The 115,343-nt window shown below is 67.0% G+C and carries 97 protein-coding genes and 1 tRNA gene (2 of these 98 running past the window's edge); 47 read left to right on the forward strand and 51 right to left on the reverse strand.

Annotated elements, in window-relative coordinates; genetic code table 11:
* From KQ910_RS24855 to KQ910_RS24870, 4 genes are all read left to right on the forward strand, one after another.
* On the forward strand, positions 1-445 hold the end of the coding sequence (locus KQ910_RS24855; RefSeq protein WP_216966388.1) for an NTP transferase domain-containing protein. It extends 1,208 nt beyond the left edge of the window; the window shows 445 of its 1,653 coding nt (coding positions 1,209-1,653); its start codon lies beyond the left edge, outside the window; the stop codon is at positions 443-445.
* A gap of 10 nt (positions 446-455) precedes the next feature.
* Positions 456-1,676, forward strand: a complete 1,221-nt coding sequence (locus KQ910_RS24860; protein WP_216966390.1) for an aminotransferase class V-fold PLP-dependent enzyme — start codon at positions 456-458, stop codon at positions 1,674-1,676.
* Positions 1,673-2,080 (forward strand): iron-sulfur cluster assembly scaffold protein, encoded by a 408-nt coding sequence (locus KQ910_RS24865; RefSeq protein WP_216966392.1) that lies wholly within the window; start codon positions 1,673-1,675, stop codon positions 2,078-2,080. The genes KQ910_RS24860 and KQ910_RS24865 overlap by 4 nt, the downstream gene beginning before the upstream one ends.
* Positions 2,081-2,321: 241 nt before the next feature.
* Entirely contained in the window at positions 2,322-4,355 is a 2,034-nt protein-coding gene (locus KQ910_RS24870) for a DUF4139 domain-containing protein (RefSeq protein WP_216966394.1), read from the forward strand.
* A gap of 76 nt (positions 4,356-4,431) precedes the next feature.
* Here KQ910_RS24870 and recG read toward each other — a convergent pair whose 3' ends face one another.
* Positions 4,432-6,513 carry an ATP-dependent DNA helicase RecG gene (recG, locus tag KQ910_RS24875; RefSeq protein WP_216966396.1) on the reverse strand — a complete coding sequence of 694 codons (2,082 nt, stop codon included), beginning with the start codon at positions 6,511-6,513 and terminating at the stop codon, positions 4,432-4,434.
* Positions 6,514-6,598: 85 nt separating this feature from the next.
* Between recG and KQ910_RS24880 the strand changes: the two genes are divergently transcribed.
* Together KQ910_RS24880 and mfd are read left to right on the forward strand one after the other, a co-directional pair.
* Positions 6,599-6,868: an FAD assembly factor SdhE gene (locus tag KQ910_RS24880; protein WP_216966398.1), complete on the forward strand. Its 270-nt coding sequence runs from the start codon at positions 6,599-6,601 to the stop codon at positions 6,866-6,868.
* Complete coding sequence (mfd, locus tag KQ910_RS24885; protein ID WP_369408441.1) at positions 6,868-10,365, forward strand: transcription-repair coupling factor; 3,498 nt, start codon at positions 6,868-6,870, stop codon at positions 10,363-10,365. Before KQ910_RS24880 ends, mfd begins: the two co-directional genes overlap by 1 nt.
* Here mfd and KQ910_RS24890 read toward each other — a convergent pair.
* From KQ910_RS24890 to KQ910_RS24905, 4 genes are all read right to left on the reverse strand, one after another.
* A complete protein-coding gene (locus KQ910_RS24890; protein WP_216966400.1) occupies positions 10,259-10,936 on the reverse strand; it encodes a TetR/AcrR family transcriptional regulator in 678 nt (225 codons plus the stop codon). The two genes, mfd and KQ910_RS24890, sit on opposite strands and share 107 nt — an antisense overlap.
* 193 nt (positions 10,937-11,129) lie before the next feature.
* Positions 11,130-11,789 carry a DsbA family oxidoreductase gene (locus tag KQ910_RS24895; RefSeq protein WP_216966402.1) on the reverse strand — a complete coding sequence of 220 codons (660 nt, stop codon included), beginning with the start codon at positions 11,787-11,789 and terminating at the stop codon, positions 11,130-11,132.
* Entirely contained in the window at positions 11,786-12,931 is a 1,146-nt protein-coding gene (locus tag KQ910_RS24900) for an MFS transporter (RefSeq protein WP_216966403.1), read from the reverse strand. Before KQ910_RS24900 ends, KQ910_RS24895 begins: the two co-directional genes overlap by 4 nt.
* A 50-nt stretch (positions 12,932-12,981) precedes the next feature.
* On the reverse strand, positions 12,982-13,743 hold the full coding sequence (locus tag KQ910_RS24905) for an SDR family NAD(P)-dependent oxidoreductase (RefSeq protein WP_216966405.1): 762 nt from the start codon (positions 13,741-13,743) through the stop codon (positions 12,982-12,984).
* 59 nt (positions 13,744-13,802) lie between these two features.
* On the opposite strand from KQ910_RS24905, the gene KQ910_RS24910 reads away from it, so the two are divergent.
* Positions 13,803-14,570, forward strand: coding sequence for an SDR family NAD(P)-dependent oxidoreductase (locus KQ910_RS24910; RefSeq protein ID WP_216966407.1), 768 nt, complete (start codon positions 13,803-13,805; stop codon positions 14,568-14,570).
* A 1-nt stretch (position 14,571) separates the two neighbouring features.
* Here the strand turns inward: KQ910_RS24910 and KQ910_RS24915 are convergent, their stop codons facing one another.
* Complete coding sequence (locus tag KQ910_RS24915) at positions 14,572-15,711, reverse strand: alanine racemase (protein WP_216966410.1); 1,140 nt, start codon at positions 15,709-15,711, stop codon at positions 14,572-14,574.
* Positions 15,712-15,726: 15 nt separating this feature from the next.
* Between KQ910_RS24915 and KQ910_RS24920 the strand changes: the two genes are divergently transcribed.
* The gene (locus tag KQ910_RS24920; RefSeq protein ID WP_216966412.1) at positions 15,727-16,269 is read left to right on the forward strand and encodes a CYTH domain-containing protein; all 543 of its coding nucleotides are present in this window, start codon (positions 15,727-15,729) and stop codon (positions 16,267-16,269) included.
* Here KQ910_RS24920 and KQ910_RS24925 read toward each other — a convergent pair.
* Complete coding sequence (locus tag KQ910_RS24925; RefSeq protein WP_216966414.1) at positions 16,266-17,903, reverse strand: thiamine pyrophosphate-dependent enzyme; 1,638 nt, start codon at positions 17,901-17,903, stop codon at positions 16,266-16,268. The genes KQ910_RS24920 and KQ910_RS24925 overlap by 4 nt on opposite strands.
* A 34-nt stretch (positions 17,904-17,937) precedes the next feature.
* The gene (locus tag KQ910_RS24930; RefSeq protein WP_216966416.1) at positions 17,938-18,930 is read right to left on the reverse strand and encodes a Bug family tripartite tricarboxylate transporter substrate binding protein; all 993 of its coding nucleotides are present in this window, start codon (positions 18,928-18,930) and stop codon (positions 17,938-17,940) included.
* Between the two features lie 300 nt (positions 18,931-19,230).
* Between KQ910_RS24930 and KQ910_RS24935 the strand changes: the two genes are divergently transcribed.
* Positions 19,231-21,759 (forward strand): tetratricopeptide repeat protein, encoded by a 2,529-nt coding sequence (locus KQ910_RS24935; protein ID WP_216966418.1) that lies wholly within the window; start codon positions 19,231-19,233, stop codon positions 21,757-21,759.
* 95 nt (positions 21,760-21,854) lie between these two features.
* Complete coding sequence (locus KQ910_RS24940) at positions 21,855-22,016, forward strand: hypothetical protein (protein WP_216966420.1); 162 nt, start codon at positions 21,855-21,857, stop codon at positions 22,014-22,016.
* A gap of 15 nt (positions 22,017-22,031) precedes the next feature.
* Here the strand turns inward: KQ910_RS24940 and KQ910_RS24945 are convergent, their stop codons facing one another.
* Entirely contained in the window at positions 22,032-23,021 is a 990-nt protein-coding gene (locus tag KQ910_RS24945) for a Bug family tripartite tricarboxylate transporter substrate binding protein (RefSeq protein ID WP_216966422.1), read from the reverse strand.
* 271 nt (positions 23,022-23,292) lie between these two features.
* On the opposite strand from KQ910_RS24945, the gene KQ910_RS24950 reads away from it, so the two are divergent.
* Entirely contained in the window at positions 23,293-23,646 is a 354-nt protein-coding gene (locus KQ910_RS24950; protein WP_216966424.1) for a hypothetical protein, read from the forward strand.
* Positions 23,647-23,844: 198 nt separating this feature from the next.
* Positions 23,845-23,934 (forward strand) — tRNA-Ser (locus tag KQ910_RS24955).
* Positions 23,935-23,947: 13 nt separating this feature from the next.
* On the opposite strand, the gene KQ910_RS24960 is transcribed toward KQ910_RS24955, so the two are convergent.
* Positions 23,948-24,508, reverse strand: coding sequence for a thermonuclease family protein (locus KQ910_RS24960; protein ID WP_216966425.1), 561 nt, complete (start codon positions 24,506-24,508; stop codon positions 23,948-23,950).
* Positions 24,509-24,795: 287 nt separating this feature from the next.
* On the opposite strand from KQ910_RS24960, the gene KQ910_RS24965 reads away from it, so the two are divergent.
* From KQ910_RS24965 to mazG, 11 genes are all read left to right on the forward strand, one after another.
* Positions 24,796-34,275: a M10 family metallopeptidase C-terminal domain-containing protein gene (locus KQ910_RS24965; protein WP_216966428.1), complete on the forward strand. Its 9,480-nt coding sequence runs from the start codon at positions 24,796-24,798 to the stop codon at positions 34,273-34,275.
* Between the two features lie 45 nt (positions 34,276-34,320).
* Positions 34,321-35,208 carry a lytic murein transglycosylase gene (locus KQ910_RS24970; protein WP_216966430.1) on the forward strand — a complete coding sequence of 296 codons (888 nt, stop codon included), beginning with the start codon at positions 34,321-34,323 and terminating at the stop codon, positions 35,206-35,208.
* Positions 35,209-35,340: 132 nt separating this feature from the next.
* The gene (locus KQ910_RS24975) at positions 35,341-36,345 is read left to right on the forward strand and encodes a septal ring lytic transglycosylase RlpA family protein (protein WP_216966431.1); all 1,005 of its coding nucleotides are present in this window, start codon (positions 35,341-35,343) and stop codon (positions 36,343-36,345) included.
* Complete coding sequence (locus tag KQ910_RS24980; RefSeq protein ID WP_216966433.1) at positions 36,329-37,624, forward strand: D-alanyl-D-alanine carboxypeptidase family protein; 1,296 nt, start codon at positions 36,329-36,331, stop codon at positions 37,622-37,624. The genes KQ910_RS24975 and KQ910_RS24980 overlap by 17 nt, the downstream gene beginning before the upstream one ends.
* The gene (gene tmk / locus KQ910_RS24985; RefSeq protein ID WP_369408442.1) at positions 37,621-38,259 is read left to right on the forward strand and encodes a dTMP kinase; all 639 of its coding nucleotides are present in this window, start codon (positions 37,621-37,623) and stop codon (positions 38,257-38,259) included. Before KQ910_RS24980 ends, tmk begins: the two co-directional genes overlap by 4 nt.
* Positions 38,260-38,262: 3 nt before the next feature.
* On the forward strand, positions 38,263-39,393 hold the full coding sequence (locus KQ910_RS24990) for a DNA polymerase III subunit delta' (RefSeq protein ID WP_216966435.1): 1,131 nt from the start codon (positions 38,263-38,265) through the stop codon (positions 39,391-39,393).
* Positions 39,394-39,566: 173 nt separating this feature from the next.
* Positions 39,567-41,174, forward strand: coding sequence for a methionine--tRNA ligase (metG, locus tag KQ910_RS24995; protein ID WP_216966437.1), 1,608 nt, complete (start codon positions 39,567-39,569; stop codon positions 41,172-41,174).
* A 1-nt stretch (position 41,175) separates the two neighbouring features.
* A complete protein-coding gene (locus KQ910_RS25000; RefSeq protein ID WP_216966439.1) occupies positions 41,176-41,964 on the forward strand; it encodes a TatD family hydrolase in 789 nt (262 codons plus the stop codon).
* Positions 41,955-42,725 (forward strand): MBL fold metallo-hydrolase, encoded by a 771-nt coding sequence (locus KQ910_RS25005; protein WP_216966441.1) that lies wholly within the window; start codon positions 41,955-41,957, stop codon positions 42,723-42,725. Before KQ910_RS25000 ends, KQ910_RS25005 begins: the two co-directional genes overlap by 10 nt.
* 84 nt (positions 42,726-42,809) lie before the next feature.
* Positions 42,810-43,466 carry a hypothetical protein gene (locus tag KQ910_RS25010; RefSeq protein ID WP_216966443.1) on the forward strand — a complete coding sequence of 219 codons (657 nt, stop codon included), beginning with the start codon at positions 42,810-42,812 and terminating at the stop codon, positions 43,464-43,466.
* A gap of 74 nt (positions 43,467-43,540) precedes the next feature.
* The gene (gene mazG / locus KQ910_RS25015) at positions 43,541-44,389 is read left to right on the forward strand and encodes a nucleoside triphosphate pyrophosphohydrolase (RefSeq protein ID WP_216966445.1); all 849 of its coding nucleotides are present in this window, start codon (positions 43,541-43,543) and stop codon (positions 44,387-44,389) included.
* A gap of 13 nt (positions 44,390-44,402) precedes the next feature.
* Here mazG and KQ910_RS25020 read toward each other — a convergent pair whose 3' ends face one another.
* The 11 genes from KQ910_RS25020 to dusB all read right to left on the reverse strand — a co-directional run bounded on the left by KQ910_RS25020 (position 44,403) and on the right by dusB (position 56,105).
* A complete protein-coding gene (locus KQ910_RS25020; protein WP_216966447.1) occupies positions 44,403-45,236 on the reverse strand; it encodes an inositol monophosphatase family protein in 834 nt (277 codons plus the stop codon).
* Between the two features lie 5 nt (positions 45,237-45,241).
* Positions 45,242-45,529 (reverse strand): co-chaperone GroES, encoded by a 288-nt coding sequence (locus tag KQ910_RS25025; protein ID WP_216966449.1) that lies wholly within the window; start codon positions 45,527-45,529, stop codon positions 45,242-45,244.
* Between the two features lie 68 nt (positions 45,530-45,597).
* Positions 45,598-46,956, reverse strand: a complete 1,359-nt coding sequence (gene hflX, locus KQ910_RS25030) for a GTPase HflX (protein ID WP_439653338.1) — start codon at positions 46,954-46,956, stop codon at positions 45,598-45,600.
* A gap of 1 nt (position 46,957) precedes the next feature.
* The gene (gene hfq, locus KQ910_RS25035; protein WP_068189217.1) at positions 46,958-47,203 is read right to left on the reverse strand and encodes an RNA chaperone Hfq; all 246 of its coding nucleotides are present in this window, start codon (positions 47,201-47,203) and stop codon (positions 46,958-46,960) included.
* A 106-nt stretch (positions 47,204-47,309) separates the two neighbouring features.
* The gene (locus KQ910_RS25040; RefSeq protein WP_216966451.1) at positions 47,310-47,966 is read right to left on the reverse strand and encodes an HAD family hydrolase; all 657 of its coding nucleotides are present in this window, start codon (positions 47,964-47,966) and stop codon (positions 47,310-47,312) included.
* On the reverse strand, positions 47,963-48,826 hold the full coding sequence (gene dat / locus KQ910_RS25045; protein ID WP_216966453.1) for a D-amino-acid transaminase: 864 nt from the start codon (positions 48,824-48,826) through the stop codon (positions 47,963-47,965). Before dat ends, KQ910_RS25040 begins: the two co-directional genes overlap by 4 nt.
* Positions 48,827-48,841: 15 nt before the next feature.
* On the reverse strand, positions 48,842-50,248 hold the full coding sequence (gene ntrX / locus KQ910_RS25050; RefSeq protein WP_216966455.1) for a nitrogen assimilation response regulator NtrX: 1,407 nt from the start codon (positions 50,246-50,248) through the stop codon (positions 48,842-48,844).
* Positions 50,249-50,280: 32 nt separating this feature from the next.
* Positions 50,281-52,473, reverse strand: a complete 2,193-nt coding sequence (locus KQ910_RS25055) for a sensor histidine kinase (RefSeq protein WP_216966457.1) — start codon at positions 52,471-52,473, stop codon at positions 50,281-50,283.
* A gap of 43 nt (positions 52,474-52,516) precedes the next feature.
* Entirely contained in the window at positions 52,517-53,992 is a 1,476-nt protein-coding gene (gene ntrC / locus KQ910_RS25060; RefSeq protein ID WP_216966459.1) for a nitrogen regulation protein NR(I), read from the reverse strand.
* Positions 53,989-55,068, reverse strand: coding sequence for a two-component system sensor histidine kinase NtrB (locus tag KQ910_RS25065; RefSeq protein ID WP_229600968.1), 1,080 nt, complete (start codon positions 55,066-55,068; stop codon positions 53,989-53,991). The genes ntrC and KQ910_RS25065 overlap by 4 nt, the downstream gene beginning before the upstream one ends.
* Before the next feature lie 29 nt (positions 55,069-55,097).
* Positions 55,098-56,105, reverse strand: a complete 1,008-nt coding sequence (dusB, locus tag KQ910_RS25070; RefSeq protein ID WP_216966462.1) for a tRNA dihydrouridine synthase DusB — start codon at positions 56,103-56,105, stop codon at positions 55,098-55,100.
* A 122-nt stretch (positions 56,106-56,227) separates the two neighbouring features.
* Here dusB and KQ910_RS25075 point away from each other — a divergent pair, with 122 nt between their 5' ends.
* Positions 56,228-57,388 (forward strand): bifunctional 2-C-methyl-D-erythritol 4-phosphate cytidylyltransferase/2-C-methyl-D-erythritol 2,4-cyclodiphosphate synthase, encoded by a 1,161-nt coding sequence (locus KQ910_RS25075; protein ID WP_216966464.1) that lies wholly within the window; start codon positions 56,228-56,230, stop codon positions 57,386-57,388.
* A gap of 6 nt (positions 57,389-57,394) precedes the next feature.
* Entirely contained in the window at positions 57,395-57,886 is a 492-nt protein-coding gene (locus tag KQ910_RS25080; protein WP_229600969.1) for a CinA family protein, read from the forward strand.
* Here KQ910_RS25080 and KQ910_RS25085 read toward each other — a convergent pair.
* From KQ910_RS25085 to KQ910_RS25115, 7 genes are all read right to left on the reverse strand, one after another.
* Entirely contained in the window at positions 57,883-58,359 is a 477-nt protein-coding gene (locus KQ910_RS25085) for a type II toxin-antitoxin system RatA family toxin (protein ID WP_216966466.1), read from the reverse strand. The two genes, KQ910_RS25080 and KQ910_RS25085, sit on opposite strands and share 4 nt — an antisense overlap.
* 7 nt (positions 58,360-58,366) lie before the next feature.
* Complete coding sequence (lipA, locus tag KQ910_RS25090; protein WP_216966468.1) at positions 58,367-59,326, reverse strand: lipoyl synthase; 960 nt, start codon at positions 59,324-59,326, stop codon at positions 58,367-58,369.
* Between the two features lie 6 nt (positions 59,327-59,332).
* Complete coding sequence (gene lpdA / locus KQ910_RS25095) at positions 59,333-60,745, reverse strand: dihydrolipoyl dehydrogenase (protein ID WP_216966470.1); 1,413 nt, start codon at positions 60,743-60,745, stop codon at positions 59,333-59,335.
* 9 nt (positions 60,746-60,754) lie between these two features.
* Positions 60,755-62,035 (reverse strand): pyruvate dehydrogenase complex dihydrolipoamide acetyltransferase, encoded by a 1,281-nt coding sequence (locus tag KQ910_RS25100; protein WP_216966472.1) that lies wholly within the window; start codon positions 62,033-62,035, stop codon positions 60,755-60,757.
* A 15-nt stretch (positions 62,036-62,050) separates the two neighbouring features.
* Positions 62,051-63,427 carry a pyruvate dehydrogenase complex E1 component subunit beta gene (locus KQ910_RS25105; protein ID WP_216966475.1) on the reverse strand — a complete coding sequence of 459 codons (1,377 nt, stop codon included), beginning with the start codon at positions 63,425-63,427 and terminating at the stop codon, positions 62,051-62,053.
* 4 nt (positions 63,428-63,431) lie between these two features.
* Positions 63,432-64,487, reverse strand: coding sequence for a pyruvate dehydrogenase (acetyl-transferring) E1 component subunit alpha (gene pdhA, locus KQ910_RS25110; protein ID WP_216966478.1), 1,056 nt, complete (start codon positions 64,485-64,487; stop codon positions 63,432-63,434).
* Between the two features lie 200 nt (positions 64,488-64,687).
* The gene (locus KQ910_RS25115; protein WP_369408445.1) at positions 64,688-65,008 is read right to left on the reverse strand and encodes an FtsB family cell division protein; all 321 of its coding nucleotides are present in this window, start codon (positions 65,006-65,008) and stop codon (positions 64,688-64,690) included.
* Between the two features lie 78 nt (positions 65,009-65,086).
* Between KQ910_RS25115 and KQ910_RS25120 the strand changes: the two genes are divergently transcribed.
* A complete protein-coding gene (locus KQ910_RS25120) occupies positions 65,087-65,734 on the forward strand; it encodes a glutathione S-transferase family protein (RefSeq protein WP_216966481.1) in 648 nt (215 codons plus the stop codon).
* On the opposite strand, the gene KQ910_RS25125 is transcribed toward KQ910_RS25120, so the two are convergent.
* From KQ910_RS25125 to eno, 3 genes are all read right to left on the reverse strand, one after another.
* The gene (locus KQ910_RS25125; RefSeq protein ID WP_369408446.1) at positions 65,731-66,618 is read right to left on the reverse strand and encodes a DMT family transporter; all 888 of its coding nucleotides are present in this window, start codon (positions 66,616-66,618) and stop codon (positions 65,731-65,733) included. The two genes, KQ910_RS25120 and KQ910_RS25125, sit on opposite strands and share 4 nt — an antisense overlap.
* On the reverse strand, positions 66,615-67,544 hold the full coding sequence (locus KQ910_RS25130; protein WP_216966483.1) for a bifunctional helix-turn-helix transcriptional regulator/GNAT family N-acetyltransferase: 930 nt from the start codon (positions 67,542-67,544) through the stop codon (positions 66,615-66,617). Before KQ910_RS25130 ends, KQ910_RS25125 begins: the two co-directional genes overlap by 4 nt.
* A gap of 235 nt (positions 67,545-67,779) precedes the next feature.
* Positions 67,780-69,057, reverse strand: coding sequence for a phosphopyruvate hydratase (eno, locus tag KQ910_RS25135; RefSeq protein ID WP_216966484.1), 1,278 nt, complete (start codon positions 69,055-69,057; stop codon positions 67,780-67,782).
* A 121-nt stretch (positions 69,058-69,178) separates the two neighbouring features.
* Between eno and nthA the strand changes: the two genes are divergently transcribed.
* Positions 69,179-69,775: a nitrile hydratase subunit alpha gene (nthA, locus tag KQ910_RS25140; protein WP_216966486.1), complete on the forward strand. Its 597-nt coding sequence runs from the start codon at positions 69,179-69,181 to the stop codon at positions 69,773-69,775.
* A gap of 15 nt (positions 69,776-69,790) precedes the next feature.
* Positions 69,791-70,408: a nitrile hydratase subunit beta gene (gene nthB, locus KQ910_RS25145; RefSeq protein ID WP_216966488.1), complete on the forward strand. Its 618-nt coding sequence runs from the start codon at positions 69,791-69,793 to the stop codon at positions 70,406-70,408.
* Positions 70,409-70,427: 19 nt separating this feature from the next.
* On the opposite strand, the gene KQ910_RS25150 is transcribed toward nthB, so the two are convergent.
* On the reverse strand, positions 70,428-71,345 hold the full coding sequence (locus tag KQ910_RS25150; protein WP_216966490.1) for a LysR family transcriptional regulator: 918 nt from the start codon (positions 71,343-71,345) through the stop codon (positions 70,428-70,430).
* A 101-nt stretch (positions 71,346-71,446) separates the two neighbouring features.
* On the opposite strand from KQ910_RS25150, the gene KQ910_RS25155 reads away from it, so the two are divergent.
* Together KQ910_RS25155 and KQ910_RS25160 are read left to right on the forward strand one after the other, a co-directional pair.
* Complete coding sequence (locus KQ910_RS25155; protein ID WP_216966492.1) at positions 71,447-72,442, forward strand: tripartite tricarboxylate transporter substrate-binding protein; 996 nt, start codon at positions 71,447-71,449, stop codon at positions 72,440-72,442.
* 13 nt (positions 72,443-72,455) lie between these two features.
* Positions 72,456-73,532, forward strand: coding sequence for a tartrate dehydrogenase (locus KQ910_RS25160; protein WP_216966494.1), 1,077 nt, complete (start codon positions 72,456-72,458; stop codon positions 73,530-73,532).
* Positions 73,533-73,707: 175 nt separating this feature from the next.
* On the opposite strand, the gene KQ910_RS25165 is transcribed toward KQ910_RS25160, so the two are convergent.
* The 5 genes from KQ910_RS25165 to tpiA all read right to left on the reverse strand — a co-directional run bounded on the left by KQ910_RS25165 (position 73,708) and on the right by tpiA (position 78,361).
* Positions 73,708-74,631, reverse strand: a complete 924-nt coding sequence (locus KQ910_RS25165) for a peptidoglycan-binding domain-containing protein (protein WP_216966496.1) — start codon at positions 74,629-74,631, stop codon at positions 73,708-73,710.
* Position 74,632: 1 nt separating this feature from the next.
* On the reverse strand, positions 74,633-75,397 hold the full coding sequence (locus KQ910_RS25170) for a hypothetical protein (protein WP_216966498.1): 765 nt from the start codon (positions 75,395-75,397) through the stop codon (positions 74,633-74,635).
* Positions 75,398-75,457: 60 nt separating this feature from the next.
* A complete protein-coding gene (gene pyrG, locus KQ910_RS25175; RefSeq protein ID WP_216966500.1) occupies positions 75,458-77,089 on the reverse strand; it encodes a CTP synthase in 1,632 nt (543 codons plus the stop codon).
* A 99-nt stretch (positions 77,090-77,188) separates the two neighbouring features.
* Positions 77,189-77,554 (reverse strand): preprotein translocase subunit SecG, encoded by a 366-nt coding sequence (secG, locus tag KQ910_RS25180; protein ID WP_216966502.1) that lies wholly within the window; start codon positions 77,552-77,554, stop codon positions 77,189-77,191.
* Positions 77,555-77,605: 51 nt separating this feature from the next.
* Positions 77,606-78,361, reverse strand: coding sequence for a triose-phosphate isomerase (tpiA, locus tag KQ910_RS25185; RefSeq protein ID WP_216966504.1), 756 nt, complete (start codon positions 78,359-78,361; stop codon positions 77,606-77,608).
* 127 nt (positions 78,362-78,488) lie between these two features.
* Between tpiA and KQ910_RS25190 the strand changes: the two genes are divergently transcribed.
* Positions 78,489-80,417, forward strand: a complete 1,929-nt coding sequence (locus KQ910_RS25190) for a peptidylprolyl isomerase (protein WP_216966506.1) — start codon at positions 78,489-78,491, stop codon at positions 80,415-80,417.
* Between the two features lie 11 nt (positions 80,418-80,428).
* Complete coding sequence (gene trpE / locus KQ910_RS25195) at positions 80,429-81,961, forward strand: anthranilate synthase component I (RefSeq protein ID WP_216966508.1); 1,533 nt, start codon at positions 80,429-80,431, stop codon at positions 81,959-81,961.
* 37 nt (positions 81,962-81,998) lie between these two features.
* On the opposite strand, the gene KQ910_RS25200 is transcribed toward trpE, so the two are convergent.
* Positions 81,999-83,375: an amidohydrolase family protein gene (locus KQ910_RS25200; protein WP_369408450.1), complete on the reverse strand. Its 1,377-nt coding sequence runs from the start codon at positions 83,373-83,375 to the stop codon at positions 81,999-82,001.
* Positions 83,376-83,418: 43 nt separating this feature from the next.
* The gene (locus tag KQ910_RS25205) at positions 83,419-84,987 is read right to left on the reverse strand and encodes an ABC transporter substrate-binding protein (protein ID WP_216966512.1); all 1,569 of its coding nucleotides are present in this window, start codon (positions 84,985-84,987) and stop codon (positions 83,419-83,421) included.
* Positions 84,988-85,100: 113 nt separating this feature from the next.
* Between KQ910_RS25205 and KQ910_RS25210 the strand changes: the two genes are divergently transcribed.
* From KQ910_RS25210 to KQ910_RS25225, 4 genes are read left to right on the forward strand one after another with little or no spacing between them, the layout of a single operon-like run.
* Complete coding sequence (locus KQ910_RS25210) at positions 85,101-85,913, forward strand: enoyl-CoA hydratase/isomerase family protein (RefSeq protein ID WP_216966514.1); 813 nt, start codon at positions 85,101-85,103, stop codon at positions 85,911-85,913.
* Positions 85,914-85,928: 15 nt separating this feature from the next.
* A complete protein-coding gene (locus KQ910_RS25215) occupies positions 85,929-86,681 on the forward strand; it encodes an SDR family oxidoreductase (protein WP_216966516.1) in 753 nt (250 codons plus the stop codon).
* A 12-nt stretch (positions 86,682-86,693) separates the two neighbouring features.
* Positions 86,694-87,572: a TauD/TfdA dioxygenase family protein gene (locus tag KQ910_RS25220; protein WP_216966517.1), complete on the forward strand. Its 879-nt coding sequence runs from the start codon at positions 86,694-86,696 to the stop codon at positions 87,570-87,572.
* Between the two features lie 4 nt (positions 87,573-87,576).
* On the forward strand, positions 87,577-88,872 hold the full coding sequence (locus tag KQ910_RS25225) for a hypothetical protein (RefSeq protein WP_216966519.1): 1,296 nt from the start codon (positions 87,577-87,579) through the stop codon (positions 88,870-88,872).
* Here KQ910_RS25225 and KQ910_RS25230 read toward each other — a convergent pair.
* Positions 88,869-89,891, reverse strand: a complete 1,023-nt coding sequence (locus KQ910_RS25230) for an aldo/keto reductase (protein ID WP_216966522.1) — start codon at positions 89,889-89,891, stop codon at positions 88,869-88,871. The genes KQ910_RS25225 and KQ910_RS25230 overlap by 4 nt on opposite strands.
* 126 nt (positions 89,892-90,017) lie before the next feature.
* On the opposite strand from KQ910_RS25230, the gene KQ910_RS25235 reads away from it, so the two are divergent.
* On the forward strand, positions 90,018-91,004 hold the full coding sequence (locus KQ910_RS25235; RefSeq protein ID WP_216966524.1) for a MerR family transcriptional regulator: 987 nt from the start codon (positions 90,018-90,020) through the stop codon (positions 91,002-91,004).
* Here KQ910_RS25235 and KQ910_RS25240 read toward each other — a convergent pair.
* From KQ910_RS25240 to KQ910_RS25250, 3 genes are all read right to left on the reverse strand, one after another.
* On the reverse strand, positions 90,985-92,073 hold the full coding sequence (locus tag KQ910_RS25240) for an SGNH/GDSL hydrolase family protein (protein ID WP_216966526.1): 1,089 nt from the start codon (positions 92,071-92,073) through the stop codon (positions 90,985-90,987). The two genes, KQ910_RS25235 and KQ910_RS25240, sit on opposite strands and share 20 nt — an antisense overlap.
* A gap of 12 nt (positions 92,074-92,085) precedes the next feature.
* A complete protein-coding gene (locus KQ910_RS25245) occupies positions 92,086-93,300 on the reverse strand; it encodes an acyl-CoA dehydrogenase family protein (protein WP_216966528.1) in 1,215 nt (404 codons plus the stop codon).
* Between the two features lie 134 nt (positions 93,301-93,434).
* Positions 93,435-94,646, reverse strand: coding sequence for an acyl-CoA dehydrogenase family protein (locus KQ910_RS25250; protein ID WP_216966530.1), 1,212 nt, complete (start codon positions 94,644-94,646; stop codon positions 93,435-93,437).
* Positions 94,647-94,743: 97 nt separating this feature from the next.
* Here KQ910_RS25250 and KQ910_RS25255 point away from each other — a divergent pair, with 97 nt between their 5' ends.
* Positions 94,744-96,072: an NAD(P)/FAD-dependent oxidoreductase gene (locus KQ910_RS25255; RefSeq protein WP_216966532.1), complete on the forward strand. Its 1,329-nt coding sequence runs from the start codon at positions 94,744-94,746 to the stop codon at positions 96,070-96,072.
* 117 nt (positions 96,073-96,189) lie between these two features.
* On the opposite strand, the gene KQ910_RS25260 is transcribed toward KQ910_RS25255, so the two are convergent.
* The 3 genes from KQ910_RS25260 to KQ910_RS25270 are packed head-to-tail and all read right to left on the reverse strand — an operon-like array spanning position 96,190 to position 98,871.
* Positions 96,190-96,876, reverse strand: a complete 687-nt coding sequence (locus tag KQ910_RS25260; protein ID WP_216966534.1) for a glutathione S-transferase family protein — start codon at positions 96,874-96,876, stop codon at positions 96,190-96,192.
* 38 nt (positions 96,877-96,914) lie between these two features.
* Complete coding sequence (locus KQ910_RS25265) at positions 96,915-97,883, reverse strand: Bug family tripartite tricarboxylate transporter substrate binding protein (protein ID WP_216966536.1); 969 nt, start codon at positions 97,881-97,883, stop codon at positions 96,915-96,917.
* Positions 97,884-97,896: 13 nt separating this feature from the next.
* A complete protein-coding gene (locus KQ910_RS25270; RefSeq protein ID WP_216966538.1) occupies positions 97,897-98,871 on the reverse strand; it encodes a Bug family tripartite tricarboxylate transporter substrate binding protein in 975 nt (324 codons plus the stop codon).
* A gap of 160 nt (positions 98,872-99,031) precedes the next feature.
* On the opposite strand from KQ910_RS25270, the gene KQ910_RS25275 reads away from it, so the two are divergent.
* The gene (locus tag KQ910_RS25275) at positions 99,032-100,627 is read left to right on the forward strand and encodes an amidase family protein (RefSeq protein WP_369408447.1); all 1,596 of its coding nucleotides are present in this window, start codon (positions 99,032-99,034) and stop codon (positions 100,625-100,627) included.
* A gap of 176 nt (positions 100,628-100,803) precedes the next feature.
* Here the strand turns inward: KQ910_RS25275 and KQ910_RS25280 are convergent, their stop codons facing one another.
* The 4 genes from KQ910_RS25280 to KQ910_RS25295 all read right to left on the reverse strand — a co-directional run bounded on the left by KQ910_RS25280 (position 100,804) and on the right by KQ910_RS25295 (position 107,222).
* A complete protein-coding gene (locus tag KQ910_RS25280; RefSeq protein WP_216966771.1) occupies positions 100,804-102,399 on the reverse strand; it encodes a gamma-glutamyltransferase family protein in 1,596 nt (531 codons plus the stop codon).
* Positions 102,400-102,451: 52 nt separating this feature from the next.
* Positions 102,452-103,585 (reverse strand): divergent polysaccharide deacetylase family protein, encoded by a 1,134-nt coding sequence (locus KQ910_RS25285; RefSeq protein ID WP_216966544.1) that lies wholly within the window; start codon positions 103,583-103,585, stop codon positions 102,452-102,454.
* A gap of 66 nt (positions 103,586-103,651) precedes the next feature.
* The gene (locus KQ910_RS25290; RefSeq protein WP_216966545.1) at positions 103,652-106,333 is read right to left on the reverse strand and encodes a bifunctional acetate--CoA ligase family protein/GNAT family N-acetyltransferase; all 2,682 of its coding nucleotides are present in this window, start codon (positions 106,331-106,333) and stop codon (positions 103,652-103,654) included.
* 4 nt (positions 106,334-106,337) lie between these two features.
* Positions 106,338-107,222, reverse strand: coding sequence for an EamA family transporter (locus KQ910_RS25295; RefSeq protein WP_216966547.1), 885 nt, complete (start codon positions 107,220-107,222; stop codon positions 106,338-106,340).
* Between the two features lie 104 nt (positions 107,223-107,326).
* Between KQ910_RS25295 and KQ910_RS25300 the strand changes: the two genes are divergently transcribed.
* The 3 genes from KQ910_RS25300 to KQ910_RS25310 are packed head-to-tail and all read left to right on the forward strand — an operon-like array spanning position 107,327 to position 110,655.
* On the forward strand, positions 107,327-109,009 hold the full coding sequence (locus KQ910_RS25300) for an AMP-binding protein (RefSeq protein ID WP_369408451.1): 1,683 nt from the start codon (positions 107,327-107,329) through the stop codon (positions 109,007-109,009).
* Positions 109,010-109,063: 54 nt separating this feature from the next.
* Positions 109,064-109,669, forward strand: coding sequence for an anthranilate synthase component II (locus tag KQ910_RS25305; RefSeq protein WP_216966551.1), 606 nt, complete (start codon positions 109,064-109,066; stop codon positions 109,667-109,669).
* Positions 109,670-109,689: 20 nt separating this feature from the next.
* A complete protein-coding gene (locus KQ910_RS25310; protein WP_216966553.1) occupies positions 109,690-110,655 on the forward strand; it encodes a Bug family tripartite tricarboxylate transporter substrate binding protein in 966 nt (321 codons plus the stop codon).
* Between the two features lie 104 nt (positions 110,656-110,759).
* Here KQ910_RS25310 and KQ910_RS25315 read toward each other — a convergent pair whose 3' ends face one another.
* Positions 110,760-110,960: a heavy-metal-associated domain-containing protein gene (locus KQ910_RS25315; protein WP_216966556.1), complete on the reverse strand. Its 201-nt coding sequence runs from the start codon at positions 110,958-110,960 to the stop codon at positions 110,760-110,762.
* A 70-nt stretch (positions 110,961-111,030) separates the two neighbouring features.
* On the opposite strand from KQ910_RS25315, the gene trpD reads away from it, so the two are divergent.
* From trpD to lexA, 5 genes are all read left to right on the forward strand, one after another.
* A complete protein-coding gene (gene trpD / locus KQ910_RS25320) occupies positions 111,031-112,044 on the forward strand; it encodes an anthranilate phosphoribosyltransferase (RefSeq protein ID WP_216966773.1) in 1,014 nt (337 codons plus the stop codon).
* Positions 112,041-112,841 (forward strand): indole-3-glycerol phosphate synthase TrpC, encoded by an 801-nt coding sequence (gene trpC, locus KQ910_RS25325; RefSeq protein WP_216966557.1) that lies wholly within the window; start codon positions 112,041-112,043, stop codon positions 112,839-112,841. Before trpD ends, trpC begins: the two co-directional genes overlap by 4 nt.
* Positions 112,838-113,323, forward strand: a complete 486-nt coding sequence (gene moaC, locus KQ910_RS25330) for a cyclic pyranopterin monophosphate synthase MoaC (protein ID WP_216966559.1) — start codon at positions 112,838-112,840, stop codon at positions 113,321-113,323. The genes trpC and moaC overlap by 4 nt, the downstream gene beginning before the upstream one ends.
* A gap of 8 nt (positions 113,324-113,331) precedes the next feature.
* Positions 113,332-114,546, forward strand: a complete 1,215-nt coding sequence (locus tag KQ910_RS25335; RefSeq protein ID WP_229600970.1) for a molybdopterin molybdotransferase MoeA — start codon at positions 113,332-113,334, stop codon at positions 114,544-114,546.
* Positions 114,547-114,654: 108 nt separating this feature from the next.
* A protein-coding gene (lexA, locus tag KQ910_RS25340; RefSeq protein ID WP_216966563.1) for a transcriptional repressor LexA crosses the window boundary here: on the forward strand, positions 114,655-115,343 show its 5' portion. The gene runs 61 nt beyond the window's last position; 689 of the gene's 750 nt are visible here — the first part of the coding sequence; its start codon is at positions 114,655-114,657; the stop codon falls past the right edge of the window.

Consider the following 115,343-nt stretch of genomic DNA (forward strand, 5'->3'; position numbering starts at 1 on the left):
TGTCCGCGCCGCCGTTGAGAGAGCGGTCCAGCCGCGCTCGCGGGTGCGCTTCGTCACCAATCCGGATTTTGCCCAGGGCCTCAGCACCTCCGTCCGCACCGGTATCGGCGCATTGCCTACGACGGTCGATGCGGCGGTGGTCCAGCTGGGCGACATGCCGGGCGTTGGCGCGCCCCTGCTCAATCGCCTGATAGCCGCCTTCAGCCCGGTCGAGGGCCGCGCGATCTGCGTGCCGACGGTGGGCGGCAAGCGCGGAAATCCCGTGCTCTGGGCGCGGCGCTTCTTTCCGGAGATGGCGAAGCTGTCGGGCGACAGCGGCGCCAAGCATCTGATCGGCGAGCATGCCGATCTCGTCTGCGAGGTCGAGATGACGGGCGAGGCCGCGATCACCGACATCGACACGCCCGAGGCACTGGCGGCCTGGCGGGCGCGGAGCACTGCATGAGTTTTTTCCGATGAGCTTCGACGTCGCCGCCGTTCGCGGCCAGTTCCCGATCCTGTCCGAAATCATCGACGGGCTACCGGTCCACTATCTCGACAACGGCGCCTCGGCGCAGACGCCGCTCGCGGTGATCGACGCCGTGCGCCACTACGAGACGACCGGCCGCGCAAACGTACTGCGCGGCGTGCATCGCCTCGCCGAACGCGCCACCGAGTCCTACGAGAATGCCCGCGCCCAGGTCGCGACATTCCTCGGTGTCCCGACCATGGAGATCATCTTTACCGGCGGCTGCACGGCGGCGATCAATCTCGTGGCCTATTCCTTCGGCTCGCTCCTGAAGCCCGGCGACCGCATCCTGCTGTCGGAGATCGAGCACCATTCCAACATCGTGCCGTGGCAGATGCTGCGATCGCGTTCGGGCATCGAACTCGACATGCTGCCGGTCACGACCGACGGCCGCATCGACCTCGAGGCCCTGCCGCGCCTGCTGACGCCGCGCACCAGGCTGGTGTCGCTGGCGCATGTTTCCAACGTGACCGGTGCCCTGCTCGACGTGCGCGCCGTCGTCGAGGCGGTGAAGTCGGTCGGCGCCCGGGTGATGCTCGACGGCGCCCAGCGCGCGCCGCACGGGCCCGTCGACCTTCCGTCGCTGGGCGTAGATTTCTACGCCTTCGCTGGGCACAAGGCCTATGGGCCGAACGGGATTGGCGTGCTGTGGGGACGGCTGGAGCTTCTCGACGCGATGCCGCCCTTCATGGGCGGCGGCTCGATGATCGGCCGCGTGACCCTAGCCGAGACGACGTGGGCGCCGTCGCCGCGCCGCTTCGAGGCGGGGACCCCGGCGATCGGCCCGGCCATCGGTCTGGGTGCGGCCTGCGCCTGGATGCAGGCGCTCGACTGGACGGGCGCGCACGACCACGAGATGGCGCTGGTGCAGCGGCTCATGGACGGGCTGCAGAAGATCGACGGTACGCAGATCTTCGGCCCGGCGAGCCTGCAGAACCGATATCCGGTCGTGTCGTTCATGCTTGACGGCGTGCATCCCCACGACGTGGCGCAGACGCTTGATTCGTTCGGCGTCGCGGTGCGCGCCGGGCATCATTGCGCTCAGCCGCTGATGGACCGGTTCGACCTCGACGGCACGACCCGCGTCTCGATGGCGCCGTACAACGACAACAGCGACATCGACGCGCTGCTGACGGGTGTCGCGCATGCGGCGAAGACGCTGCGATGAGCGACCAGCTCTACCAGGAGCGCATCGTCGCTCTCGCAAAGGCGAAGACCGGGGCCGGCAAACTCGCCGAGCCGACGAAGACGGCGCGGCGCGACAATCCCCTGTGCGGCGATCGCGTGATCATCGACGTGCGTCTCGATGGAGAGGGGCGCATCGCCGAGATCGGCCACCAGGTGCGCGGTTGCCTCCTGTGCCAGGCTTCGGCCTCGGCGCTGTCCGCGGTCGCCGTCGGCCGTGATGCCGCCGGCATTGCCGAACTGCGCCACGACGCCGAACGCGCGCTGGGCCGCGAGGCCGGTGAGACGCATGAGCCTTTCGACGCCTTCGCACCGGTCGCCGCCCACAAGTCACGGCAGGAATGCGTGCTGCTGCCGCTCGAGGCGCTGAAGGACGCGCTTTCGTAGCTCGGCGCAGCGCGTCGGATAACGCAACGCCTCAGATGCAGGGAATATTGTCATCCCGAGCGCAGCGAGGGATCCTTAGCAACAGCCAATCAAGAATTCCTCGCTGCGTTCGGGATGACACGATTATTTTTGTCCGCGCAGTGCGTCGGACCTAAAGGTACGTACACCTACTTTGGTCGCTCCACCGCCGTGCTTGTGTCACAGTCGATAGGCAAGGTGCGCACGCATCCTGGGAGAGACCATGCGCCTTTTGATGAACGTCGTGGCCCTGCTGGGCCTCCTTGCGTTCCCGACCTTCGCCTTTGCCCAGGACCTCGCGCTGAAGCGCGTCATGCTGTCGTCCGGCGGGCTGGGCTACTTCGAATATGAGGCGACCGTCGAGGGCGACGCTACGCTGAAGCTCACCGTGTCGCTGGGGCAGGTCGACGACGTTCTGAAAAGCCTCGTGGTCTATGACGACAAGGGTGGCGTCGGCGGGTTGAGCCTGCCCGGACGCGAGCCGCTGGCGCAGGCCTTCAAGGACCTGCCGTTCGACCAGGGGTCGCTGGGTTCGCCGGCCGAGCTGTTGCAGACCCTGAAGGGCGCGCAGGTCACCGTCGGCGGCAGCCGCGCGCTCACCGGCCGCATCGTCTCGGTCGAGGAGGACACGCTCCTGCTGCCCGAGAACAAGGGCACGATGAAGCGCACGCGGGTCACGCTCTACACCGACCGCGGCCTGCAGCAGTTCATCCTCGAGGAAGCCGAGAACCTGCAATTCGCCGATCCTGCGTTACGCGACAAGGTCGGCCAGGCGCTGGTCGCGATCCAGGGCAACCGCGCCAAGGACGCCCGCACCATCGACCTGTCGATGCGCGGGCAGGGCAAGCGCACGGTTCGCGTCGCCTACATCGTCGAGGCGCCGGTCTGGAAGGCCTCGTACCGGCTGACGCTCGGCGCGGATCCCGCGGCGGCGCGCTCGGCGCTGCAGGGCTGGGCCATCGTCGAGAACATGAGCGGCCAGGACTGGAAGGATGTCGAGCTGACGCTCGTGTCGGGCCGGCCGGTCGCATTCCATCAGGCGCTCTACAACGCCTATTACGTGACGCGCCCCGAGATCCCTGTCGAGATCGCCGGCCGCCTGATGCCGGGCGTTGATCGCGGTGGTGTCGTCGCCGACCAGAAGCGTGCCAATGCGCCGCTGCCCATGCCGGCACCCGCGCCGTACCGGGCGCAACAGGAAAGGTCCGTCTCGTCGCCTGCGATGGCGCCTCCGCCTCCGCCGCCTGCAGGCATGGCTGCAGCCGCGGAGCAGATCGAGGCCAGTGACGCCGCCACGCAGGTGATCTTCAAGTTCCCGCGCGCCGTCAGCGTCGAGAACGGCCGCACGCTCTCAATTCCGATTGTCGACAGGCAGGTGCCGGCACAGCGGCTCGCGCTCTATCAGGCCGACGCCGCAGCGCGCAATCCGCTGGCCGCGATCCGCCTGACCAACGACGGCGAATCGGGCCTGCCGCCGGGCATCATCACGCTCTACGAGCGCGACAAGGCCGGTTCCGTCTCCTATGTCGGCGACGCGCGGCTGTCGGGTTTCCCGGTCGGCGAGACGCGCCTGCTGGCCTATGCGCTGGACGAGAAGATCGTCATCGAACGCGACGTGGCGCAGGCCGAGCGGGTGGCGTCGGGCACCATCGCCAACGGGGCGCTCCGGCTTTCGCGCGTCATCCGCCAGAACACCGTCTACCGCGTGCGCGGCCCGGCCAAGGAGCCGCGCCAGCTCGTCGTGGTGCAGCGTCGCCTGCCGGGCTGGACGCTGACCAAGCCCGAGGCGAAGGACGTCGAGCTGAGCGAGGGCAATTACCGCATCCCGTTCCAGCTTCCGGGCGGCGACCAGACGCAGACCTTCGAGGTCGTGCAGGAGCAGACGCAGCAGCAGGAAATCCGGCTGGTCGAGAGCGCGGCCGAACAGATCCGCGTCTATGCCCAGGCCCGCGAGTTCGACGCCAAGACGCGCGAGGCGCTGACCCGCGTGCTGCAGCTCCAGCAGACCGTAGCGGAGGCCCAGCGCAAGGTGGCGCAGGTCGACGCCGAGCGGCAGGCGATCGTGCAGGAGCAGGCGCGCCTGCGCGAGAACCTGGCGCGGGTTCCGGCCAACAGCGACCTGCAGCGGCGCTACCTCGCCACGCTCGACAAGCAGGAGACCGACCTCGAGGCGCTCGCCAAGCGTCGTGCGGAGGCCGACAAGGCCGTCGAGGAAGCCCGCGCCGCGCTGCGCACGTATGTGAGCCAGCTCGGCTGATCTCGAGAAGGATCCCTCGCTGCGCTCGGGATGACACGAACATTGTCATCCCGAGCGCAGCGAGGGATCCTTTCGACTAACCCGCCCTTAGCGTCCTCACCGCGTCGTCGCGGCGGAACAGGTAGAGCAGGGCGCGCAGGGCCTGGCCGCGCTCAGTCTGCAGGTCCGGATCGCGGGCGATCACCAGTCGCGCATCGTCGCGCGCGGCCTCCAGAAGCTCGTTGTGGATCGCCAGGTCGGCCAGGCGCATGTCGGGCAAGCCGCTCTGGCGGGTGCCCAGAAGCTCGCCGGCGCCGCGCAGCTTGAGATCCTCCTCGGCGATGCGGAAGCCGTCCTCCGTCTCGCGCATGATCGCGAGGCGCGACTTGGCGGTCTCGCCGAGCGGCATGGCGTAGAGTAGCAGGCAGGTCGACTTGGCGCTGCCGCGCCCCACGCGACCGCGCAGCTGGTGGAGCTGGGCGAGGCCGAAGCGCTCGGCATGCTCGATCACCATCACCGTCGCAGCCGGCACATCGACACCGACCTCGATCACGGTCGTGGCGACCAGGATCGACAGGCGGCCGTCGGCAAAGGCCGCCATCGTGGCCTCGCGTTCCGCGCTCTTCAGCCGTCCGTGCAGGAGCCCGACCTTGCCGGGGAAGCGGTCGCCCAGGATGCGGAAGCGCTCCTGTACGTTCGCGAGGTCGATCTCCTCGGATTCCTCGATCAGCGGACAGACCCAGTAGACGCGCGCGCCGGCCGCGATCTGGCGGCCGATCCCCTGGGCGACCTCGCCGAGCCGCTCCAGCGGCATTGTGCGGGTGTCGATCGGCTGGCGGCCCTTGGGCTTCTCGGTGAGCTTGGAGACGTCGAGATCGCCGTAGGCCGCCAGCATGAGCGTGCGCGGAATCGGGGTCGCGGTCATGACGAGGAGATCGACGGCATGGCCCTTCGACGACAGCGCCATGCGCTGATGCACGCCAAACCGGTGTTGTTCGTCGACCACGGCCATTGCGAGGTCGGCGAATTCGACATCCTCCTGCACCAGCGCGTGCGTGCCGACGACGAGCTGGATCGTGCCGTCCGCCAGGCCCTGCAGCGTCTGCTTCTTCGCCCGCTGGCCGTCGCGGCCGGTCAGCAGCGCGATCCTCACGCCGGCGGCTTCCGCCAGCGGCGCGATGGTCGCGAAATGCTGGCGTGCCAGCAGCTCGGTCGGCGCCATCATCGCCGCCTGCGCGCCGGCCTCCACACAGATCAGCATGGCGAGCAAGGCGACCAGCGTCTTGCCGCTACCGACATCGCCCTGCAGCAGGCGCACCATGCGCTCCTCCTTACCGAGATCGTCGGCGATCTCGGCGATGGCCTGGGTCTGGCTGGAGGTCAGCTCGAAGCCCAGCGAGGCGAGGGCGGCCTGGCGCAGCCGGCCGTCGCCTTTGGTCGCATGGCCCGCGAGCGTGCGGTTGTGATGGCGCACCAGCGCGATGGCGAGCTGGCTGGCCAGCAGCTCGTCGAAGGCGAGGCGGGCGCGGGCCGGGTGGGCGGGCGACAGGTCACCCGGCTCCCCGGGCGCGTGGGCGCGGGCGACCGCCGTCTTCCAGTCGCTCCAGCCCTGCTTCCTGTGATAGGCGGGGTCCTGCCATTCCGGCAGCGCGGGCGTGCGCTCGACGGCGGCGGCAGTTGCCTTCTGCACCGGCCGCTGCGTCAGTCCAGCGGTGAGGCCGTAGAGCGGCTCGACGCGCAGGATCGACGGGCGTTCGTCGAGCGGCACGACATGGTCGGGGTGCGTCATCTGCACCTCGCCCTGGTAGATCTCGACCTTGCCGCTCACCACGCGGGTCTCGCCGGGCGGCAGCAGCTTCTTCAGATAGTCTTCGCGGCCATTGAAGTAGGTCAGGCAGAGGCGGCCGGTCTCGTCGCTGCACCAGACCTTGTAGGGCTGACGCGGACTGTGCGGGACGATGTGTTCCTCGACGACGACGGTGAGCGTTGCCACCTCGCCGCCACGCGCCTGGGCGACATCGGGCGCATTCCGGCGATCGATCACGCCAGCGGGCAGGTGCCAGAGCAGGTCGACGACCAGCGGGCCTGCAAGTTTCTCCACGAGCGTCCCCAGCCGCGGTCCGATTCCGGGCAGCGACGTGACCTGGGCAAAGAGAGGGGTAAGGGCTTGCGGGCGCATGGTTGGCTTGATCAGGGGCTGCGTGACTTCGCCATCGCCGCCGCCTATATGCTACGCCCCTTTTTGGTCCGGGACTGGGGAAAACATGACCGCCGACACGGATCTGGTAACGCGCCGGAAGCGTTTGCTGTACCGCAGCACCTATCGCGGCAACAAGGAGAACGACATCCTCCTTGGCCAATTCGCGCGCGCCCACATCGATGAATTCGGCGCCGCGGAGCTCGACCAGTACGAGCGCCTGCTTGAGGTGGGCGACAACGACATCTACGACTGGGTGTCGGGCAAGACCGCGGTTCCGGCCGATCACGACACGCCGGTGGTGCGCAAGCTTCTGGCGTTTCGCGTGAGGTTCTAGTGTCCCTGCCGTTCGTGAACGCCCTGGCAGCGATCCCCCGCAAGCAAGGCAAGTGGACGATCGCGGGCCTGCCCGAGGGCGCCGATGCGATGGTCCTCTCCGAGCTGGCGCGCGCGACCGGCGGTGCGGACATTCTGCACGTGGCGCGCGACGGGCAGCGGCTGGAACGGCTGCAGGACGGGCTGCGCTTCTTCAGCCCCGAACGTGAGGTGCTGGTGTTCCCGGCCTGGGATTGCCTGCCCTACGACCGCATGTCGCCGCATCCCGACATCGTGGCCGAGCGGCTGGAGACGTTGAGCCGGCTGGCGACCCCCAGGACGCCCGGCGCGCCGGCGCGGATCATCCTCGCCTCTGTGGGCGCGGCGCTGCAGCGGGTGCCACCCCGGAGCCTCTACGCCGAGGCCGCCACCATCCTGCGCAAGGGCCAGACGGTCGACGTGGCCTGGCTGACGAAGTTTCTCTCCGAGAACGGCTACGGCCGCGCCGAGACGGTCATGGAGCCGGGCGAATTCGCGGTGCGCGGCGGGCTGTTCGATCTCTTTCCGCCCGGCACGACCGAGCCGCTGCGCCTCGACCTTTTCGGTGACACGCTGGAAGCGATCCGCTCGTTCGACCCGATGAGCCAGCGCTCCACCGGCAATCGCGACGAGGTCGTGCTGCTGCCGGTCAGCGAGTTGCTGCTCACGCCCGAGAGCATCGAGCGCTTCCGTAGCGGCTATCGCGAGCTGTTCGGCAACGTCTCGGGCGAGGACCTGCTCTACGAGGCGGTGTCGGCCGGTCAACGCCATGTCGGTGTCGAGCACTGGCTGCCGCTGTTCCACGACCATATGGAGACGCTGCTCGACTATTGCCCCGGCGCCCTCGTCACGGCGGACCATGAGGCGGGCGAGGCCCTGACCGCGCGCTACGAGCTGATCGCAGACTACTACGACGCGCGCCAGAAGACCGGAGCCAAGGGCGGCATGACGGGGGGCGCGGATTACAAGCCCGTCCCGCCGGAACGGCTCTACATCAAGCCATCCGAGTGGGATCGGCTGCTGGAGGGCCGCACGCTCGCGCAGTTCTCGACGTTCGATTCTGCGCCAGGTGCTGTGAACACGATAGACCTCGGCGGCCGTCGCCACGAGGGCTTCGCCCAGGCGCGTACGGCGCAGGGCGTGAACCTGTTCGACAAGGTCGCCGAGCATGTGAAGGCCGCCAACGTCGCCGGCCGCCGCATCGTCGTTGCGGGCTACACCGACGGCTCGACGACCCGCCTGCAGCATCTCCTGCAGGAGCACGGCGCCACCACACCGGTGATGGCCGCCGATTACGCCATGGTGCAGGCGCTGCCGGCAGGTGTGCTGGCCATAGCGATCTGGCCGCTGGAGCATGGTTTCGTGCTCGACGGGCTGGAGGTCATCGGCGAGGAGGACATCCTCGGCGACCGCCTGTCGCGTCCCGCCAAGAAGCGGCGCCCCTCGGAGCGCTTCATCGCGGAAGCCTCGGCGCTGAGCGACGGCGACCTGGTGGTGCATCGCGAGCATGGCGTCGGCCGCTACGAGGGCCTGGTCACGCTCGAAATCCAGAACGCTCGTCACGACTGCCTTCGGCTGACCTATGAAGGCGGCGACAAGCTCTTCGTCCCGGTCGAGAACATCGACGTGCTGAGCCGCTATGGCGCGGGAGAGGAGGGCGCCGTCCTCGACCGTCTGGGCGGCGTCGCCTGGCAGTCGCGCAAGGCACGGCTGAAGCAGCGCATCGCCGACATGGCCGACCGCCTGATCCAGATCGCCGCCGAGCGCGCGATCCGGCGCGGCGAGACGCTGAGCCCGCCCGAGGGCCTCTACGAGGAATTCTGCGCGCGCTTCCCCTATGCCGAGACCGACGACCAGCTCCAGGCCATCTCCGACGTGATGGACGACCTGTCGTCGGGCAAGCCGATGGACCGGCTGGTCTGCGGCGATGTCGGCTTCGGCAAGACCGAGGTCGCCTTGCGCGCGGCCTTCGTGGCGGCCCTGTCGGGCAAGCAGGTGGCCGTGATCGGACCGACGACCCTGCTGGCCCGCCAGCATCACCGTACCTTCGTCGAGCGTTTCCAGGGCATGCCGGTGAACATCGGCCGCCTGTCGCGCCTGGTGCCGGCCAAGGAGGCCAAGGCCACCAAGGAAGGGCTGAAGGACGGCACCGTCAACATCGTGTGCGGCACGCACGCGCTGCTGGCCAAGAGCGTCGAGTTCAAGGATCTCGGCCTGCTCATCGTCGACGAGGAGCAGCATTTTGGCGTCGGCCACAAGGAGCGGCTGAAGGAGCTGCGCGCCGACGTCCATGTGCTGACACTGACCGCGACGCCGATCCCGCGCACGCTGCAGCTCGCTCTGACCGGCGTGCGCGACATGAGCCTGATCGCCACGCCGCCGGTCGATCGACTGGCGGTGCGCACCTTCATCACGCCCTTCGACGCCGTCACGATCCGCGAGGCGCTGCTGCGCGAGCAGTTCCGCGGCGGCCAGACTTTCTATGTGTGCCCGCGGGTCGAGGACCTGGCCTCGGTCGCGGCGGAGATCCGCGAGTTGGTGCCGGAGATTCGCCTGGGCATGGCGCACGGCAAGATGGCGCCGACCACCATCGAGAACACGATGCAGGATTTCGTCGAAGGCAAGTTCGACGTGCTGCTCTCGACCAACATCGTGGAAAGCGGCCTCGACATCCGCAATGCCAACACGATGATCATTCATCGCGCAGACATGTTTGGCCTCGCGCAGCTCTACCAGCTGCGCGGCCGGGTCGGCCGTGGCAAGACGCGCGCCTATGCCTATCTCACCGTACCGCCGGGACGGGCGTTGAACGAGTCGGCGGCCAAGCGCCTCGAGGTGATGCAGACGCTCGACACACTGGGCGCGGGTTTCCAGCTCGCCAGCCACGATCTCGACATCCGCGGCGCCGGCAACCTGCTGGGCGACGAACAGTCGGGACACATCCGGGAGGTCGGCATCGAGCTCTACCAGCAGCTCCTGGAGGAGGCCGTCGCGGCGGCGCGCGGCCGCTCGCAGGAAGCCGAGAAGTCGGAATGGTCGCCCCAGATCAATCTCGGCATTCCGGTTCTGATCCCCGAGGAGTACGTGGCCGATCTGTCGGTGCGCATGGGCCTCTACCGGCGTCTGGGCGGTCTCACCAACCAGGGCGAGATCGATTCCTTCGCCGCCGAACTGGTCGACCGGTTCGGCCGCATGCCGGTCGAGGCCGAATTCCTCCTGAACACCGTGGCCCTCAAGCTGCTTTGCCGCGCCGCCCAGGTCGAGAAGATCGACGCCGGCGAGAAGGCCGTCGTCTTCAGCTTCCACGACAACAAGTTCGAGCGACCCGACCGGCTGATCGGCTGGATCCAGAAAAACGCGCCGCTGGTGAAGCTCAGGCCCGACCACCGCGTGATCGTGATGCGCGTCTGGAAGGACGAGCGGCAGCGGCTTTCGGGCGTGACGTCGATCGTTTCTTCGCTGGCGAAGCTCGCCGCTTAGGCGACTTCTTCGGTCTGGGCTTCGCTTTCGGTTTCATCAGGGCCCTGGCCGTGCGCCGGGCGCAGCGCAGCAGCCAGTCGCTGAGGCGTGTATCGCCCGAGGCGCGCGCCAGGGTCACGGCGCCCACGGCGAGGATGGCGATGGCCGTTGCGTCGGCATCGAGCGCACGCCGCTTTCCCCTGGCAAGCTCGGCGATGACGCCATGGAGCACGTTGGCATAGGCGAGCCGCGCCGCCAGAGGCGCTCGCGCCACGTCGCCGGCGAGAGAGGCGAGGGCGCAGCCCTGCGCGCTGGCGGCGAGTGTCTCGCGGTCGAGATAGGCGTCCAGTACGGCTTCGGGTTTTTCGGCGGCGCGCAGCCTGGGCAGCAGCCCGTGCCCCATTCGCACGATCTCGGCGAACAGCGCCTCCTTCGACGTGAAGTGGGCATAGAAGGCGCCGCGCGTCAGCCCGGCCGCCAGCATGATGTCGTCGATGTTGGTTCCGGCGTGACCGCGCAGCCGGAACAGCCGCGCGGCGTGCTCGACGATCTCGGCCCGGATGGCGGCCTTGCGGGTGGCGCTGATGGGCATGATATGTCGATGATCATATCATATGATATCTGACATATGAAATGGCTGAATGCGCACGACCTCACCCTGAGGAGCGGCCGCAGGCCGCGTCTCGAAGGGTCGCTACAAACAAGGCGTGCGTTGCCCATCCTTCGAGACGCCACGCTAGGCGTGGCTCCTCAGGATGAGGTCAGTGGTGAATTGCCGAAGGTTGCTACGCGGTTGATTGTGCCGCGCTCGTGGCGGCGTCGCGTTCGGCGAGGTTGAAGACCTCGATGAAGGCGGGCGGGGGCTGGGCGCCGGAGACGGCGTACTTGCGGTTCACGATGAAGCAGGGCACGCCGTTGATGCCGAGACGTCGCGCATAGACGTCGGAGGCAACGACCTCCTGGCGGCCCTCGTCGCTGGCGAGGTGGTGGCGGGCGAGGTCCTCCTCGATGCCGGCGCGAACAGCGACCTCGATCAGCGTATCGCGATCGCCGATGTCGAGCCCTTCCTCGAAATAGGCCTTGAACAGCTCGCCCACGACCTCGTCCTGCCGCTCGACCTTGGCGCTCCAGTGGACCAGCCGGTGCGAGAGCACGGTGTTGGGGGTGCGCTTGATGCGTGAGAACTGGAATTCGATACCGGCCTCCCGGCCGCTCTCGGCAATCGCCTGGTAGATCTGGCGCGGCCGGTCGCCGCCGCCGAACTTGGCGCGGACATAGTCGTCGCGCGTCATGCCCTCGGCCGGCATGTCGGGGTTGAGCTGGAAGGGACGCCAGGCGATCGCGACGTCCGTGCGGCCGCTCTGCTCCAGCGCGCGCTCGAAGCGGCGCTTGCCGATGTAGCACCAGGGACAGATCGTATCGGAGACGATGTCGACGTAGATCATGGCGCGAGTTTATGCCTTTCGCGCCAGTGCAGGAAGAGGCCGGCGGCGGCGGCCACGGCGAGCGCCCCGGTGGTCAGCCAGGCCGCGCTCGGCCAGCCGCCGGCCGCCACAAGTGCGCCGGTGATGGGCGGACCGAGAAGGCCGCCGATGTTGGAGCCCTGCATCAGCAGGCCGGTCGAGGCACCGGCCAGTTCGGGGCGCGGGGCATGGACCGGGATGGCAGTGAACAGCGCGCCGGGCACGACCCCGATCACCGCCGAATAGACCCCGGCCAAGACGAGCCGCAGCAGGTCGGGCACGCCGCTCACGAAGATGCCTGCGGCGCACAGGCTCATCGAGAGGCAGGCGCCGACGATCACCGCCACCCTGGGGACGCCACGGTGCAGCAGCCAGCCGGCGCCGAGATTGCCGGTGACGTTCAGGATGGCGACGGCGGCGGTGACGATGGCGGCGGTCGAGGTCGAATAGCCCAGCCGCTCGGTCAGCAGGGTCGGCAGGAAGCCGATGATGGCGAACCAGCAGCAGGCATAAGCGCCGAAGCAGAGCGCGATCGCCAGCGGGCCGCCGCTGGTTGCCACTTCCTTCATCTCAGAAAGCAAAGGCCGGGGCGTGACCGGGAGCGGGTCAAGTTCGCGCCGGGGAACGGCCAGCAGCAGGAGCGCCGCGGCCATCAGCCCCGCCGCGGCCGCCGCGACGAGCCAGACGATGCGCCACGAGGTGCCGGGCAGCACGACGGCCGCGATCACCATCATGATGCCGGATCCGGCCGGCATGTAGGTGCTCCAGATCGCCATGGCGAGCCGCTGGTCGCCAGGGCGCGTGAGGCGCAGCAGCAGGCTCGGCACGGCCACCACGACGCTGATGAAGCCCAGCCCCTCGAGGATGCGACCGACCAGCAGCGAGTCGACATTGGGCGCGAAGGCTCCGGCGAGGCTCGCCCCGCCGGCCAGCAGCGTGCCGAAGATCGCCAGCCGTCGGTGGCCGATGCGGTCGGCCGTCAGTGCGATCGCCATGCCGCCCAGCGCCGTCATCAGGTTGATGACCGAGAGCAGCCAGCCCGCTTGTTCCAGCGTGGCGCCGAGATCGTCGCGGATCGACGGGAGGGCGGGGGGTGCCTTGCCGACCTGGAAGGCCGCGACCATGCCGGCCGCCACCAGCAGGGCGACCAGCGGCCATGGCGTGCGGGCAGGCGTCAGTATTGCACCCGCGCGGTGATGGCGCCGTCGACGACCATGTTGACGCCGGTGATGAACGAGGCGGGCGTGCCGGACAGAAACACGACGGCGTTCGCCACCTCTTGCGGCGTGCCCATGCGGCCGGTGGGGTTGCGTGCCAGCGAACGCTTGTAGCGGTCGCTGCCGGCGTCACGCTGGCGGCCCCAGGTGTTGCCGTCCTCGAGGATGGTGCCCGGCGAAACCATGTTGGCGCGCACGCCCTTCGGCGCCATCTCGATCGCCATCGACTTGATCATGGGCACCAGCGCGGCCTTCACCGAGCGGTAGGGCTGGGTGGGGCCGGCGACCTCGACCAGCGAGGTCGTGCCGATGATGGTGAGCGTGGCGCCGGACCCGCGCGCCTCCAGGTGAGGGCGGACGTTCAGCACCGCGTTCACCGTGGCGACGAGGTCGATCTCGATGGCCTTGCGCCAGCCCTCGACCGTGTTGTCGGTGCCGAGTGCGCTCACGTTGGCGACGAAATGGTCGATGCCGCCGTCGGCCGCGAAACCGTCGATCCACGCCTTCAGCGCGGCATTGTCGGTGACGTCGAGCGCGGTACCGGTGGCGCGGCCCTGCTGCGATCGCCATTCGGCCTCGCGCTCCCTGACCAGCGCCGCATCGCGAGCGCAAAATCCCACGACCGCGCCCTCGGCCAGGAAGGTGTCGACGATGGCGCGGCCGATGCTCTTCGTGCCGCCAGTTACCATCACGCGCTTGCCTTTGAGACCGAGGTCCATGTTTCCTCCGAACGGGTCGCTCGCCTATAAGGCCGGCATGAAACAGTGGAGCGTCCGGCATGTCCAAGCGATTCGACCTTAGCGGCAAAGTGGCCCTGGTGACCGGCGCCTCGTCTGGTCTCGGCGTGCATTTTGCGCGCACGCTCGCGGAAGCTGGCGCCTCGGTCGCCATCGCGGCGCGGCGCGCCGACCGGCTGGCCTCTCTTCAGGCGGAACTGCAACAGGGCGGCGCCAGGGCGCTGGCGGTCGATCTCGACGTGCAGTCGGCGGCGTCGATCGCGGCGGCCTTCGACAAGGTCGAGGCGGCTCTCGGGCCGGTCGACATACTGGTGAACAATGCCGGCATCTCGATCGTGAAGCCCGCACTCGACATGCCGGAAGCGGACTGGGATTCGGTCGTCGACACCAACCTGCGTGGCGCCTGGCTGATGACGCAGACGGCGGGCAAGCGCTGGGTGGCGGCCAAGCGGCCGGGCTCGATCGTCAACATCGCCTCGATCCTGGGTCTGCGCACGATCGGCCAGGTGGCGCCGTACAACGCCTCGAAGGCGGGTCTGATCCATCTCACGCGCGCGCTCGCTATGGAGTGGGCGCGCTACCAGATCCGCGTCAACGCGATCTGCCCCGGCTACATCGAGACCGAGATGAACGGCGACTTCTGGAAGACCCCGGGCGGCCAGCGCCTGATCGACCGCATTCCGCAGCGGCGCATCGGCCAGCCCGAGCATCTCGATGGCGCGCTGCTGCTGCTCGCGTCGGAAGCGGGCGCGTTCATGACCGGCAGCGTGATCACGGTCGACGGCGGCCACACGGTGAGTTCGCTGTAGCTCACCACCCGTTGATGCGGTCGTAGACGTCCACCACCGACCTGCCGCCGTCGAGGTCGCTGTCGACGACGTAGTAGCGGTCGTAGGCCGCAGCGGTGATGCAGGCGTGGTTGGGCAGGATGCGCACGCGCGTGCCTACGGGGAGGTTGCCGTAGGGCAGCGGTTCGTCGGCAGCGACGAAGCCGTGCTCCTGCGAGCATTCGATCACGGCCATGCCAGCCGCAGGCGGGTTGGCAATGGTGCCGTAGCCGACCTTGGGCTGGAATTCCTGCGCGCTGATGTCTTTCGAAAGGGCAAGCGCGCCGGCATCGACCAGCATCTGGTTGCGGTGCGGATAGTGGCCGATCACCGAGGCCAGCACCGAGAGCGCGATGTCGCCCGCGCCGCACGACCCGATATACTCCTGGTCGAGATCGTTGAAGACATAGACGCCCGGCCGCATCTCGGTGATGCCGGTGAAGTCGCGCGAATGCATCGCCGTCGGCGTCGAGCCGCCCGAGACGATCGGGCAGGGAATGCCGGCTGCGCGCAGCTTTTCCGCCGCAGTCACGATGGCCACGCGTTCCTGCTCGGCGACGCCCGCGATCCCGTCGGGCGTGCTCTGGTGATAGGAGTGACCGGCATGGGTCATGACGCCGGCGAGATCGACGCCCGGTGCCTCGTGCAGCACGCGCGCGATGTCGAGCAGGCCGGGCAGGGCGGGATAGGGAAGGCCGGCGCGGCCGCCGCCGCTGTCGATTTCGATGAATACGGAGAAGGTGTTGCTATCTTTCGCCGCCGTGGCGATAGCCTTCGCGACGGCGAGATTGTCGGTAACGACTCGCAGGTTCACGCCACGCCGGCGCAGTTCGGTCACGGCCGCGAGCTTCGCGGGGATGATACCGACGCCGTAGAGAATGTCCTTGAAGCCACCATCGGCGAAGTACCGCGCCTCGGCCAGGGTCGAGACGGTGATGCGCCCGTCATGGCCCTCGACGGCCATGCGGCCGATCTCGACCGACTTGGCGGTCTTGAGATGGGGGCGCAGCATCACACCGGCCTTTTGAAGGCGCTCGCTCATGCGCTTGAGGTTGCGGCGCAGGATCGCCCGGTCGAGAATGAGCGCGGGAGTCGGCAGGTCGTCGATTGTCTGTGTAGCCATGGTGGCGATTCTAGCATGCCGATCGAAAACGAGCGCAAATTTGTCCTGAACGAACAGGCGACGGACCTGGAGGCGGAGCTGGGCCGGCGGCCGGGCGTCGCGCGCCATCTGCTGCGGCAGGCCTATCTCGATGCGCCGGGCCTGCGCATCCGCTCCCTGGAAGGCGACGGTGGGACCGAGCACGTCTTCACATACAAGCGCACCATTGAGGGGCAGGTCGTCGAGATCGAGACCGGCCTCAGCGCCATCGACTTCGCGCGCTTGTGGACGCAGCGCAAGGAGACACTGGTCAAGGTCCGCTACTCATGGAGCGAAGGCCGCTATCACTGGGACGTCGACTTCTTCAAGCGCGACGACGCCTCGACCTATTTCGCCATGGCCGAGGTCGAGATGCCGGAAGAGCAGAACGAGCCACCGCCGCTGCCGGATTTCCTGGCAGCGCATCTGCTGATGACGGCGCCGGCGTTGGACCCGCGCTTCACCTCCAAGCGCATTGCCGACCAGACGCATGCCACCAAGCTGCTCGCCGACATTCGGGCGAACGGCGGGATCGCCTAGCTCTTCCGTGGCCTGATCCTCGGCAGTGTCACCAGCGACCAGGGATCGGGGAACTGGCCGACCGGGCAGTCGATCAGGAGCGGCACGCCCTTGGCGATGCCGCGCGAGATCGCCGCGCTCAGTTCGTCGGGCGATCCGACACGCACCGCATCGATGCTAAAGCTCTCGGCCATCTTCACGAAGTCCGGATTGCGCAGGTCCGTGGCGATGGTGCGGTTGTTGAACGACTGCTGCTGGATGCGCTTCACGTTGCCGAAGGCACCGTCGCTGAACACCACGGCCACGACGCCGATCCCGTGCTGGGCGGCCGTCGCCATCTCCATCGCGGTGAACATGAATCCGCCGTCGCCGCTGATCGACAGCACGGCGCTGTCGGGCTTGGCGATCTTGGCGCCGAGCGAGGTCGCGTAGCCCCAGCCCAGCGTGCCCTGGTAGCCGGGCGACAGGAAGGTGCGCGGCCTGTAGGTCGGCCAGGCGAAGCGGGCGGCGTAGCCCATCTGCGTCAGCTCATCGACCAGGATGCCGTCCTCGGGCAGGGCTTTTCGCATGGCTTCGAGGTAGGCGATCTGCGGCGCCAGCAGGTCGCGGATCTTCTTCGTGGACGCTGCCTTGATCTCGGCAACCTGCTCGGCCCGGCCGTTGCGCTTCATGTTGTGCTTGGCCAAACGATCGGCCAGCACCCTCAGCGTCGCCGTGGCGTCGCCCACGATTCCGATCTCCGGCTTGCGCTGGCGGTCGAGTTCCTCGCTGTCGGCATCGATGCGGATGATCTTCAGCGTGTCGTCGATGCCCCAGTTCTGCTGCTGCGGCTGCAGGCGTGTGCCGACGGCCAGCACGACATCGGCCTCGCCCCAGAACTGGTAGCCGGCCGGCGAGGTGATAGAGAGGCGATGGCGGCCGTCGATCACGCCCTGGCCCATGCGGCCGGTCATCACGGGCGCATCGAGCAGCTCGGCGATGCGCTGCACGTATTCACCCGCACCTTGGGCGCCCCCGCCGACGACAATCATCGGACGCTCGGCACCGCCCAGCAGCCTGGCGGCGCGCTCGACCGCGTCCTCGTCAACCGGGCAGGGATCGGCCAGCGCGGCCGTGCCGATCAGCTCGACTGGCGCACGACGCGCCCAGGTGTCCATCGCGCATTCGAGAGCGACCGGACGCTGGCGTCCCGAGAGCAGGCGGCGGAAGGCTTCATTCACAAGCCCGGGCGCGGCGCTTGGCGAGGGGATGCGGTCGGCCCACTTGGTGAGGCCGCGCATGATCGCCAGCTGGTCGGGCAGCTCATGCAACAAGCCGACGTTGCGACCGATCATCGACTGCTGGATCTGGCCCGTGAGCGCCAGCACCGGCGCATTGACCGCATAGGCGGTCGACAGCGCCGCCGTCGTGTTGAGAAAGCCCGGCCCGGGCACGACCACGTAGGCAGAGGGCTTGCCGGAGGCCATCGCATAGCCCAGCGCCATGTAGGCGCAGGCCTGCTCGTGGCGCGCGTGGATCGGCCGGATGGCGTTGGTGCGATCGTAGAGGGCGTCGAAGAACGGGTCGTTCTGGACGCCGGGAAGGCAGAAGAGGGTGTCGATGCCGTTCACTTCCAGCATCGACACGACGGTTTGGGCGGTGGTGAGGGTTTGCATGCCCTCAGTCTACACGCGCCAGGCCGGGTTCGCGCTACTCCACGCGCGCGCCCGATGCCTTGATGATCGGCGCGAGACGGGCTTCCTCGGAATCGCGGTAGGCCAGGGTGTCGGCCGGGCTGCGCCAGATTGCAATGGCGGCCTGGTCGAAGAACTTGGCCTTGAGGTCTTCGCTCTCCAGCGCCTTCTTCGACAGATCCGACAGTCGGGTGACGATCTCGGGCGGCAGCTTCGCGGGGCCCGTGAGCGTGGTCCACGAGTTGATGTCGAAGCCCGGCAGGGTCTCGGCGATGGCGGGCACGTCCGGCACGACCGGGCTGCGCTTGGCGGAGGTTACGCCTAGCGCCCGTACCTTGCCGGGGCGCGCCTGGGCCAGCGCGCCGGGGATGTTGTCGAAGATCATGTGGATCTGGCCGGCCAGCAGGTCCTGCATCGCGGGGCCGCCACCGCGATAGGGGACATGGATGATGTCGACCTTGGCCATGAGCTTGAACAGCTCGCCCGACAGGTGCAGCGTCGTGCCCGATCCGGCCGAGCCGTAGGAATACTTGCCGGGGTTCTTGCGCAGGAGCTCGATCAGCTCAGGCACGGTCTTGGCCGGCACATCGAGATTGACCACCAGCATGTTGGGCAACTGCCACATCGTCGAAATGAATGTGAAGTCGGTCCTGGCGTTGAACGGCAGCTTCGCATAGAGCGTCGGCGAGATGGCATGGCTGGCGATGCCGCCGAGGCCCAGCGTGTAGCCGTCGGGCGGTGACTGGGCGAGGGCGTCCATGCCGACATTGCCGCCGGAGCCACCCTTGTTCTCGACGATCCACTGCTGCCCGCTCAGCTCGCTCATCTTGGCGCAGAACATGCGCGACAGCGTGTCGGTGGCCCCGCCGGCCGGGAACGGATTGATGTAGCGGATGGTCTTGTTTGGATAGGTGCCCTGGGCCTTCACGAGGGCCGGAGCGGCGAGGGTTGCCGCGGCGATTCCGCCCACGACCGTGCGGCGTCCGATCAGACGCTTGCCGATTGTCATTTCTTGTTTCCTCCCTTTGACGGCAGGGAGCGTGCCAAAAACCGGGCCTGCCGTCGATGGGGGAGGCCCGAATGCCTTGATAAAGTCCCGGGATTGTGTCCGGTTTGGGGCGTAGCCGGCCTTGCCACTGCCTTCCAAATATCTGAAAAGTCGCCTCCATTGGGTACATTCGCCGATCAGGTGCAAAATGGCTTTGGGGGCCATCGCGCACCGGCAAGAGGAATGGTCATGTGGGGTTTTGAGCGTTGGGTCGCAGCGCGCTGGGTTGCCCGCGGCGCTGCCTTGGGAGCGCTGTGTTCCGTGGCCGCGACGCCGCTCGTGGCGCAGCAGCGGCCTGCAAGCCAGCCTGTACCGGCAGGCCAGGCGCAGCCCGCGCCCGCGCAAGCCGGGCCCGCCCAGCCGGCGCAGCAGACCGCGACGAGGAAGGCCAGGAAGCCGGGCGAGCCCTCGGAAGTCGATGTCTGCTACGGCATGACCGGCGCCAGCGCGGAGGGCAAGATCGAGGCCTGCACCGACGTGATCGACAATGGCCTGGCTTCGGGCGGCGCGCTCGCGCTTGCCTATCTCCATCGCGGCATGTCGTGGAAAGGGCCCGACAGCGACAAGCGCTCCAAGTCCGACTTTCGCACGGCCGTGCGCATGTACAACGACGCCGTCATGGCGCAGCCGCTCAACCCGCATCTCTACATCCAGCGCGGCGTCGTGCATCAGACGATCGGCGAGGCCGATCGTGCGATCATCGACTACAGCGATGCCATACGGCTCGCGCCGCGCGATACGCTTCCGCTGATCAACCGCGGCGTCGTGCTCTATACGCGCAAGGACAACAACGAGGGCGCGATCGCCGACTTCAACTCGGCGCTCAAGATCAACAACAAGGAAATCAGCGCCTGGACCAACCGCGGCATCGTCTATCGCAAGAAGGGCGACGTTAACCAGGCCATCGCGGACTTCACCACGGCCATCAAGATCCTGCCGGAGAAAATCCAGCCGGTATCGCTCACGATCGTGCCCGACTCGGTCACCAGCCAGCTCGCCAAGTCGCCGCAGCAGGAGGCCAACCGCATCGCGCTGCAGGCCGCCTTCGTCCATTTCCAGCGGGGCCTCGCCTGGTACGACAAGAACGACTACGACAAGGCGATTGCCGACTTCTCCGAGTCGATCCGCCTCAATCCGCGCGACGGCGCGCCCTGGGTCGGCCGCGGCGCGGCGTACATGTACAAGAACGACCTGAAGCAGGCGATTGCCGACTTCACGGAAAGCATCAGGCTGGCGCCCGGCCAGGCCTTCGCCCACATGCAGCGCGGCATCGCCTATCATCGCATCGGCGATTCCGACAACGCGCTCGCCGACTACACCGCCGCCCATGAACTCACGCCCAAGGACCCGAACCCGCTCGTCAATCGCGGGATCGTCTACTACACGAAGAAGGGCAAGTTCGAGGAGGCGGTCGCCGACTTCGATCTGGCGCTGAAGCTCAATCCAAAGGAAGTGAACGCCCTGATCAACCGTGGCGTCACGTGGCGGCAGCGCAACGATCCGGACCGCGCCATCACCGACTTCACGGAGGCCGTCCGGCTCGGGCTGCAGACGTCCGAGATCCTGAAGCTCACGCAGAAGGACAAGGACGGAAAGAAGGATCCGGCGGCGGCGCAGACCGCCGACCAGGTGGCCAATGCCTACTACCAGCGCGGCATGGCGATGATCGACAAGCAGGAGTACGAGGCGGCGGTCAAGGATTTCGAGGCCGCGCTAGAGATTAACGACAAGGAGCCGCGCGCCTATCTCGGACGCGGTGCCACCTACCTCAAGATGGACAAGACGGAACAGGCGGTGGCCGACCTCGACCGCGCCATCGAACTCGCGCCGGGCATGGCTTTCGCATACTTCGAGCGTGGCGCCGCCTATCACCGCATCGACAACTACGACAAGGCGATTGCCGACTACACGGCCTCGATCGAAATCGATCCCAAGGAACCGCTGGCCTATATCAACCGCGGCATGTCGAAGATCTTCAAGGACCGGATCGACGAGGCGATCGCCGACTTCGATGCCGCCCTCAAGATCAGCCCCGATGACATCAATGGGCTGATCCAGCGCGGCTTCGCCTACGGCCTGAAGAAGGACTATCCGCGGGCGCTCGCCGACATCGACGATGCGCTGCGCCTGTCACCGGGCAATCCGACGGCGCTTTACTACCGCGCGCAGGTCATGGCGTTCCGCGGCGATGCCGGCCGCGCAATCGAGGACTACACGCAGGCTGTCAAGACCGACCAGAAGAACCCGCGCATCTATGCCAGCCGTGCCAATCTCTACAGTAACCTGGGTGAATACGAGAACGCGATCGAGGACCTCGACCAGGCGATCCGGCTGCGCCCTCGCGATGCCAACCTGTACCTCAACCGCGGCATCGCCTACTTCAACAAGAGCGATTACGCCAAAGCCGTATCTGACTATGACGAGGCCCTGAAGCTCGATCCGAAGATGTCGCCGGCGCTGAACAACCGTTGCCTCACTCGGGCCGTGATGGGCTCCAATCTCGAGGGGGCGCTGGCCGACTGCAACGAGGTGCTGAAGCTTGTGCCGAACGATCCTTACGCGCACGACAATATCGGGCTGATCAATCTCAAGATGAAGCAGTACGACAAGGCGATCGCGCAGTACAATCTGTCGCTCCAGACAGATCCCGACCGCGCCCGCGCTCTCTACGGCCGCGGGCTCGCCCGGGCGCGCAATGGCCAGGGGCCGGCCGGTATTTCGGATATGTCGACCGCGTCGGGCATCCAGCCGAACATCGCCGAGGAGTTCAAGCGCTACGGCGTCAACTGAAGCCGCGCGTTGTGCGCGCTCCGGCTTCCCGATTATGAAGGAAGCCGGAGCGGCGCGATTGTCGGCGTCCTCCCAACCCAAAAGGGGGATACGACATGTTCTTCAACGGCTACATTGCCTCCACCGACCTCATCGCCATCGCACTCGTGGTGATCTTCGGCCTGCTTGCCCTCGTGCGGCGCCAGCGCCTGTGGCTCGCCGCCGCAACGATCGTGGTGGTGATCTGGGCCGTGATCCGCTTCATACGCCCCTTCTGAAGGTCGTCGGCGAGGCTAGTCGGCGACGGCGCCGGAGTCCTTCACCGCCTTGCCCCACTTGGGCACGTCGCGCTGCAGCACCTCGGTCAGACCTTGCGGCGATGAGGCCACCACCTCGAGGCCGATCTTCGCCAAGCGTTCGCGCGTCTCAGGCTCGCGCAACGTCGCGGTGATCTCCTGGTTCAGCTTGGCCACGATGTCGGCCGGGATGCCGGGCGGGCCCATGATCGCGAGCCAGCTGTCGCCCTCGAAGGCGATGCCGCCTTCTGCGAAGGTCGGCACGTCGGGCAGGGCGGGCGAGCGCTTCGAGGAGGCCACGCCCAGCGCGCGAACCTTGCCGGACTGGATGTGCGGCAGAGCGGTATTGACGCTGACCGCCGTCATCTGCACTTCGCCCGAGAGCAGCGCCTGCACCGCCGGCGCACCGCCCTTGTAGGGCACGTGCACCATGTCGAGCCCGCCCGCGGCGGTGCGGAACAGCTCGATCGTGAGGTGCGAGCCGTTACCCGTTCCCGCCGAGGAGTAGGTGAGCTTGCCGGGCTGGCTCTTCACCAGCGCCACGAACTCCTTCGGCGTCTGCGCCGGCACCGAGGGATGAATCATGATTACCGTGGGGAAGGTGGCGGCCAGCATGACCGGCGTGAAGTCCTTGAAGACATCGTAGGAGAGCTTGCTGCCGTAGAGCGTCGGCGCGATGGCGTGCGTGCCGTTGTCGGCCACCACCAGCGTGTAGCCGTCGGGGGTGCTCTTGGAGACCAGCGCGCTGCCCACAGTCCCGCCGGCGCCGGTGCGGTTCTCGACCACGACCTGCTGCCCGATCCGCTCGCCGAGCTTCTGCGCCAGGATGCGGGCAAAGGTGTCGGAGTTGCCGCCCGGCGCATGTGGCGCCACCAGCCGGATGGTCCTCGACGGGAAGGGTGTGCCCTGCGCGAAGGCCGGCCACGCGCCCGCGGCGGCCGACGCACCGAAGAGTCCCAGCGCCTGGCGGCGAGTCGTCCTCGTCATTCCTGCTTCCTCCCGTTCTGCTTTTGCCGGAAGGCTAGCACGGCGCCGGATTCGACTCACGCGCACCCATGACCACGACAGCAACCGGCGCGGCCTGACCCGAGCTCGACGCCGGGACGATCCGCCGTTCCACGAGGTCACCTAGCTCACGGTGACGGTGCGGCATGCGCGGCAGGCCACTCCCGCCGGAACGCACCGCCCCACGCCCTTGCACATTTGAAGAACGTTGAGTGAGAATGAGCGCTGAAACCGCAGAGCCGCTCAGCCCCCGATGAAAACCTCACGCGTACTGGCTTCGATTTTGTTGTTCGCCATAGGCCTTTTCCCTCATGCCGGTAATTCTCAGGGCATGCTGGTCGGCGCCGGCGGCCTTCAATGCTCTCAGATCACTACGGAAGAGGGCACCCATCGCGATGCAATGAATTGGCTCATCGGCTACCTCTTCGCCCGAGATCTTGAGGGCAATCCGGCCGGTGAGGCGGGCTATGTTCTCAAAGATCGCACATCCGAAGAACTTCTAACCCAATTGATCGCAACATGCCGGGCGCATCCATCTTTCAAACTGGAGCGTGCCGCTATTGAACTTCATTGGCAGCTCACGGCGGCGAAGAGAAAATTGCGGTAAAAAGCTGCGGTCATGTCGGCCTGTGAGCGTGCTTCAGCTCTAAAGTCACCTGCTGGACAAGCGCGACGACGAGACCTCGGAGGCCATCAATGCGGCGATCAGCGCGGTCGACATGACCCATTCGGGGGCAATTCGGCTTTCGTTCCGGCGCAGCCTCCGGTAAAAGGCCCGGAATTACAGGCCTTTTGGCGGTCTAGTGGATGGGTGGCCGAGCGGTTTAAGGCACCGGTCTTGAAAACCGGCGTGGGTTCACGCCCACCGTGGGTTCGAATCCCACCCCCTCCGCCATATTGCCGGCACCTCAGCCGCCCTGTTCCCGCCGGATGGCTTCGCGACGCAGCATGGCGCGCCATTCTGCGGGTGAGACGCATTTGTGGCCGTGGACGCCCAGCTTGCGTTCCATGGCCTCGCGCTCCTCGGAGGCGTAGCGCTCCTTGCTGCCAGGCAGGCTCCACGCCCAGCCGGCGGCGACCATCTTCTCCTGCAGATCGTCTTCACCTGCGAAGCACTGCGCCACCGGCGGATTGGTCTTCTTGTCGGTGTCGACCAGCCTGCAGTTGACCGGGCGGCCGGAGATGAAATCCTCCAGCGCCTTGCGCGCCAGCAGGCCGGCGCGCCACTGGCCGTCGTCGCAGGTCTGGCTGCGCTCCGGTGCGTCGATGCCGAAAAGGCGGACGGTTTGCGGGCCGAACCTGACCGTGTCGCCATCCACCACGGTGAATCGCGGCTTCGGCACCGGCGGCAGGACGGTGTCGTCGTCCGCGGACTGGGCGGCGGCGCTGGCCGTCATGGCCGTCATGGCCATCGTGGCGAGGAGGGCGGCGATTGCGACGGTTGGCCAGGAGTTTTCTTTGGACGACATGAATTGTGCGGCGGCGGTTCTGATGGGCGGCTTATAGCACCGCACAACGCATCTGCCTGTGCCCTCGTGGTCACACCCGCACTCTATCTTGATGACGCGCTACTCGCTGCGATGGTTCCCAACGAACGCTTTTAGTTGTAGTGAGAGTGCGGGAACTTTTCGGGTGTGCATGGGACGGGCATGGGACTTGGGGTCCGAAGCTCTCCCTCGCTTACTTTTCTATGAAGGCATGGTGGTCTCGTAAGCCCCGGCAGGGTTAGCGCGACTGCAATCCTGGGGGCTGTGCGATGTGTATCTTCTGTGGTGACGGCAAGGGCCTCTCGCACTGGGGCTGGGCGGGTTTCGAGAATTTCGCCGTTTCCGACACGCCGCCCGGGGCCGCTTCGCCCGGCGGTTCGTCCATCACTCCGACGTCCGCAGCCGTCCCCGTCAGCTCCGACTTCGAGCGTGAAGTCACGTTCATCACGGGCGTCAACGCAGACGGTACGATTTCGAACACATCTTATTGGGGTGCCACCTCCGATACGGCGCAGAAGTGGGGGACGCCGACCGCCGGTACCGGCGCGTCGATCACCTACACGTTCGACGTCGCCTCGGCTTTCACCGATACCGAGAAGCAGACCTTCATCACCGCGATGGACATGTGGGAGGCCGTGGCGGACGTCACCTTCTCGCTGGGCGGGAGCAATGCCGACGTCAAGCTGGTACGCGGAGCCGCTGGTAGCGGCGCGAACGCCGGAGGCCCGCACACCCAGGGCAGCGGAAGCACGTTGGGCCAGAACAGTGGCCAGTGGATCGTCAACATGGAGACGTCCAAGTACGGCTTCGATCTCAGCGGCTCATTCTCAGAAGCGGAAGCCTACGGGCTAAACACGATCCTGCATGAAGTCGGCCATGTGCTGGGCCTCGGACATGGTGGCGCCTACAACGGCGCGGCCGACGAAACGACCCAGCAGTTCAGCGCCTACGACGAGCGCATGTGGACGTCGATGTCCTACATCGGCTGGAATGACCGCTCCACGGCGCTCTACCGCGCGAGCTATGACTACAAGGACACGCGCTGGGTCACCGACGACGGCACGACCATCGAGACCGGCTCCACCTGGATGCCGATCGACATCCTCGCCATCCAGAGGCTCTACGGTGCGGCCGAGTCTTCGCCTTTCGACGGCGGTGAAGTGTTCGGTTTCAACACCAACGTCACCGGCTCGATCGCCAAGTTCTTCGACTTCACGATCAACACAAATCCGGTCATCACGATCTACGACGAGGGCACGGGCAACACGCTCGATCTCTCGGGATTCGCGGACGATGCGGACGTCGACCTGGATGATGGCGGCTTCAGCAGTGCCGGCGGCCTCACCAACAATATCGGCATCGCCTTCGGCACGGTTATCGAGACGGCCATTACCGGCGACGGTGACGACACGCTGGTCGGTAACGAGCATGACAATATGTTCGACGGCGGCGCCGGCGCGGACTCCTTCGACGGCGGGGCGGGTTCTGACACCGTAACCTTCGTGCGCTCGAATGAGGCCGTCGACATCGATCTCGGTCGCCAGGACACGCGCGCGCCATCGGGTGGCCATGCCGAGGGCGACAGCTTCACCTCGATCGAGAACCTGATCGGCAGCAATTTCGACGACCGGCTGGTCGCCGCCAGCGGCCTCGGCGGCAGCACGATCGAAGGCCTCAAGGGCAACGACACGCTCTTCGGCAGCGCCGAGAACGACACGATACGCGGCGGCCTGGGCGACGACGTGATCGTCGGCAACGAGGGCAACGACCACCTCTACGGCGCCGATACCAACCTGATCCTCAACGGCGGCTTCGAGATAGCGGGAGGCGTCGACGTCGGCGCCGACGGCTACAGCGAGTATGTCGGCGAGCTCGAGGGCTGGGGCGTGCTGTCGGGCTTCGGGCGTGAGCTCGTCACGACCAGTGCGGTGGGGGTGGCACCCTTCGCGGGCAAGTATGCCATCGATCTGGACAGCTACGGCGCCAGCTCGAACACCAGCATCACACAGGTGGTCAGCGGGGCCGAGGACGGCGTGCTGTATCGCCTCGCGTTCGAGGCCGGCAAGTTCGACGCCGCGACGACCGCCCGGTTCGAAGTCTACTGGGGCGGAACGAAGCTCACCTGGTTCGAGACGCACCAGACCTATGTCGACCCGACGGTCAACTACGTCACCCATTACATCGATATCGCTGGCGGTGCGGGCGCCGGGGTTCAGAAGAACCAACTCATTTTCGCCGAGATCGGCGCAGCCGACGGCTTCGGCACTCTGCTGGACAACGTCCGCATGTATCGCGTCGATTCTGGCGAGCCCAAGGCTGACGACCGTGATCCGATCAGCGACGGCAACGACACTTTCAGTCCGGGCACCGGGTCGGACGTGGTGTACGGCCACGGCGGGAACGACCGCGCCATCTTCGACGACATTGGCGGCAACGATCATTTCGACGGCGGTTCGGGTAACGACACGCTGGTGATGGACTGGCACGCGGCGACGACCGCGATCATCTATCACGGGCTGAACGTCAGCAATTCGGCCGAAATCGGCATGGCCGAGAGCTACGAGCGCACGCCCGCCATCGTGGGCGATTCCGCCCAGTATCTCTACTTCAAGGAAGTGGAGCGTTTCGAACTGACCGGCGGCACCGCCGGCGACACGCTGCGCGGTGGCGGCCTCGACGACATCCTGATCGGCAACGGCGGCGACGACGTGCTGGTGGGTGGCGGCGGCATTGATCTTCTGAACGGTGGCGACGGCTTCGACCGTGCGACGCTCAAACTGAGCGGCGGCAACAACACGATCCGGCTCGTCGACACGATGGGCTCGGGCAGCGTTACGCTCGGTGACGGAACGCAGCTCATCTCCATCGAGGCGCTCAACCTCGAGGCCGGCGACGGCGACGATTTCCTCGACGTCCGTGGCACGATCGTCAACCCGGTGGACGATCCCTATTACAGCCGCACGCACACTTCTTTCGCGGGCTTCGGCGGCAACGACACGCTGGCGGTGGATTTCGCGACATCCTACGGCGCGACCTTCGACGGCGGGGCGGGGAGCCGCGATACGCTGATCATGGACTGGTCGGCCTCGCAGCGGGACATCTATCGCAATGTCGGCGAGGACGACACCTACCGGAGCTTCTCGCACTCGGTGACCGTCTTCACTGAAGGCCACTACGTCACCACCCACTACTACTACACGACGACGTTCACCAACGTCGAACGGTTCGAGCTTACCGGCGGCATCGGCAACGACGCACTGGCCGGCGGCGCGCTCGACGACGTGCTGAAGACCATCGCCGGCCGTGACACGCTGAGCGCCGGCACGGGTGACGATCTGCTGGTCGTCGATTGGTCGCAGATCGACCGCAGCATGTGGACCTACGATGTAAACGGCACCGGCGGCGTGCCTCTGACAGGATCACTGGAAGCGGGTTACTCGGGCATCTATTTCGGCGACGACTGGCGCTACTACAACCGGGTCGACTTCAGCGGCATCGAGCGCTTCGACATCAAGAGCGCCGATCGCGACGACGGCATCCGCACCGGCGACGGCGACGACATCGTGTCGAGCGCCGGCGGCAACGACCATCTGATTACCGGCAAGGGCATCGACATCGTCGACGGCGGCTCCGGCAGCGACCGCTGGGAGGCGGACAAGTCGTTCGCAACGGCTTCGCAGGTCATCGACATCGACCTCAACCGGACCGGCGTTCAGCTCACCTATCTCGGTGACGCGACGGTGCGCGGCATCGACATGCTGTCTCTCAGGACGGGTGCGGCTGCCGACACGGTCCTGACCCTCGCCACCGTCACTGCCAACACCAGCACGCACGGTCACGACGACCAGATCTACACCAACGATGGCAACGATGCCGTCACGGTCACGGGCGGCCGCGACCTCGTCTCCATGGGCGCCGACACCGACACGCTGACCGTCGACTGGTCGCTGATCAACCGGTCCATGGGCACCTACGACGTCAACGGTACCGGCGGCGTCGTGCTCACCGGGTCGCTGGAGACCGGCTACTCGGGCATCTATTTCGGTGACGACTGGCGCTACTACAATCGTCTCGACTTCAGCGGCGTAGAGCATTTCATCGTCCGCACCGGAGACGGTAACGACGGCATCCGCACCGGCGACGGCAACGACAACGTCAGCTCGGGCGCGGGCAACGACCATCTGATCACCGGCAAAGGCATCGACGTCATCGACGGCGGCGCCGATTCCGACCGCTGGGAGGCCGATAAGTCGTTCGCGACGTCGGCGCAGGCGATCAGCATCGACCTCAACCAGGCCGGCACGCAGCTTACCTACTTGGGCGGCACGACGGTGCGCGGCATCGAGATGCTGACGCTCAAGACCGGCGCAGCCGGCGATACGGTCCTGACCTACGCGACCGTCGTCTCCAACACCTCGACGCACGGCTTCGACGACCAGATCGAGACCAACGATGGCAACGACGCCGTCACCGTCACCGGCGGCCGCGACTCTGTCGCCATGGGCGCGGGCACCGACACGCTGACCGTCGACTGGTCGCTGATCGGTCGATCGGTCGGAACCTACAATTCGGTTGGCGGCGGCGGCGTGGTACTGACCGGATCGCTGGAAGAGGGCTACTCGGGCATCTATTTCGGCGACGACTGGCGCTACTACAATCGCCTCGACTTCAGCGGCGTCGAACATTTCAACTTCCTCAGCGGCAGCGGCCATGACGGCATCCGCACCGGCGACGGCAACGACACCGTCAGCTCGGGCGCGGGCAACGACCATCTGATCACCGGCAAGGGTATCGACGTCATCGATGGCGGGGCCGATGTCGACCGCTGGGAGGCCGACAAGTCGTTCGCGACATCGGCACAGGCGATCAACATCGACCTCAACCTGAGCGGGGCGCAACTCACCTATCTCGGCGGCGCGACGGTGCGCGGCATCGAGATGCTGACCCTGAAGACCGGCGCGGGCAACGACACGATCAAGACTCTGGCGACCGTCACGGCCGATACCAGCAGGCATGGTCATACCGACCTGATCGAGACCAACGACGGCAACGACGCCGTCACTGTCACCGGTGGCTACGACACCGTTGCCATGGGCGCCGGCACCGACACGCTGACAGTCGATTGGTCCCTGATCGACCGGTCCATGGGTACCTACGACGTCAACGGAACCGGCGGCGTCGTGCTGACGGGCTCGCTGGAGACCGGATACTCGGGCATCTACTTCGGCGATGACTGGCGTTACTACAATCGCGTCGACTTCAGCGGCGTCGAGCATTTCGTCATTCGCGGCGGCGCCGGCAACGACGGCATCCGCACCGGCGACGGCAACGACACCGTCATCAGCGGCGCCGGCAACGACCATCTGATCACCGGCAAGGGCATCGACATCGTCGACGGCGGAGTCGACGTCGATCGCTGGGAGGCCGACAAGTCGTTCGCGACGTCGGTCCAGGCCATCGACATCGACCTCAACCGGAGCGGCGTGCAGCTCACCTATCTAGGCGGCGCCACGGTGCGCGGCATCGAGATGCTCACCCTCAAGACCGGCGCGGGCAACGACACGGTGAAGACGCTGGCGACCGTTGTCGCCAATACCTCGACCCACGGTCATGACGACCAGATCGAGACCAACGACGGCAACGATGCGGTCACGGTCACGGGCGGTCGCGACCTGGTCGCAATGGGGGCCGGCACCGACACGCTGACGGTCGACTGGTCGCTGATCGGCCGGTCGATGGGGACCTACAATGCGGTCGGCACCGGCGGCGTGGTGCTGACCGGATCGTTGGAAGAGGGCTACTCGGGCATCTTCTTCGGCGACGACTGGCGCTACTACAACCGCGTCGACTTCAGCGGCGTCGAGCATTTCATCGTCCGGGGCGGCAGCGGCCATGACGGCATCCGCACCGGCGACGGCAACGACACGGTCACCAGCGGCGCCGGCAACGATCACCTGCTGACCGGCAAGGGCATCGACATTGTCGACGGCGGGATCGGCGACGATCGCTGGGAGGCGGACAAGTCTTTCGCGACGTCCGTGCAGGCCATCGACATCGACCTCAACCGGACCAGCGTCCAACTCACCTATCTGGGTGGCGCCACCGTGCGTGGCATCGAGGCGGTGACGCTCAAGACCGGCGCCGGCCATGACGTGGTCAAGACCCTGTCCACGGTGCTGGCCAACACCTCGACCCACGGGCACGACGACCAGATCGAAACCAACGACGGTGACGACAGCGTAACGGTCACGGGCGGTCGCGACGTGGCCGCAATGGGGGCGGGCAGCGATACGCTGATCGTCGACTGGTCGCTGATCAACCGCGGTTTCGGCTCCTTCGGCTTTACGGGATCCCTGGCGGACGGCTATTCGGGCGCCTTCTTCGGCGACGACCCGCGCTACTACAATCGCGTCGACTACAGCGGCGTCGAGCAATTCGTGCTTCGCGCCGGTGGAGCCAACGACACGATCCGTGGAGCCGACGGCGACGATACGTTGAGCGGCGGCGGTGGCAACGACGATCTGGGCGGCGGCCTTGGCGACGACCTGCTGGTCGGCGGTCTCGGCCTCGACACGCTGGACGGCGGCGATGGTATGGACACGGCCGACTACAGCGACAAGACGACGGCCGTCGTCGTGACGCTCAACGGCGCCACCGCTGCCACGGTGACGGTGAACGGCGTGGCCGAAGACACGGTTCGCAATATCGAGAGTGTGATCGGCGGATCCAACAAGGATATGCTGACCGGCGATGCGCTTGCCAATCGCCTTGTTGGTGGCGCCAACAACGACACACTGACGGGCGGCGGCGGCGAGGACATCCTCGACGGTGGAGTCGGCCTCGATACCGCCAATTATGGCGACAAGACGGTATCCGTCGTCGTTACGCTGGACGGTACGACCGCTGCAGGCGTCGTTGTCGGTGGCGTCCTGGAGGATACTGTCCAGAACATCGAGAACGTCATAGGCAGCTCGGTCTCGGACATTCTGACCGGGGATTTCCTGAGCAATCGCCTCGAGGGCGGTGCGGGTGACGACGTGCTGAAGGGCGGCGCAGGTAACGACGCTCTCGAAGGCGGGCTCGGCGTCGATACGGCCGACTACAGCGACAAGACCGTATCGGTCTCGCTGACCCTCGCAACCTCGACCCCCGCGAGTGTAACGGTGGGCGGTATCGCCGAGGATACGGTACGCTACATCGAGAATGTGATCGGCGGCTCCGGCAACGACACCATCACCGGCGACAAGTACGCCAATGTGTTCCGGGGTGCCGCCGGCGACGACGTGCTGGATGGTGCGGCGGGCGTCGACACGGCCGATTACAGCGACAAGACTGCCTCAGTGGTGGTCGCGCTTGCGACCTCCACGGCGGTTGACGTGCGGGTCGGCGGCGGCGTCGAGGATTCGATCCGCAACATCGAGAATGTCGTGGGCGGATCGGGCGACGACACGCTGACTGGCGACAGTCTTGCCAATCGCCTCGAAGGCGGCGTCGGTGACGATGTCCTGAGGGGCGGCGCGAGAGCTGACGTGCTCGACGGGGGCGCGGACGTCGACACCGCTGACTACGGTGACAAGCTGGTCTCGGTGGCGCTGACGCTCAACGGTGCGACGGGTGCGCTCGTAAAGGTGAACGGCGTCTACGAAGACACGATCAGCAACATTGAGAACGTGATCGGTGGTTCCGGCGCCGATACGCTGACTGGAGACGGGCTGGTCAACCACCTCGAGGGCGGTGCCGGGGACGACGTGCTCAAGGGTGCCGGCGGGAGCGACCTGCTCGACGGCGGGATTGGCATGGACACCGCCGATTACAGCGACAAGACCAGCCCGGTCGTGGCGACGCTGAACGGCGCGACGGCGGTCGACGTTCTGGTGAACGGCGTGACTGAAGATTCGATCAGCAACATCGAGAACCTGATTGGCGGGTCAGGCGTCGATACACTGACCGGCGATACCCTCGCCAACCGCTTCATGGGCGGCGCGGGCAACGACGTGCTCGATGGCGGTGCAGGCAGCGATACCGCGGACTACAGTGAAAAGGCGGCCTCGATCGTCGTGACCCTGGCCGGCGGGACGCCGGTCACGGTCATGGTGAACGGTATTGCCGAGGATACGATCAGCAACATCGAGAACATTGTCGGCGGCAACGGCAAGGACACGCTGACCGGAGACGCGCTTGCCAACCGTCTCGAAGGAGGGGTCAACAACGATGTGCTGATGGGCAGCGGCGGCGCGGATGTCCTCGACGGGGGAATCGGCATCGATACGGCCGACTACAGCGACAAGACTGTTGCCGTGGCGCTCATACTGGCAGGCGCAACGCCGGTCGGCGTCAAGGTCGACGGTGTGCTCGAGGATACGATCAGCAACATCGAGTACGTGTTCAGCGGGTCGGGTAACGACACGCTGGTCGGTGACGGTCTGTTCAACCGCTTCGAGGCCGGTGCAGGCGACGACTTGATGCGCGGCGGCGGGGGCGCAGACTTCCTGGATGGCGGTGCCGGTATCGACACGGCCGACTACAGCGACAAGTCAGTTGCGGTTTCTGCAACGCTCGCAGGCGCGGGTGTCAGCACCGTGACGGTCGGCGGCGTGGCCGAGGACACGATCCGCAGGGTCGAGAACGTGACTGGCGGGTCCGCCGCCGACACATTGACGGGCGACTTGCTCGCCAACCGCTTCATGGGCGGCGCGGGCAACGACGTGCTCGATGGCGGTGCGGGCAGCGACACCGCGGACTACAGCGAAAAGGGGGCTTCGGTCGTCGTGACCCTGGCAGGCGCGGCACCGGCCACGGTCATGGTGAACGGCGTTGCCGAGGATACCATCCGCAACATCGAGAACATCAGCGGCGGCATTGGCAAAGACATGCTGACCGGCGACGCGCTTGCCAACCGGCTTGAAGGAGGCTTCAACAATGACGTGCTGATGGGCGGCGGTGGCGCGGACGTTCTCGATGGAGGGAGCGGCATCGATACCGCCGACTACACCGACAAGACCGTCAGCGTAGCGGTCAGCCTGGCCGGAGCTACTCCGGTTGACGTCAGGGTGAACGGCGTGATCGAGGATACGATCGTCAATATCGAGTATGTATTCAGTGGATCGGGCAACGACACTCTGATCGGCGACGGACTTTTCAACCGATTCGAGGCCGGCGCCGGCGACGACTTCCTGCGGGGGGGCGGTGGCGCGGACTTACTGGATGGCGGCGCCGGTATCGACGCAGCCGACTACAGCGACAAGTCAGCTGCAGTTTCCGCGACGCTCGCAGGTGCTGGCGTGAGCACCGTTACTGTCGGCGGCGTGGCCGAGGACACGATCCGCAACATCGAGAACCTGATCGGCGGCTCGGCCAACGACACGCTGAACGGCAGCACGGCGGCCAACCGGCTGGACGGCAACACCGGCAGCGACGCGCTGATGGGGGGTACCGGGGCCGATACGTTCGTGTTCAGCACCGCGCTGGGACCGACGAACGTCGATTCGATCCTCGACTTCGCCGTCGGCGTGGACCGGATCGCGCTCGACGATGCGATCTTCACCGCGTTCGCGGGGCAGCCGCTGGTCGGTGCGGTGGCGTTCCACATCGGCAGTGCAGCGCACGATGCCGACGATCGCATCGTCTACGATTCGGCGAACGGAAGCCTCTACTACGACGCCGATGGCATGGGGGGCGGGGCGGCCAAGGCCTTCGCGATGCTGTCGACGGGGCTTGCGCTGACGCAGAACGATTTTCTCATCGTCTGACGGGGATGCCATAGAGTCTGCAAGATTGACCGGCAAAGAGGCCGCATGATCACCCGCAGACTCCTGTGCGCCGGCGCGGCGCTCGCCCCGTTTCCCCTGGCATTTCCCGCCGCCGCTCAGACGTCGGGGCCGCGCTTTCCGCCGGCCTTCCTCGAGGGGATCCGCCAGGAGGCGCTGCGGGCCGGCGTCGACCGCGGCACGATCGACGCGGCGCTGGCCGACATCCGCGAGGTTCCGCGGGTGATGGAGCAGGCGCGCAACCAGCCCGAGTTCAAGATGAGCTGGGAGACCTACCGCGACCGCGTCGTCTCCACCGAGCGGGTGGCCCGCGGCCGTGCCCTGCTGGCGGAGAACCGCGCCACGATCGAGCGCTTCGCCGGGCCGGCCGGATTGCCGCCGTCGGTCGCCGTCGCGCTGTGGGGTATCGAGAGCAACTACGGCACCCGGCTGGGCGACTTCGAAGTGGTCGAGGCGCTGGCCACGCTGGTGCACAACAACTTCCGCGCCAAGTTCTTCCGCGAGCAGCTGATCGCGGCGCTCAAGATCGTGTCGCAAGGCCATATCGGGCTGCACGCGATGAAGGGCTCGTGGGCCGGCGCGATGGGCCAGTGCCAGTTCATCCCGACCAGCTTCATCGCCTACGCCGCCGACGGCGACGGCGACGGCCGCAAGGACATCTGGACCAACAAGGTCGATGTATTCGCCTCGATCGTGAACTACCTCCGGAAAGTGGGCTGGCGACCGGGCCTGCGCTGGGGCGACGAGATCCCGCCCGGAGCGCAGGGCGGGGCCGGAACGCGCATTGTGCGACCGGCGGGGGCCGGCGGACCGGCCTATGCCACGACCGAGAACTTCAAGGTCATCCTGCGCTGGAACCAGTCGGACTTCTTCGCTCTCGCCGTGGGGCTCCTGTCGGACCGGATCGCCGCCTGACGCAAAAGCCCCAGGAGGCCGCTCCACTGGCCGCCCAAGATGATGTATGATGTGAACATCATGCCGCTAGCGTTGGTAAAACAGCGATTTCCAGCTCTCCAGACCCTCCGCCTCTGCGGCGCGATCGCGGTGATGGCGTCCGTCGCGGCCTGCGGATCGTCGAACAAGGGCGGGGGAAGCGGGGCGAGCGGGAGCGTCGCCCAGAGCGGCACCTACAAGATCGGCAAGCCCTACAAGATCGACGGCATCACCTATACGCCGCAGGAGACCTTCACCCTCACCGAGACCGGAGTCGCTTCGTGGTACGGGCCGGGCTTCCACGGCAAGTCGACGGCCAATGGCGAGCGCTACGACCAGGCCGACCGCACGGCCGCCCATCGCACGCTGCAGATGCCGGCGGTGGTGCGGGTCACCAACCTCGACAACGGCCTGAGCACGGTCGTCCGCGTCAACGATCGTGGCCCGTTCGCACGCAGCCGCGTGATCGACCTGTCGCGCACGGCGGCGCAGGAAATCGACATGATCGGCAAGGGCACGGCGCGGGTCCGCATCGACCAGCTCTCGACCGAGAGCACGACGGTGAAGGAGATCGCCCTGGGTGGCGGCGGTCCTGCCGAGCAGCAGCAGGCGCTGGCCCAGCTCGCGAGCGGCAAGCGCGCGCCCGCCGCCTCACCGGCTCCCGCGCCAGCGCCCGTACCGGCCGCTCCACCGCCGCAGGTCATGGTCGCCCAGCAGGCGGCCTACGAACCGCCGCCTGCGCCGCCGGCTCCCGCACAGACCGTGCAGGCGAGCCCACCGCGCGGAAACGGCACGCCGTTTCCCGCGCCCCAGTCGGCCTCGGGCGCGGTGCCGCCGACCATCGCCTCGCTCTCGACTGCGGCGCCCGCGCCCCAACCCGCGTCCGGGGCCAGCGGCTTCTTCGTGCAGGTCGGCGCCTTCTCGACGCAGGAGAATGCCGAGCGCCAGCGCGGCGCCGTCCGCAGCTACGGCAATCCCGAGGTTTCGCAGCGGTCCGCCAACGGACGCGATGTTTATCGCGTGCGGCTGGGGCCCTATACCACTTCCGATGCGGCCGGCATTGTCGCCGACCGGCTCAAGCGTTCAGGCTATGGGGATGCCCGTGTCGTTGCTGACTGATCTGCGCGCCCTCGTCGCGATGCTGGCCGTCGCCAGTTTCGCGGGTCTCCCGGCGGTGGTCCATGCCCAGCAGGATCCGCCTAAGCGGCCGGCCCAGCAGCAGAAGCCGCCGGCCAAGCCCAAGCCGCCCGCCGCGACGCCGAAGGCGGCCGCACCGGCCGCCGCCGCCCCAGCCGCCCTTAAGGTCGAGCAGCTACCACCCTCGCAGGTCGGCATCGGCACGCTGGCGCGCCACGCCTTCATGGTCGATCCGCAGACCTCGACGGTGCTCCTGTTCAAGGACGCCGAGACGCCGATGCCGCCGTCGTCGATGTCGAAGATGATGACCATCTTCATCCTCTTCGACGAACTGGCGGCCGGCCGGCTGAAGCTCGACACGCGTTTCCGCGTCAGCGAGAAGGCGCGCAACATGGGCGGCTCGCGCATGTTCCTCGAACTGGGCAGCGAGGCCACGGTCGAGGACCTGATCAAGGGCATCATCATCCTGTCGGGCAACGATGCCTGCGTCGTGGTGGCCGAGGGACTGGCCGGTTCGGAGGAGGCTTTCGCCGAGCGCATGAACAAGCGCGCGAGAGAGATCGGCATGACGCGGACGGTGTTCAAGAATTCGTCGGGCTGGCCGGCCGAAGGCCAGTACACGACGGCGCGCGATCTCGCGGTGCTGGGCTGGCGGTCGATCGACGACTACCCGCAGTACTACAAGTACTATGCGGAGACGAATTGGACCTACAACAACATCCGCCAGGAGAACCGCAACCGGCTGCTCAAGACCGTGGCGGGCACCGACGGTCTCAAGACGGGACACACCGAGGAGGGGGGCTACGGCCAGACCACGTCGGCGGTGCGCGACGGACGCCGCCTGATCCTGGTGGTCAACGGCCTTGCCTCGATGGCCGAGCGCGCGCAGGAAACCGCGCGCCTGATGGAGTGGGGCTATCGCGAATCGACCAACACGACGGTGTTCCGGGCCGGCGACACGGTGGTCGAGGCGCCGGTCTGGCTGGGCGCGCAGGACAAGGTGCCGTTGGTCATCCCGAAGGCCGTGCAGATCACGATGCCGACCGGCCAGACCGCCTCGCCGCGCGTCGTTGCGCGCTTCGACGGTCCGATCTCGGCCCCGATCGTCAAGGGCACGAAGCTCGGCACCGCGGTCGTCACGCTGCCCGACAACCGAACGGTGGAGTATCCGCTCGAGGCCGGCGCCGACGTGGCCCGCATGGGCGTGTTCGGCCGCGTCGCCACGATGATCCAGCACTACATGTTCGGCTGGCTGTCGTGAGCGATGACGCCGGCGGCCTCTTCATTACGCTGGAAGGCGGAGAAGGGGCCGGCAAGTCGACCCAGGTCGCCCGCCTCAAGGCGCTGATCGAGACGCGCGGACACAAGTGCATCGCCACGCGCGAGCCTGGCGGCGCGCCGGGCGCCGAGATGATCCGCAAGCTGCTGGTCGAGGGACCGGCCGAGCGCTGGGACGGTGTGACCGAGGCGCTGCTGCACTTCGCGGCGCGCCGCGAGCATCTGCGCACGACGGTTCTGCCCGCCATCGGGCAAGGCACCTGGGTCGTCTCCGACCGCTTCGCCGACTCCACCATGGCCTATCAGGGCTACGGCCACGGCATCGACCGCGCGATGCTGGGCACGCTCTACGACGTGGCCGTCGGCGACTTCCGGCCCGACCTGACGCTGATCCTCGACCTGCCGGTCGAGACCGGGCTGCAGCGTGCTGCGTCTCGCCGCGGCACCGAGACACGCTATGAATCGCTGCCGCGGGAATTCCACGAGCGCGTGCGCAAGGGTTTCCTCGACATCGCCGAAGCCGATCCCGCGCGCTGCGCCGTGATCGACGCGACGGCCGGCATTGACGACATCGCGCGCGCGATCGAGGCGGCGCTCGACAAGCATCTCGGGGCCTGAGCTGTGGCGCGAGGCAAGACGCCCTCGGATCCGGCCGAACTGGAAAAGCTCGAATGGCCATATGGCTGGCCGCCGCCGTGGCGCAACGACCGGCTTGTCGGCCACGACCAGGCCGAGAAGACGCTGCTGGCGGCGCAGAAGAGCGGGCGGCTGCACCATGCCTGGCTGATGACGGGCCCGCGCGGCATCGGCAAGGCCACGCTGGCCTGGCGCTTCGCGCGCTTCCTGCTGGCGGGCCAGGACCAGGGCGGGCTGTTCGGCGGTGGGCCCGAGAGCCTCGACGTGTCGCGCGACGCGCCGGGCCGTAATCTGATCGACGCGCGCTCGCATCCCGATCTCTTCCATCTGCGTCGCGCGCTCAATCACGACACCGGCCGCATTCGTGCCGAGATCGCCGTCGACGACGTGCGCGGGCTCGGCGAGTTCATGCACATGACGCCGGCGATGGGAAAGTGGCGCGTTGCCATCGTCGACTCGGCCGACGAGATGAACCGCAACAGCGCCAATGCTGTGCTGAAGATCCTCGAGGAGCCGCCGCCCAACGCGGTGGTGCTGATCGTCTCCCACGCGCCGGGCCGCCTGCTGCCGACCATCCGCTCGCGTTGCCGCAGGCTGACGCTGCAGCCACTCAAGGACGATACGGTCGTGAAGCTGCTGGGCGATTATGCGCCGGAGACGAAAGACGAGGAGAGGAGGGCGCTGGCCCTTCTCGCCGAGGGCAGCATCGGCCGTGCGCTGGAACTGGCGGGTGCGGGCAGCCTCGAACTCTATCGCGAGATGGTCGAGGTGCTGGCGACCCTGCCCGACCTCGACATGCCGAGGCTGCACGCCTTCGCCGAGCGCTTCGCCAAGCGCGGCGAGGAGGCCAACGCCGACTGGCGCGCCCTGAACTACCTGTTCGACGGCTGGCTCAAGGGGTTGGTGCGCCAGGCCGCGCTCACGACGGAAGCTGCAGCCGTCGTGCCGATGGAGGTGGGCCTCCGCGCGCGCCTGCTCGGCGCTGCGAGCGTCGATCGCTGGATGGACGCGTCAGACGAGGTCGGGCGGCTCTTTTCGCGCGCCGACGCGGTCAATCTCGACCGCAAGCAGACCGTGATGGGCAGCTTTCTGAAGCTCCAGGGTGCGGCGCGCTGAGCCCGTCGACCGGGGCGAAGTCTTGATCCACGCGGATGGGCATGGGAAAAGACCGGCCATGTTGCCCCGGTCCGACATCAGAGACTCGCTGCCCTGCGAACGAATGCGGGCCTGAACGCGCTTGAGTCTCATTCCCCGGTAGGGGCGTCATGTCAGTCCGGAGTTCAGTCGTCATGTCGGGCAACCGCACCTACTACGTCACCACGCCGATCTACTACGTCAACGACGTGCCCCACATCGGGCATGCCTACACGACGCTCGCCTGTGACGTGCTCGCTCGCTTCAAGCGGCTCGACGGCTGTGACGTCCATTTCCTGACCGGGACCGACGAGCACGGCCAGAAGATCGAGACCGCCGCCGCCGCCGCGGGCCTGCCGCCGCAGGCCTTCACCGACAAGGTGAGCCAGTCGTTCCGCGACCTGATCGGCGTGATGAACTACAGCCCCGACAACTTCATCCGCACGACCGAGCCGCGCCACTACGCGGCCTGCCAGGCGCTGTGGAAGAAGCTGGTCGAGGCAGGCGACATCTACGAAGGCAAGTATGCCGGCTGGTACTCGGTGCGCGACGAAACCTATTTCGTCGAGGGCGAGACCGAGGTCGGCGCCGACAACAAGCGTCGCGCCACCTCGACCGGCGCCGAGGTGCAGTGGGTCGAGGAGCCGTCGTATTTCTTCCGGCTCTCGGCCTGGGCCGACCGGCTGATCGAGTTCTACGAGAAGAACCCTTCGTTCATCGGTCCTGACAGCCGGCGCAACGAGGTGCTGAGCTTCGTGAAGGGCGGCCTGCAGGACCTCTCGGTGTCGCGCACCAGCTTCTCCTGGGGCATCCCGGTGCCCGGCGACGAGAAGCACATCATGTACGTGTGGCTGGACGCTCTCACCAACTACATCACCGAGTGCGGCTACCCCGACCAGACCAACCCGCTGTGGAAGTACTGGCCGGCCAACCTCCATATGGTCGGCAAGGACATCATCCGCTTCCATTGCGTGTTCTGGCCGGCCTTCCTGATGGCCGCGGACCTGCCGCCGCCGCAGCGCGTCTTCGCTCACGGCTGGTGGACCAACGAAGGCCAGAAGATCTCGAAGTCGCTGGGCAACGTTATCGATCCCGTCGAGCTGGTGAAGACCTACGGGCTCGACCAGGTGCGCTACTTCCTGTTGCGCGAGGTACCGTTCGGCAACGACGGCGACTTCTCGCGCCGCGCCCTGATCGGCCGCATGAACGCCGACCTCGCCAACGCCTACGGCAATCTCTGCCAGCGCGTGCTGTCGATCGTCGCCAAGAACTGCGGCGAGCAGGTTCCGCCCAGGGGTGACCTGGTCGACGCCGACACCGCGCTGCTCGACCGCGCGCGCGGGCTGCTGGCCATCGTGCGCGCCGAGCTCGACGAGCAGGCCTTCCACAAGGCGCTGACCTCGATCTGGGAAGTGATCGCCGACGCCAACCGCTATGTCGACGCGCAGGCGCCGTGGGCGCTGGCCAAGACCGATCCGGTGCGGCGCGACATGGTCCTGTGGGTGCTGGCCGAGACCATCCGGCGCGTCACCCTGCTGGTGCAGCCCTTCATGCCCGACTCGACGGCGAGGATCCTGGACCAGCTCGCTGTGCCGCCCGAGAAGCGCGTCTTTGCGGCCTTCGACCAGGAGCTGGTCTCCGGCACGGCTCTGCCGCCGCCGCAGGGCGTCTTCCCGCGCTTCATCGAGCCGGCGGCGCCCGCCGCGCCGGCCAAACCCGCTAAGGCTCCCAAGGCACCGAAGCAGCCGAAGGTCGCCGGCTGACATGCTGATCGACAGCCACTGCCATCTCGACTTCCCGGAGCTGACCTCCGACGAGAGCGGCGTGCTGGCCCGCGCCCGTACGGCGGGCGTGGGCGGCATGCTGACCATCGGCACGCGGCTCGACCAGTTCGAGCGGGTGAGGGCGATCGCCGAGCGGCACGACAATATCTGGTGCTCGGTCGGCGTCCATCCGCACGAGGCGAAGGAGGAGGGGCAACGCACCCCCGACCGGCTGATCGAAGCTGCCCGCCATCCCAAGGTGGTCGGCATCGGCGAGACCGGCCTCGACTTCTTCTACGAGCACAGCCCGCGTGCCGAGCAGGCCGAGAGCTTCCGCGCGCATATTGCGGCAGCGCGCCAGACCGGCCTGCCGCTGATCGTCCATACGCGCGACGCCGACGCCGAGACCGGCGACATCCTGGAGGAGGAATACGCCAAGGGTGCCTTTCCCGGCCTGATCCACTGTTTCAGCTCGGGCCGCTCCGTCGCCGAGCGCGCGATGGCGATGGGTCTCTACGTGTCGATCTCGGGCATCGTGACCTTCAAGGCCGCCGAGGATCTGCGCACCATCGTGCGCGACCTGCCGCTGGACCGGCTGCTGGTCGAGACCGACGCTCCGTACCTCGCGCCGATCCCCAAGCGCGGCAAGACCAATGAGCCGGCCTTTGTCGCCCACACGGCCGCCAAGGTTGCCGAACTGAAGGGCGTCAGCCTGGCCGAACTGGAGGCCGCGACGACCGACAATTTCTTCCGGCTGTTCACCAAGGCGGAGCGTTCCCGGTGCGTGTGACCATCCTGGGCTGCGGCACCTCCGCGGGCGTTCCGCGGCCAGGCGGCAAGGGCGGGAAGGGCGAGTGGGGGGCGGCCAACCCGGGCAACCCGCGCAACCGGCGCCGGCGCTGCTCGATCCTCGTCCAGGACCAGGGCCAGACGGTGCTGGTCGACACCTCGCCCGACGTCCGCAGCCAGCTCCTCGACGCCGAGGTCGAGCGGGTCGACGCGGTGATCTGGACCCACGACCATGCCGATCAGGTCCACGGTATCGACGACCTGCGGCCTTATGCGCTGCGCCAGGGCCAGATCGAATCGTGGTCGGATGCGCGCACCCATGCGGTGCTGCTCCGGCGGTTCGGCTACTGTTTCCAGGCCGAGGGCTCGGGATTCTACAATCCGATCTATCAGCATACGGTGATCGAGGGCCCCTTCACGGCCGCCGGCCTTCCCGTTGTGCCGTTCCTCCAGGATCACGGCACCATCCCGTCGTTGGGCTTCCGCTTTGGCGGTTTGGGATACGCCAACGACGTGGTGGCGCTGCCGGAGGAATCGCTGGCGCTGCTGGAGGGCGTCGAGGTGCTGATCGTCGACGCCATGCGCTACCGGCCGCACCCGACGCATGCCCATCTCGACCGGGCGCTGGAATGGATCGAACGGCTGAAGCCGCGCCGGGCCTTCTTGACCAACATGCATGTCGATATGGACTATGCGGAAGTCGACCGGACGACGCCGGACCACGTGACGCCTTGCCATGACGGTCTCCAGATCGATCTCTAGGGTGAAGAATTGTTATATTCCAGATGGATATCGGACGATTCTCACCTGACGCGCGAGCGGAAACGAAAGGAGTCCGGACGCCGGATGTTCCTGACGGTCGCCGTAGCGCTCGGCCTGGCCCCGCTGGCGGCTCCGTTCGCGGCCCTGGCGGCTGACCGGCTGGATGCTGGCGGGCTCACGTTTCGGGATTTCGGCACGCCTGACAACGGCTCGAGCTACACCCGCGGCGAGCAGAGCATCGGCGGCGGCACCAGCCAGAGTTTCACCCGCGTCCTCGGCATCGACCAGGCCAGCCAGGCCGTCCGGCTTCGGTTCGGCTCGGTGAAGGTCGAACTGCTGCTGCCGATGGGTTGGCAGGCGAACGAGGATGAGGAGCGGGGCATCGCCTACACGCTCGACAAGCGCATCCGGCTGATCGTCTGGCGGGTCGACTTCGCCTATGAGGGCGTCAAGGACGCGGAGCACTACACCGCCACCAAGACCGGCTCGATGAAGGCCCGCCGGCCGGGTGTCCAGGCGCAGGCCCGCAAACTCGGGGACGGCAGCTTCGTGATCGTCTACGAGAACGTGCCCAAGGGACCGACGGACAGCGGTCCGCGCACCGTATTCGACCTGGTCGTGCCCAATCCGCGGAACCCCAAGGTCGGCGTCCTGGTGACGCTCGGCATGCCGGCCAACGAGGCGAGCCGCGGCCTGCAACTCCTGGCGTTGATAACGCAGAACATGCGGATAGACTGGTAGAGCCATGTATATTATAGATAGTCTATATTTGTCATAATATATATTATACGATAATTGGGAATGAGTCCGACGCCATGACTTCAGGCAAACCCACCCCGGAATCCCTGCCCAAGGAACCGCTGCCGCGGCTGCTCGCGGTGATGGCCTGGCTGCGCGACCGCCAGCATGGTTGCCCCTGGGACATCGACCAGACCTTTCGCACCATCGCGCCGTACACGATCGAGGAAGCCTACGAGGTCGCCGACGCCATCGAGCGAGACGACCTCCCGGCGCTCAAGGAAGAACTCGGCGACCTGCTGCTCCAGGTCGTCTATCACAGCCAGATCGCCAGCGAGGCCAAGGCGTTCGGCTTCGACGACGTGGCGGCCGCGATCGCAGACAAGATGGTCGATCGCCATCCACACGTCTTCGGCGACCTCGACATCAAGACCGCCGACGCCCAGACGGTATCCTGGGAGGCCCGCAAGGCCGCCGAACGGGCGGCCAAGGCCGCCAGCGACGGCAGCGCGGCGGCAGAGGCTTCGGCCGGCGCCCTCGATGGGGTGGCGCGCGCCCTTCCCGCCCTGATGCGCGCCGAGAAGATCCAGAAGCGTGCCGCCCGGGTCGGCTTCGACTGGGCCACGATCGGCCCGGTCATCGACAAGATCGAGGAAGAATTGCACGAGTTGCGCGCCGAGCTCGAGGCCGGAAAGGTCGAACAGGCCAAGGTCGCCGACGAACTGGGCGATGTCCTGTTCGCGGTCGCGAATCTTGCCCGGCACTGCAAGGTCGATCCCGAGGTCGCACTCCGGGCCACTAACGACAAGTTCGAGAAGCGCTTCCGCCATATCGAGCGCCGGCTGGCCGAAGCTGGCCGCAAGCCGGCCGACGCCAGTCTCGAGGAAATGGAGACGCTCTGGCAGGAAGCCAAGTCGAAGGCTTGAGCCTCGTGGGCGGCTACGAGGGCCGTGCCAGCAGCGGCATGTTCGAGGCTTCGAGGAGCGTCCTCGCCTCGGTCAGCGCCTCCTCGGTGGAAGCCGCGATCAGTCCGGCGTGGATTGGCTGGGCCGGCATGTAGGGACCGCTGCCGAACTGGACGGCGCCGCCGCCGGCTTCACGCATCATCAGCGTGCCGGCCGCGTGATCCCACGGTTTGGTCATACGGTACAGGCTAAAATCTGCGCGCCCCGCGAGAATTTCAAGGTATTCGGCGCCGGCGCAGCGCAGCGTGGTGATCTGGCCCAGTCGTGAACGGTGTCCGGGGCTCAACTGCTCGTCGAAGGCCTTGGCGATCTTGTAGCCGACGAAGCCGTTCAGCGGCGCATCGGCCGGCTGGCCGCGCACGGCGGCGCCGTCGAAGGTGACGCCTTCGCCCCGATGCGCGACAGCCAGGCGGTCGCGCGGCACGTCGAGGATCCAGCCCGCGATTGCGGCCCTGTCCTGCACCAGGCAGACAATGATGGCGAAGCGGTCGCGGCCCGCGGCGAAATTCGAGGTGCCGTCGAGCGGATCGACGATCCAGCAGGCCTCACCCGGCCGGGCGATCAGGTCGAGAAGGCCCGGATCCTTCTCGACGGCCTCCTCGCCCACGACCGGCACGCCGGGCAGGATTTTTGCCAGCCCGGAAGCCAGCCGCTGCTCGGCCGCTTCGTCGGCAACGGTGACGATGTCGCCCGGCCGCTTTTGCCGGACGTCTTCCTTCGAAAGATTGCGGAAACGGGGCAGCAGCTCGGCCGCCGCCGTCTCGCGCATGAGTTCGGCGACCCGCTGGGAGGCGCCGGCGTCGAGCATCGGCCTCAGCCGGCGACGCCGAACAGGTCCTCTTCCTTCAAGATCACGTGGTCTTCGCCGGCGAGCTTGACCTCGGTGCCCGACCACTTGCCGTACAGGACCGTGTCGCCGACCTTGACGCCCAGCTCCTGCAGGCGGCCGTCCTCGAGGCGGCGGCCCTTGCCGACCGCGACGACCTTGCCCTGCATCGGCTTTTCCTGGGCCGTGTCGGGAATGATGAGCCCGCCCTTGGTGCGGGTCTCGGCGGCCACCGGCTTCAGCAGAATACGATCGTGCAAGGGCTTGAATTTCATGGTGTTTCCTTCGTCCTGAGTTTGGTGTTCGGAATTTTGCCGCTTATAGGAAGTGCGCCCGCCGGGTGTCAACGCGCCAGCTGGCGACGCTCGAACTGGGCGGAGGCTGCCTCGTCGAGAGCGACGGTCAGCCAGGCGGTTTCGCCGTCGTCGCGGCGGCTGCGGACCTCGCCGTGACGGTAGAGCCAGGCGATGGTCGCGCCGTCGGAGAGCGGCACGGAGACTTCGCGCGCCTCGCCGGCAGCGCCCAGCAGGTCCGCGATGGCGTTCATGAGCTGGTCCACGCCCTCACCCGTCAACGCAGAGACCGGATACTGGCGGGCGCGCTCGGCGCCCGTGGCGGTACGGGTTTCCAGCACCTGCCGCATGTCCTCCGGCAGGGCGTCGATCTTGTTCAGCGCCTCGATGAAGGGACGTCCCGCCCCCTCCTCGAGCGCGCCCAACTCGTGCAGCACTTCCTCGACGTCGAGGCGCTGCTGCTCGCTGTCGGGATGGGAGATGTCGCGCACATGCACGATCAGGTCGGCCTCGATCACCTCTTCGAGCGTCGCGCGGAAGGCGGCCACGAGATGAGTCGGCAGGTCCGAAACGAAGCCCACCGTGTCGGAGATCACGCAGCCCTTGCCGTTGGGCAGCTTGATCGACCGCATGGTCGGGTCGAGCGTGGCAAACAGCAGGTCCTTGGCCATGACGTCGGCGCCGGACAGCCGGTTGAACAGCGTCGACTTGCCGGCATTGGTGTAGCCGACCAGCGCCACCGTCGGCAGCCGCGCCTTCTTGCGGCCGGCGCGATTGACCTGACGCGTCTTGCGTACAGCTTCGAGGTCACGCTTGATGCGCACGATGCGCTCGCCGATCAGGCGGCGGTCGATCTCGATCTGCGATTCACCGGGACCGCCCATGAAGCCGAAGCCGCCGCGCTGGCGTTCGAGATGGGTCCACGAGCGCACCAAGCGGCCACGCTGGTAGTCGAGCGCCGCCAGTTCGACCTGCAGCCGGCCTTCATGGGTGCGGGCGCGCGCGCCGAATATCTCCAGGATCAGGCCGGTCCTGTCGATGACCTTGGTCTGCCAGGCCTTCTCCAGGTTGCGCTGTTGAACGGGGGTAAGCTTGTCGTCGACCACGACAAGGCCGATGCCCTGCTCCTCGACCGCCGCGGCAATGCGCGCCACCACGCCCTTGCCGATCAGCGTCGCCGGCGTGACCTGCCGCAGCGGCGCGACTTGCGCTAGCCGCACGTCGAGGTCGATGGCGCGGGCCAGGCCCACAGCCTCCTCGAGCTTGGCCGTGCTGTCGCGATCGCTGCCGCGACCGCGCGGGCCTGCCATGTAGGGACACACGACCGCAGCCACCGTCGCGGGGCGCACGGTTTCCAACGGCTTGCGAGTGCGCTTTTCCTGGTCGTCTTCTTCGAACTGGTCGATCAAATCAGCCTGCGTCGGCCTTGTCCCCGTCGAACAGCTGCACCGGCGTGACCGGCATGATGGTCGAGATCGCATGCTTGTAGACAAGCTGCGAGTGACCGTCGCGGCGCAGCAGCACCGAGAAGTTGTCGAACCACGTGACGATGCCTTGCAGCTTCACGCCGTTCACGAGGAAGATCGTGACCGGAGTCTTGTTCTTCCGAAGGTGGTTCAGGAAGACGTCCTGAACGTTCTGTGCCTTTTCGCTCATATTTTTTGGCCTCTTGCTGGGCAGCCGGCTTCCGAGGGGTCGCCGGTCAGAAGGTACGGGGTCCCTCCCCGCTACCGAGTTGCCTCAAATATAGGGGAGGTTGGTCTCAAAGCAATGCCACCAACTCATGACAATTACGCGCGCGCAGTCTCGGCGGATGTTCCAGGAGGGCCGCAGTCAGTTGCTCTGCGCCTCCCACCAGGACCGGAAGACACCCTGCCGCATGCGCACTTTTGAGATCGGCCTGGGTGTCACCGACCATCCACACGTTCTCGTCAGGGGCAATTCCCGTGCCGTCGAGTGCCAGATAGATGGGGTCCGGCGCTGGTTTGTCGCGGGCCGCGTCGCGCGCGCCCACGGCCTTGGCGATCCATTGGCCCCAGCCGAGATGGGCTACCTCGGCGCGCAGGTTGTCGCCCACCTTGTTGCTGACGATGGCCACGTAGCAGCCCTTGGCATGGCAGTGCGCCAACAGGTCGGCGGCGCCGTCGAGCGGCTCCAGCCGCTCCAGGTGGATGCGCAGGAACGTGTCGTAGAAAACCTTTTCCGCCTCGGCCGCGCGCGGACCGAACAGCGCCGGGAACAACTCGCGCAACGAGCCGTGGGCGCGGTCCTGCACTTCGGCCGACGTCCAGGGCGTCAGGCCCAGCGCCGTGAAGGTGTCGCGGTAACACTCGACGATCGTCGGCCAGGTGTTGACCAGCGTGTTGTCCCAGTCGAAGAGAACCGCGCGCGGAGGCTCAAGACCGGCCGGCCGGCTCACGTCACGGCCTCTCCCGCCTCGGAAAAGCGGACATACTCCTCGCGCAGACGGCGCGCCGTGGCACCGACCTTGCCGTCGGCGACCTTCTCGCCGTCGATCTTCACGACCGGCGTCACGAAGGAGGTGGCACTGGTGATGAAGGCTTCCTTGGCCTTCTTCGCTTCCTCGAGGCTGAACGGCCGCTCGACCAGCTTGAGCTGGAGCGAATTGCAGATCGTCTTGAGCGTGGTGCGCGTGATGCCGGACAGGATGCCATTGTCGGTCTGGCGCGTGATCAGTTCGCCGTCCTGCGTCACGATCCAGGCATTGGTCGAGGCACCCTCGGTGACGCAGCCTTTCTCGTCGAGCAGCCAGGCTTCGTAGGCACCGGCCTCGCGCGCGGCCTGCTTGGCCAGTACGTTGGGCAGCAACGCGACCGTCTTGATGTCGCAACGCTCCCAGCGGATGTCGGGCATGCTCTTGACGGCGACGCCGGCGCCGGCATCGGCCACAATGTGCTTGGTCGCCTTGGTGGTGAGCACGAGCGCGGGCTTCACCGGCGTGGTCGGGAAGCCGTGGTCGCGCCGCGAGACGCCGCGCGTGACCTGCATGTAGACCAGCCCGTCGCGCAGCCGGTTCTTGCGCATCAACTCGCGGATGATGAAGCTCAGCGCGCTGCGCGACACCGGCCAGTCAATGCGCAGCTCCTTCAGCGAGCGGTCGAGCCGGTCGATGTGCGGCTTCTCGTCAATCAGCTTGCCGTCGCGCACGCCCACGACCTCGTAGACGCCGTCGGCAAGCTGGTAGCCGCGATCCTCGATGTGGACGCTGGCCTCACGATGCTCGACGTAGCGACCGTTCACATAGGCATAACGCGCCATGACGCTCTCTCCTGCTCAGACCGGCGGCTCGGCGCCGCCCTCGGGCGCTCCGCCGTGCAGGCCGAGCGACTTCAGCTTGCGATGCAAGGCCGAGCGCTCCATGCCGACGAAGGTCGCCGTCCGTGAAATGTTGCCGCCGAAGCGCGTGACCTGTGCCAGCAGGTATTCGCGCTCGAACACCTCGCGCGCCTCGCGCAGCGGCAGCTGCATGATCTCGCCGCCCTTCTCCCAGCGCAGCACCGAGGGTGCATCCTCGCTCACGTCGTTGGGCAGCACGTCGGCTCGGATCGGCGCTCCGCCCGGCGGCGCCAGAATCAGCAGCCGCTCGATCACGTTGCGCAACTGGCGCACGTTGCCCGGCCAGTCGTGACCCTGCAGCGCCGCCTGCGTGTCCTCGCCGATCGAGCGCGGCGGCAGACCGGTCGCGTCGGCGACGCGCTTCAGGAGGTCCTGCGCCAGTTCGGGAATGTCCTCGCGGCGCTCGCTGAGCGGCGGCACGCGCAGGCTGACCACGTTCAGGCGATGGAAAAGCTCCTCGCGGAAGTTGCCTGCGGCGATCTCCGCCTGCAGGTCGCGCGCCGTCGTCGAGAGGACGCGCACATCGATCTCGACCTTGGTCTTGCCGCCGTCGCGTGCATAGGATTGTTCCTGCAGCAGGCGGACCAGCCGGCTCTGCAGCGGCAGCGGCAGGTCGGCTACTTCCTTGAGGACGAGCGTGCCGCCATGGGCCATCTCGAAGGCGCCGGAGACGCGCAGCGTGTCGGCGGCGGTCTCGCCGTCGGTGCCGAAAAGTTCGATCTCCAGCCGCTCGGTCGGCAGCGTCGAGCAGTTGACCACGACGAAGGGGCCATCGGCGCGCTTGGAGCCCTGGTGGATGAGGCGCGCCGCCGTCTCCTTGCCCGAACCGGAGGCGCCGGTGACGAGGACGCGGCTGCCGGTCGGCGCCACCCGCTCGATCTGCGCGCGGACGTTGGCGGCATCGCTCGACGAACCGACGAACGTCACCTCGCCGCCGGCGCGACGGCGCAGCGCCAGGTTCTCGCGCTTCAGCTTGTCGGCTTCGATGGCGCGGTCGACCACGAGCAGCAGCCGGTCGGCCTTGAAGGGCTTTTCGATGAAGTCGTAGGCGCCGTTCTTGATGGCCGAGACCGCGGTATCGATGGTGCCGTGACCGCTGATCATCACCACCGGAATGGGAGGATCCTCACGGCGGATGACTTCGAGGATCTGCAGTCCGTCGAGTTCGCTGCCCTGCAGCCATACGTCGAGGATGACGAGCGCGGGCCGGCGCTGCCGCACGGCCTCGATCGCTTCGGTGCTGTTATGGGCACGGCGCGCGGTGTGACCCTCGTCTTCGAGGATGCCGGCGATCAGCGTGCAGATATCGCGTTCGTCGTCGACGATCAGAATATCGTGGGCCATGTCACTTCAAGCAGCCCGCATGGAACGGCGGGTCATTGTGCGGCTGTCGCGTGAACTCCAGCCGACGCGATTTCCTTCGCGTCTCGCCGGAATACCAGACTGATGCGGGCCCCGCCACCCTCGCGATCCTCCAGCGACAGGAACCCGCCATGGTCTTCCATGATCTTCTTCACGATCGCGAGACCGAGGCCGGTGCCCTTGGCGCGTGTCGTCATGTACGGCTCGGTCAGCCGTTCGCGCCCTTCCTTCGGCAATCCGCGACCATTGTCCTCGACCACGATCCGAACGCCGGCAGCATCCTCCTGCAACGAAAGCGATATCTCGCCCTGTGGCAAAGGCGTGTCCGGACGCTCGTCCCTGCCTTCGATCGCCTCCGCCGAATTCTTCAGGATGTTGGTCAGCACCTGCGAGACCTGGCGGCGGTCGCAGTTCAGCGGCACCGCATGGGCCGGCAGGTTCGTGACGTAGCGCAGGTCCGGGTTGCCGTTGCGTTGCAGGAACAGTGCCTGCTGGCACATCTCCTTGGCATCCTCTTCCTTCACCGTCGGCCGCGGCATGCGGGCAAAGGACGAGAACTCGTCGACCATGCGGCCGATGTCGCCGACCTGTCGGATGATCGTCTCGGTGCACATCGTGAAGGTCTCGGGATCCTCCTTGATCTGCTTCAGGTAGCGGCGCTTCAGCCGCTCGGCCGAAAGCTGGATCGGCGTCAGCGGGTTCTTGATCTCGTGGGCGATGCGGCGGGCGACGTCGCCCCACGCCGCCATGCGCTGCGCCGACATCAGGTCGGTGACGTCGTCGAAGGTGACGACGTAGCCCGCGCCCGAAGCGGCGCTGATGCGCACCAGCAGGATCTGCCGCGAGCCGCGCTGCAGGATCTCGACCTGGCCCTGGGTCATGCGGTCGGGCCGCTCGGCCGCCTGCGCGACGAGCGGGCCCAATTCCGGCATGACCGAGATCAGAGGCCGCCCCAGTACGCCGTCCTCGGGCAGAGCCAGAAGGTCCAGCGCGGAGCGGTTTGAGCGCATCACGACGCCCTCGGCGTCGACGCTCAGCACACCGGCCGAGACGCCCGCCAGCACCGCGTCGGTGAGGCGCCGCCGCGTGTCGAGCTCGGTGTTGGCATGGACCAGTTCGCCGCGCTGCTGCTCGATCTGGCTGGCCATGCGGTTGAACGAGCGCGCGAGCTGGCCCAGCTCATCGTTGGGCGGCCCCTCCTCCACGCGCGCGCTGAGGTCGCCACCGCGCACTTTTTCGGCGGCCTGCATCAGCCCGCCGATCGGCTCGGTGAGGCGCGAGGCGAACAGGATGGCAAGCCAAACCGCCGCCAGCAGCATCAGGAACGCGATGGCGCCGCAGACCACGAACAGGATGAGCTGGCTGCGTCGCAGCGCCGATTCGATCTGCGAATAGAACGAGCCCGCAAACTCGATGCTCTTGATGTAGTCGACGACGCGCAGGTCGACGGCGTGGCCGGTCGCCAGGAACAAGGGCTCGCCCACGAAAAGCTGCATCACGAAGTAGGCGCCGGTCGGCGATTCGAACTGCACCGGCCGCGCCTGGTTGACCGCCTGCCAGAGGAACTGCGCGGGCGGCACCGGATTGGCCATGCCCTCGGCATCTGGCGCCTTGGCCTGGCTGATCACGCCCTTGTCGGCGTCCAGGACCGTCGCTTCGATGATCGGACGGCCCTCGATCAGGCGCTGCAGCATCGCCTTGGTCGCGGCGGGATCGCGCAGCGCGTCGACACCCTCGGCTTGGAGCGGGCTCGAGATCGCCTCGATGTCGTTCAGGATCTCCTGCTCGCGGGCGCGCCGCACCGGCTCGCCGATGGCGCGCGCCGCCTCGTAGGAGGCCTGCGAGGGCTTCACCACGAAATCGGTGAGGCTGATCACCAGCATCGACAGGATGATGGTGACGATGACGGTCGGTGTGATGGTGAACACGCTGCACACCAGGACCAGCCGCATGTGCAGTCGCGACCCCGCGGCGCCGCGACGACGGTCGAGCCAGAGCTGGGTGAGACGGACGGCGACGACCGAGGCGAGCGCAATGGCGATGACAAGGTCGGCGACCAGCAGGCCTGTCATCCAGCCGCGCGTGCTGAAGGATTCCGGCACGAAGCCGGCCAGCCACGCATACGTCGCGGTGCCGGCGGCGATGGCGAGAATGGCCAGGGAGACGGCGGCAACGCGGCCGGACAGGCTGCGCAGCACCTTGCTCATCCTGTCGCCCAAGCGTGAAACGCCCAGCGCAGCTGTCACGAAGTCACCCGCCTCGGCGAACCTGCGGCGTGCGAACCACGGGGACGTCGAGGTCCTTTATCTTCTTGCGCAACGTGTTGCGATTGAGCCCCAGGAGACGGGCCGCGCGCAACTGATTCCCGCGTGTAGCCCCTAGCGCCAGCGCGAGCAACGGGCGCTCGACCTCGGAAATGACACGATCGTACATGCCGTCAGGCGGCAGCCGGTCGCCGTGGGCGGCAAACATCGACTGGAGATGACGGTCGACCGCGTCGGCCAGCGACACGTCGTCCGCCATTTCCGACGACGAGGACGTGGGCTCGATCGCCGACATCGCATCGGCCAGCTCGGCCTCGATCGTCTCCACCCCGATGATCTCCTCGGAATAGAGCGCGGAGAGCCTGCGGACCAGGTTGACGAGTTCGCGCACGTTGCCTGGCCAGCGATGCTGTTTCAGGCGGGTCATCGCTTCCGGCGACAGGACCTTGGTCGGCAGGCCGTCGGTGGTGGCGGCCTGCAGATAGTGGTTGGCGAGTTCAGGGATGTCGTCCAGCCGCTCGCGCAGCGGCGGCAGGCGGATCGGCACGACGTTCAGGCGGTAATAGAGATCCTCGCGGAACAGGCCCTGCTGGATGAGGCGGCGCAGGTCGCGATGGGTCGCCGCGACGATGCGGACATTGGCCTTGATCGGCGTGCGACCGCCGACCGTCATGTACTCGCCTTCCTGCAGCACGCGCAGCAGGCGCGTCTGGGCCTCGGGCGGCATGTCGCCGATTTCGTCGAGGAACAGCGTGCCGCCGGAGGCCTGCTCGAACTTGCCGGCCGTCCGCTGAACCGCGCCGGTGAAGGCGCCGCGCTCATGGCCGAACAGCTCGCTCTCGATCAGCTCGCGCGGGATCGCCGCCATGTTGAGGGCAATGAAGGGGCCCTTCCGGCGCTTGCCGTAGTCGTGCAGGGCGCGCGCGACCAACTCCTTGCCCGCGCCCGACTCGCCGGTGACCATGACCGTGAGGTCGGTCGACATAAGGCGCGCCAGCGTGCGGTAGATCTCCTGCATCGCGGGCGATCGGCCGATCAGCGGCAGGCGCTCGCCCTCTTCCGGGCGGGCCGCGGCCCGCTGCACCGGGGTGGCCGGCGCCGACAGCGCGCGGTTCACCACCGAGATCAGCTCATTCAGGTCGAAGGGCTTGGGCAGGTATTCGAAGGCGCCGCGTTCAGTCGCACGCACAGCCGTGAGCAGGGTCGACTGCGCGCTCATGACGATGATGCGCAGGTCGGGCCGCAGCTTGCGGATGCGTGGCACCAGGTCGAGGCCGTTCTCGTCGGGCATCACCACGTCGGTGATGACGAGCTGCCCCTCGCCTTCCTGGACCCATTGCCAGAGCGTGGAGGCGGTGCCGGTGCTGCGAACCGTGTGACCCTGCCGGCCGAGGGCCTGGTGCAGGACGGTGCGGATGGCGCGGTCGTCGTCGGCGACGAGAATGGTGGCGCCGGCGCTCACGGCGCGGCCTGCGGGAACTGGAGAGGCAACATGATCCTGAATGATGTGCGGCCGGGTTCGCTGTCGAACTCGATGGCGCCGCCGTGGTCGTTGACGATCTTGGCGACCAAAGCAAGTCCTAGGCCAGTTCCGGTCGGCTTGTTGGTCACGAAAGCGTCGAACAGGTGCGCGCGGATCTCGTCGGACACGCCAAGGCCATTGTCTCGTACCGAGACGACCAGCGGCAGGTTGACCCTCGTCTGCTGGCCCGGCACCGCGAGGCGCAGCCCGTGGCGATAGGCGGTCGAAAGCTCGATCTCGCGCTCGCCATCGCCCGGCGCCTCACAGGCGTTCTTCACGAGATTGAGGAACACCTGGATGAGCTGGTCGCGGTCGCCGTGCACGTCGGGCAGCGACGGGTCGTAGGTTTCGACGAAGCGCACGCCCTTGCCGAAGCCGTTCTGCGACAGGCGGCGGACGTGGTTGAGGACCTGGTGGATGTTGATGGGGCCGCGATCGATCGGGCGGCCGTCGGCGAAAGCCTCCATGCGGTCGACCAGCGCCACGATGCGGTCGGTCTCCTCGCAGATCAGCTCGGTCAGCTCGCGCTCCGAATCCGGCACCGACTGCTCGAGAAGCTGCGCGGCGCCGCGGATGCCCGACAGCGGGTTCTTGACCTCGTGCGCCAGCATGGCGGCCAGCGCGCTTACCGAGCGGGCGGCGCTGCGATGGGACATCTGGCGGTCGATGTTGCGGGCAATGGTCTGCTCGACCAGTGACACCGCGACGAGGCCGTCGCTGTCGACGATCGGCGAGAGTCGCAGCGCGCAGAAGCGCGTGCCGATACGTGGCGACGCCAGCGTGACGCCATTCTCTGCCACCGCACCGCCGGTCGTCAGGACCTGCTCCAGCAACGAGAAGAGCGGCGTGTCGTCGGGGATGAACTCGTTCAACGGATGGCCGACCAGGCGGGCACGGCCGACGCCGAAGAACTGCTCGGCCGAAAGGTTGGCGTAGTGGATCAGGCCGTTCGCTTCGACGACGATGATCGCCTCGGAGAGCGAGTCGAGGATAGCCGTCGGGAACTGGTCACTCATGCCGTTTCGTTTGAGGGGGCGCAGTGACATCAGGCCGCCTGCCGATCGAGTGCCGGCAGGAAGAACTCGGCCAGCATGCTGCGAACCTTGTCGGCAGAAGTCTCGCGGTTCACGGCGGCGCGGAAGTCGGCCGATGCGGCCAGACCCTTGGAGTACCAGCCGAGATGCTTGCGCGCCATGCGCACACCGGTCTCGAGGCCGTAATGCTCGAGCATCGCCTCGAAGTGCGTGCGCACCGCCGTATACTGCTCGGCGATCGACGGATCGGGCAGACGCTCGCCGGTGCGCAGATAGCGAATCGCCTGGCTCAGGAACCACGGCCGACCGTAGGCGCCGCGGCCGATCATGATGCCGTCGGCGCCCGACTGATCGAGCGCCTGGTCGATGTCTTCGAGCGTGGTGATGTCGCCGTTGACGATGACGGGCAGCCTGGTCGCTTCCTTGACGTTGCGGACGAACGCCCAGTCGGCGTGCCCGTCGTAGAAATCGCAGCGTGTGCGGCCGTGCACGGTCAGCATCTTGATCCCGCACTCTTCCGCGATGCGCGCGAGGTTCGGCGCGTTGCGGTTGGTCGAATCCCAGCCGGTGCGCATCTTCAGCGTCACCGGCAGCTTCACCGCCTTCACCGTCGCCTCGAGGATCTTCGCGGCATGCACCTCGTCGCGCATCAGCGAGGAGCCGGCATGGCCATTGACGACCTTCTTCACGGGGCAGCCGAAGTTGATGTCGATGATCGCGGCGCCGCGATCCTCGTTGAGCTTCGCCGCCTCGGCCATCACCTCGGGTTCGCAGCCCGCGAGCTGCACCGACATGGGAAACTCTTCCGGCGTGGTCTTGGCCATCAGGAGCGTCTTGCGGTTCTCTCGAACCATCGCGACCGAGGCGATCATCTCGGACACGACGAGGCCCGCCCCACGCCGCTTCACCATCTGGCGGAAGGGCAGGTCGCTGACGCCCGACAGCGGAGCGAGGATGACCGGGTCCTCGATACGGACGGGTCCAATGTCGACAGGTTTGAGGCGGTGTGCGTTTTGCATTCTTTGTTCAGTTATTAGGCATCTTGTGCAGTGCACAATAATTGAGCGAGCAATAGCGGGTCCGGACGGTCGGCGCAAGGGTCGGAAGTGCGCACGGCCGGAACCCTGCTAAATTGAGCATTATGCGTAAAGTCACCGCCCTCATCGTCGCGGCCGGCCGCGGCAGCCGCTTCGGCGGCCCGCTGCCCAAGCAATATGCGCTTCTTGCCGGCCGGCCGGTCCTGCGCCGGACGATCGCCGCCTTCCACGCGGCCGGCGTCGACCGGGTCCAGGTCGTGATCGGTCCGGGAGATGACGCCCATTATGCCGCGGCGACCGACGGGCTCGACCTGCCCGCGCCGATCCAGGGGGGCGCAAGCCGTCAGCAGTCGGTCCTGAACGGGCTGGAAGCGCTGGCCGGAAACCCTCCCGACCTGGTCGCGATACACGATGCCGCCCGCCCCTTCGTGCGAGGCGCCGAGATCGAGGCCTGCCTTGCGGCGGCCTCGGTCGAAGGAATCGACGGCGCGGTGCTTGGGATCCCGCTCGCCGATACCCTGAAGCGCGTCGGCGACGGCAATGCCGTCACGGAGACGGTGCCGCGCCGGGATTTGTGGCGGGCGCAGACGCCGCAGGTGTTCCGTTTCGCACCGCTGCTCGCCGCCCATCGCGCCGCCGCGCCGCTGGCCACCGCCGAGGCGACCGCGCTGACTGACGATGCCGCCGTGGCGGAGCGTGCGGGGCTCAAGGTTGTCATGGTCGCGGGCAGCGAGGATAACCGCAAGATCACCACCGCCGAGGATCTTCTCTCGACCCGCATGGAAACCCGCACCGCTCTCGGTTTCGACGTGCACGGCTTCGGACCGGGTACCGCCGTCATGCTGGGCGGCGTCGCCGTGCCGCACAGCCAGGCGCTGGCCGGCCATTCCGACGCCGACGTGGCGCTGCATGCGCTCACCGACGCGGTGCTGGGCACGATCGGCGCCGGCGACATCGGCAAGCATTTCCCGCCGTCCGACCCGCAATGGCGCGGCGCCTCGTCCGACCGCTTCCTGCGCCACGCCGTCGATCTCGTGACGGCACGCGGCGGACGCATCGTCCATCTTGATGTCACGATCGTCTGCGAAGCCCCGAAGGTCGGGCCGCATCGCGACGCCATCGTGCGGAGCATCGCCCGCATTGCCGACATCGCGCCCGACCGCGTCAGCGTGAAGGCCACCACCACCGAGGGGCTTGGCTTCACCGGCCGCCGCGAAGGCGTCGCGGCGCAGGCCTTGGCCACCGTGGAATTACCGAGGAGCTGACTGCCGATGTTCGACCACGAGATGCGGGACGGCGCGGAGCGTGTCCTGTTCGCCTGCCGCAAGCACGGCTTCAAGGTTGTCACGGCCGAGTCGTGCACCGGCGGCCTGATCGCCGCGACGCTGACGGCCGTCGCCGGCTCCTCCGACGTCGTGGACCGCGGCTTCGTCACCTACTCCAACGAATCCAAGCGCGAGATGATCGGCGTGCCGTGGGACGCGATCGTGAGCCATGGCGCGGTGAGCGAACCGGTGGCGCGGGCGATGGCGGCGGGCGCCCTCGCCCGCTCCGGCGCACAGCTTTCGGTCTCGGTGACCGGCGTGGCCGGCCCCGGCGGCGGTTCCGCCGAGAAGCCGGTCGGCCTCGTTCATTTCGGTGCCTGCCGCACCGGCTTCGAAACGATTGCCGAGCGTCACGTCTTCCCCGGCGACCGCGACGGAATCCGCCGCCTCACGGTGATCACCGCGCTCGCGATGCTGGCCAAGCTGGCGGAGCGCTAAGCCGGGAGTTCCTTGGCGGCTGCAGACTTGCCGTAGAGCTGCGCTGCCCGCGCCTCGAAGGCCGAGACCATGCGGCGGACGGCTTCGGCGAACAGGAGCTGGACCGTCTTCTGCAGCAGCAGCGAGCGGAAATCGAATTCCAGCTCGAAGTCGATTTGGGTGCCTTCCGCATGGGGACGGAAGATCCAGCGGCTCTTCAACAGCCGGAACGGACCCTCGATGCCGGTCGTGTCGATGCGCGGGCCCTCGGGATCGTCGGGTGCGCGCACGACACGCGAGACGAACTTCTCGTGGAACGGCCCGAAGCCGATCGCCAGCTCGGCGATCTCGACCGTCGGGCTCTCGCGGCGGCGGATGCGGCCGGCGAAGCACCAGGGCAGGAACTCCGGGTAGCGCGGCACGTCGGCCACCAGGTCGAACAGCTGTCGCGGCTGGAACGGAACGACTCGCCGTTCCTGGTGACGGGTAGCCAAGAGGCCGTCAGCCTTTGAGCTGGGCCACGCGCGCGGCCTTGAGGCGCGCGAAGTCGTCGCCAGCGTGATAGCTCGACCGCGTCAGCGGCGAGGACGAGACCATCAGGAAGCCCTTGGCGCGGGCCATCTGCGCCAGCTCCGAGAACTCGGCCGGCGTCCAGAAACGGTCGAGCGCCGCGTGCTTGGGCGTCGGCTGCAGGTACTGGCCGATGGTCAGGAAGTCGACGTCGGCGGCGCGCAGGTCGTCCATCACCTGCAGGATCTCCTCGCGCGTCTCGCCCAGCCCGACCATGAGGCCCGACTTGGTGAACATCGCAGGGTCGATCTCCTTCACGCGCGACAGAAGCCGCAGCGAGGTGAAGTAGCGCGCGCCCGGACGGATGGTCGGATAGAGCCGCGGCACCGTCTCGAGATTATGGTTGAAGACGTCGGGCCGCGACGCGACCACCGTCTCGATGGCACCTGGCTTGCGCATGAAGTCCGGCGTCAGGATCTCGACCGTGGTGGCGGGCGCCGACTTGTGCAGCGCCGTGATCACCTCGGCGAAATGCCCTGCTCCACCGTCGTCCAGATCGTCGCGGTCGACCGAGGTCACCACGACATGGCCGAGGCCGAGCTTGCCGACCGCTTCGGCGATGTTGGCCGGCTCGTGCGGATTGAGAGCGCCGGGCTTGCCGGTCGCGACGTTGCAGAAGGCGCAGGCCCGCGTGCAGGTCTCGCCCATGATCATGAAGGTGGCGTGCTTCTGCTTCCAGCACTCGCCGATGTTCGGGCAGGCCGCTTCCTCGCAGACGGTCGTGAGCTTGAGCTCGCGCATCAACCGCTTGGTCTCGGCGTACTCCGGCGAGTTCGGCGCACGGACCCTGATCCAATCCGGCTTGCGCTGGATCGGATTGTCCGGCCGATGCGCCTTCTCGGGGTGGCGCTCGGCGCGGGTCAGGGAAAGCTTGTCGAGGGTTCCGTCCATGATCGGCTAGATATGGAGCGTCCGGCCATACGCCGCCAGTACCGACTCGTGCATCATCTCCGACAGGGTGGGATGCGGAAACACCGTGGCCATCAGCTCGGCCTCGGTGGTCTCCAGCGTCTTGGCGATGCTGTAGCCCTGAATCAGCTCGGTGACCTCGGCGCCGATCATGTGGGCGCCCAGGAGCTCGCCGGTCCTGGCGTCGAAGATCGTCTTGATGAAGCCCTCGGGCTCGCCCAGCGCGATCGCCTTGCCGTTGCCGATGAAGGGGAACTTGCCGACCTTGAGCTCCAGCCCCTTGGCCTTGGCCGCTGCCTCGGTGAGACCGATGCTCGCCACCTGCGGCTGGCAGTAGGTGCAGCCCGGGATGTTCTCGGTCTTCATCGGGTGGACGCCCTTAACGCCGGCGATCTTCTCGACCACCAGCACGCCCTCGTGCATCGCCTTGTGCGCGAGCCACGGCGGGCCCGCGACGTCGCCGATCGCATAGACGTTCGGCTCGCCGGTGAAGCCCCATTGGTCGATCACGATGTGGGTCTTCTCGACCTTCACCTTGGTACCTTCGAGGCCCAGGTTCTCGACATTGCCGACGATGCCGACGGCGCTGATGACCCGGTCGACGGTGATCTGCTCGGCCTTGCCACCGACCGTGATGGTGGCGGTGACGTTGTTGGTGCCCTTCTTCAGGTTCGACACAGTGGCGCTGGTCAGGATCTTCATCCCCTGCTTCTCGAAGGCACGCTTGGCGAAGGCCGAGACCTCGGCATCCTCGACGGGGAGCACGCGGTCCATGACCTCGGCCACCGTCACCTCGGCGCCCATGGTCCGGTAGAAGCTCGCGAACTCGATGCCGATCGCGCCCGAGCCGATGACCAGCAGCGACTTCGGGAACTCCGGCGGCACCATCGCCTCCTTGTAGCTCCACACCAGCTTGCCGTCGGCCTCTAGACCGGGAAGCTGCCGCGCGCGGGCGCCCGTGGCCAGGATCACATCCTTGGCCGTCAGGGTGACGTTGCTCTTGTCCTTGAGCGCGACGGCGATCTTGCGCCTGATCCCGTCTGTGCCGGCGAGCTTGGCCGTGCCGTCGAACACCGTGATCTTGTTCTTTTTCATCAGCATCGAGACGCCGTTGCTGAGCTGGCTCGCCACCTTGCGCGAACGCTCGACGATCTTCTTCGGGTCGAACGACACGTCCTTGACCGACAGGCCGTAGGCGTCGGCATGCTTGATGAGGCCGTAGACTTCCGAGGTGCGCAGCAGCGCCTTGGTCGGGATACAGCCCCAGTTGAGGCAGATGCCGCCCATATGCTCGCGCTCGACCACGGCGGTCTTGAGCCCTAGCTGCGCGGCGCGGATCGCGGCGACGTAGCCGCCCGGCCCGCCGCCCACGACAATCAGGTCGAAACTGGTCTCGGCCATGTCAGTCTCCTAGGCCAGCATCGCGGCGGGTTGCTCGATATACGCCTTGAGTGTCTGCAGGAACTGCGCGCCCATGGCGCCGTCCACCACGCGGTGATCGACGGCCAGCGTGCAGCTCATGATGTTGCGGATGACCATCTCGCCTTTGCGGACGACGACCCGCTCCTCGCCGGCGCCGACCGCCAGGATCATGGACTGCGGCGTGTTGATGATGGCGCCGAAGTCGCGGATGCCGAACATGCCGAGGTTCGAGATGGTGAAGCCGCCACCCTGGAACTCCTCAAGCTTCAGCTTGCCGCTCTTGGCGCGGCTGGCGAGATCCTTCATCTCGATCGAGATCTGCGCCAGGCCCTTCATGTCGGCGTTGCGCACGATCGGCGTGATCAGGCCGCGATCCGTGGCCACGGCGACGGAGATGTCGACCGCCCCATACTGGATCATCTCCTCCTCGGTCCACGAGGCGTTGCACTCCGGATGGTCGCGCAGCGCCTTGGCGCAGGCCTTGATCACCATGTCGTTGACCGAGACCTTGGTGCCCTTCTTCTCGACGACGGCGTTGATCGCCGTGCGCGCCGTCAGCAGCGCGTCGATCTCGAAGTCGACCGTCAGGTAGAAATGCGGGACGGTCTGCTTGGACTCGAGCATGCGCCGGGCGATGACCTTGCGGATGCTGGTATGCGGCACACGGCTGTCGCCGGGGGCGACAAACACCGGTTGGCCGCCGGTGGCCGGCGTCGGGGCAGCAGCCTTTGGCGCAGCCTTGGGAGCCGCCGCAGCCGGAGCGGCGCCTGGCTTCGCGTTCTCGACGTCGGCCTTGACGATGCGGCCGTTTGGCCCGGAGCCCTTGAGGCCGGCGAGGTCGATGCCCTTGTCCGCCGCTATGCGCTTGGCCAGCGGCGAGGCAAAGATGCGGGTGCCGCCAGGGGAAGCGGCCGGCTTGGCCGCCGGTGCAGGCGCGGCCGCGGGAGCCAGCGCTGCCGGCTTCTCTTCGGCCTTGGGCGCCGGTGCGGCAGCGGCAGATGTCGCAGGCTCGGCGACGTCCTTCTCGCCTTCTTCCAGCAGGACGGCGATGACGGCGTTGACCTTCACACCTTCGGCGCCTTCCTCGACCAGGATCTGGCCGATCTTGCCCTCGTCCACGGCCTCGACTTCCATCGTGGCCTTGTCGGTCTCGATCTCGCAGATCACCTGGCCGGACTTGACCGCGTCACCGACCTTGACGTGCCACTTGGCGAGCTTGCCCTCCGTCATGGTGGGCGAGAGCGCGGGCATCAGGATGTTGATCGACATGCCGTCTCTCCCGCCTCAGCGATTGCAGACCGCGCGTGCGGCCTCGACGATGTGCGTCGATTGCGGCAACGCCATCTTCTCAAGGTTCGCCGCATAGGGCAGCGGCACGTCGAGACCGGCAACGCGCTTCACCGGCGCATCGAGATAGTCGAACGCATGCTCCATCATCAGCGCCGACAGTTCGGCGCCGATGCCGGCGAAGGGCCAGCCCTCCTCGCAGGAGACGAGGCGGTTGGTCTTCTTGATCGACTGCACGATCGTCTCGGTGTCGAACGGGCGCAGGCTGCGCAGGTTGATGACCTCGGCGTCGATGCCGTGCTTGGCCAGTTCCTCGGCCGCCTGCAGCGCCTTGCCGACCATGATCGAGAAGGCGACGATCGTGACGTCCTTGCCCTGCCGCTCGATCTTGGCCTTGCCGATCGGCAGCACGAAGTCGGGATCCTCCGGCACGTCGAACGACTGGCCGTAGAGGATTTCGTTCTCGAGGAAGATCACCGGGTTGGGATCGCGGATCGCGGCCCGCAGCAGTCCCTTCGCGTCCGCGGCGCTCCACGGCGCCAGCACGCGCAGGCCCGGCACATGGGCGTACCAGCTCGCGTAGCACTGCGAATGCTGGGCGGCGACGCGCGAGGCGGCGCCGTTGGGACCGCGGAACACGATCGGGCAGGTCATCTGGCCGCCCGACATGTAATGCGTCTTGGCCGCCGAGTTGATGATCTGGTCGATCGCCTGCATGGCGAAGTTGAAGGTCATGAACTCGACGATCGGCTTCAGGCCGCCGAACGCCGCGCCGACGCCGAGACCGGCAAAGCCGTGCTCGGTGATCGGCGTGTCGATGACGCGCTTCTCGCCAAATTCCTCCAGCAGGCCCTGGCTGATCTTGTAGGCGCCCTGGTACTGCGCGACTTCCTCGCCCATCAGGAACACCGATTTGTCGGCACGCATCTCGGCGGCCATCGCCTCGCGCAGCGCCTCGCGCACGGTGATGTGCTGCGTGCCGCCCTTCCATTCCGGCTCCGGTGCCGCAGCAGCGACGGCGGGCGCCGCCGGCGCCGCGTCGGCTTTCGGCTTCTCTTCGGCCTTCGCTTCAGCCCGGGGCGCCTCGGTCCTGGCAGCGGGCGCCGGCGTAACGGCATCGGCGGCGCTCTCGCCCTCCTCGGCCAGCACGCAGATCGGCGTGTTCACGGCGACGCCCTCGGTGCCTTCCTCGACGAGGATCTTCGCGACGGCGCCCTCGTCGACGGCCTCGACTTCCATCGTGGCCTTATCGGTCTCGATCTCGCAGATCACCTGGCCGGACTTCACGACATCGCCGACCTTGACGTGCCACTTGGCGAGCTTGCCCTCGGTCATGGTGGGAGACAGGGCAGGCATCAGAACCTGAATGCTCATGGGATCAGGCCTCGACCAGAATGTCGGTCCACAGCTCCGACGGATCGGGCTCGGGACTGTGTTGCGAGAACTCGGCGGCGTCGTTCACGATCTTGCGGATCTCCGCGTCGACCGCCTTGAGAGCGGCCTCGTCGACGATCTTGGCGTCGAGCAGGCGCTTGCGAATGTGCTCGATCGGGTCGCGCTCGTTGCGGAACTTGTCGACCTCTTCCTTGGTCCGGTACTTGGCCGGATCGCTCATCGAATGGCCGCGATAGCGATAGGTCTGCATCTCGAGGATGTAGGGGCCCTGCCCGCTGCGCGCATGCTCGATGGCCTTGGCGCCGGCCGCCCGGACCGCCAGCACGTCCATGCCGTCGACCCGCTCGCCCGGGATGCCGAAGGCCTCGCCATGGCGGTAGAGCTCGGTAGTGGCCGAGGCGCGCTCGACCGAGGTGCCCATGCCGTAGCGGTTGTTCTCGATGATGTAGACCACCGGCAGCTTCCAGAGTGCTGCCATGTTCATGGCCTCGTAGACCTGGCCCTGGTTGGCGCTGCCGTCGCCGAAGTAGGTGAGCGATACGTTCTTGTCGCCGTTGTACTTGTGCGCGAAGGCGAGACCGGTGCCGATCGGCACCTGGGCGCCGACGATGCCGTGGCCGCCGTAGAAGCTCTTCTCGCGGCTGAACATGTGCATCGAGCCGCCCTTGCCCTTCGAGTAGCCGCCGCTGCGGCCCGTCAGTTCGGCCATGACGCCCTTGGGGTCCATGCCGCAGGCCAACATGTGGCCGTGGTCGCGGTAGGAGGTGATGACGGCGTCCTTGTCGCGGACGCTCGACTGCATGCCGACCACGACCGCTTCCTGGCCGATGTAGAGGTGGCAGAAGCCGCCGATCAGGCCCATGCCGTAGAGCTGGCCCGCCCGCTCCTCGAAGCGGCGGATCAGCAGCATGTCGCGGTAGTAGGCCTTGAGTTCGTCGGGGGTGACGCTGTTGTCGCCCGGCCCGGATGATTGCTTGGGAGGCGACTTCGCCTTGGCGGGAGAAGTATCGACTTTCGGCTTCGTGGCCGGCTTCGCCATGGCAGTCCCCTCGTGAACGCGCTTCGGCTTATAGCATCGCAGAGGGCGATGTGTTTGATCTAGCAGGAAAAAACACACTCGCCGCGCGTGCGCCGCAGCAATTGAGCGATTGTTTGCAAACCATGGATCGCACCGGACAGTTTCTTTCAGATGACCGCGAGGCGAACCTTGAACACAGCGTCACCGAGATCAAAACGTCGTCAGCGCGTCGGCATGAAGACGATGACGTCGTCCTTGCGCGCGAAGTTCAGCAGGACGCGCGCGCGCTCGTCCAGCATGTCCGGTTCGAGGCTCTGGTTGCGCAGCGCCGCGACGCGGCGTTCCCAGATCTTGCGGGTCGTCTCGGCCTCGGCGAGGTTCTGCTCGGCGACCAGCACTTCGCGCTGGAGATGGGCCATGGCCAGCAGGCCGCGGTCACCGTTCACCAGGTGGTATCCGAAATAACCGAATACTGTGGCGAAGATGACGGGAGCCAAAATCTGACGGGGTCTCAACAACATATGCGGCGTTCCTGCAGGCATATGGCAACATGTGGTGGCCTTCCGTCAAGATTTTTCGTTTGATTGGAGAGGCTTAGCGACTGTGAAAGGGCGGACGGCATGAGCGGACTGATCATCTGGACGTACGACTGGGTGCCCAAGGGCCCGCGCGGCTTCGTGCGCGACCTCCGGCTGCGATGGGCCTGCGAGGAAGCCGGTCTCCCCTATTCCGTGCGCACCGTGCCGTTCGATGGGCGCGAGACCAATCACCTGGCGCAGCAGCCGTTCGGCCAGGTGCCCTTCCTGACCGATGGCGACCTGAAAATGTTCGAGAGCGGCGCCGGGCTGATGCATCTCGCCCGCAAGAGCGAAAAGCTGATGCCGCGCGATCCTGCCGGGGAAGCCGCGACCCTTCAGTGGATGTTCGCCGCGCTCAACTCGATCGAGATGGTGAGCGTGCCATGGTGGTTCCTGACCATGACGGGCCAGCCCGACAATGCCCTCACCGGCTGGATGGGCAACCGGCTCGACCAGCTCGAGAAGGTACTGGGCGGGCGGCAATGGTTGGCGGCCGATCGCTTCACCGCAGCCGACCTGCTGATGGCGGACGTCCTGCGCGTCGGCAAGGTCCGCGCCTTCGGTGACCGGCCGGCGACCGAAGCCTACGTGACCCGCGTCACCGACCGACCCGCGTTCAAGAAGGTCCACGCCGACCAGATGGCACATTTCGCGGCGGCCGACGCGAAAAGAGCGGCAGCTGACTCTTAGTCAGCTTGCGCTCCGGGCTTCAGCGCTATCCATAGGCCCGCCAAGACGCATGCAAGGCCAAGCAACGCCGCCACCGGCAGAGGCTCGCCCAGCAGCGCGGTGCCGCCCAGCGCCGCCGTCACGGGCCCGAGCCCCAGGAAGATCGTGACCAGCGTCGGCGGCGCATTCCCCAGCGCATAGACCCATAGGAAGAAGCCGATGCCGCTCGACACGCCGATGAATACGATGGCCGCCGCCTCTCCGGCCGTGAAGGCGGGCCACGTCGCGAACAGACCTTCGGCGCCGGCAATCCCCGCCAGCGCCAGGACGGCCACGAACATGGCAAAGGCGGTCACGGGCAGCGCCGAGTAGCGCGCGACGTAGGGCGCGTAGGAGATCGAGCAGACGGCGCCGCAGAAGGCCGAAGCCAGCGCCGCCGCCGTGCCCAGCCACGCTGACCCGTGCTGCGGCTCGGCCGTGATCGCCGCCCCTCCCAGCGCGATCGCGACGCCCGCGAAGGTGAGCAGCGCGCCCGCGATCTTGGCTGGCGTAAATCGCTCGCGCCCGAGCAGCGCCGACAGGGTCATCGTCATCAGCGGGAAGGTCGAGAACAGCAGCGAGGCGCGTGCCGCGGGGATGTGCAGCAGCGAATAGTTCAGCAGCACGATCAGCGCCGCGAACTGGCCGATCCCCAGAAGCCCGATCGGCACGAGATCGCGCGGAGCGATGGTTCGCCAGGGCCGCAGCCATAGCGCCGGCACAAGGCAGACGAGCCCGATCAGGTAGCGCAGGAAGCCCAGTGACCCCGGCCCCGCCGCATCGACGACATAGCGCGTCGCCACCATCGCGGCCCCGACCTGGATGCCGGTCCCGGCGGCGGCCCAGAGCGGGCCGGGCCGGCTCACAGATCGAGGCTCCAGAACTGCCCGACCAGCTTCTTGCCGAAACTGTCGTGCTTCTCCTCCCGGATGAGCCGGAAGCCGGCCGCGATGTAGATCTTGCGGGCCGAGACCAGGATGTCGTTGGTCCACAGCATCAGCTTTTTGTAGCCCTTCGCGCGGGCATCCTCGATGCAGGCCGCGACCAGACTCTGGCCGATGCCGAGGCCGCGCGCCGAGGGTTCGACGTAGAGCATGCGCAACTGTCCAGTGGTCTTGCCGGCGCGCACGAGGAAGACCGATCCCGCGATCTCGCCGTTGCGCTCGGCGATCCAGCAATTGTCCGACTTCGGGTCGAACTTCCGAATGAACTTTGCGGAAATCTCCGCGAGCATCGCCTCGAAGGTCCCGTCCCAGCCATACTCGGTGGCATAGAGCTGGGTCTGGCGGCGGATGATCCAGCCGAGGTCGCCCGGCTGGTGCGGCCGCAGCGTAAAGGGCACGCGCTTTTCCGGCGGCTCGTCGAGCAGCGACTCGACGGTCTCCAGCGCCTTCACGAGCCTGTCCTGGCGCGCGATCGGCAGTTCGGCCAGCAGGTTCGCGATGTCCTGGCGCGAGCGCTCGTTCATGGCGGCCCACAACCGCTGGCCCTTGGCCGTCAGGGTCAGCTCGGTCTGGCGCTTGTCGGCGGTCGACCGCTTGCGCGCGACGCAGCCCCGCTTCTCCAGTGCCTGCAGCAGCCGGCTGACATAGCCCGGATCGAGGCCGAGATCGCGGCAGAGTTCCTGCGCCGTCGGACGGTCGCGGTTGGCGATCTCGTAAACCAGCCGCCCCTCGGGCAGGGTGAACGGGCTGTGCAGGAGGGTCTCTTCCAGCACGCCGATGCGGCGGGTGTAGAAGCGCGAGAAGCGGCGCACCGCCTCGATGCGGGACGCGAGCGACGACACTGCCATGGCAATCTCCCCAGAAGGTTGCCATGGTCAATCAAGTCTTTGACTTCGTCAACTATTAGACAGGCAGAGCAAGGATCCTTCGCTGCGCTCAGGATGACACCTGTTTTGGGGTTGGCGCACTGCATAGGACCCAACAGCCGTGTCATCCTGAGCGCAGCGCAGGACCTTTCCTCTTCCTCTGAACAAGAAAAAGGGCCGCCGCAGCGACCCTTGATCATTCCCGTCCCGCCGAAGCTCAACCCCGCAGGATCGATGTCCCGGCGTAGCGCGCCTGGGTGCCGAGCTGCTCCTCGATGCGCAGGAGCTGGTTATACTTGGCCAGCCGATCAGAGCGCGACAGCGAGCCGGTCTTGATCTGGCCGCAGTTGGTGGCGACCGCGAGGTCGGCGATGGTCGCATCCTCGGTCTCGCCCGAACGGTGGGACATGACGGCGCCGTAGCTGGCGTTGCGCGCCATCGAGACCGCTTCCATCGTCTCGGTCAGCGTGCCGATCTGGTTGACCTTGACCAGGATCGCGTTGGCGAGCCCGTCCTTGATGCCCTGCTCCAGGCGCTTCGGGTTGGTGACGAACAGGTCGTCGCCCACCAGCTGGATCTTCTTGCCGAGCTTGTCGGTGATGGCCTTCCAGCCCTTCATGTCGTCCTCGGCCATGCCGTCCTCGATCGACACGATCGGGTAGCGCTTCACGAGATCGGCGTAGTAGTCGACCATGCCGGCGGCATCGAACGACTTGCCCTCGCCCTCCATCTCGTACTTGCCCTTCTTGAAGAACTCGGTCGAGGCCGGGTCGAGCGCCAGCATGACGTCCTCGCCGGGCTTGTAGCCGGCCTTCTCAATCGCCTTCATGACGAAGGACAGCGCCTCGTCGGCGGTGGCGAGGTTCGGGGCGAAGCCGCCCTCGTCGCCCACGTTGGTGTTGTGGCCGGCATCGTGCAGCTGGCCGCGCAGCGCGTGGAAGACTTCCGCGCCCATGCGCAGCGCGTCGGCGAAGCGATCCGCCTTCACCGGCATGATCATGAATTCCTGGATGTCGATCGGATTGTCGGCATGGGCGCCGCCGTTGATGATGTTCATCAGCGGCACCGGCAGCACCGAGGCCTGGCTACCGCCGACATAGCGATAGAGCGGCAGGCCGCTGTCCATCGCGGCGGCCTTGGCGACGGCCAGCGAGACGCCGAGAATGGCGTTGGCGCCGAGGCGGCCCTTGTTCGGGGTGCCGTCGAGCTCGATCAGGGCGCGGTCGATCTTGATCTGCTCCAGCGCGTCGAGGCCGGACAGCAGGTCCATGATCTCGCCGTTCACCGCCGCTACCGCCTTCAGAACGCCCTTGCCGCCGTAGCGCTTCTTGTCGCCGTCGCGCAGTTCGACCGCCTCGTGGGCGCCGGTCGAGGCGCCGGATGGGACGGCCGCGCGGCCGACCGCGCCGCTGTCGAGTTCGACCTCCACTTCGACGGTGGGATTGCCACGGCTGTCGAGGATTTCGCGGCCGCGGACTTCAGCTATGGCGCTCATGAGAAAAACTCCTGTTGGGCGGGGCCTCTCTAGCCGCGCGCATGTCGGGGAGCAAGTGACGCGATGGCCCTCGCTTCCTATACTCCGCCGCCCGATCCGCTGCCGCCTGGGAGAAGCGACCATGCCCGATCAGACTCACCACCACCAAGCCACCGCCCCCGTGGAGAAGCGCGTCGACGCGATCCAGGAAGCCTTCCAGGAGCGTGGCATGGAGCCCGAGAATTTCATCCGCGAGTTCAAGCATCTCGCCGAGGAGGAATGGGTGCCGGAAAACGGCGCGCGCGTGGTCGCCAAGGCCTGGACCGATCCCGCCTTCCGCGAGCGCCTGTTCGCCAACGGCCGCGACGCCGTCACCGAACTCGGCCTGTCGATGCCGCCGCATCACCGGCACCTGGTCGTGCTGGAGAACACGCCGAAGGTTCACAACGTGATCTGCTGCACCCTCTGCTCGTGCACGGCCTTCTCGATCATCGGCCTGCCGCCGGACTGGTACAAGGACCTGGAGTACCGCGCCCGCGTCGTGCGCCAGTCGCGCACCGTGCTGAAGGAGATGGGGCTGGAGCTGCCGGCCGACATGGAAATCCGCGTCTGGGATACCACGGCCGACACCCGCTACATGGTGCTGCCGGTGCGCCCCGCCGGCACCGAGGGATGGTCCGAGGAGAAGCTCGCCGGACTCGTCACCAAGGACGCCATGATTGGCGTCTCGCGCCTCTAGGACGGAGAGACAGTCATGGACGGCATGCACGATCTCGGCGGCAAGCATGGCTTCGGCCGGGTCCGCTATTCGCTCCGCGCCCAGACCTTCCACGAACCGTGGGAGAAGCGGGTCAACGCCCTCTATTCGCTGGCCGTGAAGCTCGGCATCTTCAACATGGACGAGTATCGCCACGCCATCGAGCGCATGGAGCCGCGACACTATCTGTCGGCCAGCTACTACGAACGCTCGTTGACGAGCCTCGCGACCCTGTGCGTGGAGAAAGGCATCCTCACCCAGGAGGAGCTGGATCGCCGCGCCGGAGGCGCCTTCCCGCTTTCCTCGCCCAGCGCACCCGGCCGCGGCAACGTCGCCACGCGCGAGACGCTGAAGGTCGGCGACAAGGTCACGGTGAAGACGGATTACGTTCCGGGTCACGTCCGCATGCCGGGCTACATTCGCGGCAAGAGCGGCGTCGTGGTCGGCGTGTCGCCGCCCTACCCGTTCCCCGACGCCCATGGCCACGGCATCGAAGCCGAAGACGAGCCGACTTACGACGTCCGTTTCGATTCGCGCGACCTGTGGTCGGACTCCGCCGACCCGGCCTTCGTCCATGTCGGCGTCTTCGAGAGCTACCTCGAGCGCGCGGCGTAGGCTTATTGGACGTTGAGCCTTACACCCCCGCCGCGTAGCGCGGCAGGTGCAGGCGGAGCAGGTCGAGGATTTCGTCGCGCAGCGGGTCGCGTGCGTTGCGCAGCCAGGCGGCTGCCATCGGCAGGAGGTCGAGGCCGAGCGCGTCGCGGGAGGCGAGCGGCACGAAGCGGACGCCCGTGACACCCAGGCGTGCCGCCGACCGCGGCACGATCGCCACGCCCAGGCCGGCGGCGACGAGGTGTACGATGGTCTGCTTCTCCTCGGCACTCTGCGCCAGCTTGGGGCGAAGGCCGGCCCGCTCGAACAGTTTGATCGTGAGGTCGTGGCTGTGCGGCCGCGCGCTGCGGTCGGGCACGATCATCGGCTCGTCCGCCAGCGCCTCGATGGAAAGCCGGCGCCGGCCCGCCAGCCGGTGACGCGACGGCACGGCGACGACCGGCGTCTCGTGGAAGAGCATCATCGTCTCGATCCGCTTGTCGAGCCGCTCGGGCGGCCGGATGAAGGCGATGTCGAGCCGGCCCGACAGGAGCTTCGGCACCAGGCGCACGGTCTTGTCCTCGACGAGCTGCACGGCCGCCGCGGCGCGCAATTCGCGAAAGTCGTGCAGCAGCGCCGGCACCAGGCCGGCCGCGGCGGTGTCGATCGCGCCCACCCGGATGAGGCTGCGCGACCGCCGGCGGCCACGCTCGCGCACCTCTGCGGCGAGCGCATCGGCCCGCGCCAGCAATCCACGGGCATCGTCGACAAAGGCCGCGCCGTCCTGCGACAGCATCACGTTGCGCGTGGTACGCAGCAGCAGGGGAGCACCGAGTGAGGTTTCGAGCAGGCGAATCGCACGGCTGAGCGCCGACGGCAGCATGTCGAGACGGCGTGCCGCCCGGCCGAAGTGAAGTTCCTCGGCGACCGCGACGAAGCAGCGAAGCTGATGCAGGTCCACGGCCGGGATTATATCAGAAATTTGTATAATCCAGTGCCGATTGCGCCCGCGCGCCGCCACCCGTAAGGAGACTCCAAACAAGAATCCAAGGGAGCGAAACCATGAGCCTTTTCCGTCGTGCCCTGCTGACCGGGGCGCTGTTGGCCGCTGCAACCGTCGCTTCGGCCGGGCCCGCCCTTGCGCAGGCCGCCTATCCCAACAAGCCGATCACGCTCGTGGTGCCTGCCGCGGCCGGCGGTCCGACCGACACGGTGGCGCGCCTGATCGCCGAATCGATGACCAAGACGCTGGGCCAGACGGTCGTGGTGGAGAATGTCGGCGGCGCCGGCGGCACGATCGGCATGGCCAAGGTCGCCCGCGCCGCGCCCGACGGCTACACGATCGCCGTCTGGCATATCGCGCAGGCCACCGCCCCCGCCCTCTATGACGGCCTCAAGTACGACGTCGTCAGCGACTTCGACCATCTCGGCCGCATCACCGACGTGCCCATGACCCTGGTCTCGAAGGCCGCCCTCCCGCCCAAGGACATCGCCGAGATCGTGGCCTGGATGAAGGCCAACCAGGGCAAGGCGACCTACGGTCATGCCGGCATCGGTTCGGCCTCGCATCTCTGCATGCTGATCCTGATGAAGGAACTCGGCATCAAGATGGAAGGCGTCGGCTATCGCGGCACCGGGCCCGCGATGAACGACCTGATCAGCGGCACTTTCGACGTGATGTGCGACCAGACGACCAACACGACCGGGCACATCAAGGATGGGCGCATCAAGGGCTACGCTGTCACCACCAAGTCCAAGGTCTCGTCCGTGCCCGGCCTGCCGACGCTGGACGGCGGCGTCCTGCCCGGCTTCGAGGTCTCGGCCTGGCATGCGCTGTGGGCCCCCAAGGGACTGCCCAAGGACGTGACCGACAAGCTCGTGTCGGCCCTCAAGGTAGCGCTGAAGGACCCCAAGGTGGTCGAGCGCTTCGCCGGTCTTGGCACCGAGCCTGTCGCCGAGGCGCAGGTCAGCCCCCAGGCACTCAAGACCTATCTGGAAGCGGAAGTGAAGCGCTGGGACGCCGTGATCAAGGCGGCTGGCGTCAAGGCCAGCAATTGATCCGGAGACCGTGATGAAAACCTACAAGATCGCCGCCATTCCCGGCGACGGAATCGGCACCGAAGTCGTGTCTGCCGGCGTAGAGGTGCTCGAAGCCATCGCCAAGCGGGAGGGCAGTTTCGCCTTCAAGATCGACCACTTTGACTGGGGAGGCGACTACTACAAGAAGCACGGCCGCATGATGCCGGTAGACGGGCGCGACCAGATCGCCAGGCACGACGCGATCCTCTTCGGCTCGGCCGGCCACCCCGACATTCCCGACCACGTCACCCTGTGGGGCCTGCGTCTCGCGATCTGCCAGCCTTTCGACCAGTACGCCAATGTCCGTCCGACGCGGGTGCTGCCGGGCATCACCTCGCCGCTCCGCCATGTGAACGGCAACGAACTCGACTGGGTGATCGTGCGCGAGAATTCGGAGGGCGAGTATTCCGGTGTCGGCGGCCGCGTCCACCAGGGCTCGCCGATCGAGGCCGCGACCGACGTATCCATGTTCACGCGCGCCGGCGTCGAACGCATCCTGCGCTTCGCCTTCAGGCTGGCGCAGTCGAGGCCTCGCAAGCTTCTCACCGTCGTCACCAAGTCGAACGCCCAGCGCCATGCCATGGTGATGTGGGACGAGATCGCCGTCGAGGTCGCCGCCGACTTCAAGGATGTGACCTGGGACAAGATGCTGGTCGATGCCATGACCATGCGCATGGTGATGAAACCCGGCAGCATCGACACGGTGGTGGCGACCAACCTGCACGCCGACATCCTCTCCGACCTTGCCGCAGCACTTGCCGGCTCGCTCGGCATTGCACCGACGGCCAACCTCAACCCCGAGCGCACCTACCCCTCGATGTTCGAGCCGATCCACGGCTCTGCCTTCGACATCATGGGCAAGGGCGTGGCCAATCCCGTCGGCACTTTCTGGTCGGCGGTAATGATGCTGGAACATCTCGGCGAGCCCGCGGCCGCCGGCCGCCTGATGAAGGCGATCGAACGCGTGACCGCCGACAAGCGCTTCCACACCCCTGACCTCGGCGGCACGGCGCGCACGGCCGACGTCACCAAGGCCGTGATCGAGGCGATCCACGGGGCGAACGTCTAGGACGCTGCAGTAAAATGCCGTCGTCTCGACCGAAGCGCCGAAGGCGCGTAGCGGAGAGACCTTCTCTCGACAAATAGCCAGCTAATCGTTGCACGAAGGTCTCTCCGCTACGCCTCGCTTCGCGAGGCTTCGGTCGAGACGACGGCTATTTTGTTTTCGTCAGAAGGGCGAAACGCTATCGCCAGGCGCTCTTGAGCGCCTGGTCCGTCTTCCACTTCTCGACTGCGGCGACGTCGTTGCAGCCGAAAGCCTGCGGGTTCTTGCGCGGGGTGCTTTCGATCCAGGCGAAGACCAGGCACTGGCCGTAGGTCTTGTCGCCCTGCTTCGTCTCGAACCTGATCTCGATCGTCGTCGCCGCGCCAGCCTTGGCGTCGCCGTAGTCGTCGATGACCGGCGTGATCTCGCCGACGGTGCGGCCGGCCGCCTTGTTGTCGGCGTACCACTTGGCGAAGTCGGCGAACTGGTCACCCGCCACGCCCTTGCCGTCGGCGGCGACGTAGGCCTTGAGGTCCCGCACCAGCGCCTGCGCGGCAGCGTTCGCCTTGGGTTCGGCGGCCTTGCGGCGTTCGGCGAGCCTGTCCTGCAGCGCCTTGAGGACATCGGCGTTGGAGGGCCTGGCCGGCGCCAGCGGGACCGGCTGGGCGGTCTGCGGCGGCGGCGGTTCGAGGCGGCGGATCGGCGCGCGGCTGGCCTCGGCGTTGAGCTGGGCCGCCTCCTGCGGCGTCAGCTTGCCAACGACGGGCGTATTGCGGCCCTTCTGCCACTCGCCGATCGCCTTGATCGTAGCTTCGGATTGCAGGTTGCCGTCGATCGGGCCGTTGTACTTGTCGAGCGTGCGCAGCGATTCTTGGATCTTCTTGCGATCAGGCTCCGGGCTGTTGAGCACGGTCGTGTAGTCGGGCGCGGGCGCAGGCCGTGCCGCGAGAGGCGCCGGAGGCGGCGCGGGTGCCTGGGCCGGCGGGGCGGCGCCCCCGCCTCCGCCGCCTGAAGCACAGGCGGCGGGATTCTGGAAGCAGCGCTCGACCTCGCCAGCACTCTGCGCGACGGCGATAGCGGGCGCGAGCAGTGCGAGACCGAGGAACGTAGCCGCGAAGCGCATGTCAGAGGCCGCCGTAGGTGTTGGCCGCGAGCTGCGCCGGCAGGCCGATCACCATGGTCACCGGCTGGCCGCGCCCGGTCTGGCCGCGGGCGACGATGTGGTCATTCGGTGCGCCGGTCTTGCTCTCGAAGGTGCCGCGACCGGCGAACTTGCCGCCGAAGCAGGACAGCGAAAACTGACCGCTGCCGGGATTCTCATTGGTCATGGTGCCGTTGCACACCTGCTCGCCGCGCGGATTGTCGACGGTGAAGGTGACGGAACGGTCCCGGCCGATCAGCGCGCCGTAGCGCACCAGGCCGTTCAGCCGCGCGACGTTGCCGCGTTCGTCGCGATAGAAAATGGAGGACGGGCCATAGGCGTCGTCGGGCATGCTCGCCTTCGGTACGACGTAGGTCTCGTCGCTGATGACGACCTGGCATCGGCAGTCCACGCCGTAATTCTCGCCGAGCGGGCCAAGCTCCTGAAGACGCCGGTTGCAGTTCGACAGCGCCGTCTGCTGGACCTCTGCCTCGCTCTGCTGGCCGCGGGTGTAGGCGTCGGCGTAGAGGAAGGCGCACTGCTTCGGCATCGGGATGGCCACGACCTTGTGGCTGGCCGAGTTCGTTTCCGTGTTTACCCAGTAGCGGTTCGACATCTCGCTGAAGCGCAGGAAGATGGGATCGCGCCGCTCGGCCTTGCCGTAGGGCGACTGGGACGAAGCCTGCGCCCAGGCGGTCGAGCCGAGCGTAAGGACGGCGAGCGTAACGAGGGCGGCAATGCGGAACATGGCGCCAAATTCACCTGAAAAGGTGACGGAAATGCGACCCGGACGGGGCCTCGCCCTTACCTAGACGAGGCGACTCTGTGTCTTGGCCGCGCCGATGAACGAGGTGAACAGCGGATGCGGCGCGAACGGCCGTGACTTCAGTTCGGGGTGGAACTGCACGCCAATGAACCAGGGATGATCGGGGATTTCGACGATCTCGGGCAGGATGCCGTCGGGCGACATGCCCGAGAAGCGCAACCCCACCTGCTCCAGCCGGTCCTTGTAGTTGACGTTGACCTCGTAGCGGTGGCGATGCCGCTCGCTGATCACGTCCTGGCCGTAAATCTCATGGACCTTGGTGCCGGGCCGCAGATGCGCCGGGTAGGCGCCGAGCCGCATCGTGCCGCCGAGATCGCCGTCGGCGGAGCGCTTCTCGAGCTGGTTGCCCTTCATCCACTCGGTCATCAGGCCGACGACCGCATGGTCGGTCGGACCGAACTCGCTCGACGAGGCCGTCTCGATTCCCAGCAGGTTTCGCGCCGCCTCGATCACGGCCATCTGCATGCCAAAGCAGATGCCGAAGAACGGGACCTTGCGCTCGCGCGCGAACTTCACCGCGTGAATCTTGCCCTCGGTGCCGCGCTCGCCGAAGCCGCCCGGCACCAGGATCCCGTGGACGTGCTCGAGCCGGGCGACGGCGTCGTCGCGCTCGAAGATCTCGGAGTCCATCCACTCCAGGCCGACCTTCACATTGCTGCCGAACCCGCCATGGGTCAGCGCCTCGGAGAGCGACTTGTAGGCGTCGAGCAGCACCGTGTACTTGCCGACCACGGCGATCGTGACCTTGCCCTCCGGCTCGCGCACCGAGCGCACAACGCCGCGCCAGCGGTCGAGATTCGGCTCCTCCTCGGCCGGCAGGCCGAAGTAGCGGCAGACCTCGCGGTCGAAGCCGCGCTCGTGATAGGCAATCGGCACCTGGTAAATCGTGTCGACGTCGCGCGCCTCGATCACCCGTTCCGGCTTCACGTTGCAGAAAAGCGCGATCTTGCGCTGCTCGTTCTGCGGAATCTCCTTGTCGCCACTGCGACAGACCAGCAGGTCGGGCTGGATGCCGACGCTCAGCAACTCTTTCACCGAATGCTGGGTCGGCTTGGTCTTCAGTTCGCCCGCCGTGGGCACCCAGGGCAGCAGGGTGAGATGCACGTACATCGTGCGCTCGCGGCCCAGCTCGTTGCCGACCTGGCGGATGGCTTCGAGGAACGGCAGGCTCTCGATGTCGCCGACCGTGCCGCCGACCTCGACGAGCACGAAGTCTTCCTTGTCGGTATCGGCGACGACGAATTCCTTGATGGCGTCGGTGACGTGCGGGATCACCTGCACCGTGGCGCCGAGATACTCGCCGCGCCGCTCCTTGGCGATCACGGTCGAATAGATGCGGCCGGTGGTGATGTTGTCGCTCTGCTTGGCGTCGACGCCCGTGAAGCGCTCGTAATGGCCGAGGTCGAGGTCGGTCTCGGCCCCGTCGTCGGTCACGAAGACCTCACCATGCTGATACGGACTCATCGTGCCCGGATCGACGTTGAGGTACGGGTCGAGCTTGCGCAGCCGGACCTTGTAGCCACGCGCCTGCAACAACGCGCCCAGCGCTGCCGAGGACAGCCCCTTGCCAAGCGAGGAAACCACGCCGCCCGTTATGAAGATAAAGCGCGTCATGGGCCTACAGCATACAAGCGCTTGAGAAGCGCAGCCATGGGGATATCGCCCCGCCGGAGACTTTTCGGCAGAGGGAGGAAGCGGAATTCATCGGGAACCCTAGCGCGTGGGCGCGGCGGGTTGCGCCGGGGCGGCGGGCGTCATGCCGCCGGGAGCGGCAGGCGTGCCCTGCCCGACCGGCGCGCGATCCATAATCGACCGCGTTGCACGGACCGGGTCGGTCATGCTCCAGGCCATGATCATGCTCAGGACGAAAAAGATCGTCGCGAAGATCGCGGTCATGCGTGACAGGATGTTGGCCTGGCCGCGCACCGAGAAGAGAGCGTCCGAACGGCCGCCCATGCCCAGTCCGCCGCCTTCGCTGCGCTGCAGAAGAATCACGACAATCATCGCGGCCGTCACACCGACATGGATGACGAGCAGCACGAGGCGCCATTCGTGGAGGAAGTGTCTTACGGCGTCCATTTTCGTCCAGCTTAAGAGGGCATCTGCGCCAAGCGCGCGCTTCTAGCCGCTTTAGGCGGCCTTGGCGATAGCCAAAAATTCCGCCGCGACAAGGCTGGCCCCGCCGACCAGCGCGCCATCGACGTCGCCGGCAGCCAGGAGCTCGGCCGCGTTGCTGCCCTTCACCGAGCCGCCATAGAGCAGACGAACGCCCGCCGCCTCGCCCGTCAGGCCACCCAGCACCTTGCGAATGTGCGCGTGGGCTGCGGCGACCTCCGCGACGGTCGGGGTCTTCCCCGTGCCGATCGCCCAGACCGGCTCGTACGCGACCACGAGGTTGGCCGCCGTGGCCCCCGCCGGCACGCTTCCCTCAAGCTGCGTCTCCAGCACCTCGAGAGTCTTGCCGGCCTCGCGCTCGGCCAGCGTCTCGCCGATGCAGACGATCGGGAGCAGGCCCGCACGCCAGGCCGCCTCGGCCTTGGCCTTGACGATGGCGTCCGTCTCGCCGCAATCGGCGCGACGCTCGGAATGGCCGACGATGACGTGGGTGGCGCCGGCATCCTTCAGCATCTCGGCAGACACGTCGCCCGTATGAGCACCGCTCGCCTTGGCGTGGCAGTTCTGGCCGCCGACCAGCAGGCCGCTCCCCTTCGCGGCCTCGGCCACGGCGGCGACGAGCGTCGCCGGCGGGCACACTAGAAGTTCGCGATCGCTCCATGCAGACGCCTTCACGCCGGCGGCAACGTCCCGGGCAAGTGCGAGAGCATCGGCCTTGACGCCGTTCATCTTCCAATTGCCCGCGATCAGCGGCCGCCTCGTACGCGCCATTTTCATTCCCCGTTCTGCTTGAGGCGTATCTAAAGGCGGTGGCGCTTGCGGTCAAAGGCCCGCTTGGTTGCCTGTCCATGGGGCGGGTGGTAGGCATGGCGCCCCGCCAAGAACCCCCGTCCGGTCCGTGAATAACTTCCGCAAGTACGCCCGCTATTTCATTCTGTTCATCCTCTTCGGCATGCTGATCATCAGCTTCGGCCTGTGGGGCGTCGGCGACATGCTGAAGGTGGTCGGGCGCAGCTCCGAAGTGGCGCATGTCGGCGGGACCAAGATCCCTCTCTACGGCTGGGTCGGCGGCGCGCCGGTCTATGCGACCGAGGTCCGCGAGCAGTTCAACCGCCAGCTCGAGGCGATCCAGCGCCAGACCGGCCAGCGCCCCGAGCAGGAGCAGGCGCTGCGCTACGGCCTGCACGTGCGGGCCCTTGAAGAAGTGATCCAGCGCGCCGTCCTCGACTATGCGATCCGCGAATTCGGGCTGATCGTCAGCGACGAGGAAGTGCGCGCCACGATCGCCCGCAATCCGGCCTTCCTGGGTACCGGCGGGTCGTTCGATCCCCTGCTCTATCGCAACCGCCTGCAGCAGGCCCGCATCAGCGAGCCGCAGTTCGTGCTCGACATGCGCCGCGAGATCGCCGCCAGCCAGTTGTTCGGCGCCGTGCGCGCCGACGGCCTGGCCCCGGCATCCCTGCGCGACCAGGTCTTCGCGCTAGAAAGCGAGAAGCGCACCGCCGAGACGATCTACATTCCCGATGCGATCGTCGTCGACGTGCCGAAGCCGACGCCCGAGCAGCTCAACACCTATTTCGAGGCCAACAAGGCCAAGTTCCAGATTCCCGAGTTCCGGGCCTTCTCCTTCGTCATGATCACGGTCGACGACGTGCAGAACCAGGTGGCCGTGACCTCCGACGCCGTGCGCCAGGAATACGAGGCGCGCGCCGCCGAGTTCGGCACGCCCGAGAAGCGCGACGTCGACCAGGCCATGACCGACACCGAGGACAAGGCCAAGGCGATCATCGCCGCCGCCCAGGGCGGCAAGTCGCTCGAGGACGCTGCCAAGGAAGTGACCGGCAACGCCGACGGCGTCATCAAGCTCGGAGCCGTGACCAAGAAGGATCTCCCGCCCGGCCCGCTGGCCGACGGCATCTTCGGCCTGCCGGAAGGCATCGCCCCCGCGCCGATCCAGTCTCCGCTCGGCTGGCACATCGTGCGCATCAACAAGATCGAGGCCGGCAAGGCCGTGCCCTTCGAAGAGGTCAAGGAGAAGCTCGAAACGGACCTGAAGGCGCAGCAGGCGCCCGACCTGCTGATCAAGCTGGTCACCGACTTCGAGCGCGCGCTGAGCAAGACCCAGTCGATGAAGGCCGCCGCCGAGGATCTCGGCCTCAAGGTCAGGACCTACGAGAACGTCGATGCGCGCGGCCAGGATGCCGCGGGCAAGCAGATCGTGATCGGCCCGGCCTCGTCGGAGCTGGTGCAGGCGGCGTTCGCCACGCGCGAGAGTGCGGAAAGTGACCTGCTGGAGACGCCGCGCGGCGAATACTTCATCGTCCGCACCGACCGCATCACGCCGGCCCGCGCGCCGACACTGGCCGAGGTCGAGGACCGCGTGGTCGCGGCCTGGCAGATCGAGGAGCGCCGCAAGCTGGCCGAGACAAAGGTGAAGGACGCGCTCGAGAAGGCCAACGCCGGCACCGACTTCGCGACGCTGGCCAAGGAACTGGGCCTGGAGGCCCGGATCGCCAAGCCGGTCACCCGCTTCGAGGCCGATGCCGGTAATTATCTCAGCCAGCCGGTGGTCGTGGAGCTGTTCAAGCTGGCGTCGGACAAGACCGCTTCCGTACGGACCGCCGAAGGCAGCGTGCTGGTCCGCGTGAAGTCAATCGAGGCACCCGACCTGGCCAAGGACAAGGAGCAGCTCGACCGCTTCGGCAAGCAGCTCGACACGATGGTCGCCAACGACCTGATCCTCCAGCTCATCGCCGCACTCCGCGCCAAGTACGGCGTGACCGTCGACGAAGCAGCCTTCCAGGCGACCTTCGCACCCCAGCAGTAGAAGACCCCGTTATGTCGATCTCGCCCGACTTCGACGCCTTCGAGGCGCGTTACGATTCCGGCACGCCGCAGGTCGTCTCGACCAAGCTCGTGGCCGACCTCGAGACTCCGGTCTCGGCCTATCTCAAGCTGGCCGACGGTCGACCCAACTCGTTCCTTCTGGAATCTGTCGAGGGTGGCTCGGTGCGCGGCCGCTACTCGATCATCGGCTTCAAGCCCGACGTCGTGTGGCGCTGCCGCAAGGGGCAGGCCGAGATCAACCGCCGGGCCGACAAGGATTCCCAGGCCTTCGACAACCTCGACGGCCGGCCGCTGGAGACGCTGCGCGGGCTCATCAAGGAGTGCCAGATGGAGCTGCCGGCGGACCTGCCGCCGATGGCGTCGGGCCTGTTCGGCTTCCTGGGCTACGACATGGTCCGTGACATGGAGCGGCTGCCCGACACCAATCCCGATCCGATCGGCCTGCCCGATGCGATCATGGTGCGGCCGACCCTGATCTGCATCTTCGACCGCCTCGAGGACAACGTGACCCTGGTCACGCCGGCCTGGCCGCAGCCCGGTACCAGCGCCCGCGCCGCCTACGAAGCCGCCCAGGAGCGACTGGCCGATGCGGTCTCCGACTTCGAGCGCACGCTTCCCTTCCGTCGCGACAGCGCCGACGACCTCGACGCCCTGCCCGAGCCGCAGGCCAATATGTCGAAGGAAGACTTCAAGGCGATGGTCGAGACCTGCAAGGAGTACATCCGCGCGGGCGACGCCTTCCAGATCGTTCCCTCGCAGCGTTTCTCCATGCCGTTCAAGCTGCCGCCGCTGTCGCTCTACCGGGCGCTGCGCCGCATCAACCCCTCGCCGTTCCTGATCTTCTTCGACTACGGCGATTTCACCATCGTCGGGTCGAGCCCGGAGATCCTCGTGCGGCTGCGCGACGACACCGTCACCATCCGTCCGCTCGCCGGCACGATCCGGCGCGGCGCCACGCCGGAAGAGGACAAGCAGCTTGCCGAAAAGCTGCTGGCCGATCCCAAGGAGCGCGCCGAGCACCTGATGCTGGTCGACCTGGCGCGTAACGACGTCGGCCGCGTCTCCAAGATCGGCTCGGTGCGCGTCGTCGAGCAGTTCACCATCGAGAAATACAGCCACGTCCAGCACATCAGCAGCCATGTCGAGGGCAAGATCGAGGACGGGCTCGACGCGATCGACGTGCTCAAGGCAGGCTTCCCGGCCGGCACGCTGTCGGGCGCGCCCAAGGTCCGCGCCATGCAGATCATCGACGAGGTCGAACCGGTCCGCCGCGGCATGTACGCCGGCTGCGCCGGCTACTTCGCCGCCAACGGCACGATGGATACGTGCATCCTGCTGCGTACCGGCCTGGTGAAGAACGACACTCTGTACGTCCAGGCCGGCGTCGGCGTCGTGGCCGATTCCGACCTCGAAGCCGAGTACCAGGAGAGCGTCGCCAAGGCCAAGGCCCTCGTCCGCGCCGCCGAGGAGGCCGTCCGCTTCGCCAGCGCCGGCCAGTGGACCGCCGGCAACACGCGGCGATGACTTGAGGCGGCAGACGCCGCCTCGCCGCTGATAGTTTCTAGGGCAACGCGTCCGGCGAGAAACCCGCCGGGGGCTTGAAGCGGGTCTTGAAGGTTCGCGACCAGGCTTCGTTGGCGATGCGCTGGGCGTCGCGCAGGATCTTATCCTCGTCCATCGTGAGCACGGCTCCGTCCTTCATCAGCCACTTGCCGTCGACCATCACCGACTGCACGTCGCCCGCCTGGCCGTTGTGGACGAAGTCGGAGACGACGCGCAGCACGGGGATCAGATGGGCGCGCTGCAGGTCGATCATCACGAGGTCTGCCTTGTTGCCCGGCGCCAGCCAGCCACCGTCCGGGACGCCCAGCGCCCGGTAGCCGTTTCGTGTCGCCCAGCGCAGCGCCTGCTCCGGCGTCGGCTCGCGGCCGTCCTCGCGCCGCACCCGCTCCATGAACAGGCCGGTGCGCATCACCTCGACCATGTCCTCGGCCATGTTGTCGGAGCCCATGCCGATGTTGCAGCCGTACTTTTCGAGATCGGCGACCCGCGGGCTGAGGCCGCGACGGGCGGCAATGGCGGAGTTGAACGAGACATTGACCTTCGCCTCGCCCAGCAACTTCTCCTCCGACGGTTCCATGCAGCGGCAATGGGCGCAGATGATGCGGTCGTTGAGGAAACCGAGGTCGGCAAGGTACTCGGTCGGCAGGCGGTTGCGATGGGCGCGCACCGCGGCCACCTCGCCCCAGATCTGGTTGAGATGGATGGTGATGCGCGTGTCGAGTTGCTTCTGCAGCGCGCTCAGGTCCTGCAGCAACTCGGGCGAGCACATGTCGGGCGCCCAGGCCGAGATGGCGATGCGCATCCGACCGTCGGCCTTGCCGTTCCAGTCGCGATGGTTCCGCTCGATGTTCCTGATGTGATTCTGGCCCAGCGTGCGGTCGAGCTGATACGGCGCCGGATCGCCGATCGAGGTGCCGATGCGGTCGTAGGCGCGTTCGGCGAGCAGGAAACGCATGCCGGTATCGGCCAGGGCGCCGGCGTAGTGATCGACGTCGTTGGAATCTTCCAGCACGTGCGTGGTGCCGCTGCGCAGCGCTTCCAGGGCGCCCAGTAGCGCAAAGGCGCGCCGTTCATCGGGCGTCATCTCGGGTAGCGGGATCGGCGACAGGCCGCCGGTGAAGGGCGGCTTGTGCGAGGGCGAGAGGTCCTCGAACACGCCGCGCGCCAGGGTCATGGTGAAATGCGTGTGGATGTTGGCGAAGCCTGGCATGACGAGCTTGCCGCTGCCGTCGATCTTCTCGGCCGCGGGATAGCTCGCCAGCACCTCGGCGCTGGGGCCGATGGCGGCAATGCGGTCGCCCTCGATGGCAATGGCGGCCTTGTAGTGGACGCTGTCGGCATCGTCGACGGTGACGATGGCGGCGTCGTGGATCACGATGGTCAACGTTTCCTCCTGGCGTTTCCTCGGCGCGACAGCCTTACTGCTTCTTCTTCATGTTCCAGAACATCGGCACCGGTCCGGGTAGTTGATCGGTGATCGTGGTGCGCATGGCGACGGGCATGATGTATTGGCCGAGATTGGCGTACATCGGATACTCCGAGGCGCGAACCTGAATGGCAATCGCCAGTTCCTTGCGCTTCGCCTCGTCGGTCGCCCGGGAGAAGGCATCGCGCAGCTTCTCGATCTGCGGATCGCACGGCCAGCCGACATTGGCCTTCTCGCAGGTCGCGGCGATGTAGGACATCATGATCGGGTCGAGCAGGTCGGCCGAGACCCAGGTGGTGATGAAGGCGTGCCAGCCGCCCTTGTCAGGCGCCTCCTTGCGGGTACGGCGCGACAGCACGGTCTGCCAATCCATCGCCTGCATGTCGACGACGAACCCGCCCCGCTCCAGCAGCGACTTCACGATCGGTGTCAGCCGGCCGGTCTGCGTGTCGGTGGCGAACAGCAGCACGACCGGCGTGCCGTCATAGCCCTCCTGCTTCAGGATCTCCTTCGACCTGGCGAAGTCGGAGTTCAGCTTGTCCTCGAAGCCCTTGTCGGTGGCGAACGGGGTGCCGCAGATGAACAGCGCCTTGCATTCCTTGTAGTACTTCTCGTCGCCGAAGCCCGCGATCAGGAAGTCCTTCTGGTTCAGCGCGTAGAGCGCGGCCTGGCGGATCTTCGCATTGTCGAACGGCTTGTGCAGGGTGTTGAAGCGGAGGTTCATCTGGCCTCCGAGCTTGTTGTAGGTGCCGAGGACGATGTTCTTGTCCTTGGCGAGCAGCGGCAGCAGCTCGATCTCGGGCTGGTCGATATAGTCGATCTCGCCGGCCAGCAGCGCGTTCACCGCGGTCTGCGCGTCAGTGATGTTGAGCCACTCGACCCGGTCGACGTTCACTACCTTGCCGCCGGAAAGGCCCGAGGCCGGCTCGCTGCGTGGCTTGTAATCCTTGAACTTGTCGTAAACCGTCTTCTCGCCCGGCCGCCACAGGTCCTTGCGGAACACGAAGGGTCCCGACCCTGTGGGATCGCTGATCTGCACGTTGTTGGGCGTGTCGGCGACCCTCTTGGGCATGATGAACGGCACGGTGGAGCTGGGCTTGCCCAGGGATTCGAGCACCAGCCCGTAGGGCTCGGCCAGCACCATGGTGAAGCTCTTGTCGTCGACCGGCTTCAGCTCCTTCACGAGCGAGAAGAGCTTCTGGCCCATCGCATCCTTGGGCGCCCAACGCTGCAGCGAGGCGATGCAGTCCGCCGAGGTGACGGGCGCGCCATCGTGGAATTTCAGCCCGTCGCGCAGGGTGAAGGTATAGGTGAGCTTGTCGTCGCTGATCTTCCAGCCTTCGAGCATCTGCGGCCGGACGACGAGATTCTCGTCCATCGCCAGCAGAGTGTCGTAGACCATGTAGCCGTAGTTGCGGACGTTGTAGGCAGAGGTCCAGATCGGGTCGATGATCTTGATGTCGGCATGCATGACCGCCCGGATCGTCTGCGCCTGCCCCTGCCCCGAAAAGGAGAGCAGCGCGGTCGCCACCGCGCCGATTACCCAGTTTTTCGCCCGCATGATGGCCCCCTGTCCGTTCGTTCCCCGGTTCACCCTGCAGACGGAACGCAATCGCCATGCCATTCCCCGACGCGAACCAGGGGTGCTAACGTCCCGGCAACGGAGGAAAGACCATGTCCGACTGGCAAAATCGCTATCAGCGCCTGCTGTTCGACCGTCCGCACCCCAAGGTGCTCAGGGTCACGATGAACCGCCCCGACAAGTACAACGCGACCGACGCGATCATGCATCGGGAGTTGGTCGACGTGTGGCGCGACATCGACGGTGACGACACCGTCAACTGTGTCATTATCCAGGGTGCCGGCGGCAAGGTGTTCTCTGCAGGCGGCGATTTCGACATCATCGAGAAGAACATCAAGGACCACAACGCGCTGCTCCGCACCTGGAAGGAAGCGCGTGACATCGTCTACAACGTGATCAACTGCTCCAAACCGATCGTCAGCACGATGCGCGGCCCCGCCGTCGGCGCGGGCCTCGTCGCCGGCATCCTGGCCGACGTCTCGATCGCCTCGAAGAAGGCCAAGATCATCGACGGCCACACCCGCCTCGGCGTGGCGGCCGGCGACCACGCCTGCATCGTCTGGCCGTTGCTCTGCGGCATGGCCAAGGCCAAGTACTATCTGCTGCTCTGCGAAGCCGTCGACGGCGAGGAAGCCGAGCGCATCGGACTCGTGTCGCTCTGCGTCGAAGACGACCAGCTCGAGGCCAAGGGGCTGGAGGTCGCGACCAAGCTGGCCGAGGGCGCGCAGACCTCGATCCGCTTCACCAAGTACGCGCTCAACAACTGGCTGCGCATGATGGGCCCGACCTTCGACACCTCGCTCGGCCTCGAAATGCTGGGCTTCCTCGGGCCAGACGTGAAGGAAGGCCTCGCCTCGCACCTGGAAAAGCGCAAGCCAAAGTTCGATCCCTATTCACCGATCTGACGGGAGGCGTAGGCCATGCGCGGACTGGACGGAAAGAACGTCATCGTAACCGGCGGCGCAGGCGCCATCGGGAGTGCCATTTGCCGGCGCTTTGCCGGCTACGGCGCGCGTGTCGGGGTGTTCGACAAGAACCTCGATGGCGCGAAGAAGATTGCCGGCGAGATCGGCGGCCATGCTTCGGGCGTCGACATCGCCGACTACGCAGCCGTCGGTGCGGCAATCGCGGACTTCGAGGCGAAAGTCGGCCCGACCGACATCCTGGTCAACAACGCGGGCTGGGACCGCTTCGTCAACTTCGTCGACACCACGCCCGATCTCTGGGACCAGCTCATCGCCATCAACCTGCGCGGGCCGCTCAACATGAGCCACGTCGTGCTGAAGGGCATGGTGGCGCGCGGCAGCGGCCGTATCGTCAACATTGCCTCGGATGCCGGCCGTGTCGGCTCCTCGCAGGAGGCCGTCTATTCGGCCTGCAAGGGCGGCATCATCGCTTTCACCAAGACAGTGGCGCGCGAAGTGGCGCGCAAGGGCATCACGCTCAATGCCGTCTGCCCGGGCCCGACCGATACGCCTCTGCTGGCCGCCGTCGCGGGCGACGACGAGCGCGGGCAAAAGGTGCGCGCGGCGCTGGTGGGCGCAATCCCGATGAAACGCGTCGGCCAGCCCGAGGATATTCCGGGTGCGGTCTGCTTTCTGGCGAGCGACGATGCGGGCTTCATCACCGGCCAGACGCTTAGCGTGTCCGGTGGCCTGACGATGCACGGTTAAGGGAGAAGCGGCATGAGCGACCTCTGGATCCAGCCGACCGGCGCGGCGCTGGCCGCCGATGTACATGGTGTCGATCTTTCCCAGCCGATCGACGACGCGGTCTTCCAGCGAATCGTCGAGGCCTGGGGAGAGCATCTGGTCCTGCGCTTCTCGGGCCAGAGGCTGGACGACCCGACGCTGATGAGGTTCAGCGCCCGCTTCGGCGAACTCGATCGCGTGCCGATCGCCTCCGCCAATCTCGACCGCGCCAATTCCGGCGTCGTGCCCGAGGCCGTGGACTGGGTCGCGGTGATCGCCAATGCCAAGAAGGACGGAAAGGAGATGGGCGGGCTCGGCTCCTATGAACTCGTCTGGCACACCGACATGTCCTACAACGAGCTGCCGCCGCGCGCCTCGCTGCTCTATGCGCTGGAAGTGCCGGCCGACGGCGGCAACACCGGCTTCCTGAATATGTATGCCGCCTACGAGACCCTGTCGCCCGAGCTGAAGCGCGCGATCGAGGGCAAGACCTGCATCCACGATTCCAGTCGCAACTCGGCCGGCGAGCTGCGCAAGGGCTTCCAGCGCACGGTGGACGTCCGCCACACGCCGGGCGCCGTGCATCCCCTCGTCCGGTTGCATCCCGTCACCGGCCGCAAGGCGCTGTTCCTCGGCCGCCGCCCCGGCGCCTACATCCACGGGCTCGACGTCGAGGAGAGCGAGGCCCTTCTCGATGCGATCTGGGCGCACGCCACGCAGGAGCGCTTCGCCTGGTACCAGAAGTGGCGCGCCGGCGATCTGGTGATGTGGGACAATCGCTGCGTCATGCACCGCCGCGACGCGTTCGACGAGAAGCTGCGCCGGCTGATGCACCGCACGCAGATCGTCGGCGAGACCGTGCTGGCGGGCTAGTACAATGCGCTTCGCGTTCCTGCTGTTGCTTGCGCTGGCCGTTCCCGCGGCCGCGTCGGGAGCACCGGATCCCGCCCAGACCGCCGCGATCTGCGGCAAGCGCGCGAGCTGCAAGGTCGCCGAGACCTTCGATGCGGGCAAATCGCCGACCGGTACGCCGCTCTCCGTCGTCGAGATCCGCCTCGGCCTCGCCGACAAGCCCAGGGACCAGGAGCAAGGATGTCTCGCCGGCAATGGACGCGACGGCGGCGTGGAATACTGGCTGCTGGACGGCACAGCGGCGCCGAAGCAGGTCCTGCAGCTTTGCAACGACGGCTATGGCTCGTCGGGGGTCGGCGAGGACGAGGTGCGGGTTCGGCCCAACCGCCTCATCCACTGGCAGACGGGCGGATCGGCCTGGCGCTGGACGACAACCGTCACGTCCTCGCTGGTGCCGCTGCAGGTGCTGGGAGAGCTTTCCTGCTCCTATCACAACGGCGCCGAGCAGACCGGCACCAAGACCTACATCGACTTCGACACGCTCGTGGTCCGCTCGATCGCCAAGGACAGCCGCGTGAAGGACCTGAGCATCGGGTGCCCCGAATGGCCCACAGGTCCGGCCAGGAATTTCTCGCCTGAACCCGAAAAGGGCGTCTACGGCGCTTACAATCTGGTGAGTCCCGCCCGCCGCGACACGCCCGACGTCCCGGCAGGCAGCACGATCGGCGACTGCACGTCGGCGATGACGACGGCGGGCGCCGGCGGGTTCGTGGTCTTCGGCACGCCCGCGCCGCGCGCGCAGGCGGCGGAGATCAAGGTGTTGCCGACCGGGCTGCATACGCTGCTGATTCAGGTTCACGACCCCCTCGCCGCGAACCAGCCGGCGCCGGCGAGCGGCTCCTGGGTCAACCTCCCACACCTCGAAATCTGGGTCGGTTACAACACAATGTACACCTACACCCAGCTGCCGCTCGCGGAGCTGTTGCAGGTCGGCATCGACCTGGAGGGCAAGGTCTATCGCGGCGTCGGACGGGCGGGCGTACTTCCAAAAGTCAGGCGCTGGCAGGCCAAGGACGAGGCCGGCCGGCCCGTCACCCTGCTGGAAGCCAAATGGCCCGACGAATTCGCGCTGCTGGGCGGCGTTGCCGTCGTCTACTCGCAGGCCGAGGCCGGCCGCCAGGTCCGGCTCGTCTCCACCACGGGCATCGTGAACAACCGGCCGCTCTATCTCCCGCAGGTCCAGGACTTCACGGACCGGGAGGATGCCGCCAAGCAGCCGCGCTGCCGCCTCTCCGGGAACCGGATGGTCCGCGCGAACTAGGCCTTTGTCATTCCCGGCATCTTGAGCGCGCTGGTGCGGCGCTGCGGCATCGGGTCCTCGAAGGCGCGCGGATACCGGTTGGGCTGGGCCGAGACCGTGTCCAGCCTGGCCAGTGCCTCGGCAGGCAGGCGCCAACCGCCCGCCTTCAGCGTCTCGCCGAGCTGCTCGGCATTGCGGGCGCCGACGATGGCGCTGGTCATGAAGGGTTGGTCCATCACCCAGCGGAGCGCCACCTCCGCCGGCGGCTTGCCGAGTTCCTTCGCCGTGTCGAGCAGGGTCTGCAGAATCTCGCCATGGTTGGGCGCGAAGAACTTGCTCTGGAAGCCCCAGCCCTCGGCCGAGCGGCTGCCCTGCACCGTGAGATTGCCCGGCGTGTACTTGCCCGCGAGATAGCCGCTGCCCAGCGGCGACCAGGCCACGCAGCCCAGCCCCTTGAGCTGCAACGCCGGCACGATCTCCTCGTCGATGTCGCGGACCACGAGACTGTATTGCGGCTGGTAGGCCGCGAAGCGCTCCCACCCTTTGGTGTCGCTGATCCACAGCGCCTCCATCAGTCGCCACGCCTCGAAGTTCGAGCAGGCCGTGTAGAGGATCTTGCCCTCGCGCACGAGATCGTCGAGCGCGCGCAGCATCTCCTCGAGCGGCGTCTGATGGTCGACATGATGGATGTAGTAGATGTCGATGTAGTCGGTCTGGAGCCGCTTCAGCGAGCCCTCGATCTGCTGCTTGATGTGCAGCCGCGACATGCCCGAATCATTGGGCCGCCCGCCCATTGGATTGAAGAACTTGGAGGCGATGATGGCGTCTTGCCGCCGACCCTTCAGCGCCACGCCCAGCATCGTCTCGGACGTGCCGCCGACATAGGAATTTGCCGTGTCGAAGAATGTGACGCCGGCGTCGAGCGCGGCGTTCACCATTCTCGTGGCGCCCTCCTGGTCCGCGCCATTGCCGAAGGTCATGGTGCCGAGGCAGATCTCGGAGACTTTCAGGCCGGCGCGGCCAAGATTGCGGTAGTCCATGGAGCAGGTCCTCGCGTGGTTTCCGCGAGTGTGCCCCAGATGGCGGATACTGTGGACGGAAAAGCCTGTTGACCCGGCCCTTGGGGCTGCCTTGATAAGGCTCCGATCGACTGAGCGAGGTGGATCGTGAACTCTTCCGGCGAATTCCTGAACGCATCCGAGGCGGCGCGACGTCTCGGCATCTCCGTGAAGGCGCTGCGGCTCTACGAGCAGCGCGGCCTGCTCGCGCCGATTCGCACGGACGCAGGCTGGCGCGCCTACGGTCCGAACGACCTGGAGCGGGCGTCGGAGATCGTAGCCCTGCGCGCGCTGGGCTTCAGTCTCGCCCAGGTGGAGCGCGTGCTGACCGGCGATGCGCGCGGCCTGGAGCCGGCTCTTGCGGCCCATCAGGGAACGCTCGAAGCCCGCCTGCGCGAACTGGCCGGCGTGCTCGACCGGCTGCGCGGATTGCGCGCCGAACTCGCGCGCGGCCGGGCACCGACCGCGTCCGAACTGGCCCGCCTGCTGACGCCGCCCCCCGGGCTCCATGTCGCGTTCGATCTTCCCTGGCCGTGGGGCGGCGAGCGGTTCGAACTACGCGACATCGGCCCCCTCACCTACATCACCGGACCGCTGGGCAGCGGCAAGACGCGCCTGGCGATGCGGCTGGCCGAAGAACTCGGGGGCGTGTTCGTCGGTCTCGACCGTCGTGCCGATCCGTCGGCTGCGCTGAAGGTCCGGCCGACCGTCGACCTGCTCGTCCAGGATGGCGCAACCGAGTCAGCCGCCCTGATCGATCTTCTCGCCGCCCTCGACCAAGCGCCGCCGGTAGCGGTCGTCGTCGACCTGATCGAACAGGGTCTCGACAGGGCAACCCAGGAAGCCCTGATCGCCCATCTGCGCCGTCGCAGCGCCGGCGCCCCGCCCCTGTTCGTGATGACGCGCTCCAGTTCGATCCTCGATCTCGATGCGGTCGGCGCCGGCGAGACGATCCTCTTCTGCCCCGCCAATCACAGCCCGCCCGTCCGCGTCGTCCCTCATCCCGGGACGCCGGGCTACGAGGCGCTGGCCTCCTGTCTCGCGACGCCGGAAGTGCGGGCGCGCAGCGAGGGTGTCAGGGCCGTGCGGCGATGACCGGCTTAAGCCGGGAATACATCGCATAATGCCAATAGGGCCCGCCGTGATCGTCGAGGCCCATGATGTTGTCCTGCATGACGTAGCTGAAATCCTGTGGCGTGGCCGCGACCAGCTGCACGTTGGCTGGCAGGTCGCGCAGCACGGGATCGGCCTTCGGGCCGAACATGTGGAGGAGATGGATCTTCTCCCCCGTCTTCGAGGCGATGGCCTTGAGGAGTTCGCGCGATACCCGGTCGACATAGTCGGCGGCCGGCGCGGGACCGTCGCAATAGGCCGGATCGAACTTGCAGTGCATCGGGATCGTGTCGAGGGCCAGGCGGTTGTCGCTACCGAGCCGGGCGCGGATCAGCCTGTCCTTAGGATCGAGCTCGACGTCGGGAAAGGTCGCGGCCATCCAGTCGCGGATGCTGCGCAGCCGCGAGGGCGCCGCGACATGGCGTTCCTTGTAGTAGGCCGCATAGCCCAGCACGACGACGTCACCGGGACGGATGCGGTCCCTGATCCGATCCATCGTGACCAGGGCGTTGGCCCAGGAATATCCGGCGAGCGCGTGCAGTTCGACGGCCGAGTCGGGAAAGGCCGTCTGCAGAAGGAAGGCGAAGGTCTGCTCGTCGTTCACGCCGTCGCCGAATACGTAGGAATCGCCCAGCACGAAGATCCGTCGCGCAGCCGTGGCCGCCGCTGAACCGCTGAAGCGCGTGCCGTCCGCGTTGATCGTCACGATCGCGTCGAGATGCTCGGGCTTGCCCTGCCGCAGTCCGCTATAGCGGAACACGTATCGCCCGGGATTGGTCCGATACCCCTGCTCCGGATCCTCGGCGAAGAAGCCTGCCGGCTGACGCGTCATGCGCCGGTAGGTCGCCGGGTCCGGAAACGATCCGGGGAACAGCCAGCTCAGCCCCGTTCGTACCGCCAGAAACGTCGCAGGCTCCGAGGGCGGTCCGGGCAGGTTCGCGATCCTGTTCTTGTGGACGGCGTAGAGAAACGCCGAGGACGCAATTTCCAGAGCGACCCCGACGATCAGCGCCAGGATCACGTAGAAGACCGCCTTCTTCGGACCGCTCACGCGATGCCCGCCTCAGAGGCCGAGCATCGCCTTGGCCAGCACGTTGCGCTGCACTTCCGACGAACCGCCGTAGATCGTCGTCTTGCGCGTGTTGAAGTAGCGCGGCGAGACGTCGTCGACATACTCGCCGCCCACGGGGACGATGTTGCTGTCGTAGTTGCGCAGCTCGGTGAACGGCGTGCCGTACCAGCCGACAGCCTCGACGGCGAGTTCGGTCACCTTCTGGCCGACCTCGGTGCCGCGCATCTTCACGACCGAGCCCATATTGCCCGGCGCGTCGCCGGTCTTGAGGCTCGAATAGAACATCAGCTCGTTCATCTCGATGGCGTCGATCTCCATTTCGACGGCCGCCATCTTCTCACGCCACTGCGCATCGCCCGAGAGCGACTGGCCCTCGCTCATCTGCGTCCGGGAGAGCGTCTGGAGATGGCGGAAGGCCTTGCGCAGCCGCGGCCCGAAGGCTTGCCCGCCGCGCTCGAATTCGAGCAGGAACTTGGCGTAGGTCCAGCCCTTGTTCTCCTCGCCCACCAGGTTCTCGACCGGCACCTTCACGTCGGTGAAGAAGACCTGGTTGACCTCGTGGCGCATCGGCGTGCGCGTGCCGTCGACCAGGTAGATCGGGTCGAGCGTGATGCCGGGCGACTTCATGTCGATGAGCAGGAAGGAGATGCCCTCCTGGCGCTTGCCCTCGTTGGAGGTGCGCACGAGGCAGAAGATCCAGTCGGCGAAGTGGGCGTTGGTCGTCCAGATCTTCTGGCCGTTCACGACATAGTGGTCGCCGTGGCGCTCGGCCTTGGTGCGCAGGGACGCGAGGTCGGAGCCGGAGCCCGGCTCGGAATAACCCTGGCACCACAGTTCCTCGGCGGCGGCGATCTTGGGCAGGAAGCGCTTCTTCTGCGCATCGCTGCCGAACTTCATCAGGACGGGCGCGACCATCTTGATGCTGAAGGACGAGAGATAGGGCGAATCGGCCCGCGCCATCTCCATCTCGAAGATGAACTTCTGCGTCGAGGTCCAGCCCGGCCCGCCATATTCCTTGGGCCAGTTCGGGCAGAGCCAGCCCTTGCCCGCCAGCTTCTTCTGCCACTGCACCAGCCGCTCCTTGGAGACGTGACTGGTGCGGCTGCGGCGACTTTCCTCCGCCACTTCCGGCGGCATGTTGGCGCTGATCCAGTCGCGGACTTCCTGCTGGAAGGCCAGTTCCTGTTCGCTGAAAGCTAGACGCATGGTTGTTCCTCACCGTCGTCTCGACCGGAGCGCCGAAGGCGCGCAGCGGAGAGACTTTTTTCATTCCGAAGGACAGCGACGAGGGAGACGAGCCCCCTCGGCTTCGCTTCGCTACGCTCGGGGTGATGCTCGGCCTAGAGGCCGAGCATCACCTTGGACATGATCCCGCGCTGCACTTCCGACGAGCCGCCGTAGATCGTCATCTTGCGGCCGTTGAAGTAACGCGGCGCCAGCACGTCGGCGCCCTCGGGGCCGATCGGCTCGACATTGGCGTTCCAGGCGCGCTGCTCGGGGAAAGGCTGGGCGTAGTAGCCGGCCGCCTCGACGGCGTATTCCTGGACCTGCTGCATCACCTCGGTGCCGCGCAGCTTGATCATCGACGAGAGCGGGCCCGGGTTCTGGCCAGAGGCCAGCTTGGAATAGAACTCCTGCTCGAACATCTCGAGGCCGGAGATCTCGATGTCCATGCGCGCAAGCTTTTCGCGCCACGCCGAGTCGGCCAGGATCGAGTCCTCGCCTTCCGGCATCGACTGGGCCAGCCGCTTCAGCCGCTCGAAGCCCGAGCGCAGGCGCGGGCTGTAGGGATTGCCGCCGCGCTCGAACTCGAGCAGGTACTTGGCGTAGGTCCAGCCCATGTTCTCTTCGCCGACCCTGTTCTCGACCGGCACCTTCACGTCGGTCAGGAACACCGAGTTCACTTCCTGCGTGCCGGCGCGGTTGCCGTCGGCGGTGATGATCGGCTCGACCGAAATGCCCGGCGTCTTCATGTCGATCAGGAGGAAGGAAATGCCCTCCTGCGGCTTGCCCTCGTTCGAGGTGCGCACCAGGCAGAAGATCCAGTCGGCGGTCTGCGCCAGCGTCGTCCAGGTCTTCTGGCCGTTCACGATGTAGAAGTCGCCCTCGCGCACCGCCTTGGTGCGGAGCGAGGCGAGGTCGGAACCGGAGCCCGGCTCGGAATAGCCCTGGCACCAGATCAGGTCGGAGTTCAGCATCGGCGGCAGGTGGCGCGCCTTCTGCTCGGCCGAGCCGTATTTCATGATCACCGGGGCGCACATCTTGGGGCCGAACGGCGAGGTGCCGGGGGCGCCGGCCTTCGCCATCTCCATCTCGAAGATGTACTTCTGGGTCGTGGTGAAGCCCGGGCCGCCGAATTCCTTGGGCCAGCCGGTGCAGAGCCAGCCCTTCTTGGCCAGCCGCTTCTGCCAGTCGATCAGCCGTTCCTTCGGCATGTAGGCGTTCCGGCCGACCTTGATCTCACCCACGATCTCGGGCGTCAGGTTCTCCTTCAGCCAGTCGCGCACTTCCTTCTGGAAGGCGAGTTCTTCCTTGCCGAATGTCAGGTCCATTGGGGGCTCCTTTTAGGGGGCGGAAGGTACCGCGCCGGGTTCCGGTGCGTAAAGCGTGCGCTAGACTGTTCCGCACGCGTTCAGCCCAGGAAATACGATGTCCCCTCCCGTCCAGATCGTCGCGAGCGACGAGAAGCTCCCCGCCTCGGCCGAAATCGTGGTGATCGGCGCCGGCATCGCCGGCACGACGGCGGCGTATTGGCTGGCGAAAAAGGGTCACAAGGTCGCGCTCCTCGACAAAGGAGTGATCGGCGGCGAGCAGACCAGCCGGAACTGGGGCTGGTGCCGCCAGCAGCATCGCGACCTGCGCGAACTGCCGCTGGCCATGAAGAGCCTGGAGATCTGGGGCGACCTCTCCCGCGAACTGGCCGCCGAGACCGGCTTTCGCCGCACCGGGCTCCTCTACGTCACCGACCGGCCCGCAGATTTCGCCCAATGGGAAGCCTGGACCCTCAAGGCGCGCGAATACCAGATGCACAGCCGCGTGCTGAGCGGCGCCGAGGCGAAGCAACTGACGCCGGGCAGCACGGGAAACTGGATCGGCGGCGTCCACTCACCCACCGACGGGCGCGCCGAGCCGTCGCTGGCCGGGCCGGCAATCGCGGAGGGCGCACGCAGGCTCGGCGCCACGCTCCACCAGAATTGTGCGGCGCGCGGACTCGACATCACGAACGGCAAGGTTGCGGGCGTCATCACCGAGCATGGCATCGTCCGCACGCAGACCGTGCTGCTGGCCGGCGGCGCCTGGAGCTCCCTCTTCTGCCGCCGCCACGATCTGCGGCTCGCACAGGCCGGCGTGCGCTCGACATCCTTTGCAACGACGGCTGCGCCGGAAGTGACGGATGGCGGACTTTCCATGCCGGACGTCACGATCCGGCGCCGGCTTGATGGCGGCTATACGGTCGGGCTGGGCGGACGCGGCCTCGTCGAGCTGTCGCCGCAAGGCCTGCTCTATGCCCGCCAGTTCTGGCCGACCTTCAAGAAGCGCCGCGCCGGCCTCACCTTCGGCATCGGCCGCTCGTTCCTCGAAGGGCCGGAATCCTTTGCCAACTGGTCGTTCGACCTCGAATCGCCCTTCGAGCGCCAGCGCACGCTCGATCCCGCCGCCGATCCGGTGCTGGTCCAGCGCGGCCTCACGCGGCTCGGCGATCACTACCCCGCGCTGAAGGGGTTGAAGGTGGCGCATGCCTGGGGCGGCATGATCGATTCGACTCCCGACGGCATCCCGGTGATCTCCGCCGTCGATCCCCTGCCCGGCCTCTTCCTCTCGACCGGCTACACCGGCCATGGCTTCGGGATCGGCCCGGGCGCCGGCCGGCTCGCCGCCGACCTCATCGCCGGCGATCCGCCGATCGTCGACCCGACGCCGTTCCGCTACAGCCGGATGATCGACGGCACCGACCTCGGCGAGCCGGGAATGATGTAGGTCGCTTCGCTGCGCTCTTCATTGTCATCCTGAGCGCAGCGAAGGATCTCACGCCTGAGCCAGGAAGGTGCAGGTTGACCCGCAAGGTCCTTCGCGGCGCTCAGGACGACGTGAAGGTCAGGCGACCTTCTTTCCGAGATGCGGGAACATCGCGAGCTTCGCCGCCTCGTCCATCTCGGCCTTGAAGGCGTGTTTGTCCTTCAGGGCGAGCGCGCGGACGGCCGCCGGGCGGGCGCTGACCTCGGCGAGGTGGCGCTGCAGGTTGGGAAACTGCTTGGGCGCCTCGGCACCCAGCACGAAGGGGATCAGCCGCGACCAGCCCCACAGCGCCATGTCGACGATGCTGTAGTTGTCGCCGCACATGAACTGCTGCTTGGCCAGGCGCGCTTCGAGGATGCCCCAGTGACGCTGCGCCTCGAAGGTGTAGCGGTTGACGGCATATTCCTTGGGCTCGGGCGCGAAGTTGCGGAAGTGCACGGCCTGGCCGGAATAGGGACCGATGCCCGAGGCCACGAACATGAGCCAGGACAGAGCCTCGCCGCGCCCCTTGGACGTTGCGGCCGGCATGAACTTGCCAGTCTTCTCAGCGAGGTAGAGCAGGATCGCGTTGCTGTCGAAGACGGTCTCGCCGTCGTCGATGATGACCGGCACCTTGGCGTTGGGATTGATCGCCAGGAATTCCGGGGAATGCTGCTCGCCCTTGCGGGTGTCGACCGGCACCGGCTCGTAAGGCAGGCCCATCTCCTCGAGGCACAGCGCCACCTTCATCGGGTTCGGCGCCATGTTGTAATAGAACTTGATCATGTTTCTCTCCGTCACTCGTTACGCGTGGCTGTCGTTCGTCACTCCGGCTTGGCGCCGGACTGCTTGATGATGGGATCCCAGAAGGCCATCTGGTCATCGTAGAACTTCTTGGCCTGTTCCGGTGTGGAATCGACGAGCTCAAGAGCCAGTTCGTTGGCCTTCTTCACCATGTCGGGCTGCTTCAGCGCCTGGTTGAAGGCGGCATTCAGCCTGTCGATGATCGGCCGCGGCGTCTTGGCAGGCGCGTAGGCGGCGTACCAGGTGTTGATCGCGTAATCGAAGCCGGTCGCCTCCTGAATCGTCGGGACGTCGGGAAGCTGCGGCAGGCGCTTCTGGGAGGCGACGCCCAGGACGCGCACCTTGCCGCCGTCGATGAAGCCCTTGCTCGACTGCAGCGTATCGATCTGGAAGCCGTGACGGCCGGCGATCATGTCGACCATGCCCGGGGCCGAGCCTCGATAGGGCACGTGCAGCGCATCGCCGCCGGCGCGAGTCGCGAACAGATAACTGGCGAGATGGATCATTCCGCCATTGCCCGACGAGGCATAGGAATACTTGCCCGGATCCTTGCGCAGCATGCCGACCAGTTCCGGCGTGCTTTTCGCACCGTCCATTGGCGCCAGCAGGATCAGCGGCGCACTTGCCACGTAGGCGATGGCCGCCAGCCCGTTGACCGGATCGTAGCCCAGCGACTTGCCGTAGAGCGCCGGCGCCATCGCCATGGTCGAGGCGCTGAACAGGATCGTGTAACCGTCGGGCTTCGCATCGGCGACCATCGCGGTGCCGATATTGCCGGTGGCGCCGGGCTTGTTCTCGACGATGACCTGCTGGCCGAGGATCTCCGAGAGCCGCGGCGCCAGCAGGCGCCCGACCACGTCGGTCGGCCCACCCGCGGCAAAGGCGATGATCATGCGGATCGGCTTGTCGGGATAGGTCTGCGCGGCGGCAGGAGTGGCAAGAGCCATCGCCGCGAGCGCGGCGAGCGCTCCCCGTCGTGTGAACGTCATCGTCGTGTTCCCCCTATTCCACTTTTGCGCCCGAGGCCTTCACGATGGGCGCCCACATTGCCATCTGGTCCTCGTAGAACTTCTTCGAGGTGGCCGGCGTCGACTCGACGAGATCGATGCCCGCAGCCCTCGCCTTCTCCATCATTTCCGGAGTCTTGACAGCCTGGTTGATCGCGGCGTTCAGCCTGTCGACGATCGGCCTCGACGTACCGGCCGGCGCGAAGATCAGGTTCCAGGTGACAACCTCGATCGCAATACCGGTCTTCTCCTGGACGGTCGGCACGTCGGGCATCGAGGCCGCGCGCCTGGTGTCGCAGACCGCCAGGATCTTCAGGCGGCCGGCATCGGCGAAGCCCTTGCTGCTGCCCAGCGTGTCGATCTGGAAGGCATGGCGCCCCGCCAGCGTGTCTTGCATGGCCGGCGCCGAACCCTTGTAGGGCACGTGCAGCGCATCGCCGCCCGCGCGCTGGGCCAGCAGCAGACTGCCCATGTGGATCAGGCTACCGTTACCCGGCGACGGATAGGAATGCTTCCCCGGCTCCTTGCGCAGCGCTGCGACCAGTTCCTCAATCGAGCCGATGCCGCCGGCGGGCGCCACGACGATCATCGGGACCGTGGTGAAGTGGGCCACCGCCTCCAGGCCCTTGATCGGGTCGTAGGGCAGCTTGTCGTAAAGCGCCGGCACGATACCCATGATCGACGTGCCGACCAGCAGCGTGTAGCCGTCGGGCTTGGCGTCGGCCACGATCTGCGAGGCGATGTTGCCGGCGACGCCCGGCTTGTTGTCGACGATGACCTGCTGGCCGAGGATCTCCGTCAGCCGCTGCGCCAGCAACCGGCCGGCAATGTCGGTCGGTCCGCCCGGGGGAAAGCCGATGACCAGCCGGATCGCGCGATCCGGATAGGTCCCCTGAGCCTGTGCCCCGGCAGTCGATGCCGCGAGTGCCAAGCCGGCGGCCAGTACGCGCCGCCGTCGGATGACCGTCATTGTTTTGTTTCCTCCGCTTTGCCGCGAGTTTAGGGCGCTGCAGGCGTCATGCAATGGAGGCGGGTCGCGTGGCGAACATCTCCTGAAATTCCGGACTAATCCAAATCGTGTAAAGATGATCGAGCTGCAAATCTTGGCATTGGCAACAAGGGTGATTGTCGTGACCGAATCCTCGAAGAGCGCCCGGATCGCGGTCGACAATGCTTCGCTCGCCGACCTGCGGGAGGCGCTGACACAGGGACGCGCCACATCCAGCGAACTGACCCAGGCCTACCTCGCCCGCATCGAGGCCTATGACCGGAACGGCCCAGGCCTGAACTCCGTGCGCGTCACCAATCCAGATGCCCTGTCGATCGCCGCCGGCCTGGACGCCGTGAAGCCCTCGGCCGAACGGCCGCTCGCGGGCCTGCCGATCCTGGTGAAGGACAACATCGCCACCGGCGACAGGCAGCCCACCACCGCGGGCTCGCTGGCGTTGGCGGGAGCCCATGCCCGGGACGACGCCCCCGTTGTCAGGAGGTTGCGGGACGCCGGGGCGGTCATCCTGGGCAAGGCGAACCTCACCGAATTCGCCAACGTCCTCGCGATGGGCATGCCGTCGGGTTACAGTTCGATCGCGGGCTATGTCCGGAACCCCTATTCGCCAAAGCTCATGGACGACCACGCGCCGGTCGTGCTGCCCGGCGGATCGAGCGCCGGCTCGGCGGTCGCGGTTGCCGCCGGCCTTTGCGCCGCGGCGATCGGCACCGAGACCTCGGGCTCGCTGCTGAGCCCCGCCACCCAGAACGGCGTCGTCACCGTGAAGCCGACGGTCGGGCTGATCAGCCGCAGCGGCATCATCCCGATCTCGCACAGCCAGGACACCGCCGGTCCGATGACCCGCACCGTGCGGGATTCGGCGATCCTGCTGAACGTGCTGGCGGCGCGCGACCCGGACGATCCGGCGACGTATCTGCTGCAGCGGCCAGAAGACTATACAGCGAGTCTCGACAAGGACGGCCTGAAGGGCGCGCGTATCGGCGTGCCCAGCGATCCGGCCGATCCGCTCAACGACCCGTTCTATGGTCCGCTGTCGTCGCGCGGCAAGGATGTGATGGCCCAGGCGATCAAGGTGCTGGAAGACCTCGGCGCCTTTGTCGTACGTGCGGCCATTCCGGCCATCGGCTGGATCGGCGGCCCGGGCACGACCATGCCGGTGCTCAACCGCAATCCCTTCAGCCCCGGCAAGGGTACGCCGGGTCCCGCGTCCGTCGTCTTCCTCTACGAGCTGAAGCGCGATCTCAACCTCTACCTGCGCGACTGGGCGACCCGCACGCAGATCAAGACCATGGCCGACGTGATCGCGTTCAACACGGCGAACGCCGACAGAGCCTTGCGCTATGGACAGGACCTGTTCCTGGCAGCCGAGCAGACATTGGGCGATCTCTCGGAGCCGGAATACAGGTCGGCGCGCGCGATGGACCTGATGGCCGCCAAGGACCGCGGCATGGATGCCTATATGAGCCGGCACAGGCTCGACGCCGTGGTGTTCCCCGGCGCCAGCGGCGCGGCCATCGCGGCCAAGCCGGGCTATCCGAGCGTCCAGGTGCCGGCCGGTTTCATCTCCGGTGTCGGCAAGACGGAAACGCCCGACTATCCGCTCGGCCTCACCTTCGCCGGCCGCGCCTGGAGCGAGGCCACGCTGCTGCGCCTCGCCTACGCCTTCGAACAGGCGACCAACGCGCGCCGCCCGCCGCCGGATCTGCCGGCGTTGTAGCGAAGGGGCGCGAGCGCCGGCTTCGCCGACCTCAGAAATTTAACCCGTCGTCTCGACCGCAGCGCGGAGCGCGGAGTGGAGAGACCTTGCCTCAACGATTTGCCGGCCTTCAGTGGAGCGAAGGTCTCTCCACTACGCACCCTCGGTGCTTCGGTCGAGACGACGGGGATTGGTGGTTAAACCGCGATCACAACACCGTCGTGCCCCGGGTCGGCGCCGCCATCCAATCCGTCTTCATGGATGCGGATGCCGTGGACGGCGGCGAAGCCGAAGCCGTAGGGGCTGCGGACGACCGGATAGCCCTGCCCCTGCAGTTCGCGCTCCACGCGGCCCTGGATGCGGTTAGAGATGTCGATCGCGTCCGAGGTCGCGGAGAAGCGCGGCGCGCTCACCGCCTCGACCATCGTCATGTCGAAGTCGAGGGCGTTCAGGATGACGTGCAGCACGCCCATGGCGATCTGTGTGGCGCCGGGCGCGCCGATGATCAGGTGCGGCTTGCCGTCCTTGAAGATGATCGACGGCACGACCGAGCTGAACCGCGCCTTGCCCGGCGCGATCGATCCGGCGCGGCCCGGGCGCGGGTCGAATACGCCCATGCAGCCGTTGTACATGAAGCCGAGGCCCGGCGTGATCACGCCCGAGGGCATGCCCAGCGAGTGGGTCATGGTGAAACAGTTGCCGTCCTTGTCGAGCACGGAGATGTGCGTCGTGTCCTTGGAGACCGCGCCTGAGTTGAACCGCGTGACGCTGGCCTTCTCCCCGCGCGCGATCTCGCCCGCCATCGCCTTGGCATAGGCCTTCGAGGTCAGTTCACCGACCGGCACGGTGACGAACTTCGGATCTCCGACCTTGGCGTCCTTGTCGATGGTCGCCCGCTTCATTGCTTCCGCCACGATGCGCACGTGCTCAGTCGAGCCATGCTCCAGGCTGCCGATGTCGAAGTTCTCCAGGATGTTCAGCATCTCTATCAGCATCACGCCGCCGCCCGGCGGCTGGTTGGTCGAGACCTTGTAGCCGCGATATTCGCCCCAGAGCGGTTCGTTGCGGACGGTCCGCCACGCCTTGAGATCCTCGATCGACAGCAGCGCGTCGTTCTTCTTCATGTCCTCCGCGATCGCGTGGGCGATCTCGCCGGAATAGAAGACGTCGGCGCCGCCCTGGGCGATGGCGCGCAGCGTCTGGCCGTAGTCGCGGTTGACGACCCGGTCGCCCACCCGCTTGGGCACGCCGTCGGGTCGGCAGTAGAGCTCTCGCGCCGCCGGCGTAAAGCCGGTGCGCTCGAAGTTCGGGGCGCGGCCGAAGGCTCCGTCGTCGGCCCACCAGAAATGGACGTGCGGCCGCACCGTCCAGCCGCTCTCGGCCCAGGCGATGGCCGGCTCGACGATGCGCGACCAAGGCAGGCTGCCATGCTCCCTGTGCGCGTCGTAATACATCTTGAGGTTCGCCGGCGCGCAGATCGACTGGTAGCCGATGTCGTTCACCCTTCCCTTCAGGATGAAGCCGTAGCCGTCGCGCGCCTCGCTCTCGATCAGGTTAGCCCACATGTCGGGCCGCGCCGCGAGCGGCGCCGGCGCATGGGCGTCGATGTAGCCGTGGAACTTCTTGCCCGGCATGTAGATGCCGCAGGAGCCGAAACCCGCGATGCCGCACATCTGCGGATCGACGACTCCCTGCACCAGCGCGCAGGCGATACCGGCATCGACGGCGTTGCCGCCCTCGCGCAAGACGTCGGCCCCCGCCTCCGTCGGCTCGGGCTGCGGGGCCACGATCATCGCCTGCTTCTTGTACCGCACGTCGGTTCCTCCAACTCTTTGTTGGCGCGACTCAATCCCAACCGTTGCGCTTGCGCAATATCGCAGTCGACGGCGCCAGCGCGAGGCCCTTGCCCTGCACCGTGGGCAGCCATTCGGCGAGCGCCTGCAGCGTGGCGTCGTGCGGATGGCCGATCGCCACCACGAAGCCCTGCCGACGCGCCACGGCCTCCGTCTCGGCGAGCTTGCGGCGCACCGACTCCAGCGTCTCCTCGTCGTCGAGGAAGACGTGGCGCACGATCGACGGCACGCCGAACTCCTGCGCCGTCTGGTCGCCCACCGACTGCGGCGTCGTGCGCGAATCGAGGAACATCAGCCCGCGCGGCTTGAGCTGGCGCATCACCAGGTCCATGCCGCGTCGACTTGCGGTGAAGCGGCTGCCCATATGGTTGTTGATGCCGACATAGCCGCCGAAGCTCTCGAGCGCGATCAGCAGCCGCTGGCGCAGCTCGGCGTCGGACATCGACACCATCAGGGCGCCCGGGCCGGGATCGTTGCGGCCGTTGGGCTCCATCGGCATGTGCAGCATCAGCTCGTGTCCGCGCGCCCGCGCGGCGCGCGCCTGCTCCGGCAGGTCCTTGGCGTACGGCAGGAAGGACATGGTCATCGGGCCCGGCAGCTCCCAGGCGCGCTTCGAGCGCGCGCGGTCGAGGCCGACATCGTCGATCACGATCGCGATCAGCGGCCGGCTGCTGAGGTCGCGAAAGGGCACCGCATTGCGGCGCCAGGTCTGTTCGGCCGACAGGGCCGCGGCAACCTGCTTCGCTCGCGGCTTCTCCTCGAACGTCGGCAACGGCTTTCCCGGTTCGGCTTCCGAATATTTGGGAAAGCCCGGGATATCCTCGATGCGAGCGTATTTCGCTTCCGGTTGCGCGGGCTGCGATGCGGCATTGCGCTTCATGTCTTCAAGCGTATCGCGCGCCACTCGATCGCTGCCGCGCAGATCGAGTCGCTCGGCGATCCAGTAGCCGCCCAGGATGCTGCCGAAGAACAGCACGACCACGGCGATGACGATCGAGTGCCAACGATGCCCGGAGATCCACGCAGCGAGCGCGTCGTAACGGAACAGCAGACGATCGACGAACCCGGGCCCGCGCCTCGGACTCCTTCTGTTCGTCTTCCCGCTTCTGTTCTTCCTCGACGCCATCTGAGAGTTATGCCCTAACCTCTTGGCCGAGGCCACTATTTCGCCTCAATCCAGCGTTGTTCGTGGCTATACGCTCGCCAGCGACTTGATGAGCCGGATGTCGGGTTCGCCGGAACGGCCGCTTTCGCGGCGGAAGCCGAGATGCTTGGCGAGATCGAGCATCTTGCTGTTCTCGCGCAGCACATGGCCGACGACGCGCTTGATGCCGCGCGTCTTGCCGTAGATCAGCACATGCCTCAGCAACAGCTCGCCATAACCACGTCCCTGGCGATCGGATGCGACCGTCAACGCGAACTCGGCCTGCTGGAAATCGGGATCGGCCACGAGCCGGCCGACGCCCACCAGGTCCTTGCCGCCTTCGAGCAGCAGGAAGGCCATCTCCCGGTCGTAGTCGATCTGCGTCAATCGCGCGGCGAGTTCGTGGCTCATCTCGCGCAGGGGACCAAAGAAGCGCATGCGCACGTCCTCGGGTGTCATGCGCCGCGTGAAGGCACGCAGCATCGGCTCGTCGTCAGGACGGATCGGCCGCAGCCTAAGCTTCTCGCCGCGATGCTCGACCTCGGTTTCCAGTTCGACCGGATAGGGCCGGATGGCGAAGCGCGCCGCCCGCTCCGGCCCCTTCTTCAGGCGCTGCACCACGATGCGCGCATCGAGCGCGATCACGCCGTCAGCGTCGGCCAGCAGCGGATTGATGTCGAGTTCGGCGATCTCGCCCACATCCGCGATGAGCTGCGAGAGACGGATCATCACCTCGCCAACGGCGGCCCGGTCCGCCGGGGCGCGGTCACGGTAGCCGCGCAGCAGCCTGTCGACTCTCGTCCGGCTGAGCGCATCCTCGGCCAGCACGGGATCGAGCGGCGGCAGCGCCAGCGCCTTGTCGTCGATCACCTCGGCCGCCACGCCGCCATGCCCCACCAGGATGATGGGCCCGAATACCGCATCCTCGGCTGCGCCCAGGATCAGTTCGACCGCGTGCGGGCGGCGGATCATCGGCTGGACCACGAACCCGTCGATGCGCGCCTTGTTGGCGACGACCAGCACCTTGCCGGTCATCTCGCGCACGGCATCGAGAACGGCCTGCTCGGACATCAGGTCGAGCGCCACGCCGCCGACATCGGTCTTGTGGGTGATGTCGCGCGACAGGATCTTCACCGCGACAGGAAAGCCGATGCGCACCGCCGCCGCGGCGGCACCGGCGGCGTCGCGCACGATCTCGGTCGGCACGACGGGAATGCCGTAGGCCGCCAAAACGCGCTTGGCTTCCGGCTCGGTCAGCACCGAGCGCTTCTCGGCGAGCGCGCCCTGCACGATCGCACGCACGAGGTCGGTGTCGGAACGGACTTCCGGCACGGAAGGCGGCGTGCGCTGCAGGGCCCGCTGGCCGCGACGATACTCCACCAGGTGCATGAAGCCGCGCACGGCGCGCAATGGGGTGTCGTAGGCCGGGATCCCGGCGTCGTGCAGCACGTTGCGGCCCGCCTGGGCCTCCGGACCGCCGATCCAGCAGCCGATCACCGGCACGACCTTCGCGCCGGGGGCGCCGACGATGGCGCGTGCGACCTCGACCGACGAGGTGAGCGCCGTCGGCACGTTCATGGCCAGCACGGCGCCGACGCCGCGATCGTCCGCCAGCCCGTTCAGCGCCGCGGCGTAGCGTGCGCCGTCGGCATCGCCCACGATGTCGACGGGATTGGCACGCGACCAGGCGCGCGGCATCTGCTTATCGAGGTTCCCGATTGTGCGCGGCAGCAAGGTCGCGAGTTCGCCGCCCTCGTCCATCAGCAGGTCGGTGGCAATGATGCCCGCGCCGCCGCCGTTGGTCAGGATCGCCAGTCGCTCGCTGCGTGGCGCGATGCTGTGGCCCAGCGTCTCCGCCGCATCGAACAGTTCGCCAAGGCCCAGGACGCGCACCAGGCCGGCGCGCGCGAAAGCCGCGTCATAAACGGCGGCCGATCCCGCCATCGAGCCAGTATGCGACGCCGTCGCCTGTGCCGCCGCGGCATGACGCCCGCCCTTGAGGACGATGACGGGCTTGATGCGCGCCAACCCGCGCGCCGCCGACATGAACTTGCGCGCCTGCGTGATGCCCTCGACGTACATGAGCACGGCGCGCGTCTCGAGGTCCCGCGCAAGCATGTCGAGTACGTCGCCGAAATCGACGTCGGCCATGTCGCCCATCGAGATCAGGTGGGAGAAGCCGATGCCCTGCGCCACGCCCCAGTCCGCGAGCCCGGCCAGTACGGCGCCGGACTGCGCCACGGCGGCGATGCGCCCGCCCTTCAGGCGCGTCGGTCCGAAACTCGCGTTGAGGCCAAGCCCAGGTGCGGCGTAGCCGATGCAGTTGGGGCCGATGATGCGCAGCAGATGCGGCTTGGCGGCGTTGAGCAGCCGCTGGCGCCACCGGGCATTCACTGCCCCGGCATCCGGGCCGCTGCCCGGCCCGGCGCTGATCACCACCGCGGCGTGCGTGCCCGCCTGGCCCAGCGCCGTGATCAGGGCGGGGATCGTTTCGGCCGGCGTCATGATGACGGCGAGGTCGGCGGGCTCCGGCAGGTCGGAGACGCGCTTGAAGACCGTGCGGCCGGCGATCGTGCCGCCCTTGCGGTTGACCAGGTGGATATCGCCCTTGAAACCGCCGGCCAGGAGATTGTGGGTGACGGCTGCGCCCACGGAGCCGGGGCGTTCGCTGGCACCAATGGCGACGACCGAGCGTGGCGCCATCAGGGAATCGAGATTTCGGGTGGACATGGCGCTAGAAGAGCGCCGGACCGTTCATCAGCACAAGCCCTGAAACGATCACGAACGCTGCGGCCACGCGGCGTCCCCCGAATGGCTCACCGAGGATCAGCGTGCCAATCAGGGCGCCGAACAGCACCGATGTCTCCCGGAGCGCCGCGACATGGGCCATCGGTCCCAACGCCAGCGCGTAGATGGCGATGCCATAGCCCGTATTGGCGATCAGGCCGCCCCCGACGCCGCGATACCAGGTCTTCTTCATGTGCGCCCAGACGGTTGCCGGCCGCTTCCAGAAAGCCAGCACCAGCAGCCACGGCCCCTCGAGCACGGCAAGCCAGGCGATGTAGGAGATGCGATGCTGAGTGGTCTCGCCGGCGGCGCGCACGCCCAGCCCGTCCGAGATGATATAGCCCGCGATGGTGATGCCGGTGAGGATCGCGAACAGTGTCGCCAGGCCATGGCGACTGCCCGGTCGCGGCACGACGTTCTTCAGCGGCAGCGCCAGTGCCACCAGGCCGAAGCTCAGCAGGAACACGCCGGCGATGTCCTGCGGCCGCAGGTGCTCGCCGATGAAACGGCCCGACACCAGGGCAACCAGCAGCGGACCGAGACCGCGCGCGATCGGGTAGGTGTGACTGAGATCGCCGTAGGAATAGGCCTTCAGCAGGAAGAAATAGTAGGCGACGTGGATGGCAACCGAGAGGATCAGGTACTTCCACGCCGCGCTCTCGATCATCGGCACGAACGGCACGATGCAGAGCCCCATCACCGTGCCGGTCGTCATGATCAGGCCGAACGTCGCCAGACGGTCGGACTGATCCGACTTCAGGATCGCGTTCCAGGTGGCATGCATCAGCGCCGCGGCGAGCAGCAACGCGATGATCAGGGGCTCGACGACCAAGGGGGCACTTTCTTCTTGTTGCCCTCAACCTACGCCCGTGTCCAAGATCTCAACAAGGGCGGAAACAAGATGCGAGGCATGCGATGACGGGCGGGGCTCATACGATTGGGACATACAAGGCGGCGCGTGAATTCCTGCTGGCCCAGCGCGGCGATTACGAGACGGCCTATCGTGGCTTCCGCTGGCCGCAGATGGAGCACTTCAACTGGGCGCTCGACTGGTTCGACGCCGAGCTCGCGCGCGGGCCGCTGGCGAACCAGGCCGCCCTCACGATCGTCGGCGACGGCGCCGCAAGCCTCACCTTCGCCGAATTGTCAGAGCGCTCTAATCGGGTCGCCAACGGATTGCGCGCGTTGGGCGTCAAGCGCGGCGACCGCATGCTGCTGATGCTGGGCAACGTGGCGCCGCTCTGGGAAGTGATGCTGGCCGCCATGAAGCTGGGCGCCGTCGTCATTCCCGCGACCACCCTGCTCACGCCGGTCGATCTCGCCGACCGCTTCGAGCGTGGACGGGCGCGCCATGTGGTGGCCGCCGCCGGTGAAGCGGCGAAGTTCGAGGGCTTCGACAAGAGCCTGACACGCATCGCCGTCGGAGACGCCCCGGCCGGCTGGCATTCGTATGCCAGGCTGCTGGATCACCCGGCCGAATTCACACCGGATGGGCCGACGCAAGCCGACGATCCGATGCTGCTCTATTTCACGTCGGGCACGACGGCCAAGCCCAAGCTCGTGCTGCATTCCCATCGCAGTTATCCGGTTGGCCATCTCACCACGGTCTTCGTGCTGGGACTGCGCCCCGGCGACGTGCATCTCAACATCTCCTCGCCAGGCTGGGCCAAGCACGCGTGGAGCTGCTTCTTCGCGCCGTGGATCGCCGGCGCCACGATCTTCATCGCCAACCAGCCGCGCTTCAACGCGCGCTATCTGCTCGATGCGGTCATTGCCAACAAGGTCACCACGCTCTGCGCACCGCCGACCGTGTGGCGCATGCTGATCCAGGAAGATCTGAAATCCGCCAGGACGTCGCTGCGCGAGGTGCTGGCGGCCGGCGAGCCGCTGAACCCCGAAGTGATCGAGCAGGTCGAGAAGGCCTGGGGCCTTACCATCCGCGACTTCTACGGCCAGACCGAAACCACGACCCAGGTCGGCAATCCGCCCGGCCAGCCGATCAAGCCCGGCTCGATGGGCCGCCCCCTGCCCGGCTACAGGATCCGGCTGCTCGATGCCGACGACAAGGATGCCGAGGAAGGCGAGATCTGCATCGACCTGGCGCACCGTCCCGCGGCGCTGATGCAGGGTTACCAGCAGGATGACGGCTCGATCGCGCCGCTCACGGGGGCGGTCTATCGCACCGGCGACGTGGCCTCGCGCGATGCCGACGGCTACCTGACCTACGTCGGCCGCGCCGACGACGTGTTCAAGGCGTCGGACTATCGGATCAGCCCCTTCGAGCTGGAAAGCGTGCTGATCGAGCATCCCGCCGTGGCCGAAGCCGCCGTCGTGCCGGCGCCCGACGCGATGCGGCTGGCCATACCGAAGGCCTACATATCGCTGACCGCCAGCGGCAAACCGGACCGGGCCACCGCGCTCTCGATCTTCCAGCACCTGCGCGGCCGGCTGGCGCCGTTCAAGCGCATCCGCCGTCTGGAATTCGCCGAACTGCCCAAGACGATCTCCGGCAAGATCCGCAGGGTCGAACTGCGCCGCGACGAGGAAAAACGCGCGGCCACAAACCAGCGCGGCGCTGGCGAATTCCGGGAAGAGGACTTCCCGGAGTTGGCGAAATAGCGAGGGACTTTTAGGGGCCTATGAGAGGCAGCACGGACCGGATAAACTGCCCCCATGCTTCTCCTGATCGATAACTACGACAGCTTCACCTACAACCTCGTCCACTTCCTGGGCGATCTCGGCGCGCGCTGCGTCGTGCATCGCAACGACCAGATCACGGTCGATGAGGCGCTGGCCCTGAAGCCCGCCGGCATTGTCCTGTCGCCCGGCCCCTGCACGCCCAACGAGGCGGGAATCTGCATGGACCTGATCCGGGCGGCGGCGAAGGAACAGGTGCCGCTGTTCGGCGTCTGCCTCGGCCACCAGGCGATCGGCCAGGTGTTCGGCGGCCATGTCGTGCGCGCGCCCATGCCGATGCACGGCAAGCTGTCGGGCGTCTCGCACAAGAACCAGAGCGTGTTCGAGGACGTGCCCTCGCCCTTCCAGGCGACGCGCTACCATTCGCTGATCGTCGACCGGAAGGATTTCCCTAAGGACCTCGAAGTCACCGCGGAGACAGGCGACATCATCATGGGCCTGCGCCACAAGACGCTGCCGATCCACGGCGTGCAGTTCCACCCCGAGAGCATCGCTTCTGAACACGGCCACAAGATACTCGAGAATTTCCTCAAGATCGCGGGCGACCACCCCAGCCAGCAGAACAAGAAAAAGGCGGCTTAGACGCCGGCAACGACACGCCAATGCTTGATCGCCGTTCCCTCGTCTCGTTGCTCGCCGCGTCGAGCGTCGCACCTTCGGCCTTCGCGCAGGCATGGCCGGCCAAGCCGATCCGCATCATCGTGCCCTTCCCCGCCGGTCAGGCAACGGACATCCTGGCGCGCATGATGGCCGATCAGCTCACCAAGGCGCTGGGACAGCAGGTCATCGCGGAAAACCGGCCCGGTGCGGGCGGGCAGATCGGGGCCGATGTCGCCGCCAAGGCGGCCCCCGACGGCTACACCCTGCTGATGGTGACGATCTCCACCCACGGGATCAGCCCGGCGCTCTATCCCAAGCTGCCGTACGATCCACAGAAGGACTTCGCGCCGATCGCCAATATCGGGCTGACGCCGCAGGTCCTGATGACCGGCCTGAAGAGTGGCATCGGCTCGGTCGCCGATCTCGTCGCCAAGGCGAAGGCCGGCGCCGATCTCAATTACGGTTCCTCGGGCAACGGTTCGGCCAGCCATCTCGCGGTCGAGATGCTGAAGAGCGCGGCCGGCATCAAGCTCACGCACGTGCCGTTCAAGGGCAATGCCGAGGCCCAAATGGCGCTGCAGAGCGGCGACATCCAACTCCTCTCAGACGCCGTTCCCGGCGCCGTCGGACCGGTGCGGTCCGGCAAGGTAATGGCCATCGGCATTGCCGACGAACGCCGCTCGCCCTTCCTGCCCGACGTGCCGACCGTCGCCGAGCAGGGCATCCAGGGCGTCGTCGCGGTAGGTTGGATCGGCCTTTCGGCACCCGGGAAGACACCGGAGCCCATCCTCGACAAGCTCAGCGCCGAGGTCATGCGCATCCTCAAGGATCCCGAGGTGCTGGAGAAGATGAAGAGCCTCTCCTTCGTGCCCGCAAAGGAATCGCGCCAGGAATTCGAGGCATACATCGCCATCGAAAACACCAAGTGGCGCAAGATCATTCAGGACGCAGGCGTCAAGATTGAGTAGCCAAGGGCTACTCGCCGTCCGTAATTTTTCATTTAAAATCTGCCAGTTACGGCAGATTTCTCACATGCGGCGGGTGTCGGCGGAGATGCCAGCACCGTAGCCGTTCAGGCTGCGACGCCGAAGCCGGCCCGCTGGATCGCCTTGGTGATCGCCGGGACGTCCGCGCCCTCGGGGAGACGCATCTCCCCGCTCTTGAGGTCGACGGAGAGAGGCGCGGTGCCGGCGCCGGTGGCGGCCCGGGTGACGGCCTTCACGCAGCCGTCGCAATCCATGCCGGTGACCTTGAGGATGAGTTCTTGTGCCATGTGATATAGCTTCGCGCCCGCCGGCCGAACCGGCAAGAGGCAAAAGTACGGGGTTCCGGTGAGCGGCGACATCGACGATTTTCGCGGCCTTCTGGCCAAGGTAGGCAACGGCGAGACCCTCGGCATCGACGAGGCGGAACGCGCGTTCGACATCATGACATCGGGCGACGCGACACCGGCCCAGATGGGCGCCTTCCTGATGGGCCTGAAGGTCCGCGGCGAGACGGCCGAGGAACTGGCCGGTGGCTCGCGCGCCCTGCGCGCCAAGGTGCTGCGCGTGAAAGCGCCGGAGGGCACGATCGACATCGTGGGCACCGGCGGCGACCACCACGGCACCTACAACGTCTCTTCCTGCTCGGCCTTCGTCGTGGCCGGCGCCGGTATCCCGGTCGCCAAGCACGGAAACCGGGCCTTCACGTCCAAGTCCGGCGCCGCCGACGTGCTGTCGGCGCTCGGCATCGGCCTCGAAGTGCCGATCGAGGCGCTGGAGAAGGCGCTGGTCGAAGCCAGGGTCTGTTTCCTGATGGCGCCCCGCCACCACAGCGCCATGCGCAACGTCGCCGGCCCGCGGGTCGAGCTGGCGCCCTCGCGCACCATCTTCAACCTGCTGGGCCCGATGTCGAACCCCGCCCTGGTGACGCGCCAGCTCGTGGGCGTGTTCGATCGCCGCTGGCTCAGGCCCGTCGCGGAGGCGCTGGGCCAGCTGGGACTCGAACGCGCGCTGGTCGTGAACGGCCAGGACGGCATGGACGAACTCACCACCACGACCGCGAGCTGGGCCGCCTCGCTGGAAAACGGCAAGGTGACCGAGATCGAGATCGCGCCGGAAGAGATCGGCGTGAAGCGCGCCACGCTCGACCAGCTGAAGGGCGGCGACGCGGCGCACAATGCCGAGGCGATCCACGCCCTGCTGGGCGGCGAGAAGAATGCCTTCCGCGACATCGTTCTGCTGAACAGCGCCGCCGCGATCATGGTCGCGGGCAAGGCGCGGGACCTGAAGGAGGGCGCCGCCATGGCCGCCCAGTCGATCGACAGCGGCAAGGCTCGCGAAGCGCTGGCGACATTGAAGAGGATTTGCGCATGAGCGACACGCTCGACCGGATCGTTGCCGACAAGAAGCGCCATGTGGCCGGGCGCATCTCGCAACGCTCGCTCAGGGTCATCGAGAACCTCGCCCGCGACACCGATTCGCCGCGCGGCTTCGCCAGGGCACTCAAGGCCACGATCGCCGAGGGCCGCTACGGCCTGATCGCCGAGATCAAGAAGGCCTCGCCCAGCAAGGGCCTGATCCGGCCGGACTTCGATCCGCCGTCCCTCGCCCGCTCCTACGAGCGCGGCGGCGCGACCTGCCTGTCGATCCTGACCGACGAGCCCTACTTCCAGGGCAAGGACGAGTTCCTGACGGAGGCGCGCGCCGCGGTGAAGCTGCCTGTCCTGCGCAAGGATTTCATGATCGATCCCTACCAGGTGCCGGAAGCCCGCGCGCTCGGCGCCGACTGCATCCTGCTGATCATGGCCTGCCTCGACGACGCGATGGCCGCGGAGCTGGCGAAGCTCGCGCACAAATGGGGCATGGACGTGCTGGTCGAGGTGCATGACGGCGAGGAACTGGAGCGTGCGCTCAAGGTCGACGCCGACCTGATCGGCGTGAACAACCGCAACCTCAAGACCCTCGCGGTCGATCTCGCCACGACCGAGAAACTGGCGCCGCTGGTGCCGAAGGACCGCGTGCTCGTGGCCGAAAGCGGCCTCGGCTCGCCTGCGGATCTCGCGCGCATGGCCCGCGTCGGCGCCTCGTCGTTCCTGATCGGCGAGAGCTTCATGCGCAAGCCCGACGTCGAGGCGGCAGTGCGCGAGATCCTGGTGCGCGAGGCGGCATGAAGCGCAAGGCGACGCTCACCCATTTCGACGAGGGCGGCAACGCCCGCATGGTCGATGTCGGGGACAAGGAGATCACCGAACGCGTCGCCGTCGCGTGCGCCAGCGTGACCATGCAGGCCGCGACGCTCAAGCTGATCCGCGACAAGAAGGCCAAGAAGGGCGATGTGCTGGCGGTGGCCCAGCTCGCCGGCATCATGGCGGCCAAGAAGACGCCCGACCTGATCCCGCTCTGCCATCCGCTCTCGCTGTCGTCGGTCGACGTGAAGCTGTCGCTCGACCCGAAGCGCAAGGCCGTCGACATCGAGGCGACCTGCAGGCTGAAGGGCCGCACCGGCGTCGAGATGGAGGCGCTTACGGCGGCGTCCGTCGCCGCCCTCACCGTCTACGACATGTGCAAGGCGGTCGACCGCGGCATGGTGATCTCCGAGGTGAAGCTCCTCCACAAGTCCGGCGGCAAGTCGGGGACATGGGAAGCTCGATGAAGCCGGGAATGCTCTCCGTTCGTGATGCCCATGCCCGCGTGATCGCGGCCTTCGAGGCGCTTCCCTCGGAAACCGTATCCGTCGCCGACGCCGCCGGCCGCGTGCTCGCCGTGCCGCCGCGGGCGCGGCTGACGCAGCCGCCGGCCGACCTCTCGGCGATGGACGGATATGCGGTGCGCGCCGCCGACGTGTCCGCCGTCCCGGCGGTGCTGACGCTCGTGGGCCAGGCACCAGCCGGTGGGTCCTACGACCACGCGCTGCAGCCCGGCGAGACCGTGCGCATCTTCACCGGCGGCCCCCTGCCGATGGGCGCCGATTCGATCGTTATTCAGGAAGACACGAAGGCGGATGGGCCGAGGATCACCATCCTCGAGGCGCCCAGCGTCGGGCGCCACATCCGCAAGGCCGGGCTCGACTTCAGTGCGGGCGATTCGCCGCTGGAGGCAGGCCGGACGCTCACGACGCGCGATGTGGCGCTGGCGGCCGCCATGAACCATCCATGGCTCTCGGTCCATCGCAAGCCGCGCGTCGCGATCCTCTCGACCGGCGACGAACTCGTGATGCCGGGCGAGCCGGTCGGCCGGAACCAGATCGTCTCCTCCTCGGGCATTGCCGTCGCGGCCCTCGTGCGTGGCTGGGGCGGCGAGCCCACCCTGTTCGACATCGCACGCGACGACGCGAAGCTGATCGAGCGCTGCATCGAAGCCGGCGCGCAGCATGACCTGCTGATCACCCTGGGCGGCGCCTCCGTCGGCGACCACGATCTCGTCCAGGACGCGCTGAAGGCGCAGGGCTTCGACATGGATTTCTGGAAGATCGCCATGCGCCCCGGCAAGCCGCTGATGTTCGCCGCGCGTGATCGCGCCCGCGTGCTCGGCCTGCCGGGCAATCCCGTCTCCACCATGGTCTGCGCGCTCCTGTTCCTGAAGCCGGCGCTCGAGCGCATGCTGGGCCAATCCGGCGATCTCGCGCGCACCGTGCCCGCCCGCCTCGCGGTCGACGTGAAGCAGAACGACCAGCGCGAGGACTATGTCCGCTCGCGTCTCGCTCGTTCCGGCGACGGATCGCTCACCGTCGACCCGCATCCCGTTCAGGACAGTTCGATGCTGTCGGTGCTGGCGGCATGTGATGGCCTGATGATTCGTCCGGCCCACGATCCCGCGCGCAAGGCGGGAGACACCGTGCAGGTTGTCGATCTCCAAAGCCTTTCCGGCGGCTACTGATCCCGGTTCTCCTTGGGATAAGTTGACGTTTATGCGGAACTAAACTAGAACATGTGCCGGGTTTCAGGATTTGTTCCTAAATCCGGTAGGCGTTCTGGGGAGAAGACGGTGCTAACCCGCAAGCAAAACGAACTGCTCCTGTTCATCAACAAGCGGCTCAACGACGATGGCGTGTCTCCTTCCTTCGACGAGATGAAGGAAGCGCTGCGGTTGAAGTCCAAGTCGGGCATCCATCGCCTGATCACCGGGCTCGAGGAGCGCGGCTTCCTGCGGCGGCTGCCCCATCGCGCGCGCGCGCTGCAGGTCGTGAAGCTGCCCGAGAGCGCGGCCCTCCCGGCACCGAACGTGACCCCCCTGCTGGCCGACGCACGCCGTGCCGGCTTCTCCGAAACCCGCGAAGGCTTCGTGCCCCAGATCGTGCGCGCCGACCGCGTGCCGCTGGCCGGCGCCATCCAGGCCGCCAATGAGGCCCAGGCTCTCAGCCTCCCGCTCTATGGCCGGATCGCCGCCGGCACACCGATCGAGGCGCTGCGCGATAATTCCACGACCGTCGACGTTCCCGTCTCACTGCTGGGCTCGGGTGCCCATTATTGCCTGGAGGTCCAGGGCGACTCGATGATCGACGCCGGCATCCAGAACGGCGACATCGCCATCATCAAGAGTTCCGACACCGCCGAGACTGGCGAGATCGTCGTGGCGCTGATCGACGACACCGAGGCGACGCTGAAGCGTCTGCGCAAGAAGGGCGCGTCGGTCGCGCTCGAGCCCGCCAACGCCGCCTACGAGACGCGGATTTT

This window comes from Reyranella humidisoli, from assembly GCF_019039055.1.
Lineage (GTDB): Bacteria > Pseudomonadota > Alphaproteobacteria > Reyranellales > Reyranellaceae > Reyranella > Reyranella humidisoli.

Bases quoted from the DNA above. Each gene is read 5' to 3' on its own strand.
- nthB (WP_216966488.1), top strand. From the start codon at position 69,791: ATGGACGGCATGCACGATCTCGGCGGCAAGCATGGCTTCGGCCGGGTC.
- pdhA (WP_216966478.1), bottom strand. From the start codon at position 64,487: ATGGCGAAGCCGGCCACGAAGCCGAAAGTCGATACTTCTCCCGCCAAG.
- KQ910_RS25170 (WP_216966498.1), bottom strand. From the start codon at position 75,397: ATGTTCCGCATTGCCGCCCTCGTTACGCTCGCCGTCCTTACGCTCGGC.
- KQ910_RS24975 (WP_216966431.1), top strand. From the start codon at position 35,341: ATGGCGTCCGTCGCGGCCTGCGGATCGTCGAACAAGGGCGGGGGAAGC.
- KQ910_RS25080 (WP_229600969.1), top strand. From the start codon at position 57,395: ATGTTCGACCACGAGATGCGGGACGGCGCGGAGCGTGTCCTGTTCGCC.
- KQ910_RS25120 (WP_216966481.1), top strand. From the start codon at position 65,087: ATGAGCGGACTGATCATCTGGACGTACGACTGGGTGCCCAAGGGCCCG.
- metG (WP_216966437.1), top strand. From the start codon at position 39,567: ATGTCGGGCAACCGCACCTACTACGTCACCACGCCGATCTACTACGTC.
- KQ910_RS25160 (WP_216966494.1), top strand. From the start codon at position 72,456: ATGAAAACCTACAAGATCGCCGCCATTCCCGGCGACGGAATCGGCACC.
- mazG (WP_216966445.1), top strand. From the start codon at position 43,541: ATGACTTCAGGCAAACCCACCCCGGAATCCCTGCCCAAGGAACCGCTG.
- KQ910_RS25270 (WP_216966538.1), bottom strand. From the start codon at position 98,871: ATGACGGTCATCCGACGGCGGCGCGTACTGGCCGCCGGCTTGGCACTC.
- KQ910_RS24950 (WP_216966424.1), top strand. From the start codon at position 23,293: ATGAAAACCTCACGCGTACTGGCTTCGATTTTGTTGTTCGCCATAGGC.
- KQ910_RS25115 (WP_369408445.1), bottom strand. From the start codon at position 65,008: ATGCCTGCAGGAACGCCGCATATGTTGTTGAGACCCCGTCAGATTTTG.
- KQ910_RS24925 (WP_216966414.1), bottom strand. From the start codon at position 17,903: ATGCAAACCCTCACCACCGCCCAAACCGTCGTGTCGATGCTGGAAGTG.
- KQ910_RS24970 (WP_216966430.1), top strand. From the start codon at position 34,321: ATGATCACCCGCAGACTCCTGTGCGCCGGCGCGGCGCTCGCCCCGTTT.
- KQ910_RS25075 (WP_216966464.1), top strand. From the start codon at position 56,228: ATGCGTAAAGTCACCGCCCTCATCGTCGCGGCCGGCCGCGGCAGCCGC.
- KQ910_RS24870 (WP_216966394.1), top strand. From the start codon at position 2,322: ATGCGCCTTTTGATGAACGTCGTGGCCCTGCTGGGCCTCCTTGCGTTC.
- KQ910_RS24920 (WP_216966412.1), top strand. From the start codon at position 15,727: ATGCCGATCGAAAACGAGCGCAAATTTGTCCTGAACGAACAGGCGACG.
- KQ910_RS24905 (WP_216966405.1), bottom strand. From the start codon at position 13,743: ATGGACCTCGGTCTCAAAGGCAAGCGCGTGATGGTAACTGGCGGCACG.
- eno (WP_216966484.1), bottom strand. From the start codon at position 69,057: ATGAGCGCCATAGCTGAAGTCCGCGGCCGCGAAATCCTCGACAGCCGT.
- tpiA (WP_216966504.1), bottom strand. From the start codon at position 78,361: ATGGCGCGTACGAGGCGGCCGCTGATCGCGGGCAATTGGAAGATGAAC.
- KQ910_RS24945 (WP_216966422.1), bottom strand. From the start codon at position 23,021: ATGACGAGGACGACTCGCCGCCAGGCGCTGGGACTCTTCGGTGCGTCG.
- KQ910_RS25165 (WP_216966496.1), bottom strand. From the start codon at position 74,631: ATGCGCTTCGCGGCTACGTTCCTCGGTCTCGCACTGCTCGCGCCCGCT.
- recG (WP_216966396.1), bottom strand. From the start codon at position 6,513: ATGCGCCCGCAAGCCCTTACCCCTCTCTTTGCCCAGGTCACGTCGCTG.
- KQ910_RS25155 (WP_216966492.1), top strand. From the start codon at position 71,447: ATGAGCCTTTTCCGTCGTGCCCTGCTGACCGGGGCGCTGTTGGCCGCT.
- lipA (WP_216966468.1), bottom strand. From the start codon at position 59,326: ATGGACGGAACCCTCGACAAGCTTTCCCTGACCCGCGCCGAGCGCCAC.
- KQ910_RS25265 (WP_216966536.1), bottom strand. From the start codon at position 97,883: ATGACGTTCACACGACGGGGAGCGCTCGCCGCGCTCGCGGCGATGGCT.
- KQ910_RS24930 (WP_216966416.1), bottom strand. From the start codon at position 18,930: ATGACAATCGGCAAGCGTCTGATCGGACGCCGCACGGTCGTGGGCGGA.
- KQ910_RS25285 (WP_216966544.1), bottom strand. From the start codon at position 103,585: ATGGCGTCGAGGAAGAACAGAAGCGGGAAGACGAACAGAAGGAGTCCG.
- moaC (WP_216966559.1), top strand. From the start codon at position 112,838: ATGAAGCGCAAGGCGACGCTCACCCATTTCGACGAGGGCGGCAACGCC.
- KQ910_RS25130 (WP_216966483.1), bottom strand. From the start codon at position 67,544: ATGGCAGTGTCGTCGCTCGCGTCCCGCATCGAGGCGGTGCGCCGCTTC.
- dat (WP_216966453.1), bottom strand. From the start codon at position 48,826: ATGGCGCGTTATGCCTATGTGAACGGTCGCTACGTCGAGCATCGTGAG.
- dusB (WP_216966462.1), bottom strand. From the start codon at position 56,105: ATGCAAAACGCACACCGCCTCAAACCTGTCGACATTGGACCCGTCCGT.
- KQ910_RS25105 (WP_216966475.1), bottom strand. From the start codon at position 63,427: ATGAGCATTCAGGTTCTGATGCCTGCCCTGTCTCCCACCATGACCGAG.
- KQ910_RS25205 (WP_216966512.1), bottom strand. From the start codon at position 84,987: ATGCGGGCGAAAAACTGGGTAATCGGCGCGGTGGCGACCGCGCTGCTC.
- KQ910_RS25310 (WP_216966553.1), top strand. From the start codon at position 109,690: ATGCTTGATCGCCGTTCCCTCGTCTCGTTGCTCGCCGCGTCGAGCGTC.
- pyrG (WP_216966500.1), bottom strand. From the start codon at position 77,089: ATGACGCGCTTTATCTTCATAACGGGCGGCGTGGTTTCCTCGCTTGGC.
- KQ910_RS24960 (WP_216966425.1), bottom strand. From the start codon at position 24,508: ATGTCGTCCAAAGAAAACTCCTGGCCAACCGTCGCAATCGCCGCCCTC.
- lpdA (WP_216966470.1), bottom strand. From the start codon at position 60,745: ATGGCCGAGACCAGTTTCGACCTGATTGTCGTGGGCGGCGGGCCGGGC.
- hfq (WP_068189217.1), bottom strand. From the start codon at position 47,203: ATGAGCGAAAAGGCACAGAACGTTCAGGACGTCTTCCTGAACCACCTT.
- KQ910_RS25100 (WP_216966472.1), bottom strand. From the start codon at position 62,035: ATGTCGATCAACATCCTGATGCCCGCGCTCTCGCCCACCATGACGGAG.
- KQ910_RS25210 (WP_216966514.1), top strand. From the start codon at position 85,101: ATGTCCGACTGGCAAAATCGCTATCAGCGCCTGCTGTTCGACCGTCCG.
- KQ910_RS24965 (WP_216966428.1), top strand. From the start codon at position 24,796: ATGTGTATCTTCTGTGGTGACGGCAAGGGCCTCTCGCACTGGGGCTGG.
- secG (WP_216966502.1), bottom strand. From the start codon at position 77,554: ATGGACGCCGTAAGACACTTCCTCCACGAATGGCGCCTCGTGCTGCTC.
- KQ910_RS25260 (WP_216966534.1), bottom strand. From the start codon at position 96,876: ATGATCAAGTTCTATTACAACATGGCGCCGAACCCGATGAAGGTGGCG.
- KQ910_RS24895 (WP_216966402.1), bottom strand. From the start codon at position 11,789: ATGATCTACGTCGACATCGTCTCCGATACGATCTGTCCCTGGTGCTAC.
- KQ910_RS24900 (WP_216966403.1), bottom strand. From the start codon at position 12,931: ATGGTCGCGGCCTTCCAGGTCGGCAAGGCACCCCCCGCCCTCCCGTCG.
- KQ910_RS25305 (WP_216966551.1), top strand. From the start codon at position 109,064: ATGCTTCTCCTGATCGATAACTACGACAGCTTCACCTACAACCTCGTC.
- KQ910_RS25000 (WP_216966439.1), top strand. From the start codon at position 41,176: ATGCTGATCGACAGCCACTGCCATCTCGACTTCCCGGAGCTGACCTCC.
- KQ910_RS24915 (WP_216966410.1), bottom strand. From the start codon at position 15,711: ATGGCTACACAGACAATCGACGACCTGCCGACTCCCGCGCTCATTCTC.
- KQ910_RS25215 (WP_216966516.1), top strand. From the start codon at position 85,929: ATGCGCGGACTGGACGGAAAGAACGTCATCGTAACCGGCGGCGCAGGC.
- KQ910_RS25225 (WP_216966519.1), top strand. From the start codon at position 87,577: ATGCGCTTCGCGTTCCTGCTGTTGCTTGCGCTGGCCGTTCCCGCGGCC.
- KQ910_RS25025 (WP_216966449.1), bottom strand. From the start codon at position 45,529: ATGAAATTCAAGCCCTTGCACGATCGTATTCTGCTGAAGCCGGTGGCC.
- KQ910_RS25245 (WP_216966528.1), bottom strand. From the start codon at position 93,300: ATGCGTCTAGCTTTCAGCGAACAGGAACTGGCCTTCCAGCAGGAAGTC.
- ntrX (WP_216966455.1), bottom strand. From the start codon at position 50,248: ATGGCCCACGATATTCTGATCGTCGACGACGAACGCGATATCTGCACG.
- KQ910_RS25020 (WP_216966447.1), bottom strand. From the start codon at position 45,236: ATGCTCGACGCCGGCGCCTCCCAGCGGGTCGCCGAACTCATGCGCGAG.
- KQ910_RS24940 (WP_216966420.1), top strand. From the start codon at position 21,855: ATGTTCTTCAACGGCTACATTGCCTCCACCGACCTCATCGCCATCGCA.
- KQ910_RS25010 (WP_216966443.1), top strand. From the start codon at position 42,810: ATGTTCCTGACGGTCGCCGTAGCGCTCGGCCTGGCCCCGCTGGCGGCT.
- KQ910_RS24890 (WP_216966400.1), bottom strand. From the start codon at position 10,936: ATGCCCATCAGCGCCACCCGCAAGGCCGCCATCCGGGCCGAGATCGTC.
- nthA (WP_216966486.1), top strand. From the start codon at position 69,179: ATGCCCGATCAGACTCACCACCACCAAGCCACCGCCCCCGTGGAGAAG.
- KQ910_RS25315 (WP_216966556.1), bottom strand. From the start codon at position 110,960: ATGGCACAAGAACTCATCCTCAAGGTCACCGGCATGGATTGCGACGGC.
- KQ910_RS25280 (WP_216966771.1), bottom strand. From the start codon at position 102,399: ATGATCGTGGCCCCGCAGCCCGAGCCGACGGAGGCGGGGGCCGACGTC.
- KQ910_RS25290 (WP_216966545.1), bottom strand. From the start codon at position 106,333: ATGTCCACCCGAAATCTCGATTCCCTGATGGCGCCACGCTCGGTCGTC.
- trpC (WP_216966557.1), top strand. From the start codon at position 112,041: ATGAGCGACACGCTCGACCGGATCGTTGCCGACAAGAAGCGCCATGTG.
- KQ910_RS24910 (WP_216966407.1), top strand. From the start codon at position 13,803: ATGTCCAAGCGATTCGACCTTAGCGGCAAAGTGGCCCTGGTGACCGGC.
- KQ910_RS25065 (WP_229600968.1), bottom strand. From the start codon at position 55,068: ATGAGTGACCAGTTCCCGACGGCTATCCTCGACTCGCTCTCCGAGGCG.
- KQ910_RS25220 (WP_216966517.1), top strand. From the start codon at position 86,694: ATGAGCGACCTCTGGATCCAGCCGACCGGCGCGGCGCTGGCCGCCGAT.
- KQ910_RS25255 (WP_216966532.1), top strand. From the start codon at position 94,744: ATGTCCCCTCCCGTCCAGATCGTCGCGAGCGACGAGAAGCTCCCCGCC.
- trpE (WP_216966508.1), top strand. From the start codon at position 80,429: ATGTCGATCTCGCCCGACTTCGACGCCTTCGAGGCGCGTTACGATTCC.
- KQ910_RS24880 (WP_216966398.1), top strand. From the start codon at position 6,599: ATGACCGCCGACACGGATCTGGTAACGCGCCGGAAGCGTTTGCTGTAC.
- KQ910_RS25055 (WP_216966457.1), bottom strand. From the start codon at position 52,473: ATGAGCAAGGTGCTGCGCAGCCTGTCCGGCCGCGTTGCCGCCGTCTCC.
- KQ910_RS25250 (WP_216966530.1), bottom strand. From the start codon at position 94,646: ATGGACCTGACATTCGGCAAGGAAGAACTCGCCTTCCAGAAGGAAGTG.
- KQ910_RS25230 (WP_216966522.1), bottom strand. From the start codon at position 89,891: ATGGACTACCGCAATCTTGGCCGCGCCGGCCTGAAAGTCTCCGAGATC.
- KQ910_RS24860 (WP_216966390.1), top strand. From the start codon at position 456: ATGAGCTTCGACGTCGCCGCCGTTCGCGGCCAGTTCCCGATCCTGTCC.
- KQ910_RS25335 (WP_229600970.1), top strand. From the start codon at position 113,332: ATGCTCTCCGTTCGTGATGCCCATGCCCGCGTGATCGCGGCCTTCGAG.
- KQ910_RS24865 (WP_216966392.1), top strand. From the start codon at position 1,673: ATGAGCGACCAGCTCTACCAGGAGCGCATCGTCGCTCTCGCAAAGGCG.